Origin of the sequence: Specibacter cremeus (assembly GCF_003946885.1) — a bacterium.
Classification (GTDB): domain Bacteria; phylum Actinomycetota; class Actinomycetes; order Actinomycetales; family Micrococcaceae; genus Specibacter; species Specibacter cremeus.
In genome coordinates, this window is record NZ_RWKQ01000009.1 from 3,766 (window position 1) to 101,552 (window position 97,787).

The window sequence follows — 97,787 nt, forward strand, 5'->3', positions numbered from 1 at the left end:
GTCGGGGTCCACGCGGTGCCGGTAGGCCAGTGCGGCGCCGGCCAACAGGTTCAGGCCCCAGCCGAGCAGGCTCGGCCAGGGCTTGGGACNTGGTCGAATACCACCCGCGCCGCGCCGGCTGAACCCGTGCGGCGGTGGTTGAGCCCGTCGAAACCGTCGGTGGTTGAGCCCGTCGAAACCCCCGGTGGTTGAGCCCGTCGAAACCCCGCCGTTCAGGCCTTCTTAGTGGATGGCTTCCGCACGAAGGAGGCCACCCCGGCCAGCCGGCCGCCGTCGACCGGCAGCACGGTGCCGGTGACGAACGACGACGCGTCCGACACCAGCCACAGCGCGGCCCGGGCCACGTCGTCGACCTGGCCCAGTCGGCCCAATGGCACGGCCGCCGCAGCCCCGGCCTGCGCCGCCGGACCGGCCGCGGCCAGGGCGTCGGTCAGGATGGGCCCGGGCGCGATGGCGTTGACCCGGATCCCGGCGTCGGCGTAGTCGAGGGCGGCCACGCGGGTGAGTCCCCCGACGCCATATTTGGCGGACACGTAGCCGGCCAGCCCCGAGACGCCCTGCTCGCCGGCCGTGGAGGACAGGTTGACGATGGCGCCGCCGGCCGGGTTGTCCAGCATGAGTTCGATCTCGTACTTCAGCGACAGGAACACACCGCGCAGCGTCACGGCCAGGGAGCTGTCGAAGTCGGCGCTATCCCATTGGGCCAGCGGGGTGGGCGGCCGCCCGCCGCCGGCGGCGTTGTTGACGGCGATGTCCAACCTGCCGAACGTGTCCCGGATGCCGGCCAGCAAGGCCCGCATGGAGTCCTCACCGGTGACATCGGCGGTCACGGCCGTGGCGTCACCTCCGGCAGCGTTGATGGTGGCAACGTTCTTCTCCAGCGCCGGCCGGTCCCGGGCGGCGAGCACCACGCGGGCGCCCTCCTGCGCGAACGTCTGGGCGATGGCGGCCCCGATCCCCCGGCTGGCGCCGACCACCACCGCAATCTTGCCCTCCAGTTGACCCGCACCGTTCATGGGCACTTCCTTCCGGTGATTGAGCCCGTCGAAATCACGCTGGGTCTCGACAAGCTCGACCACCGCAACCGGTGATTGAGCCCGTCGAAATCACGCTCCCCAAGAAATCATTCGGCCCCGAGACACTCGCGTCAACCCTTAACAAGCGCACAACGCGATCCAATAGTTGCCTTGAGTGCAAAGTTGCACTTAGTGTAGAGGCATGTCGACAGTCTCCACCCCGTCCCGCCGTGAACTGAACAAGACGGCCACACGGGACGCGATCGCCCAAGCGGCGCTGGACTTCCTGCGCACCCGGGACCTGAAGGATTTCACCGTCGACGACGTCGCCAACGCCGCGGGCGTCTCGCGGCGCACGTTCTTCAACTACTTCAGCTCCGTCGAGGCGGCCGTCGCCAGCTTCACGCAGCGATACCTCGACTCGGTCATCGTCGCGTTCGAGGCCCGGCCCGCCGACGAACCGATCCTGGTCTCCGCCCGGGCGGCGCTGAGCGAGGTGGACAACCCCCGCGACCTGGCGGTGCTGGCCGAGACGTTCACGCTGACCCACGACCCCCAGCTGGGCCGGTTCCAGCTCCAGGCGTGGGAGGAGTGCAGCCAGAAGATCACGGCGCTGGCCCGCACACGACTGCCGGCCGGCACCGGCGAACTCTACCTGAACGTGCTCGTCGGCGCGGTGATCGGCGGCTGCCGGTCCGCCGTCCTGGTGTGGTTCGCCGAACATGGAAGCGACACCTCCCCGGCCTCCCTGGCCCGCCTGCGCGGGCTCCTCGGCGAGGCCGTTTCCCTGCTCCAGCGCGGCTTCGCGGACTAGACCCCTCCCGGCACCACACGAACGGATCCCCATGGCACTGTTGCTCCACCGGCTCGGCCGCTTCTCCGCCCACAAGCCCTGGCTCATCATCACCATCTGGGCGCTCATCCTGGGCATCGTTGGCGGTTCGGCCGCCCTGTTCCACGGCCAGATGTCCAACAACTTCCAGATCCCCGGCACCGAGACCCAGCAGATGGCCGACAAGCTGAAGGCCGACCTGCCGGACGCCTCCGGCGGCACGGGCACGGTCGTGTTCACCACGAAGGACGGCAAACCGTTCACGCCGGCCCAGGAGAAGGCCGTCACGACCGCCCTGGACAACGTCAGGTCCGTGCCAAGCGTGCGCGGCGTGATCGACCCGTTCATCACGCAGGCCGGCATCGACAAAGGCCTGGCCACCGTGGCGGGCAAGAAGACCCAGCTGGCCCAGGGCGAGCAGGCGATCACCGCCGGCCAGGCACAGCTCGATGCCCAGAAGGCGCAGCTCGCGACCCTGCCGGCGGGCTCCCCCCAGGCCCAGGCCGGGCAGGCGCAACTGGGCGCCGGGCAGGCCCAGCTCGACGCCAAGAAGGCCGAGCTGCTGAAGGGCCGGGCCGCGCTGGCCACCGGGGAACGCACCGCGCGGGCATCCTCCGGCGTCCGGTTCGTGTCGCAGAACGGACAGGCCGCGATCGCACAGCTCCAGTTCACCGTCGCGGTCAACGCCGTCACCCCCGCCGAGCGCCAGCACGTGCAGGACGTCATCAACAAGGCCACGGACGCCGGCGTCACGGTGAACTACAGCAAGGACATCACCGAGGACGTCTCGGCCCTGTTCGGCTTCGCCGAGGTCGCCGGGGTGGTGGTCGCCGCCGTCGTGCTGCTGATCATGCTCGGCACGCTCGTGGCCGTCGGCCTCCCGCTGCTCATGGCGCTGATCGGCGTGGGCGTGGGCGTCGGCGGCACGTTCGCGCTGACCGGCGTCATCGACATGTCCTCCATCTCCCCCATGCTGGCGCTCATGCTGGGCCTGGCCGTCGGCATCGACTACTCGCTGTTCATCATCAACCGGCACCGCCAGCAGCTGCTCGCCGGCAAGGACGTCAAGGAGTCGATCGCGCTCGCCACCGGCACATCCGGCAACGCCGTCCTGTTCGCCGGCCTGACGGTGGTCATCGCACTGGCCGCACTGGCCGTGACCGGCCTGCCGTTCCTGGCCGTACTGGGACTGGCCGCGGCCGCCACGGTCGCCGTCGCCGTCGTCATCGCCCTGACCCTGACCCCGGCCCTGCTCTCGCTGATCGGCCCGCGCATCATCTCCAGGCGCAAATGGTTGGCCACCGCGCAGCGCCAGGACAGGAACGACGACGGCGAGCCCGCCTCCGCGGGGCATCTCACCGCCGCCGGCGGCTCGGGCCGCGGCTGGGGGCGCTTCGTCACCAGGCGCCCGGTGCTGACACTGGTGGTGGCGGTCGCGGCACTGGCCGCCATCGCGATCCCGGCCGGCGGCCTGCGCCTGGCGCTGCCCGACGGCGGGTCCGAGCCGGTGGCCTCGAGCGCGTTCAAGGCGTATTCGCTCACCGGCAAGAACTTCGGCGCGGGCATGAACGGGCCGGTCATCGTGGTCGGCTCCCTGCCGGCCGGGCTCACGGCCGCGCAGGCAACGACCACGAACCTCGACGTGGCCGACTCGCTGCGTGCGATCCCGAACGTCGTGGCGGCCGTGCCCGTGGCGGTCAGTGCGGATCACCGCACGGCCGTGTACCAGGTCATCCCGGCCGAGGGCCCGGCCAGCGCCAGCACCGTCCAGGTCGTCAACGACCTGCGGGCCCGGGCGGCCGGCATCAAGAACGCCACGGGTGTGCAGATCGGCCTGACCGGCCAAACGGCGGCCAACGTCGACGTCTCCGCCAAGCTGGGAGCGGCGCTGCCGCCCTACCTGGCCATCGTCGTCGGGCTTTCCCTGCTGCTGCTGGTCCTCGTGTTCCGCTCCATCCTGGTGCCGGTGCTGGCGACGGCCGGGTTCCTGCTCTCGCTGGCGGCCTCGTTCGGCGCGGTCGTGGCCGTGTACCAGTGGGGTTGGCTGGGTGGCGTGTTCGGCGTGGAGAACCCGGCCGCCGTGCTCAGCTTCCTGCCCATCATCCTGATCGGGGTGCTGTTCGGGCTGGCCATGGACTACCAGGTGTTCATCGCCTCGGGCATGCGGGAGGCGCATGTGCACGGACAGGACGCGCGGACGGCCGTGCGGACCGGGTTCCGCCATGCCGCGCCGGTGGTGACGGCGGCCGCCATCATCATGACGAGCGTTTTCTCCGGCTTCATCTTCTCCCACCTGACCATGGTCCGTCCGCTCGGTTTCGCGCTGGCGTTCGGCGTGCTCATCGACGCGTTCGTGGTGCGCATGACGATCGTGCCGGCCGCCATGCACCTGCTCGGCGCCTCGGCCTGGTGGCTGCCGAAGTGGCTGGAGCGCATCCTGCCGGATGTGGACGTCGAGGGCGCCAGGCTGACGGCGCCGGCCGGCGAACCTGAACCCGAGGCCGAGGCGGTCCCCACGCGCTGACGCGGGCCCGGGCAGCCCGGCGGCTATACTGTGAGCCACCGCACACCTCGGCCTTCCGGAGCTGCCCGTGTCCACCATGCACACGTCCTTGCACCGGCACGGCACAGACCTGCCGCGGCCGCTGATCCGGGATTCCTGGCAGCGGTCGCTGCGGTCGCTGCCCGCGCCGGACGCCGTCGTGCCGCCCTTCATCTGGGACCACCGGGACCTGCACGACGTGCGCCGGGCGCACCCGCTGGCGCCCATCCTGCCCGTGGTCGAACGCCTGCTCGTCGTGCCCAGCCTCGACACGGGGCTGCTCGTGGCCGTCGGCGACGAACACGGCCGGCTGCTCTGGGTGGAGGGCGACGCGTCCGCGCGCCGGCACGGCGAGAGCATCAACTTCATCGAGGGCACCGACTGGTCCGAATCGGTGGTCGGCACGAGCGCCCCGGGCACCGCCCTGGTGCTCGGGGGCAGCGTCCAGGTCGCCGGAACCGAGCACTTCAACCCGGCCGTGCACTCGTGGAGCTGCACTGCCGTACCCGTGCACGACCCGGATTCCGGCGGCATCCTGGGCATTGTGGACATCACCGGCGGCCCGGAGGCGGTCGGCGACAACACGATGCTGCTGGTGCAGGCCACGGTGGCGGCCGCCGAGGCGCAGCTGCGCATCGAGCGGCTCGAGCGGCGGGCGGCCGCGACCGGCCGCCGGCGCACGGCACGGCCGCCCGGCCCGGTAACCGCGCCGAAGCCGCTGTACCGGGACAGCCTGCAGGTGCTCGGCCGCGAGGTCGGGCTGCTGCACGCGGCCGGCCGGTCGCTGGAGCTCAGCGAGCGGCACACCGAGATCATGGCCATGCTGGCGTTGCACCCCGGCGGGCTCAGCGCCGAGTCGCTCACCGGCATGGTGTACCCGGACGGCACGTCGCTGACCAGCATCCGCGCCGAAATGGTGCGGCTGCGCCGGCTGCTGCAGAAGCACGCGCCAACCCTGGTGCCGGAGTCCAGACCGTACCGACTCCCCCGCCCGCTGCTGGTCGACGCCGCACAGGTGCTCTCCCACCTGGACCGCGGCGCGCACAGGCAGGCGCTGAACATCTACCGGGGCGAGGTCCTGCCGCGGTCGGAGGCGCCCGAGGTCATCGTGCTGCGCAACCGCGTCGGGGCGCTGCTGCGCGAGGCGCTCCTGACCGACGCGGGGCCGGACGCGCTGCTGGCCTACCTGCAGTTGCCGGAGGCCGCGGACGACGACGAGGCCTGGCGCAGTGCCCTGCGCGTCCTGCCGCCGCGCTCACCGCGGCGGGCCGCCGTCGTCGCGCATCTGGAGGCACTCGGGGCCTGAAGCCGGCTCCGACCAGTCGATCGGTCAGTCGATGATGCCTTGGACCAGGGCGCCGTATTGCTGGACCAGCTGCTCCTCGGCAATCTCCTCCGGGCCCAGCAGGCCCAGCGTGCGCACCCCTGCCGCCAGGCCCATGACGGCGCACACCACGAGTTGCGACTTTTGCCGGTCCGGGCTGGTGTCGTGGATCTGCCCGGCGATCCAGGACACGTATCGTTGCCGCAGATCCCTCCGGGCCGCGGCCGGCTCCGGTGAATCCTGGACCAGCAGGGGCACCATGGCCCAGGGCTCGGATTCGTCCGCCTGGCGCCGGGCCAGGATCCGGCGGATCAAGGTGAACCCGATCGGTTCGTCCATGCCGTGAGGGAATTCCGACGTCGGCAGGTCGGGTGCCGCTGCCGCATAGAGTTTGGCCTTGCTGCCCATGACCTTCATCACCATGGCCGGGGAATAGCCGGCCCGGGTGGCGACGTCCTTGATGGTGACGGCGCTGTAGCCGCGTTCGCCGAACAGGTGCCGGCCCGCCTCGATGATGGCGTCGCGGGTGCTGGGCTCGTTCACGGGACGGCCACCCGGGACCCGCCGGTCTGCGCGCCGGAACCTTCGAAACTGAAATCCATCACGGTCGAGTGTCCAGTGATCACCATCTGCCGGGACTGGGACGCCGCACCCCCCGGTTCCAGGCAGGTGAGGATGTAGCGGCCGGCCGGGGGCAGCGGCACCTCGTAGTGTCCGGTGGCGGCCGTGGACGCGGAGACCACGAACTCGCCGGTCGGCCGGGTGAGCGTCACCAGGGCGCCGGGCAGGGCCCGGCCGGAGCCCTGGACGCTTCCTGACAGCGTGAGCCGCTGGGCGAGCCGGATCTGCTGGGCGCTGGAGGAATCGGCGAATTCCAGCACCTGGGAGGTGGGTTGCCAGCCGTCGGCGCTGGAAATCACCAGATACCGTCCCGGAGCGGGCAAAACGAGCGAGTAGTGCCCGTCGTTGTCCGCCCGGCTCCAGTCCGCCGGTTCGCCGTTGATGTGCAGGGCATTGACCACCGCGTGCCGGATGGGCCGGAGGTCTTCGCGCACCACGGTTCCGCTGACCACGATCTCGTCGTCGGTGGGGGTGCGCACCTCCTCGGTGACACGAATCGGGGCGGCGGCGGTCGCCATCGCACGTTCCGGCGAGGGCACGCCGGCCACGGATCCCGCAACCTTGGTGGCCGCCTGCAACCGTGGGATGAACACGGACACGCCGATGGACAGCAGGGCCGCGATGGCCGCGTACCAGAACACCTCCTTGAAGGCGTCCACGGTGGGCAACGCCACCGGACCCACATGGACCACGGTCGAGGTCAGGACCGCCGCCACCACGGCCGACATGGTGGAGGTGCCCACCGCCCGCAGCAGCGAGTTCAACCCGTTGGCCGAGGCGGTTTCGGTGATCGGGACCGACCGCATGATCAGTGTGGGCATCGCGGCGTAGGCGATTGCCGTACCCATGGAAACCACCGTGGCGCCCAGAATCACCATCCAGATTTCACCGGTGAGGAAGACGCGGGCCACATACGCCACGGCCAGGACCAGGGATCCCACAATCAACGTGATCTTGGCGCCGTACCGCTTGGTGATCATGGCCGAGACGGGTGCCAGGGCCACCATGGCCAGACCGGACGGAACCATGCACAGGCCGGCCACCACCACGCTGAGCTCGAAACCATAGCCGCCGATCTTGGGCAACTGGAGCTGTTGGGTGGTGCTGAGCATGTTGGCGTACATGGAGAAGCCGACCAGGATGGAGGCGATGTTGGTCAACAGCACCGGCCGGCGGGCGGAGGTGCGCAGGTCCACCATGGGCTGGCTGACCCGCAATTCGTATGGGAACCAGACGCCCAGGAAGACCACCGTGCCAATGAAGAGCAGAATGACCGGTTCACTGCTCCAGCCCCAGTCCCCGCCCTTGGAAATGGCCAGCAACAGCGATGTCAGTGCGGCCGTCAGCAGGAGCGCGCCGACGACGTCGAACGTGCCTTTGGTGCGCACGGACGACTCCGGGACAATCGCCAGGACGGCAATGATCAGCAGCACGCCGATGCCCGCGGAAATCCAGAAGATGGCCTGCCAGCCCAGGGACTCGTAGATCAGGCCCGCCAGGGGCAGGCCCAACGCGCTGCCGATGCCGAGGGTGGCGCTCATCAACGCCACCGCCGAGGCCACCTTCTCCCGCGGGAGTTCGTCGCGCATGATGCTGATGCCGACGGGGATCAGGGACGCGGCCAAGCCCTGGAACGCGCGTCCCACCAACAGCGTGAACAGGGTTCCGCCGACGGCCGCGATCACCGAGCCGATGACCATCGTCACCATGGCCACAACCATCATCCGCCGCTTGCCGAACATGTCCGCCAGCCGGGAGACGATGGGCGTGGCCACCGCGCTTGTCAGCAGCGTGACCGTCACCAGCCACGACGCGTTGTCCGCCGACGTGTTCAGGATCTTGGGAAAGTCGGGCAGCAGCGGCACCACCATGGTCTGCTGCAGAGCCACCACGGTCCCCGCCAGGCACAAGATGGTGACCACGAGGGTGGTCCGTTGCGGGTTGGCGGCGTTCCCGGCCTGCCGTGTGGCACGGCGCGGCGCGGTGGGGGTGGCCAGATGTGACGGCACGGGCTTCCTTCGTCGAGAACTGGTGAACGGGCGTTCACCAAACAAGTGAACCACCGTTCACCGGGTCGGGTCAATTTGGCCGGGCCGGGTCGCCGCAGGCTGAGACGCCTGTGCGGCGTCCATCATGCAACCTGGGTGCAACGTTGCCCCGCGTAGGCTCTGGCGGCAAGGACATCGAGGTCCTTCCCGTGCAAAGGAGTTTTGGCAATGACTGTTTACGCACAGCCCGGTACCCCCGGTTCGGTGGTCACGTTCAAGGACCGCTACGAGAACTGGATCGGCGGCGAATGGGTTGCACCCATCAAGGGCCAGTATTTTGAGAACATCTCCCCCGTCACCGGCAAGGCGTTCTGCGAGGTGGCCCGCGGCACGGCCGAGGACATCGAACTGGCCCTGGACGCCGCGCACAAGGTTGCGCCCAGCTGGGGCAAGACGCCGGCCGCGGAGCGCGCCGCCGTCCTGAACCGGATCGCCGACCGCATCGACGAGTTCCGCGAGCTGCTGGCCGTCGCGGAGACCTGGGACAACGGCAAGGCCGTGCGCGAGACGCTCGCCGCGGACATCCCGCTCGCGGCGGACCACTTCCGCTACTTCGCCTCCGTGGTCCGCGCCCAGGAAGGCCGGCTCACCCAGCTGGACGACGACACCACCGCCTATCACTACCACGAGCCGCTCGGTGTGGTCGGGCAGATCATCCCGTGGAACTTCCCGATCCTGATGGCCGTGTGGAAACTGGCGCCCGCGCTGGCAGCCGGCAACGCCGTCGTGCTTAAACCCGCCGAGCAGACGCCCGCGTCGATCCTGGTGCTGATGGAACTCATCGCGGACATCCTGCCGGCCGGCGTGGTCAACGTCGTCAACGGCTTCGGCGTGGAGGCCGGCAAGCCGCTCGCCTCCTCCCCGCGCATCCGCAAGATCGCGTTCACCGGCGAGACCACCACGGGTCGCCTGATCAGCCAGTACGCCTCCCAGAACCTGATCCCGGTCACCCTGGAGCTCGGCGGGAAGAGCCCGAACATCTTCTTCGCAGACGTGGCCGATCAAAATGACGCGTTCTACGACAAGGCGCTGGAGGGCTTCACGCTCTACGCCTTCAACCAAGGCGAGGTGTGCACCTGCCCGTCGCGGGCACTCGTGCAGGGGTCCATCTACGACTCCTTCATGGCCGACGCCGTGGCCCGCACCGAGGCCATCATCCAGGGCAACCCGCTGGACACCGACACCCAGATCGGCGCGCAGGCCTCCAACGACCAGCTGGAGAAGATCCTCTCCTACATGGACATCGGCAAGCAGGAAGGGGCCAGGCTGTTGGCCGGCGGCGAGCGCAACATCCTGCCGGGCGACCTGGCTGGCGGCTACTACGTCAAGCCGACCATCTTCGAGGGCACCAACGAGATGCGGATCTTCCAGGAGGAGATCTTCGGCCCGGTGCTGGCCGTGACGAAGTTCAACGACTACGCCGACGCCCTGCACATCGCCAACGACACCCTCTACGGGCTCGGCGCCGGCGTGTGGTCCCGCAACGGCAACGTGGCCTACCGGGCCGGGCGCGAGATCCAGGCCGGCCGCGTCTGGGTGAATAACTACCACGCCTACCCGGCCGGTGCCGCATTCGGCGGCTACAAGTCCTCCGGCATCGGTCGTGAAAACCACGCCATGATGCTCGACCACTACCAGCAGACCAAGAACCTGCTGGTCAGCTACGACGAGAACAAGCTCGGCTTCTTCTAAACCGCGTTGGTCGAGCCTGGGCCCACGGCGGCGAGGGTCCCGCTGCGAGCTTGCGAGCAGTGGGAGCCGCTGGGGAGCGAGACCCAGCCATCGGTGGTCGAGCCTGCCGAGACCCAGTTGATTTCGACAGGCTCAATCACCGCCGGGCACCGGCCTTCCGTGCCCGGCGTGCCCATTGAAGCAGGCACCACCCAAACCAAGCACCATTCTCAAAGAGGAGAATTTCATGACAACGATGCAAGCAGCAGTAGTAAAGGAATTCGGCGCGGGCCTCAGCATTGAGGACTACCCGGTTCCGACGCCCGGCCCCGGCCAGGCGCTGGTCAAACTCATTGCCAGTGGCGTCTGCCACACGGACCTGCACGCCGCCGAAGGCGACTGGCCGGTCAAGCCCAGCCCGCCGTTCGTGCCCGGCCACGAGGGTGTCGGTGAGGTGGTTGCCGTGGGCGACGGCGTCACGTCGCTCGCCGTGGGCAACCGCGTGGGCAATGCCTGGCTGTGGACCGCCTGCGGCGACTGCGAATACTGCCGCACCGGCTGGGAGACGCTCTGCGAATCCCAGCAGAATGGCGGCTACAGCGTGGACGGGTCCTTTGGCCAGTACATGCTGGTGGACGCGGAATTCGCCCCGCGCATCCCCGAGGGCGCGGACCCCATCGAGGTGGCTCCCGTCCTGTGCGCCGGCGTCACGGTGTACAAGGGCCTGAAGATGACGGAGGCCAGCCCCGGTCAGTGGGTGGTCATCTCCGGCATTGGCGGGCTGGGCCATATCGCCGTCCAGTACGCCGTCGCCATGGGCCTGCGTGTTGCCGCGGTCGACGTGGCCGACGACAAACTGGCCCTGGCCCGCAAGCACGGGGCCGAAGTCACTGTTAATGCGCTGATCGAAGATCCGGTGGCGGCCATCCAGCGCCAGACCGGCGGGGTCCACGGTGTCCTGGTCACGGCCGTCCACCCGGCGGCGTTCGGCCAGGCCATCGGCATGACCCGCCGGGGTGGGACGATCGTGTTCAACGGCCTGCCGCCGGGCAATTTCCCGGCGCCGATTTTCGAGATCGTGCTCAAGGGCCTCACCGTCCGCGGCTCGATTGTCGGCACCCGGCAGGATATGGAGGAAGCGCTGGACTTCTACGCCCGCGGCCTGATCCACCCCACGGTCTCCACCCGGAGCCTGGGCGAGATCAACACCGTCTTCGAGGAGATGAAGCAAGGGGCGATCGACGGCCGCGTCGTCATCGAATACTAGAATCCGTTCGCGCACCACGGTGAATCGAGCCCTGACATGCCTGACGTCCTGGCCGCGGCCGTGACGGTCGCCGGGGAGGATTTCTCCCGCGTGGCCCTCACCGGCTCCGCCATCGAACTACTGCAGAAACTGTGGGGCATCCACGGTCCGCTGATGTTCCACCAGTCGGGCGGCTGCTGTGACGGATCCTCGCCCATGTGCTACCCGGCGGGCGAATTCGTCACGGCGGAGGCGGACGTCCTGCTCGGGTTGTTCGACCTGCCCGGCTGCGGGCCGCTGGAATTCTGGATGTCGCGCGAGCAGTTCGCCTACTGGTCCCACACCCACCTGACCGTGGATGTGGTGCCCGGTCGCGGCAGCGGATTCTCCGTCGAGGCGCCCGAGGGCAAGCGGTTCCTGATCCGGCCCCGCCTCGTGGACGGGTTCGGTACCGAATAGTCCCCTCCGGTGGTCGAGCCCGTCGGCGGTCGAGCCCGTCGAGACCCTTTGATTTCGACAGGCTCAATCACCGGTGGCCCGTCGAGACCCTTTGATTTCGACAGGCTCAATCACCGGCGGTCGAGCCTGGGCCCACGGCCACGAGGGGCCCCGACCGAGCTTGCGAGGGCGGGGAGCGAGACCCCCGTCATAGGCTGGATGCCATGACTGCACCGACCTTCATCCTGGCCTCCGCCTCCCCCGCCCGCACCAAGTTGCTCACCGACGCCGGCATTGGCCACCGCGTCATCGTCTCCGATGTGGACGAGGACGCGGTGACCGCGGCGGCGGGCGCTCCCTCCCCGGCCCGGATGGCGATGCTGCTCGCCCAGGCCAAAGCCGAGGCGGTCGCGGCGACCCCGTCTGCCGCCGGCGCGCTGGTGCTCGGCTGCGATTCGGTGTTCGAGTTCGACGGCGTCGCGTACGGCAAGCCGTGGGAGCCGGACGTGGCCCGGGAGCGATGGCGACTCATGCGCGGCCGCACCGGGCTGCTGCACACCGGGCACTGGCTCGTCGACGGCCGGGGCGCTGCCGCCGGTGCCGGGGAGGTGACCAGCGCCGAGGTAACCTTCGCCGATGTGTCCGACGCCGAGATCGACGCCTACGTGGCCAGCGGGGAACCGCTGCAGGTGGCCGGGGCGTTCACGATCGACGGCCGGGCCGGGGCGTTCATCACCTCCGTCGCCGGCGACCCGCACACCGTCATCGGCCTGTCCGTTTCGACGCTGCGGCGCCTGCTGGCAGCCCGGGAGGTGCCGATCACTGACCTCTGGGTATAGGCCGTCCCGTGGACACCGCGGAGGCGACCACGCAGACTGGGGGCATGAAGGCGACCGGCGACCAGGTGCTGCGTTATCGAGTCCATGCCCAACAATTGGACCGGGATCCCGCCGCCGAGCACGCCGACACCGCCCTCCTCGACCTGGGCGTGCAGGACACCGGCAACACGGGCAGCGCTTGGGCGCTCGCCCTGCGCGGCGTCCGGTTCGATTCGCGCGAACATTTCATCGCCTGGACGCTGCGCGGCGCACCCGCCGCGTATCGCCGGGTGCAGGCGGCGCAGATCACGGCCGCCACGGCACCCTACGACGAGGCGGACGCCGCCAAGCGGGTGTTCGACGCGTCGAAGCCGTTGCAGGCCGCCGGAATCCCCGTGCGCGACGCGCTCGCCGTCGTCGGTGGCCATCTGCGCGAGATCGCGAGTACACCGGTCGTGAAGGGCGAGGCATCCAGCCGACTCACGGCGGACCTCCCTGACCCCTACCTGAGATACTGCCGGCCGTGCAACGCGATCCACAGCTACGAGCAGACCTTCCGGCTTGCGGCCCTCCCCGCCGGGCTGGAACTCGAACCCGGCACCTCTCCCCCAGTGCTGCGGCGGATCCCCGGCTGGTCCGGTCCCGCGGCCCGGGTGCCCGCCGCGCTCGACCCCGTGCGGGCGTGCCTGCACCTGTTCGGCCCGCTCACCCCGAAGCTCGTCGCGGGGTACCTCGACGCCTCCATTGCTGCCGTCAAACGGCACTGGCCCGACGACGTCGAGGGGGTCGAGGTCGACGGCGAACGGCGCGACGTCCTCCTGGCCGATGTCCCCCTGCTCGAGGACCCGCCGACGGGCGACGCCGTGCGGCTGCTCGGCTCGCACGACCTCTTTCTGCAGGCGCGCGACCGCGAGCTCATCCTCGGCGACGAGTCCCGGCGACGGGGCATGTGGCCCGTCCTGGGGCGGCCAGGCGGTGTGCTGCACGGTCACAGGCTGGTGGGGACGTGGCGCCCCCGCTCGTCCGGGAAGAAGCTCGCCTTGGCGGTCGAAACGTGGGGAAGGGTGCCGCGGCGCGAGCTGGAAGCCGAGGCGGCGCGACTGGCCGCCCACCGCGGCCAGGAGTTCACCGGACTGGCGTGATCGCCGGCCCCCGGAAATACGTGATCCGAGCAGGGGCTTGACGTGGGCGACTTAAAACAAGAAACTATTCTCATATGTGAGTGCGATCTCATTCTCGGATCGCCCTTCCGACAGCACCCGATCCCCAGGGAGTACCCCTGGAACCAGTCCAACCGCAGTCCGCGGCAACCCCCGAGCCCCTGGGCTCGGGTGCCCGGCCTAGAATCAAGAGGTACCCAATGGCTTCAAGGGAAGCGGCATCAGTGGAACTGAACACCGCAGCGATCAAGGTGGTCACGGCCGACGGCAAGGTGGTCCGCCGGGCCACCGTGGCCGGTGCCATGGGCTCGTTCGTGGAGTGGTACGACTACGGCATCTACGGCCTGCTGACCACCTACATCGCCGTGAACATGATGGGCTCCAAGGACCTGGGCTCGCTGTTCCTGACGAACGTCGGTTTCCTGGTCAGCTTCCTCGCCCGCCCGTTCGGCAGCGTCATCTGCGGCTACCTCGGGGACAAGATGGGCCGGAAAAACCTCCTGGCGTTCCTGCTGCTGATGATCTCCGGCGCCACCGCCGCCATCGGCCTGATCCCGTCGCACCAGGTCATCGGCGTCGCCGCACCGGTCCTGCTGATCGCGTTGCGCGTGCTGCAGGGCTTCTCCGCGGGCGGCGAGGTGGCAGGCGCCATGGCGTTCGTGGGCGAGTATGCGCACAACAAGACGCGCAACTTCGCCATGAGCTTCATCGCCGTCGGCTCCTTCGCCGCCCTTTTCTTCGGCAGCGCGGTCTCGGCGGGGCTCATCACCGTCCTGGGCGACGCCACGATGGGTGCGTGGGCCTGGCGGGTGCCCTTCCTGCTGGCCGTGCCGCTTGGCCTCATCGGTTTCTACATCCGCACCCGGTTGGAGGACACCCCGCATTTCGCCGCCCTCCGGGAACGCAACACGGTGGAGAGCAACCCGCTGCGCGCCGTGTTCACGTCCCGTCGGCACATCTCCGCAATCGTCCTGACGATCTTCCTGCCCGCCCTCAACGGTCCGGGGTACTACCTGCTCTTCGCCTACATGCCTACGTACCTCAAGACCAGCCTGGGACGGGATCACAACTTCTCCATGCTGCAGGCGCTGATCGTGACGGCCTGCTCCCTGGTCGCCATCATCATCGCGATCCCGCTGATGGCCCGGCTGTCCGACCGGATCGGCCGCAAGCCCGTCTTGGCCATCTCCTCGATCGCCATGGCCGCGGTCTCGTTCCCGATGTTCGCACTCATCACCACGGGCAACATGGGGCCGGCGTGCCTGGCCACCGTCGTCCTGGCGATCGCCTTCTCGGGGCACGCCGCCGTCGTCCATACCGTGCTGACCGAGCTGTTCCCCACCTCCGTGCGCTACAGCGCCTACAGCATCGGCTTCTCCATCTCCACCATCATCTTCGGCGGCAGCGCCCCCTTGGTCATGACCGAGATCATCAAGGCCACCGGCAACCCGATGGTGCCCGCGTACGCCTCCATCATCACCGCGTTGATCACCCTGGCCACGGTCTTCCTGCTCAAGGAAACCAAGGGCCAGGAACTGCGCAGCGCCTGACCCCATCCAGCAACCACCCCAGGAGTCAACATGGGAATCAACAAAGTGGCCGTCGTGGCCGACCTCGGCGAAAGCTTCGGCAACTACACCATCGGCGACGACGACGCCCTGCTGGGCCTGGTCACCGCCTCCAACATCGCCTGCGGCTTCCATGCCGGCGACCCCCGCGTCATGGACGCGACCGTCGCCGCGTGCGTGGCGCGCGGCATCGAGCTCGGCGCCCACCCCGGCTACCCGGATCTGGTGGGTTTCGGCCGGCGCCTGATCGAGGCCAGCGAGGAGGAGATCCGCACCGACGTGCTGTACCAGATCGGGGCGCTGGACGCCTTCGCCCGCGTGCACGGCGGAACCATCAGCCACGTGGCCCCGCACGGCCGGATGGGCTCGATCGCCCAGACCGACGCCAAGCATGCGCGTGCCATCACCGACGCAATCGCCGCGTACAACAAGGATTACGTGGTCATCTGCCAGAACGGACTGCTCGCCGACGAGTCGCGCAAGCGCGGACTGGCCGTCGGGTACGTGTTTCTGGCCGACCGCGGCTACGGCGACGACGGCATGCCGGTGGCCCGCTCGCACGCCGGCGGGCTGCTCCACGACCCGGCGGAGATCGGCCGGCGCGTCGTGCAGGTCGTCACCGAGGGCACCGTGACGAGCGTGGACGGCAACACGGTGCCGCTGGGCCACGATTGCGACGTCGTCCTGCTTCACGGGGACCATCCACAGGTGCTGGAGAACGGCACGGCCCTGCGCAGGGCACTGGACGCGGCCGGCATCAAGGCGACCGGGCTGCGCGACGTGCTGGCCGAGAAGTCCGCCGCCGCGACCCCCGCCTGAGCCGCCACCACCACGACCGCAAGCGAGCCATGACCTCACCCCCTGCATTCGAGCCGACGCTGACCCCCTACGGGGACAGCGCCCTGATGATCGCCGCCACCGACCCCGATCCGGCCGGGCGCCGGCGGACCATGGGCGCCGCGCGACGGGCCGTGGAGACGCGGCGCCCGCACGGCGTGGTGGACCTTGTGGCCGGGCTGGAATCACTCCTGGTCGAATTCGACCCCCTTGAGGTGAGCACGGAGGCCCTGGCGACGCTGTTGCGCCTGACGCTCGACGCGCACCAGCCCGACGCCGGACCGGACGCCACCGCGCCGACCCACTTCACCATCCCGGTGTTGTTCGACGACGCCGTCGCCCCCGACCTGGCCGAGGTGGCGGCCGAACAGGGGCTGGACCAGGCGACCCTCGTCGAGCGCTTCGCGTCCTTCTCGCTGTCCATCTCGCTGCTTGCGGCGGCCATGGCCCCGATGATGGACGGCGCCGCGTTCGACACCCCCGTGAGCCGGTGCACGCTGCCGCGCACCGACGTGGCCGCCGGTTCCATCATGGTCGCCGGCGCCAACGCCATCATCCAGCCGTTCCCCGGCCCCACGGGCTGGAAGGTCATCGGCCGGACGCCGCTGCGCATCTGCGACATCGCCCGCACCCCGCCCACGTCGTACCGGCCCGGGGACACCGTCCGGTTCGTGCCAATCGACGCCCCGGAATACGACCGGCTGGCGGGCCGTTTCCTGACTGCGGATACGCCGGTGGCCGACGCCGCCGAAGGCGCGGGTGCGCCATGATCCGCACCGTGGCACTGCACGTGAGCGAGGCCGGCTGGCTCTCCACCTACCAGGACCTGGGACGCACCGGCGCGGAGGCGCTCGGTGTGCCGTGCGGCGGCGCCGCGGACCAGCACTCGGCCGCCGTCGCCAACATCCTCGTCGGCAACGCCCGGAACGCCACGTTGCTGGAGATCCTCGGCGGCACGTTCGCCTTCACACCCGACGCCGATGTGTTGGTGGCCGTCACGGGCACCGAAACGACACTTACCGTGGACGGGCTGCCGACACCCCTGTGGGAACCGGTCGTCGTCCCCGCCGGCTCGCGGGTTCGGCTCGGCCCGGCCACGGGCGGGCTCCGGTCCTATCTCGCGATCGGGGGCGAGCTGGCCGCGCCCCGCTTCCTGGGCAGCGCCGCACCGGATGCGCGGATGCGCTTCCCCCAGCTGATCGCCCGGGGCGACACCCTGGGCGTCCACAGCGGGCCCGTCCCCGCGACGCATCCGGACTTCGGCGTGCCCCTGTACCGCTTCCCGGTCCCCCGGCTCCCGCTGCCGGAGGGGACGTGGACCCTGGACCTGGTCGAGGGCCCGGAGACGGCGGCGGTCCCCGGCATCCGCGAACTGCTCGCGACCAGCACCTACACCGTCGGACCCCAGTCGGATCGGGTGGGGCTTCGGCTTGATGGGCCGGTGCTGCACCCGCAGGGCCTCGGCGAGATCGTCTCGCATGGCGTGCCCGTCGGGGCTCTGGAGATCCCGCATTCCGATGAATTGATCATCCTGGGCCGGTACCGCACCCTCACGGCGGGGTACCCGATCGTCGCGTTCGTCACGACGGCCTGCCAGGACCTGCTCGGCCAGGCGGGCCCCGGCCGGACGATCGGCTTCCGCTGGGTCGACGAGGCTGCGGCCGTGCGGGGCTTGCGCGAGTCCCGGCAACGCCTGGACTTCCTCGAGGCGCGGGTCAAATCCGCGTACGCCGCGTGCGGCACCTCGCCGTGAGGCCCGGGCCGGGCTTGTCCTTCGCGCAATAAAGTGCGAAACTATTCTCATATAAGAAATCAAACTCAACCCTGGAGATGGCAACGTGGGACTACTTGACGGCAAGGTGGCGCTGGTGACGGGCGCAGGCACGGGCATGGGCGCCGCGAGCGCGGCCCTGCTCGCGGCGGACGGCGCGACCGTCGTGCTGGTGGGCCGGCGCCGGAAGATCCTGGACGACGTGGCGGCGACCATCACCGCCCAAGGCGGCCACGCCGTCGTCCGGCCCGCCGACATCACCTCGCAGGAGCAAGTGACGGCCCTGGTCGACGGCGTGCGCCAGGACGTCGGCGGCATCGACATCCTGGTCAACAACGCCGGCAGCTCGTCGACGGTCCTCAACGCCCGCTGGATCAGCGAAGCGGAGTGGCGCCAGGTCATGGACGTGAACATGACCGCGGTCTTCCTGCTCAGCCAGGCGGTGCTGGGGGACATGATCGCCCGGGGCGAGGGCACGATCATCACGGTCTCCTCGCTGGCCGCCGTCAATCCGAACCTGCTCGGCGGGGCGGCGTACGGGGCCGCCAAGGCCGCGGCCCGCAATTTCATGACGTACCTGCACAACACCTTCCGCGGTGACGGCCTGCGCGCCATCACCATCCTGCCCGGGGAAACCGCCACCCCGATCCTGGACAACCGGGCCCGGCCGCCGCGGGAGGACGAACGGCTCGCCATGGTCCAACCGGAGGACGTGGCGCGGGCCGTTCACCTGGCCGCTTCCATGCCCGCCCGGACGGTCGTCCAGGAGCTCGTCATCGCCCCGACCCGACAGCGGGACACCTCCGCGGACATCGAGATCAGCCGATGGGCCGGCGCGCCGGCCGGCGTCGGACCGAAACCCTCCGCCTCCTAGACACCTCCCCCGATCGACAGGACCGACATGACCACTCTCCAACCCGCCCCCGCGGCCCTTCCGTTCCAAGCGGCCGACGCCGTTCGCCGCGTCGAACGCAACTCCCTGCGCGTCCAGCAGCCACAGTCCAGCGGCGACATGGTGTCCCTGGCCATGGGGGAACCCGGGTTCGACACGCCCGTCCAGGTGCGGGAGGCCGCGGCCCGGGCGCTCGAGGAGGGCTACACGCACTACTCGCCGCTGCTCGGGGAAGCGCCGTTGCGCGAGGAGCTGGCCGGCGTGATCGGAGGGCTCCGTGCCACGGAAACCCTCGCCACCGACGTCCTCATCACCCAGGGCGGGACGGCCGGGCTGTCCGCGGCCATGCTCTCGATCATCAACCCGGGTGATCGCGTCGCCATCCCCGACCCGACCTACTCGCTCTACGCGGACCTGGTCTCGCTCGCCGGCGGCGTCACCGTGCCCGTGCCGCTGGGCGCCGACCTGCACTGGGACCTCGAGCGGCTGGCGGAGGCGCTGGCCGGGGCAAAGCTGTTCGTGTTCTGCAACCCGTCGAACCCGACCGGCATCGTGCACACGCGTGCCGAACTGGAGGCACTGGCCGACATGCTGAGCGGCACGGACACGATTGTGCTCTCGGATGAGGCGTACAGCGCCCTGGTCTACACGGCCGAGCCGTTCACCTCCGCCCTGTCCGTGCCGGGCCTGGAGGGCCGGACGGTCTACTGCCAGACGTTCTCCAAGACCTATGCCATGACGGGCTGGCGCGTGGGCTACCTCTGGGGCCCGTCCGACATGATCCGCGCAGCCGCCCGCATGCACAACACCTTCAACGGGTCCGTGAACACCGCCGTGCAGGTCGCTGCCCTGACCGCGCTGCGAACGGGCGCCCCCGACGTGGCACGGATGCACGCCGCCTACGCCGAGCGCCGCGACATCATGCGCGCGGGCCTGGCGGCCATCCCCCGCCTCAGCGTCGGCAACCCGGAGGGCGCGTTCTACCTGTTCCCGCGCTACGCGGCGGACATCAGCAGCGCCGACCTCGTCGCGCACCTGCGCGGCTTCGGCGTGGCCGTGCGCCCCGGCAGCGAGTTCGGCCGCCACGGCGAGGGCCACCTCCGCCTGTCCTACGCGGCACCGGCGTCGTCCATCGCGGCCGGGGTCGAGCGCCTGGCCGCCGGCCTGCGGGCCCTCTGAGCCGATGCGCGCGATCGTCGCCACGCCACGCGTTAGGGTGGACACGACACCCAAGGGGGGACGGACCATGCGCAGCGACACCCAACGCAATCGCCGCCAGCTCGTGAAGGCCGCGGGCAGGCTCTTCGCGGGCACCACGGCCCCCATCAGCATGTCGGACCTCGCCAAGGCGGCGGAGATCTCCCCCGCCACCGCCTACCGGCACTTCGCCAGCGTCGAGGACGTCCTGGCCGAGTTCCGGTTCGGCGTGGGTGAAAAGCTACGCGACTTCAGCGTCAAGCAGAGCGCCTCCGGGCTCGACCTGCTGGACGCGGTCAGCCGCAAGTGGATCGCCTTGGTGGTACGGCATGGCGGCGCCATGGTCCACACCCGGTCCGGCGAGGGCTACCTGGCCCGCCTCGACGCCGGCGCCTACTACCTGACGATCCAGGCCGAAGCGCTCGAACGCCCCCTGACCGAGGCCTGCGACGAGCTGGGCATCGCCCACCTGGGCCGCGAGGCCATGTTCCTCTGGAACATCCTGTTCGACCCGCGCGAGATCTTCGACCTGCGCGACACGCTGCACCTGGCGGAAGACCAGATCGGCACGCGCCTGCTGGCCGCACTCCGGGGCGCCCTGGGCGGATGGGCCGCGGCGCGCGGCGGCTGAGCCCCTCCTCTTGCCTGCGGGCACCCGACCGGGCAGACTTGACACCAAAATTTGAGAATACTATATCATTTGCGACTATGCATTCACTTAGGAAAGAGGCTGGCATGCCATCCGCAAACATCCGGGTCCGCGGCGACTGGACCCGCCCCGACCCGTCCCTGCTCGACGCCTTCCGGACCCGGTCCGTGGCGAACCTCGGCGACGCGATGGACCGGCTCGGCATCGTCGACGGCGGCATCGAGCCGATCTGGGAGGGCGCCCGGGCCGTCGGGTCGGCCCTGCCGGTACTGACCGTCGCCGGCGACAACCTGGCCGTCATCGAGGCCTTGGAGCACATCCGCCCCGGCGACATCCTCATGATCAACGCCTTCGGGTACAATGGCCGGGCGATCATGGGCGACAACCTCGCCCAGCGCTTCGAGCACTTCGGCGCGACCGGCGCGGTCCTCGACGGCTACGCCCGGGATCGCTCCATCATCAGGGACCTCGGCTTCCCCGTTTTTGCCCGTGGGCTGACCCCGGCCGGGCCGTTCAAGCACGGCCCGGGCACCATCGGCGAACCCGTGGCGATCGGCGGGGTGGTCGTCAATGCCGGGGACATCGTCGTGGCCGACGACGACGGCGTGATCGTCATCCCCGTGGAACGCGCCCCGGAGGTGTTGGCCGAGGTGGTCAAGATCGAGGAACTGGAAGCCAGCAAGGACGCCGAGGTCGCCGCGATGCGGGGACGGTCAACCTAGCCGACGCCAGATTGTAGGATTCCTACAAAAGATCCCCCGATTACACGCCGAAACGGCATGATGTTTGGGCGGGAACCTCCCAATCACGCTAGGCTCGAGCGGAGAATAGAAGGAGCCATTTGTGACCAACCCCCAGCCGGCCGCGGCGATCACCAAAGTCCTGATCGCCAATCGCGGTGAAATCGCGGTGCGCATCATCCGTGCCGCCCGCGACGAGGCCATCGCCTCCGTTGCCGTCTACGCGGATCCCGACCGCGACGCCCTGCACGTCCGGCTGGCCGACGAGGCGTTCGCCCTGGGCGGGAACACCGCCGCCGAGTCGTACCTGGTCATCGAGAAGATCCTGGCGGCCGCGAAGGCGTCCGGCGCCGACGCCATCCACCCCGGCTACGGCTTCCTGTCCGAGAACGCCGACTTCGCCCAGCGCGTCATCGACGCCGGGCTCGTCTGGATCGGCCCGCCGCCGGCCGCCATCGCCTCGCTCGGCGACAAGGTCCAGGCCCGGCACATCGCCGAGAAGGTCGGCGCCCCGCTGGTGCCCGGCACGAAGAACCCCGTCGAATCCACCGAGGAGGTGCTCGCCTTCGCCGACGAGTTCGGCCTGCCGCTGGCCATCAAGGCCGCATACGGCGGCGGCGGGCGCGGGATCAAGGTCGCCCGCGTGCGCGACGAGATCCCGGAGCTGTACGAATCCGCCGTCCGCGAGGCGACGGCCGCGTTCGGCCGCGGCGAGTGCTTCGTGGAACGCTTCCTCGACGCCCCGCGCCACGTCGAGACCCAGTGCCTGGCCGACGCGCACGGCAACGTCGTCGTCGTCTCCACCCGCGACTGCTCGCTGCAGCGCCGCAACCAGAAGCTGGTCGAGGAGGCGCCGGCGCCGTTCCTGTCCGGGGACCAGAACGCCCGCCTGTACGCCGCATCCAAGGCGATCTTGAAGGAGGCCGGCTACGTCGGCGCCGGCACCTGCGAGTTCCTGGTCGGCACCGACGGCACCATCTCCTTCCTCGAGGTCAACACGCGCCTGCAGGTCGAGCACCCGGTCTCGGAGGAGGTTGCCGGGCTGGACCTGGTCCGCGAGCAGTTCCGGCTGGCCCGCGGCGAGGAGCTCGGCTACGGCGACCCCGCGATCCGCGGCCACTCGCTGGAATTCCGCATCAACGGCGAGGACCCGGGCCGCGGCTTCATGCCCGCCCCCGGCACGGTGTCCACGCTGAAGCTGCCCGCCGGCCCCGGCGTGCGCGTCGACTCCGGCATCGAGGCCGGCGAGGTCATCGGCGGCAACTTCGACTCCATGCTGGCCAAGCTCATCGTCACCGGAGCCACCCGTGAGCAGGCCATCCAGCGGGCCCGTCGCGCCCTGTCCGAGATGGAGATCGGCGGCATGCCGACCGTCCTGCCGTTCCACCGCGCCGTCGTCGCCGATCCCGCGTTCGCCCCCGCCGATGGCACCCCGTTCCGCGTGCACACGCGCTGGATCGAGACCGAGTTCGCCACCGTGATCCCGCCGTTCGACGTCGCCGATGCCGCGGCCGCCGCGGACGACGGCGACGATCGCCGACGCGTGACGGTGGAGGTGGGCGGCAAGCGCCTCGAGGTGGTGCTGCCCGCGTCCCTGGCAGCCGCGGCCCGGCCGGCCGGCAAGGCGAAGGCGAAGAAGGCCGGGCGCGCCCGCAGCGGCGGCCAGGCCGCCGCGAACGGCAACTCGCTGGCCTCGCCCATGCAGGGCACCATCGTGAAGGTGGCCGTGGCCGACGGCGATGCGGTTGCCGAGGGCGATTTGATCGTGGTGCTCGAGGCCATGAAGATGGAGCAGCCGCTGACGGCGCACCGCTCCGGCACCATCATGGGCCTGAGCGCCGTGGCCGGTGACACGGTCGCCGCCGGGGCCGTGCTCGCCACGATCGAGGACTGAGCCCTCCGGTGGTCGAGCCTGTCGAGACCGCGGGTCTCGACAGGCTCGACCACCGATCCGGCTCGACCACCGATCCGGTCAGCTCACGTTGGCGTCGTAGTCCAGGTCCTTGGTCTCCCTCATCAGGACCAGGGCGATGAGCGTCAGCACCGCCATGGCGGACAGGTACACGCCGACCAGGACCGGGCTGCCGTTCGCGGACTGCCACAGCGCGACGGCGATGAACGGGGCCACGGCCGCGCCCAGGATGCTGGCGAGGTTGTAGCTGATCGCGGACCCGGTGTACCGGACGTTCGTCGGGAACAGCTCCGGTAGCAGCGCTCCCATCGGCCCGAACGTGAGGCCCATCAGGATGAAGCCCACCACCAGCAGGCCCAGGACGCCCGCCGTGCCACCGGCGAACAGCGGCACGAAGGTGAAACCGAACACGATGATGCCGATCGTGGTCCACAGGAGCATCTTGCGCCGGCCGAATTTCTCCGCCAGCGGCCCGGCCACCAGCGTGAACACGCCGAAGAACACCACACCGATGATCAGCATGACCAGGAACTCGTTGCGGCCGTAGCCCAGGCCCGGGACCCACGCCTCGATGGCGGATGCCGACATCGGCTTGCCCTTGGCCGCGGCGGCCTTCTTCGCGGCCTCGATCGTGGCCGGTGCGGTGCCGAACGTCAGTGTGAACGTGGTCATCAGGTAGAACAGCACGTACGTGGCCAGCATGATGAACGTGCCCAGGATCAGCGGACGCCAGCTCGTCTTGAACACGCGGCCCAGCGGCAGCTTGGACACCTCGCCGGCGTCGATGACCTTCTGGAACGCCGGGGTCTCCACCAGTTTCAGGCGCACCCACAGGCCGATGATCACCATGACGGCGGACAGCAGGAACGGCAGGCGCCAGCCCCACGCGGAGAACTGTGCCGGGGTCAGGGTCAGGTTCAGGATGAGGAACAGCCCGTTGGCCACGATGAACCCGATCGGGGCGCCCATCTGCGGGAACGTGCCGTAGATGGCGCGCTTGTTGGCCGGGGCGTTCTCGGTGGCCAGCAGCGCGGCGCCGCTCCACTCGCCGCCAAGCGCCAGGCCCTGCGCGAAACGCAGCAACACCAGCAGCGCCGGCGCCCAGAACGACCACCCGGGCACCTGCGCGGTGGGCAGGACGCCGATCAGGAACGTGGCGATGCCCATGGTCAGCAGCGACGCGACGAGCGTGCCCTTGCGGCCGATCCGGTCGCCGAAGTGGCCGAAGACGATCGAGCCGAGCGGGCGGGCGACGAACGCCACGCCGAAGATCGCGAACGAGCTCAGCAGCTGCGTGGTGGCGTCGGCGTTCGGGAAGAACAGGGCCGGGAAGACCAGCACGGCGGCGGTGGCGTAGACATAGAAGTCGTAGAACTCGATGGTCGTGCCGATGAGACTGGCGACGACCACCCGTCCGCGCGAGTTGGCTTGTGGAATGGCAACGCTGTCGGTTGCCGCGGGGGTGCTCATGGATGCGACTTTCTAGGCTGGTGGCCGGGCACGGCGCAGCCGCGGCCCGGTCCACGGAGTGAGTGATTTCCCGCCAATCCTACGCGAATCCGTCCACGTGACGGACTCAAAATCTCACCATCCGGACTCAAGTCCGCTGTGATTTCCATCGCCTCACCGGGTCGCGGACGCAAGGTCAGGCAAATGTCACAGCCCGTTTACACCGCGCGCGACTGCCGGAAACGGCCGCATCCTAGCGTTGAAGGCAGCCAAGATCCCCCGCACCCTGGAGGTACCGATGAGCGTTGACAGAATCGCAGGACCGGACACCACACTTCCCGCCGCCCGGGCCGGCCGCTGGCTGGACCACTGGGACGCCGAGGACACGGCGCAGTGGGAGGCGGCCGGCCGCACGATCGCCCGGCGCAACCTGGCCTGGTCCATCGCCTGCGAGTTCCTCGGCTTCGTGGTCTGGCAGCTGTGGTCGATCGTCGTCGTGTTCCTGCCCGCGGCCGGGTTCCACTACACGCCCTCGCAACTGTTCTGGCTGATCTCGCTGCCGTCGCTGGTCGGCGCCACGCTGCGCATCCCGTACACGTTCATGGTGGCCCGGTTCGGCGGGCGCAACTGGACCATCGTCTCGGCGCTGCTCCTCCTGCTCCCGGCCGTGGGGCTGGCCGTCTGCGTCGGCAACCCGGCCACCCCCTTCGGTGTCATGGTGGCCGTGTCGGCCCTGGCCGGGCTCGGCGGCGGCAACTTCGCCAGTTCCATGGCCAACATCACCTACTTCTTCCCGGCCCGGGAGAAGGGGTGGGCGCTGGGGCTGAACGCCGCCGGCGGCAACCTGGGCGCCGCCGTCGCCCAATTCGTCGTCCCCGTCGTGGTGACCCTGCTCGGCGCCGGGGCGCTGCACCTGCCGCTGGCCGGGCTGATCTGGATCCCGCTCATCCTGGCCGCGGCCTGGGGCGCATGGAAGTACATGGACAACCTGTCCAGCGCGAAATCCGACCTCGCCGGGTCCCTCGCGGCCGTGCGCGAACCGCACCTGTGGATCCTGGCGCTGCTCTACGTGGGCACGTTTGGATCGTTCATCGGCTTTTCGGCCGTATTCCCGAAGCTGCTGGCGGACACGTTCGGGCCATCCACCGGCTTCCACCTCGGCGCCGCCACGATCTCGCTGGCGTTCCTCGGCGCCCTGACCGGCTCCCTCGCCCGCCCCTACGGCGGCCGGCTGGCGGACCGCTGGGGCGGGGCCCGCGTCACGGTCGCCTGCTTCGCCGTGCTGGCCGCGACGGCCCTGGCCCAGCTGTGGACGCTGCCGCTGCACAACGTCTGGCTGTTCCTGGGCCTGTTCCTGGTCCTCTTCGCCGCGGCCGGGGCCGGCAACGGCTCCACGTACCGCATGATCCCGGCCGTGTTCGCCCTGCGGGCATCCGGCAAGGCAAACGGGGACGCGCAGATCGGCGCGGGCCGGCTGGCCGCCGCCGCGCTCGGCATCATCTCCGCCATCGGCGCCTACGGCGGGTTCGTCGTCCCCCAGGTGCTCAACGCCTCCCGGCTCGCCACCGGCGGGTACGGCCCCGCGTTCCTGGGCTTCGTGGCCGGGTACCTGGTGCTCATGGCGGTGACGTGGGGCGCTTACCTGCGGCCGTCGTCGTCCACGTCACTGGGCGGCGTGTGATGCCCAGCCAGACGACACCGACACACTGCCCCTACTGCGCGCTGCAATGCGCCATGACGGTCACGGAATCGGACGGCGCCGTGCGGATCGCCCCGCGCGACTTCCCCACGAACCGTGGCGGGCTGTGCCGGAAGGGCTGGACGGCGGCGGCGCTGCTGGGACACCCGGAGCGGCTCACCGCCCCGCTGCTGCGGATGGACGACGGCGTGCTTCGCCCGGTGGGCTGGGACGTGGCACTGGACGTCGTGGCCGGGAGGGTGCGCCGCACGGGCGCGCAATACGGGGCGGACGCGGTGGGGGTTTTCGGCGGCGGCGGGCTGACGAACGAGAAGGCGTACCAGCTGGGCAAGTTCGCCCGGCTGGCACTGGGCACCTCGCGCATCGACTACAACGGGCGGTTCTGCATGGCGTCCGCGGCGGCCGCCGGCAACCGGGCGTTCGGCGTGGACCGGGGGTTGCCGTTCCCCGTCACGGACCTGGACGCGGCCCGGGCCATCCTGCTGCTGGGCTCCAATGTGGCCGAGACCATGCCGCCGTTCGTGACGCATTTGCAGGGCGCCCGCGATGCCGGCGGGCTCATCGTGGTGGACCCGCGCCGCACCGCGACCGCGGACTTCACGGCCGACGGCGCCGGCCTCCACCTGCAACCCGCCCCGGCCACCGACCTGGCCCTGCTGCTGGGGCTGTGCCACATCGTGATCCACGACGGCCTGGCCGACACCGCCTACGTCCGGGAGCGCACCACCGGCTACGGCGCCCTGGCCCGCAGCGTGGCGCCGTGGTGGCCCGAACGCGTCCAGTCGGTCACGGGCGTCCCGGCGGCGCAGCTTCGGCGGACCGCCCACCTGCTGGCCGAGGCGGCCCGCACGGGCGGCGCCTACATCCTTTCCGGCCGCGGCGTGGAGCAGCACACGGACGGCACGGCCACGGCCACGGCCGCCATCAACCTGGCCCTGCTGCTGGGCCTGCCGGGGACGCCCGGGTGCGGCTACGGCACCCTGACCGGGCAGGGCAACGGGCAGGGCGGGCGCGAGCACGGGCAGAAGGCCGACCAGCTGCCCGGCTACCGCAAGATCACCGACCCCGCCGCCCGGGCCCACGTCGCCGCCGTCTGGGGCGTGGCCGAGTCCGCGATCCCGGGCCCCGGGCTGCCCGCCGTGGAGCTGCTGGCCTCGCTGGGCCGGCCCGGCGGGGTGCGCACGCTGTTCGTGCACGGCGCGAACGTCGCCGTGTCCGCGCCGGACTCGACCCGGGTGGTGGAGGGGCTGGGACGGCTTGACTGCCTGGTGGTCGCCGACTTCGTGCTCTCCGAGACCGCGGCCCTGGCCGATGTGGTGCTGCCGGTGCTGCAGTGGGCCGAGGAGGACGGCACGGTCACGAACCTGGAGGGCCGGGTGCTGCGCCGCCGCGCCGCCGTCGCTCCCCCGCCCGGGGCCCGGTCCGAGCTGTGGATCATGGCAGAACTGGCCCGCCGGCTGGACGCCCCGTCCACGTTCAGCGCCGACCCGCAGACGGTGTTCACGGAGCTGCGTGCGGCCTCCGCCGGCGGCCTGGCCGACTACTCCGGCATCGACTACGAACTGCTGGACACCGGGGCCGCGGCGTACTGGCCATACCCGGCCGGGAGCGCGGGCACACCTCGGCTGTTCCGGGACCGGTTCGCCCACCCGGACGGCCGCGCCGTGCTGGTGCCCGTCTCCCCCGCCGCCACGGGACGGGACGCGCTGTTCAAGGCCGGCACGCTCGTCCTGGCCACGGGGCGCCTGCTGGAGCATTACCAGTCCGGGGCCCAGACCCGGCGGGTGCCGGAGCTGGCCGCGGCCGTGCCGGCACCCCGGCTGCTCATCCATCCGGTCGCCGCCGCCGCGCACGGCATTGACGACGGCGGCCCCGTCACGGTCGCGAACGACCGCGGCACGGTGCGGTGCACCGCCGAATACAGCACCTCGATCCGTTCGGATACCGTGTTCCTGCCCTTCCATTTCCCCGGCGGGCAGAACGCGAACGCGCTCACGTCCGCCGCCACGGACCCGGTCTCCGGCATGCCGGAGTTCAAGACGAGCGCCGTCACGGTGACCGCCGACGCGGTACCGGACACGGCCACCGCCCGATTCCCGGAGGCCTCATGACCGATCGACGCGTGATCGATGGGCGGGTGCCGCGCATCGTCGTGGTCGGCTTCGGCCCGGTCGCCGCCCGCCTCGTGGACGAACTGCTGCCCGCCGTGCGTGCCGGGCGGCTGGCGTTGACCGTGCTCGGCGAGGAAGCGCACGCCGCGTACAACCGTGTGCTCGTGGCCGATCTCGGCGTCGGGCGCACCACCGTCGACGCCATGATGCTGGCCGAGCCCGCCGAGCTGGCCGCGGCCGGCGTCGACGTCCGGCTCCGCACGGCGGTGCGGCACGTGGACCGGGCCCGGAAGCTGGTCCGGCTCGAGGACGGGACGGCGGTGGGCTACGACCGGCTGGTGTTCGCGACCGGCGCCCGCGCCGTCGTGCCGAACCTGCATGGGCTCAACCCGGACCCGCACACCGACCCCGGGCTGCCGGCCGGCGTCATCGCGTTGCGCGACGTCGCCGACGCGGCGGTGCTGCGCCGCGCCGTCACGGGCGGGCACCGCATCGTCGTGCTCGGCGGCGGCATCCTGGGCCTGGAGGCGGCGCTGGCCGCCGCGGACGAGGGCGCCGAGGTCACGATCGTCCACCACGGGCCGCACACGCTGGCCCGCAGCATCGACGCCGGCGCCGGGCACGTCCTGTCCGCCACGTTGCGCGCCCGCGGGGTGCGAATCGTCGCGGACGCCCGCTCCACTGCGGTGACGCTGCGCGCCAGCGGTGACGGGACGGCGTCGTTCGCGGCCCTGAAACTCGACGACGGACAGGAGATCCCCGGCGACCTGCTGCTGCTCTCCTGCGGCGTGCGCCCGCGCATCGAACTGGCCGAGGGAGCGGGCCTGGCCACCGACCGCGGCATCCTCGTCGACCACGGGCTGGCCGCCCACCACGACGAGGACGTGTTTGCGATCGGCGACTGCGCAGAGATCCGGTGCCTGGCGGCCGGCTGCGCCGAATGTGCCGCCGCGCCGAGCCCCTCCGGGCTGATCGGGCCCGGCTGGCGGCAGGCCGAGCACCTGGCCGCGCGGCTGCTGCGCCCGGTGTCATCCGTGCAGGCGTTGCCGGCCGAGCCGGCACCGGTCATGCTCTTGAAGGCGCGCGGCGTGGACGTGGCGGCGGCCGGGGACGTCACGGCCGGCCCGTTCGACGACGCCTGTCTCGACGGTGGCCCGCTCCGGGTCAGCCAGTGGGCCGACCCCGAGCACGGGCGCTACGTCAAGATGGTGACGCGCGGCGGCGTGCTGGCCGGGTTGGTGTGCGTGGGCCTGCCGCGCACGGCCGCCGAACTGGTGTTGCTGTACGAGCGCGGCGCGGAACTGCCGGCGGACCGGTCGGTGCTGCTGCGCCTGGACGGGCCGGACCGGCCGCCGGCCGGTGCGGCGACCGCCGGCGCCGCGGATCCGGCCCGCACCGTGTGCCGGTGCGCCGGGGTCGGCGGCGCGGCGATCGACGCCGCCGTCGCCGACGGCTGTGCCAGCGTGGCGGACGTGGCGGCCCGGACCCGGGCGGGCACCGGCTGCGGCGGCTGCCACGGCGACATCCGGGCCCGGATCGAGGCGCACTTCCAGCCGGCCGTTGCGCCGAGGTAGCGTCATCGCGTCGAAGTAGCGGAACATATGCCGACCCCGTCGGCGGTTTGACGCTACCTCGGCGCGTTATGGGTTTCCACGGGCTCGCGCGTGGCCTACATGTGCACGTGCAGGCGGCGGGCGGCCTCGGAGATGGACCCGGACAGCGACGGGTAGACGGTGAACGTGTTGGCCACGTCGTCGACATGCAGGTTCTGTGTCACGGCCATGGCGATCGGGAAGATCAGCTCGGACGCGCCCGCGCCGACCACCACCCCACCGATCACCGTGCCCGAGCCCTTGCGGGCGATGATCTTGACGAACCCGTCCTTGAAGTTGCGCATCTTCGCCCGGGCGTTCGTGTGCAGGGACAGCTTCACCACGTCGCCCTGGTACCGGCCGGCCGCCAGGTCGGCCTCGGACACGCCGACGGACGCGATCTCCGGGGACGTGAAGATGTTCGATGACACCCGGTTCAGGATCAGCGGCTGGACGCGGTCGCCGAGCAGGTGCGCCACGGCGATGCGGCCCTGCATGGCCGCCACGGACGCCAGTGCCAGCACGCCGGTGCAGTCGCCGGCGGCGTAGACGTTCGGCGCGCTGGTGCGGGAGACGCCGTCGACCTTGATGTGGCCGCTGGGCGTCAGGTCGACGCCGGCAGCCTCCAGCCCCAGGTTCGTCGTGTTCGGGATGGAGCCCACGCAGACCAGGCAATGCGTGCCGGCGACCCGGCGCCCATCGCCCAGGGTGACGACGACGCCGTCGTCCGTGCGTTCCACCGACTGTGCCCGCGAACGCGCCAGCACCGTCATGCCGCGCCGTTCAAACACGCCCTCGAGGACGGCGGCGGCGTCGGAGTCCTCGCCGGGCAGCACCTGGTCGCGGCTGGAGATGAGCGTGACCTTCGAGCCCAGGCCGTTGTAGGCGGAGGCGAACTCCGCGCCGGTGACCCCGGAGCCGACGACGATCAGCTCCCGGGGCAGTTCCTTCAGGTCGTAGATCTGCGCCCAGTTCAGGATGCGTTCGCCGTCCGGCTGGGCCGTGGCGAGTTCGCGCGGGTGCGCGCCGACGGACACCAGGATGGCATCGGCCCTGACGATCTCCCGCGTCTCGCCGCGGTCCACGTCGATGGTGTGGTTGTCCAGCAGGGTCCCGTGGCCGATGATGATGCGCACGCCCATGCGCTCGAGGCCCTCGCGGATGTCCGCCGACTGGTCCCGGGCCAGGCCGAGCAGGCGCTCGTTGACCATCTTCAGGTCCGCGTGCATGAGCGGCTGGCCCTCGCCGGCGCTGAAGTGGACGCCCAGCTCGGCCAGGTCCAGGCTGCGGGTCATGGCGTCCGCCGTGGCGATGAGCGTCTTGGACGGGACCACGTCGCTGAGCACGGCCGAACCGCCCAGTCCGGCCCGCTCGATGATCGTCACCCGCGAGCCGAGGGAGGCGGCGACCATGGCGGCCTCGTAGCCGCCGGGGCCGCCGCCGAGGATCGCAAGGCTGGGTACGGCGAGGGAGTTGGAAAGTTCCTGTTGGGTCGTCACAATTGAACATTCTCGCCTATCGCACCGCGCGGCTCCAACCCGCTACGTTGGTCCAATGAACTCTTTGCCCGACACCAGTGACATGCCCGCCGGACAGGGCGCGGCCGACCCCTTCGAGCTGGCCGGCACCGCGGCCGCGCACATCGCCGGGGCCACCGGCGTGGCCGCGCACGACATCGCCCTGGTGTTGGGCTCCGGCTGGGGCGCGGCGGCCGAGCTGATCGGCGAGACGACGGCCACCCTGGACGCCGCCGGCATCCCCGGCTTCGCTGCCCCCGCCGTGGCCGGCCACGTCGGCACGATCCGGTCCGTGCTGACCGCCGGCGGCAAGCACGCCCTGGTGCTCGGCGCGCGCACCCACTACTACGAGGGCAAGGGGGTGCGCGCCGTGGTCCACGGGGTGCGCACCGCCGCCGCCGCCGGCGCGAAGACGCTCGTACTCACGAACGGCTGCGGCGGGTTGAACCCGGACTGGACGCCCGGCACGCCCGTGCTCATCAGCGACCACATCAACCTGACGGCCGCATCCCCGCTGGAGGGCGCCACGTTCGTGGACCTCACCGACCTGTACTCGTCCCGGCTGCGCACCCTGGCCCGCGGCATCGACCCGACCCTGGCCGAGGGCGTGTACGCGCAGTTCACCGGCCCGCACTACGAAACCCCCGCCGAGGTCCGGTACGCAAAGCGGATCGGCGCGGACCTGGTCGGCATGTCCACGGCGTTGGAGGCCATTGCGGCCCGGCACACCGGCATGGAGGTGTTCGGCATCTCGCTCGTGACGAACCTGGCCGCCGGCATCAGCCCCGTCCCGCTCAGCCACGCCGAGGTCCTCGAGGCCGGGCAGGCGGCCGGGCCGCGCATCTCCCGCCTGCTCGCCGACATCATCGCGAAACTGTAGGGCATGCCATGACGGACGTTCACGAAACAGCCCGGCAGTGGGCGGCCAACGACCCGGACCCGGCCACCGCGGCCGCGCTGCGCGCCCTCGTCGGGGCCGCGCAGTCCGGCCACGCGGCGGCCGCCGCGGAGCTGGCCGACAGTTTTGCCGGGCCCCTGGCGTTCGGCACGGCCGGGCTGCGCGCAGCGCTGGGTCCGGGCCCGCACCGGATGAACCGGGTGGTCGTGCGCCGGGCCGCCGCGGGCGTGGCGGCTCACCTTTGGGCGTTGGCGGCAGCGGACGACGGCGGCGCCTCCTACGTGCCGCGGGCGGTGGTCGGGTACGACGCACGGCACAATTCGGACGTGTTCGCGCGGGAGAGCGCGGCCATCTTCACGGCCGCCGGGATCGAGACGTTCCTGCTGTCGGCCGCGCTGCCCACACCGGTGCTGGCCTACGCGGTGCGGGCGCTCGGCTGTGAGGCCGGCGTCATGGTCACGGCCAGCCACAACCCGCCGGCCGACAACGGCTACAAGGTGTACCTGGGCGGGCGGGCCGTGGAAGACGCGGCCCGCGGCGTGCAGATCGTCGCCCCGCACGATTCCGCCATCGCCGCACACATCGCGGCCGTGTCGGACACGGCGAGCGCCGGCGACGTCTCCGCCATTGCGCTGGCCGCGGACGGCTGGACCGTAGTGGGCGGCGACCTGGTCGCGGACTACCGGGCCGCCGTCGTCCGCCTGGCCGACCGGGCCGCGCATCCGGCCCGGGACCTGCGGATCGTGCACACGTCCATGCACGGGGTGGGCGGCGAGACCGCACCGGCCATCCTGCGCGCGGCCGGTTTCACGGACGTGGCGGTGGTGCCCGCACAGGCCGATCCCGACCCCGACTTCCCCACCGTCGCATTCCCCAACCCGGAGGAGCCCGGCGCGCTGGATCTGGCCCTGGCGCTGGCCGCCGAGGTAGGGGCGGACATCGTGCTGGCCAACGACCCCGACGCGGACCGCGTCGCCGTGGCCGCCTGCGACCCGGCGACGGGCGCCTGGCGGGTGCTGCGCGGCGACGAGGTGGGCGCGCTGCTGGGCGTGCACCTCGCCGCCTCGGCCCGGGTGTCGGCGCAGCCGGGCGCCGTGTTCGCGAACTCGATCGTGTCCTCGCGGCTGCTGGGCAAGGTCGCCGCGGCGCGCGGGATCGCGCACGCGCAGACGCTGACCGGGTTCAAGTGGATCTCACGCGTGCCGGGGCTGGCGTTCGGGTACGAGGAGGCGCTGGGCTACTGCGTGGCGCCCGAGCTGGTCCGGGACAAGGACGGCATGTCCGCCGGGCTGCTCGTGGCCGAGCTGGCCGCCGAATTGAAGGCCTGCGGCCGCACGCTGTTCGACGTGCTGGACGACCTGGCGCTGGCCCACGGCCTGCACGCGGGCGAGCCGCTCAGCGTGCGGGTGGCCGGCTTGGACGTCCTCGGCACCCTGATGTCGCGGCTGCGCCGGGCCGGCCCGGCGTCGCTGGACGGGGCGCCCATCGCACGGTTCACCGATCTGTCGGCGGGATCGGACGCGTTGCCGCCCACCGATGGCTTGCTGTACGAGAGCGCCCATGGCGCCCGGGTCATCGTCCGGCCCAGCGGCACCGAGCCCAAGCTCAAGTGCTACCTGGAGGTCGTGGTCCCCGTGGCGTCCCGGGCCGGGCTGCCGGCTGCCAAGGCGGAGGCGCAGCGCCAACTGGCCGCCGTCGCGGCCGATGTGCGCGCCGCCCTGGGTGGGGCCGGGGACTTGCGAGCAGCGCGAGGCCGTCCGGGTCAGAGCGCGACCTCGACGACGCCGTCCACGACGCGCACCCGGTAGGTGCCCAGCGCCAGGTCCGGGGCGCCGAAGCACTCCCCCGTGGCCAGGTTGTACACCTCCTTGTGCAGCGGGGACGCGATGGTGGGCGCGTGGCCGCGGGAACCGACGATGCCACGCGCCATGACGTGCGCGTGCGTCGCCGGATCGGCCTGGGCGACGGCGAACACGTCGTCGGCCCCCACCCGGAACAGGGCGACCTGGCGGCCGCCGACGAGTGCCGCCTCGCCCCACGAGTCGGTCAGCTCGGCGAGCCGGCAGACACGGTGCCAGCGGGGCGCATCCGTCGCGGCGGCGTGCGGTGATTGGATGGCGAGTGCCTGCATGGCGGCTTCCCTTCGACGGTGGTTGAACCTTCACGAACGGTTTTCATGAACACCGGCCACGCTACGCACGCCGTGTTTCCGCCGGCGCGCCGGCTCGTGTCGGGCAGGTAACACTTCCCTCACCGGGTTCCGCGACCGCCGGGAAGGGGAAAGTTAACCGCCGGAAACACTGGTGAAATGGCCGGGTAATGACCGGTCTCTAGGCTCAAGGGACCAGTCGATCGAAAGGCACCGACCATGAGCCAGCCCCGGAACGCCGCCACCTTGCCTCATCCCGAAACGCCGCGGCGCGTCGTCGTGGCCGGCGGCGGCCCGGCCGCGCACCGCTTCGTCGAGGCCATGCATGCCCGCGGCCTGGCCGGGTGGGAGATCACGGTGCTGGCCGAGGAGGCCCACCGCCCGTATGACCGGGTCGCGTTGAGCCGGGCCCTGGCCGCCATGGACACCGACCTGACACTCGGCGACGCGGCGATGTGGGACCACGACGCGCTCACGCTGGCCGCCGGCACGCGCGCCACGGCCGTCGATCCGGGCGCCCGGGTGGTGCATGCGACGTCGGCGGACGGGCGCGCCACCAGCCACGCCTACGACCACCTGGTGCTGGCCACCGGGTCCGACGCGGCCCGGCTGACGATCCCGGGCGCCGAGCACGCGCACGTGTACCGGACCCTCGATGACGTGTGGTTTCTGAACGCCGAGGTGGCCCGGCTCACCGAGGTCCTGGGCCGGCAGGTCCGCACGGCCGTGATCGGCGGCGGGCTGCTCGGGCTGGAGGCGGCCGCCGGATTGATCGCACTCGGCGCCACCTCGGTCGTCATCAACGGCGCCGGCTGGCTCATGAACGCCCAGCTGGACGAGGGCGCCGGCCAGGCGCTGGGCCGGCTGGTCGCCGCCAAGGGGATGTCCGCGACCGCGGGCGTGTACCCGGCCCGGATCCAGACGGACGACGCCGGCATGGTCACCGGGGTGCTGATGGCCGACGCCGCGGTGGTCGCCGCCGACCTCGTGGTGGCCGCCGTCGGCGTGCGGCCGCGCGACGAGCTGGCGCGAACGGCCGACGGTGGCGCCGCGCACGGGTTTGAGCTGGGCCCGCGCGGCGGCGTCGTCATTTCCGACAGCTGCGCGACCGGCGTCCCCGGCGTGTGGGCCATTGGCGAGGTCGCCAACTTCGACGGCAGGTGCCTGGGCCTGATCGCCCCCGCGAACACCATGGCCGAGATCGTCGCCGACCGGCTGCACGGCGGCGACGCCACGTTCCCCGGCTTCGACACGGCGACGAAACTGAAGCTCTCCGGCGTGGACGTGGCCAGTTTCGGCGACGCGTTCGCCCGCACCGAGCACAGCCTGGAGGTGGTGTACGCGGACCCGGCACGCGGCGTCTACCAGAAGATCGTCACGAGCCCGGATGCGAGGACGCTGCTCGGGGGCATCTTCGTCGGCGACGCCACCCCGTACACGTCGTTGCGTCCGCTGCTGGGCCGGACGCTGCCGGCCGAGCCCGGCGCGTTCCTGTCGGCGGCCGGCGGCGGCGCGCCGGAGACCGAGCTGCCGGACGAGGCGATCCTCTGTTCGTGCAACAACGTCCCGGCCGGCGCCATCCGGGACGCGGTGCACGCCCGCGGCGGCTGCGATGGTTCGGAGCCCGTCCGCGACCTGCCGGAGCTGAAAGCGTGCACCCGGGCAGGCACGCAGTGCGGATCCTGCGTACCCTTGTTGAAGAAACTGCTCGAGGGGGAACTGACCAAATCCGGCATCGCGGTCTCCAAGGCGTTGTGCGAACACTTCGCCATGTCCCGGGCCGAACTGTTCGAGGCCGTCCAGGCGCTGGAACTGGCCGGCTTCGAGGACATCCTGGCCCGCTTCGGCACCGACGAGACGGCCCGGACCGGGCGCGGCTGCGACATCTGCAAGCCGACCGTGGCCTCCATCCTGGCCAGCCAGCGCGGCGAGTACGTGCTCGACGCCGGGCGCGGCACGCTGCAGGACACGAACGACCGCGCCCTGGCCAACATGCAGAAGGACGGCACCTACTCGGTGGTGCCGCGCATCCCGGGCGGGGAGATCACCCCGGACAAGCTGGCCGTCATCGCCCAGGTCGCCCGGGACTTCGGGCTGTACACGAAGATCACCGGCGGCCAGCGGATCGACCTGTTCGGCGCCCGGCTGGAGCAGCTGCCGCAGATCTGGAAGATCCTGGTCGACGCCGGCATGGAGTCCGGCCAGGCCTACGGGAAGTCCCTGCGCACGGTGAAGTCGTGCGTCGGCTCCACCTGGTGCCGGTTCGGCGTGCAGGACTCGGTGGCCATGGCCATCACCCTGGAGCTGCGGTACCGCGGCCTGCGCAGCCCGCACAAGCTCAAGCTCGGCGTGTCCGGCTGCGCCCGCGAATGCGCCGAGGCGCGCGGCAAGGACGTGGGCGTCATCGCCACGGCCGACGGCTGGAACCTGTACGTCGGCGGCAACGGCGGCGCCACCCCGGCGCATGCCCAGCTGCTCGCCAAGGACCTCGACGACGCCACGCTCATCAGCTACATCGACCGGTATCTCATGTACTACATCCGCACGGCCGACCGGCTGCAACGCACGGCGCGCTGGCAGGAGGAGCTCCGCGGCGGGCTGGCGCACGTCGTCGACGTGGTCGTCAACGACTCGCTCGGCATCGCCGCCGACCTGGAGTCCGCCATGGCCCGGCACGTGGACGGCTACGAGGACGAATGGGCGGCCACGCTGGCCGACCCGGACCGGCTGCGCCGCTTCCGCTCCTTCGTCAACGCCCCCGACACGGCCGACGATTCGATCGCGTTCGTGCCCGAGCGCGGCCAGATCCGTCCGGCCACGGCGGCCGAGAAGGCGGACCGCGACGGGCGCGTGCTGTTCCCGGCGACCATCGGCGTCCGGCCCGCGGACGCAGCGGACTGACCAGGAGGACCCCCATCATGACCACTGAACACTGCTCCGGCGGCATCACGCTCGTCGGCGGCGGGCCGGGTCCCGCCGACCTGCTCACGGTGCGTGCCGTCACCGCGCTCCGGCGCGCCGACGTCGTCTATTTCGACCGGCTGGGTCCCACCGACGACCTCGCCGCGCTGGCCCCGTCCGCCACCTTCGTCGACGTCGGCAAGACGCCCGGGTGCCATAAGGTGCCCCAGGAGGAGATCCAGGCCCGCATGGTGGCCGACGCCCGGGCCGGGCTGGCCGTGGTCCGGCTGAAGGGCGGGGACCCGTTCGTGTTCGGCCGCGGCGGCGAGGAGGTGGCGGCGGCCGTGGCGGCCGGCATCCCGGTCACGGTGGTGCCGGGCGTGTCCAGCGCCGTCGCCGTGCCGGGTGCGGCCGGCATCCCCGTCACGCACCGGCAGGTCAGCCGGCTGTTCACGGTCGTGTCCGGGCATGCGCCATTGTCGCCCGCCGAGTACACGCACCTGGCCGGGCTGGGCGGCACCGTCGTCGTGCTCATGGGCATCGGCACACTGCCGGCCCTGGCCGCCGGGCTGGCCGCGGCAGGGCTGCAGCCGCACACGCCGGTGGCCGTCGTCGAGCGCGGCTTCAGCGACACCCAACGCACGACGACGGCGACACTGGGTACGATTGTCAGCGCGGCCGCGACGTGCCGCAATCCCGCGGTCATCGTGATCGGGGCCGTCGTGGGCCTGTCGCTTTTCGACGCGGACGGCCCCGGCGGCCTGCCGGTTGACGTGTTCGCGCCTACCGGCCTGCAACCAGCGTAAGGGGACCCCATGACCGACTACCCGGACATTGCCGGACCCGTCGCGGCCGGGACCCCGCCGCTGGCCGGTTTCCGGATCGGCGTGACCGCGCACCGGCGGGCCTCCGACCTGATCGAGGCGCTGGAGCGGCGCGGCGCCGAGGTGCTGCATGCACCGGCACTGAGGATCGCCCCGGTGGCCGATGACAACGCCCTGTTGGAGGACACCCGCCGGGTGATCGCCACCCGGCCGAACATCGTCATGGTCACGACCGCCTACGGCATGCGCCGCTGGTGCGAGGCAGCCGACGCGGCCGGCCTGGGCGAGGACCTGCTGGAGGTGCTGGAGCGGGCCCGGATCTTCGTGCGCGGGCCCAAGGCGCGTGGCGCGGTGCGTGCGGCCGGGCTGTCCGACGCCGGCATCAGCAGCGACGAGACGACGGCGACGTTGACGAACCTGGTCATCGCCGCCGGCGTGCGCGGCCACACGACGGCCGTGCAGGTGCACGGGTACACGGACGTCACCCAGCTCGACCGGCTGCGTGCCGCGGGCGCCGAGGTGCTGACCGTGACCCCCTACCGGTGGGTGAGCGCGCAGGAGGACGACCGGCTGCCGCAGCTCATCGACGCCGTGTGCCGGCGGGAGCTGGACGTGCTGACGTTCACCAGTGCCCCGGCCGTGGACGCCATGTTGAGCACGGCGGCCGAGGCCGGCCGGCGGGACGAGTTCCTGGCCGCCCTGGGCGCCGGGGCCGGTGACGGGCCGGCCGTGGCGACCGCCGTCGTCGGACCCGTGACGGGGGCCCCGCTGCTGGCGGCCGGCGTCACGCCGCTGGTGCCGGCGCGGTTCCGGATGGGTGCGCTGATCCGGCTGGTGTGCGAGCACCTGGAGGCGACGGCAGTGGCGCGGCTGCAGACCCGCGACGGGCTCGTGGAGGTGCGCGGCCGGGCCGTGCGGATCGACGGCAACGCCGTACCGCTGGCCCCGGCGCCGCTGGCCTTGTTGCGCGAGCTCATGGCGGCGGACGGCGCCGTGCTGTCCCGCGAGGCATTGTGTTCCGGGCTGGGGCTGGGCGAGTCCGACAACGCGCTGCACATGGCCGTCAGCCGGCTGCGCGCCGCCCTGCCCGACCCCGGCCTCGTCGAAACGGTGGTCAAGCGCGGCTACCGGCTGCGGATCTGAGATCCGGCGGTCGAGCCCGTCGGTGATTGAGCCCGTCGAAATCGGGTCTCGATGCTCAATCACCGAGACGGTAGCGCGGCGCCCCGAACGACTGCGCCACGTTGACGAGGTCCCCGGCGGGTCCGTGCAGCACCCTGCCGCCGGTCCACACGGCCCGCATGCGCCGGGTCAGGTCAAGCCCGGAGACGGGCACCTCCACGAGCTCCCCGGCGGCGAGCGCGGGCCCGACGGCCAGGTCGCTGAGCACGGCCGCGCCGGCGCCGGACGCGACGGCGATCCGCACGGCCGCATTCGAGGTCAGCTCCAATACCGGCGGCACGGGGTCGAGGCCGCGCAGGGCCGTATCCAGCGTGACCCGCGTGCCGGAGCCCGGCTCACGGACCACAAGGGGCGCAGCGGCCAGCTCCGAAGGCGTCAACGCCCGGCCCAGCCCCGCCCACGGATGCCCCGGCGCCACGACCACCACGAGCCGGTCGACGGCGACGTCGAGCCGGTGGAACCCGGCCGGCACGTCGGGCGATTCGACGAAGCCGACGTCGACGGCGCCGCGGGACAATCGTTCGAACACGACCGTGGAGTTCTCCACCTCCAGCGCCACCCGCACGTCCGGCGATTCACGGCGCAGCGCCGCCAGCCACCCGGGCATGAGGTAGTCGCCCACCGTCAGGCTGGCCGCCACCGCCACGTGCCGGCCCTGCTCGGGCCCGAGCTCGCGCGCGGCCAGCAGCAACCCGCGGGCCGCCTCGAGCGTGGCGCGGGCATGGCCGACGACGACCTCGCCCTCGGCCGTGAGCCGGGACCCGGCGGGGCGGCGGTCGAGCAGCCGCACGCCCAGGTCGTGTTCGAGCCGGTTCATCAGGCGCGTGGCATTGGGCTGGGCCATGCCGAGGGCCCGGGCCGCCGCACCCAGGCTGCCGCGTTCGGTGACGGCGACGAGCAGTTCCAGTACGCCCAGTTCGGGCCACGGCGTGGTCATATCAAAAACGATATACCCCGTTGCGCAAGTGCCGGCTACCGGCGCCGGCGCACCCGCGAAACGATGGATCCATGACACCAGACATCGCGACAGTCCAGACCCCGGCCACCCGCACGCCCTCCCGTGTCGCGACGTACCGGGCGTCCGCCCGGGGCTTCATCTCCTCGTGGGGCCCGACCCGGGTGAGGTCGCTGGCGCCAGGACTCGCGGTGTGCGCGTTGGCCGCGGCCGCCTCGTTGACCGTCGGTGCCGTCTGGCCGGGCACGAGCACCATGCTCGTCGCCATCGTCATCGGCGCCCTGCTGCGCAACCTCGTCCCGCTGCCGGCCGCCCTGGCGCCCGGATTCAACTACGCGGCCAAGACCCTGCTGCGCGCCGGCGTCGTGCTCCTGGGCTTCCAGTTGCTGCCGGCCGACGTGCTGGGACTGGGGCCGGGCATGATCGCCGTCGTCGTCGCCATCGTGGGGCTGGGCATCTCCGGCACGCTGTTGATGGGTCGCTGGCTGGGGCTCAGCCCCACCCAGCGGCTGCTGATCGCCTGCGGGTTCTCCATCTGCGGCGCGGCCGCCGTGGCCGCCGTCGACGGGGTGATCGAGACGAAGGACCGCCGTGAGGTGCTGACCGCCGTCGCCCTCGTGGTCATCTTCGGCACGGCCATGATCCCGCTGTTGCCGGCGGCCGCGGCGGCGCTGGGCCTGTCCTCGCACACGTCCGGGCTGTGGGCCGGCGGCGCTATCCACGAGGTCGCCCAGGTCGTCGCGGCCGGCGGCACCATCGGCGGCGCCGCCCTCGGCGTGGCCGTGATCGTGAAACTGGCCAGGGTGCTCATGCTGGCCCCCGTCATGACGATCGTGAGCCTGCAGCAGCGCCGCGCCCTGCGCCTGGCGGACGGCGGGCGGACCAACAGCACCTCGCGCCGGCCGCCCATCATGCCGTTGTTCGTGTTCTCATTCATCCTGATGATGACCCTGCGCGCCACAGGCTGGCTGCCGGCCGGCGCCCTGGACTGGGCCAAGACCGGGGAGGGCGCGCTGCTGGCCGCCGCCATGTTCGCGCTGGGCACCGGCGTGCACGTGAAGTCACTGCTGGCGGTCGGCGTCCGGCCCTTCATCCTGGCCGCCGGCGCCACCATCCTGGTGGCCGGGATCGCCCTGGCCGGGGTGCTCCTCGCGGGCTGAGCGCGCTGTGGCACGATTGGGCGTAAGACTCCTACCGGAAGGCCGCACCATGACCTCTCACACCGATTCCCGGGACGCCGGCACCACCCCCGACCTGGCCCGCTACATCGACCACACGCTGCTGGCGCCCGAAGCCAGCGAGGCGGACATCCTGCGCCTGTGCGCCGAGGCCGCCGAGCACCACTTCAAGTCCGTGTGCGTGAACCCCGTGTGGGTGCGCACGGCGCACCGGGCCCTGAGGGGCACCGGCGTGCTCACCTGCACGGTGGTCGGGTTCCCGCTCGGGGCCACCAACACGGATGTGAAGGTGTTCGAGGCCCGCAGCGCCACCATGGACGGCGCCGACGAGGTCGACATGGTCATCAACATCGCCGCCGCCCGGGCGCTGGACAACGAGACGCTCGTGGAGGACATCTCCGCCGTCGCCGACGTCGTCCACGGCGCCGACTCGCTGCTGAAGGTCATCATCGAGACGTCCCTGCTCAGCGACGACGAAAAGGTCTTCGCCTGCCAGGCCGCCGTCGAGGCCGGCGCAGACTTCGTCAAGACGTCCACCGGTTTCAACGGGGGTGGGGCGACGACGGCCGACGTCGCCCTCATGCGCCGCACCGTCGGGCCGGACGTCGGGGTGAAGGCCTCCGGCGGGGTGCGCAGCCGCGAGGACGCGCTGGCCATGATCGACGCCGGCGCCACCCGCATCGGCGCCAGTTCCGGCATCGCCATCGTCACCGGCGGCACGGGCGCCTCCGCCTACTGATCCATACTAAGATCGAAGGCGATACCAGCGCGCCGGACCCCGGTGCATTCGTCGTGAGTCCCCGGTACGGGGCGAGGAGGAACCATGTCCGACATCGGATACCAGCGTGAGCACAACCTGGGCCAGACCGTCATCCTGTTCATCATCTTCTTGGCCCTGTTCCTGGGCGGCATCTTCGCGTTCAGCTTCTGGTCGCTGTTGAACGTGTGGCCGGGTGTCATCGGCATCGGCCTGTGCTTCCTGTCGCTGGTCATCCCGATGACCTGGATGGGCCGCTCAGACTCCGCCGGGGAGTAACCGGCACCGGCCCCGGTGATTGAGCCCGTCGAAATCACCAGGTCTCGACAGGCTCGACCCCCGGCCCCGGTCTCGCTCCCCAGCCGCTCCCACTGCTCGCAAGCTCGCAGCGGGTCCCTCGCGGCCGTGGGCCCAGGCTCGACCACCGGCGTCAGGCGGGCACCGGAGAAACGTCGAAGATGGCCTCCAGCACGCCGCCGGCCCACGTAAGCACCGCGGCGTCGGCCAGGTCGCGCCCGCCCACGCGGGCCGTCTTCGGCTTGGGCACCAGCACCGCGTTCAGCGCCGGCTTCACCATGGCGCCCGGGTACATCCGGTTCAGCCGCATGACCTTGGACTCGGGCAGGTCGGCGGGGGCGAACTTGATGAAGTTGCCTTGCATGGCCACGTCGGTCAGCCCGGCCGCCCGGGCCCGCACCTTGAACCGGGCCACCGCCAGCAGGTTCTCCACGGCGGCCGGCGGCTCCCCGTAGCGGTCCACGAGCTCGTCCCGGATCTCGTCGATCGCGGTGTCCGTGACCGCGGCGGCCAGCTTCCGGTAGGCTTCCAGCCGCAACCGCTCCCCCGGCACGTAGTCGTGCGGCAGGTGCGCGTTGACCGGCAGCTCGATCTTCATCTCGGCGGCCCGTTCCTCGCCGTCGCCGCGGTATTCGGCCACGGCCTCGCCCACCAGCCGGATGTACAGGTCGAACCCGACGCCCTGGATGTGCCCCGACTGTTCCCCGCCGAGCAGGTTGCCGGCGCCGCGGATCTCCAGATCCTTCATGGCCAGCTGCATGCCGGCGCCCAGCTCATTGTGGGCGGCCACGGCCTTCAGCCGCTCCAGCGCCACCTCGCCCAGCGGCTTCTCGGCCGGGTACAGGAAGTATGCGTACGCCCGTTCCCGGCCGCGGCCCACGCGCCCGCGCAGCTGGTGCAGCTGGGACAGCCCGTAGTTGTTGGCCCGGTCAACGATCAGCGTGTTGGCGTTGGAGATGTCCAGGCCGGTCTCGATGATGGTGGTGCACACGAGCACGTCGAAGCGCCGCTCCCAGAAATCGACGATCATCTGCTCCAGCCGGGACTCGCTCATCTGGCCATGGGCGACGGCGATGCGCGCCTCCGGGACGAGCTTGGCGATGTCGGCGGCCGTCCGCTCGATGGTGGACACCCGGTTGTGCACGAAGAACACCTGGCCCTCGCGCATGAGCTCGCGCCGGATGGCCGCCGTGACCTGCTTGTCCGTGTAGGCGCCGACATAGGTGAGGACGGGGTGGCGTTCCTCGGGAGGGGTGGCCAGCGTGGACGTCTCGCGGATGCCCGTCATGGACATCTCGAGCGTGCGCGGGATCGGCGTGGCGCTCATGGCCAGCACGTCGACGTTGGTGCGCATCTTCTTCAGCGCCTCCTTGTGCTCGACGCCGAAACGCTGCTCCTCATCCACGATGACCAGGCCCAGGTCCTTGAACCGCACGTCCGTGGACAGCAGCCGGTGGGTGCCGATGACGACATCGACGGAACCGGTGCGCACGCCCTCCATGGTGTCCTTCGCCTCCTTGCCGCTCTGGAACCGGGAGAGCGCCTTGACCCGGATGGGGAAGCCGGAGAATCGTTCGTTGAACGTCTCGAAGTGCTGCTGGGCCAGCAGCGTGGTGGGCACCAGCACGGCGACCTGCTTGCCGTCCTGCACGGCCTTGAACGCGGCGCGCACGGCGATCTCGGTCTTGCCGTAACCGACGTCGCCGGAGATCAGCCGATCCATGGGGACCTCCTTCTCCATGTCCGCCTTGACCTCGTTGATGGCGGTGAGCTGGTCGGGCGTCTCGACGTACGGGAACGCCTCCTCCAGCTCGCGCTGCCAGGGCGTGTCCGGGCCGAACGCGTGCCCCCGGCTGGCCATGCGCGCCGAGTACAGCCGGATCAGTTCCCCGGCGATCTCCTTGACGGCCTTGCGCGCCTTGTTCTTCGTGTTCGACCAGTCGGAGCCGCCCATCTTCGACAGCGCCGGCGCGTCACCGCCCACATAGGCGGTGATCTGGTCCAGCTGGTCGGTGGGCACGAACAGCCGGTCGCCGGGCGCGCCGCGCTTCGACGGCGCGTATTCGAGCACCAGGTACTCGCGCAGGCCCGTGGTCGAGCCGCCCCCGGTGGCCGAGCCTGTTGAGACCTTGCGCGCGATCAGCTCGACGAACTTGCCGATGCCGTGCTGTTCGTGCACCACGAAGTCGCCGGCGTGCAACTGGAGGGGGTCGACGGCGTTGCGCCGTTTCGAGGGCAGCTTGCGCATGTCGCGGGTCGAGGCGGCGGAGGCCCGGCCGAGCAGATCCGCCTCGGTGAGCAGGCCCAGCTTGAGCCCGTCGAGCACGAATCCGCGGCCTGCGTCGGCCGTCGTCACCTCGATCAGCCCCGGCGTGGGCGGGTCCTGGAGACTGCCGACGCGGGCGGCAGGGATGTCGGCGTCGTGGAACAGCTCGGCCAGCCGTTGGGCTGGGCCGGGCCCCTCGGTGGCGACGACGATCCGCCACTGGTCCCGCACGCGGGAGCCGATGAACTCAAGCATCTCCGCGACGTCGCCCTGGTAGCCGCGGGGTTCGCGGGCGGGCAGGTTGATCACGTCGACGTCGGGCAGTTCCGCGTCCTGGGTCAGCGAGGTGATGGACCACCAGCCAACCCCGTGGGCCAGCGCCGCGCCGCGCGTGTCCGCCAACGATGTGAAGCTGGCGGCGTCCAGGTCGACGCCGAGTGTCGCCAGGTCGAGCGGGGCGGCGCCGCCGTCGGATGCCGTCGACCAGGCGGCCTCGAGGAACTCGTCGTTCGTGGCCTCCAGGTCGTGGGCGCGGGAGCGCACCTTCTCCGGTTCCAGCACGACGGCGATCGACCCGGCCGGGAACAGCGAGGCAAGCGGCACCATGGCGTCCACGAGTGCGGGGGCGAGCGATTCCATGCCCTCCACGGCGATGCCGCCGGCGATCTTCTCCAGCATGCCGGCCGCGGCGGGCATGGCGTCCTTGAGCTTCGCGGCCCGGCCCATGACCGACGGCGTGATGAGGATTTCCCGGCACGGCGGGGCGTACAGCTCGGTCGGGCCGGTGGTCGAGCCTCCGGCGGTCGAGCTTGTCGAGACCCCGGTGGTCGAGACCAGCGAACGCTGGTCCGCCACGGCGAACCAGCGCATGGACTCCACCTCGTCGCCGAAGAACTCGATGCGCACCGGATGGTTGTCGGTGGGCGCGAACACGTCCAGGATGCCGCCGCGCACGGCGAACTCGCCGCGCCGGGTGACCATGTCGACGCGCGTGTACGCGGCGTCCGCGAGCCGCCGCACGACGTCGTCGAACGGCGCCTCGTCGCCCACACGCAGCCGGACCGGGACGAGCTCGCCCAGGCCGGCCACGACGGGCTGGACCACCGCGCGCACGGGTGCGACGACGACGCGAAGGTGCGTGCCGCCGTCGTGCTCGGGGTGTGCCAGCCGGCGCAGCACGGCGAGCCGGCGGCCCACCGTGTCGGAGCGCGGCGACAGGCGCTCGTGCGGCAGCGTCTCCCAGCTGGGGAACTCGGCGACGGCCTCCGCGGGCAGGTAAGCGCGCAGCGCGGCGACCGTGTCCTCCGCCTCCCGGCCCGTCGCGGTGACGGCGAGCACGACGCCGTCATCCGTTGCGGCCAGCCCGTCGGCGATCTCGGCGAGCAGGGCCGCGCGCAGACCGGCCGGGGCGCCGAATTGCAGGTCGTCGCAGCGATCCGCGGGCGCGAGCGCGGCCTGGCGGCGGACGCGGGCGAACACCGGATCCTCGGACAGGGCGGTGCGCAGGCCGTGAAGACTCATTGACGCTTGACTCCTTACATTGAACGACGCGCCCATGACCGCACTGGTTTGAACGACACTGGTTGGCACGGGGACAGCACAAAAGCCCGGAATTCGCGCGAATCCCGGGACGGGACCAGCTTACTCCGCCGACTCGCTGGGGCATCACCACCAGCCCGTCACGGTATCGTAGAGTGCTGTCCCACAACTTTTCGGAGGAACCATGGCGCTGAGCGCATCGACCATCCTGCCCGCCGACGTCCAGCGTGTCACGGACGTTTTCACGAACCAGGAATTCATCGCCCACACGTCCTTCACGGTCGGTGGCGAACTGAAGTCGTTCGAGATCAGCGGGCCGACCACGGGGGCGTTCACCACGAAGACTGTCCGCACGCTGCCGACCGACCGCATGCCGGACATCGCCCGCAAGGTGGTCGGCGCCACGCTGACCGTGACCCAGCTGGAGGAGTGGAACGCCCCGGAGGCCGACGGGTCCCGCACGGCGGCCGTGAAGCTGTCCGTGGCCGGCGCCCCGCTGGATGTGACGGCCACGCAGCGGCTCGTGGCCAACGGCGCGTCCACAACGGTGGAGCTGACCGGCGAGGTCAAGTCGTCCATCCCGTTCCTGGGCGGCAAGATCGCCAACGCGGCCGAACCGGTCGTCGGCAAGGCGCTGAACATCCAGGCCTCGCTCGCGCAGGCGTGGCTCGAGTCCCACCCGGCCTAGCCCCGCCGCGGTGGTTGAGCCCGTCGAAACCGGCCCGGATCTCGACAAGCTCGATCACCGCGGTGGTTGAGCCTGTCGAAACCGGCCCGGATCTCGACAAGCTCGATCACCGCGGTGGTTGAGCCCGTCGAAACCGGCCCGGATCTCACTCCCCAGCCGCTCCCCGCCCTCGCAAGCTCGGTCGGGCCCCTCGCGGCCGTGGGCCCAAGCTCGATCACCGCGGTCCCTACACTGGAGATTTCATAATGCAGCTTCCCGCAGCCCTGTCCTGGGTGTTGATCGTCGCCGGCGTGTGGTCGCTGGTCGTCTGGCCGCAGTTCCTGCGCCGCGCCATGAAGGACCCGCGGTCCCGCGACGCGTCCGGGGCGGCCAGCCGGTTCCTGACCGTGCACGTGATGCTTGCCTCGATCTCGATGATCCTGGGCCTGGCCACGGCTGTCGTCGGCGTCCGCACCCTCGTCGCCTGATCCCAACTGCGGCGCGGTTAAGCACCATTCCGCGCCCGGATTGGTGCTTGACTGCGCCGTAGTTTCGCCTATCCGGTCTTCTTGTCCTTGAGCAGCTGCTCGACGGCGTCATTCTTCAGCTTCAGCCAGGGCGAGTCGGCCGAGCCCTGCAGCGCCGCCTCCGGGCTGTCCGTCCGGGTCCACCACTTCGCCTCGAAAACATGCCCGTCGAACAGGATCCTCTCGCCTTGGCGGTAGACCTTGTCCGCGCTCCATTCGGGGTAGGTCCCGGCCGGGACCGTGACCTCCGGGAGGGGGCGGTCGCCGGGCAGGACGGGGCCGATGAGCCGCCAAGGCGTGCTGGCGCCGGCGAGCACCGGATTGTCCGGGACGTCGCCGCGGGTCCACCACTTGGCCTCGTACACGTTGCGCCGCCACACGGCCCGGTCCTGCGCGACGTAGGCGTTCGTTTCGTTCCAGATCGGATACGGGCTCGTGGCCGGATCGTCGACGACGGCGGTGGCGGTGCCCGTGGATGTCGCCGTCGCGTCGGGGCCGGGCAGCGGGGCGCTATCCAGCCCGGCGCCGAGAACCCGTGAAAACAGGGCCCCGCCCTGCTCGACACCGCTGCAACCGTCGGAAACCCGGGTGACGTCGGGATAGTTGGGGCTGCACGTCGCGTCCCGGTTCAGCGACCACATGGACATCCGGCCCACGCCCTTGGCGGCCGCGAATTGCTGCAGGCCCCGGGCGTCCGCCAACGTGAAGACCTCGCCCTGGACGTCGTTCTGCCCGATCATCGGGGTCAACCCGATCTTGCGCCACAGCGTTTCGTCGCCCAGCGTCCGGCCCCGGGACTGGTAGGCGCCGGCCAGTTGGGCGTGGGTCGCCGCCGCGGCGGCGGTGGATGCCTGGAGCATGCCCTGCCCGGGAGCCCGGCTGCCGCCGAAGTCCATGGTCATGACGTTGGCCCCGGTCAGATCGACGCCGGCATCCAGCATGGATCCCACCGCCGCCACACCCTCCGCGGTGAGCCCGGACGGCGCCACAGGCAGCGTCAGCCAGACGGACAGCGGCTTGCCGGCGGCGGCACGGTCCTTCTGCAGGGCAGCGATCGCCGCCGCCCGGCGTTCCAGCGACGGGCCGTCGGCCAGCGCCGCACCCTCGATGTCCAGGTCGATGCCGGTGAGGTCGTAACGGTCCACGACCTCCGCGTAGGCCGACTTCAGCTTGGCGGGGTCCGTGCAGACCGTGGCCAGCTCGTCGTTCACCTGGCCGCCGAACGAGACCGACACCCGCCCGCCCTGCTGCACCAGGCGGGCGATCCTCCGGTCCAGGTCCAGCGCCTGGCCGGCGGCCGGCAGGTCATAGGCCGAACCCCAACTCGGCCGGCAGCGATCGGTCTTGTCCGCCACGATGAAGGACAGCACCACGGACTTTGCCGGATCGGACACCGGTGACTCGAACGCGTAGGTGGGTGTTGCGGTCACATCCACATAGCCGGCGAAGATCGACGGCGACGCTGACGCCGCCCGGGCGTCCTGGAAACGACTCCACGCCACGAAACCGGCACCGGCGACGACGGCGAAAGCCAGCACCATGACCCCGAGACGGACCATGGACAGCTTTCGTCCCGGGAAACGCTTGGACACAAATACCCCCCGCATTGTTCTTTCGGTCGACCATGATTCGAGAACCGGGTTCCCTGATTGTCGCCGCCTGACGACCGCGCCGTAGACCTATTGCGCGGCTGTTGCCGACCGGCGGCTGGAACTGTTCAACGTGCATTATCATAAGGGCAAGAACCGGGACATTTTTCCACTGCGGTGAAATGACAGCGGTGAAATGTCTGTGATGACGCGCCCTGGCGCCCGATGCGCCGCGCCTTTAAGTTTGTGGGGGGAAATGCCTGAACTATTGCTCACTGCCGAGCCTGCGATGGCCGCACCGGACGGGGCCGCACCGGCAGCGGCGCGTAGGAACCAATGGGGTTCCGAACGGCGCTCGGAACCCCTGTCGATCGTGCACCCGAGACCTTCGGAGCGGAAAATCACGCTGGGGCGGCTCGGAATCGCCGTCACCATCGCGGCCTGGATTGCCTACATTATCTCCACGGTGCTCAAGCAGTTGGCCGACAACCCCAATTCCGGCTTTCGGTTCCGGTTTGAAACCGCTTCCTACGTCACCGTCGTAACATTCCTGACTTTCTCGGCGTTGATGTATCTTGTGGCCCGACAGGGCGCAATGTATCGATTCCGGGACCACCGGCGGGTGCCCCGCGGCGAACTGGACCGGCACTTTGCCGAGTACGGGGAAGCCGTCACGGTCTTGGTCCCGTCGTACGCCGAGGAGCCAAACGTCGTGCGAGCCACGTTGTGGTCGGCGGCGCTGCAGGAATTCCCGGACCTGTCGCTCGTGCTGTTGGTGGACGACCCGCCGAACCCGTCGGAGCCGGACACCGCCGCCCGCCTGGCCGCAACCCGCGCGCTGGCCGGCGATATTGCCGACGCCCTGGCCGCCCCGGCGGCGCGCGCCAACGCCGCCCTCGACGCGTTTCGCCGGCGGAGTACGCCCCGGTCCACCCCCGGCACCGCGGACCTCGTCCAGCTCATCGACGAGTATGAGGCCGCCGCCGGCTGGCTGGAGGCCATGGCCGAGGCCGAGCGGGTCGAGGACCACGTGGACGAATTCTTCGTGGACCTGGTCATCATGGGGCTGGCCCGGGAACTGCGGCTGGTCCTGCTGGCGCTGAGGTCAGCCCTGGCCCAGGACGAGGTCCCAGACCATGCCCGACTGGGCCAGCTCTATGCCCGGCTGACCTGGATCTTCAATGTCAAGACCAGGACATTCGAGCGGAAGAAGTACGCCGGCCTGTCGCATGAGGCCAACAAGGCCATGAACCTCAACGCCTACATCTCGCTCATGGGGCGGCGTTGGCGTCCCGAGGACACCGCTGGATCCGTTGTGCTCCGCCCCGTGGACGAGCCCGGGGACGCGGCCGAAACGGACCTCGACATCCCGGACAGCGCCTACCTGCTGACGCTGGACGCCGATTCGCTGCTGCTGCGCGACTATTGCCTGCGGCTGGTCTACTTCCTCGAATCCTCCGGGAACGAGCGGGTCGCGGTCACCCAGACCCCGTATTCCTCGTTCCGGGGCGCCCCGACCCGGATCGAACGCGTCGCCGGCGCCACGACCGACATCCAACATATCCTGCACCAGGGCATGACGTACTACGGTGCCACGTTCTGGGTCGGCGCCAACGCGGTCATCCGGAAGCGGGCCCTCGAGGACATCGTCGAGGTCGAGACGGTCGGCGGATTCGAGATCCGCACCTACATCCAGGACCGCACGGTCATCGAGGACACCGAGTCCAGCATTGACCTGGGCACCCACGGCTGGACACTGTCGAACTACCCCGAACGGCTCAGCTACAGTGCCACACCGCCCGATTTCGGCGCCCTGGTGGTGCAGCGCCGGCGCTGGGCGAACGGCGGGCTGCTGATCCTGCCGAAGCTGTGGACGCAGCTGCGCACCCGCCACCACTTGCGCCAGCGGATCCCCGGGCGCGAAGTGCTGCTTCGCGTGAACTACATGGCGTCCATCGCCTGGGCCAGTTTCGGATTGCTGTTCCTGTTGGCCTACCCGTACGACAGCCGTCTGCTCAGCCCGGTGGTCTTCCTGGCGGCGCTCCCCTATTTCCTGGCCATGGGCAGCGACCTGCGCGACTGCGGGCACCGTTTCAGCGACATCTTCCGCATCTATGGCTTCAACCTGGTGCTGCTGCCGGTGAACCTCGCCGGCGTGTTCAAGTCCCTCCAGCAGGCCTTCACCGGCGACAAGATCCCGTTCGTGCGCACGCCCAAGGTCAAGGACCGCACCGCGGCGCCGGCCGTCTATGTGCTGGTCCCCTACGCCATCGTCGCGTTCTCGCTGTTCACCATGTGGCGGGACGCGTCCCACGGCAACTGGGGGAACGTTGCCTTTGCCGGGCTCAACGCCGTCCTGGCGGCCGGCGCCATCCGGGCGTACGTGGGCATCCGGAACTCCGCCGTGGACATCTTCCTCGGGGCCCTGAACTGGCTGTACGTGAAGCCGAGGGAACCGGCCCGGCAGTCCGCCGTCGTCGTTCCCAAGACACCGGACGAGGTCGACTGGCAGTCCATCCTCTACCACGGCGACCGCAGGCTCAATCGCGACCTGCGCGGCGGCAATGACCGCCGGCGCCGGGTGTCGGTGCGATGACCACGGACACCTCCGCGGCGACATTGGCCCGGGACGACGCCTCGGGACCGGACACCGCCCTGGTCAGCGACGGCGGGATCCGGGTGTGGCTGGAGCCGCCGGGCATCCTGCGCGTCACCCTGCCCGAGAATGCCGCGGTCACCGGCGCCCACGCGGAGTCCGTGGCCGACCTGGTCCGGCAGCTCGCCGCGGACCGGCGGTATCCGCTGCTTCTTGACCTGACCGGGGCAACCTCGGTGAGCCGGGAGGCGCGAAAAGTGTATTGCCGCGCCGCGTCCGTCTGCGCCTACGCCCTGCTCGGGCACAGCCCGGTCGACCGGGTCCTGGCCCACTTCTTCCTGGGCACGGAGAGGCCAATGCTGCCGTCGAAGTTCTTCACCTCCGAGGCCGAGGCACTGGCCTGGCTGGAACGTCATGCCTGCCTCGACTGACGCGCTGGACCCGCGGCTGGGACGCCTGGTGGAGGGCATTGTGCAGCTGGCCGGTGGGGACCTGACCACCCGGATCGAGCCGTCCCCCGCCAGGGACGACATCGACGCCGTCATCATCGGGTTCAACCTGATGGCCGAGGAACTGCGCGCCGCCAACGCCGAACTCGAAAGGCGGGTGGAAAACCGGACCGCGCTGCTCCAGCAGGCACACCACCAGATGGAACGCATGTCGCTGACGGATCCGTTGACGAACGTGTACAACCGGCGCGCGCTGGTGATGTCCCTGGACCGGGCGATAACCGATGCCGTGGAGACTGCGGAGCCGCCGGCCGTGCTCCTGCTTGACCTGGATTCGTTCAAGGGTGTCAATGACAGCCTGGGGCACGGTGCCGGGGACCTGGTGTTGAAGATCGTCGCCCAGCGCATCCTGCACGCCGTGCGCGAGGGTGACATCGTGGCACGGCTCGGCGGTGACGAATTCGCCGTCCTGCTGCCGGCCACCTCCACCGCCCAGGCCAGGGTCGTGGCCGCCCGCATCGTGGAGTCCCTCAGCCAGAGCGTGACGGTTGATGACCGGCGGTTCAATTTCGGCGCCAGCGTCGGCATCGCGAGCCCCGAGGGAACGGACTCCGCCGAGTACCTGCTGGTCAAGGCGGATACGGCCATGTACGCCGCCAAGCGTGATGAGAATTCGAGCATCATGGCGTTCGACCCGGTCCTGCTGTATGCCCGCCAACGGCGCAGCCAGCTGGTCTCGGAGCTGCGCTCGGCAATCGACGCCGGCCAGCTGGTGCTCCACTACCAGCCCGTCGTCGAATTGGCCACCGGCCGGATCGAGGGTGTGGAGGCGCTGGTCCGGTGGAATCACCCGACGCGCGGCCTGCTCATGCCCGACGACTTCATCCCGTTGGCCGAGGAATCCGGGTCCATCGTCGACCTGGACGGTTGGGTGCTGCGTGCGGGCCTCGCCCAGCTGCGCCAATGGCAGACCACGCTGGAGTTGGACGATCGCTTCACCTTGCGGGTGAACATCTCGGCCGCGGAGCTCCAGCGGCTGGAGTTCGTCGACGACGTCCGCGCGGCCCTGGCGGCGGCGACCGTGGATCCGGCACACCTGGTGCTGGAGTTGACGGAGTCGAAACTGGTGACCGGCACCGACCTGGAACAGTACTCGCTGCGCGGTCTGCGCAACCTGGGTGTGGGACTGGACATCGACGACTTCGGCACGGGCTATTCGTCGCTCGCGTACCTGCGGAACCTGCCCATGGACGTCGTCAAGGTGGACCGGTCGCTGATCGGGGACGTGGCCACGGACGCCCGCCAGCAGCGATTCGTCGTGGCCTTGCTCGAGTTGATTCGCGCGTGCGGGATGGAGGCCGTCTTCGAGGGGGTGGAGACCCGGGACCAGGCGGAGATGTTGCGGAGCCTGGGCTGCACCAACGGCCAGGGGTTTTATTTCGGCCGGCCGGTCCCCGCCGGAGAGATCGAGGCGGTGCTGGCCGGCGCCGGCGGCCACCACCCGGTAAACTGAACCCAGGTGCGCCGGGAAGTCTGGTCGGCAAGTATATTTTCCGTACCCGCGAAACTGGAGACCCATGAAGCGCATCGAACGTCCCCACACCCTGCAACGCGGCAGCTACCCCGAATTCGTGCGCATCAGCGCCATCCTCCGCTCCGAGACCGTGGGCGGGGCCCTGCTGCTGGCGGCCACCGTCATCGCCCTGGCCTGGGCCAACTCGCCATGGTCGGCCGGGTACTTCTCGCTGCGGGACGCGACGATCGGGCCGGCCGCCCTGCATCTGGACCTGAGCCTTGGCACGTGGGCCGCCGACGGGCTGCTGGCCATCTTCTTCTTCGTCGCCGGGCTGGAGCTCAAGCGCGAATTCGTGGCCGGCGACCTGCGCAGCCCGGCCCGCGCGATCGTCCCGATCGCGGCGGCCGTTGGCGGGGTGGCCGTCCCGGCGCTGGTCTTCACGCTGGTCAACCTCACCGCCGGGCCGGGGGTGCTGCGCGGCTGGGCCATTCCGACGGCCACCGACATCGCCTTCGCGCTGGCCGTGCTGGCCGTGATCAGCACCCACCTGCCCGGGGCGTTGCGCACGTTCCTGCTCACGCTGGCCGTCGTGGACGACCTGCTCGCGATCGCCATCATCGCCGTGTTCTACCCGGGTGAGATGCACCTGCAATACCTGGCCCTCGCGCTCGCGCCGTTGGCGGCGTTCACCTGGCTGGTGCAGCGGCGGGTGCGCAGCTGGTACCTGCTGCTGCCGCTGGCGTTCGCCGCGTGGGCCCTGGTGCACGCCTCGGGCATCCACGCGACGGTGGCCGGGGTGCTGCTGGGCTTTGCCGTGCCGGTGCTGCGGTCGGCCCGCGGTGGCGGCCCCGGTGCCGGTCCCGGCCTTGCCGAACACTTCGAGCACCGCTTCCGGCCCTTGTCGGCCGGGGTGGCGGTGCCGCTGTTCGCGTTCTTCTCGGCGGGCGTGGCGGTGGGCGGTGCGGCGGGGCTGCGTTCGGCCCTGTCCGATTCGGTGGCCCTGGGCATCGTGGCTGCGCTCGTGGCGGGCAAGTTCGTCGGCGTGCTCGGCGCCACGTACGTCGTGACGAAGTCGACGCGAGCGTCACTGGCCGCCGGCCTGGCCTGGATCGACGTCGCCGGGTTGGCCCTGTTGGCCGGCGTCGGGTTCACCGTGTCGCTGCTCATCAGCGAGCTCGCGTTCGGTCACGACAGTCCGCACACCGACCATGCGAAGGTGGCCATCCTGGCCGGGTCGTTGATTTCCGCGCTGCTGGCGGCCGTCGTGCTGCGCGCCCGCAACCGGCACTACCGCCGGATTGAAGCACTGGAACGGGCCGACGACGGCGGCGTGCCGTGAGCACATCCGCGCGCCGAGTGGTCCTTGTCCTGGCCGTGCTGTATCTCGTGGCCCTGGCCGGCATCGCCTTTTGGCCCTCCCCCGTCGACAGACCAATCGACGGGGCGCTGATGCGCGTCCTGGACTGGCTGCATGGCTACGGCCTGCCGGCGTGGTTCATCGGTTACCGCAAGGTGGAGTTCGCCGCGAACATCGTTCTGTTCATCCCGTTCGGCATGCTGGCCACGCTGCTGCTGCCGGCCCGGCGCTGGTGGTTGGCCGTGGTGGCCGCCGCCGCCGTGTCCGGCGGCATCGAGACCACGCAGGGGCTGTTGCTGCCGGCACGGGTCGCCAGCTGGAGCGACCTCGTGGCGAACACGTCCGGTGCGCTGGCCGGCGCCGCGGCCATGGCGCTCATGCTGGCCCGGCTGCGCCGGGTCTGACAAGCTCGACCGCCGCCGGCGATTGAGCCCGTCGAAATCCCGGGTCTCGACGAGTTCGACCACCGGTGATTGAGCCTGTCGAAATCACACGGCCTGCCTGAGCGCGTCCTCGGCCGCCACCCAGGCGAGCATGGCGCACTTGACCCGGGCGGGGAACTTGGCGACGCCGGACAGCGCCGCGGCGTCCCCCAACACGTCCTCGTCGCCGACCACGGCGCCCCGCGACCGCATGACCACGCGGAACTGCTCGATCAACCCGGCCAGCTCCTCCGGCGTCATGCCGACGGCCAGTTCCGCCAGGATGGACGCCGAGGCCATCGAGATCGAGCAGCCGTCCCCCGACCACAGCAGCTCGCCCACCCGGGCACTTGCGGGCGTGCCGCCGTCGTCCGCGTTTTCCACCACGAGCCGCAACGTGATCTCGTCGCCGCAGACCGGGTTGAGCTGGTGGCACTGGCCGGTGCCGGCGGGCAGGTGGACGGCGGCCGCCTGGTCGTCGGTCAGCGTGGCGCCGTGCCGGGCCTTCGCCTGTTCCAGGATGATCTGCTGGTACAGCGAATCCAGGGCGCTCACCTAGGCCACCCCGAAGTAGCCGCGGACGCCGGCGACCGCGTCGAGGAACGCGTCGACGTCGTCGGTGGTGTTGTACAGGTAGGCGCTGGCACGGGTGGACGCGCTCAGCCCGAGCCGCCGGTGCAGCGGCTGGGCGCAGTGATGGCCCACCCGCACGGCGATGCCGGCCGCGTCGAGGAACTGGCCCACATCGTGGGCGTGCACGCCGGCCACCTCGAACGCGGCCAGCCCGGCCCGTTCCACCCCGGCGGCCGGACCCAGCACGCGGATGCCGTCGATCGCCTCCAGCCCGGCGACCAGGCGCTGGCCCAGTTGCGCCTCCCAGGCGTGGATGCGGCCCATGCCCGTCTCGTGCAGGTAGCGTGCGGCGGCGGCGAGCGCCACGGCCTGGGAGATCGGCTGCGTGCCGGCCTCGAAACGCTGCGGTGAGGGCAGGTATTCGGCCCGCTCCAGCGTGACCGTGGTGATCATCGAGCCGCCGGCCAGGAACGGGGGCAGCGCGTCGAGCAGCTCCGCCCGCCCGTAGAGGGCCCCGATGCCGGTGGGGCCCAGCATCTTGTGCCCGGAGAACGCGGCGAAGTCGACGCCCAGGGCCTTCACGTCCAACGGCAGGTGCGGGGCCGACTGGCACGCGTCCAGCACGACGAACGCGCCGGCCGCATGCCCCAGCGCCGCCAGTTCGGCGACCGGGTTGATGACGCCCAGGACGTTGGAGACGTGTGTGAAGGCCAGGATCCTGGTTCGCGCGCCGATGATGGACGCCGCCGCGTCGAGGTCCAGGGTGCCGTCGTCGAGGATGGGAATGTGCCGCAGCGTCGCACCGGTGCGCCGGCACAATTCCTGCCACGGGATGAGGTTGGCGTGGTGTTCCATCTCGGTCACCACGATCTCGTCGCCGGGGCCCAGCGCGAACTGCCGGGCATCCGCGCCGGTGTCGCCGACGCTGGCGTTCGAGAAGGCGTAGGCCAGCAGGTTCAGCCCGGCGGTGGCGTTGGCCGTCCAGACAAGTTCCCGGTCCGTGGCGCCGATGAACGCGGCCACCGTGGCGCGGGCGTCCTCGAACGCGTCGGTCGCGTCGACGGCCAGCGTGTGGGCGCCCCGGTGCACGGCGGAGTTGCGCTGCTCGTAGAACTCCTGCTCGGCCTCGAGCACGCAGGTCGGGTTCTGCGACGTGGCGCCGGAATCCAGGTACACGAGCGGGTGGCCGTTGACCCGTTGGCCGAGGATGGGGAAGTCATTGCGGATGCGGCGCACTTCGGCGTTCGTCAGCTCTGGGGTGTGGTCATGCGGGGCGGTAAGGGTCACCACGGTGCGCGCTCCTTGCAGGTTGCTTGCATGCTGTGCGCCGGGCATTAGGTCATGCCTGACTTCCCTAATTATTGCAGGAGTTCCAGCAGGTAGCTGCCATATCCGCTCTTGATCATCGGTTCGGCCCGAAGCCGGAGTTCGTCGTCGGTCAGGAAGCCCTGCCGCCAGGCGACCTCCTCGGGGGCGCCGATCTTCAGGCCCTGCCGGTTTTCGATGGTCCGCACGAACGTGGACGCGTCGTTGAGGTCGGCGAAGGTGCCGGTGTCCAGCCAGGCGGTGCCGCGCGGCAGCAGTTCCACGCGCAGGTCGCCGCGGGCCAGGTAGGCCAGGTTCACATCCGTGATCTCCAGTTCCCCGCGGGCGGAGGGCTTGAGCCCGGCGGCGATCTCGATGACGTCGTTGTCGTAGAAGTACAGCCCGGGCACGGCGTAGTTGCTGCGCGGGTTGGCCGGTTTCTCCTCGAGCGAGACGACGTTGCCGGCCCCGTCGAAGTCGACCACGCCATAGGCGGAGGGGTTCTTGACCCAGTAGCCGAAAATGGACCCGCCGGTGAGGTTGTCGTGCTTTTGCAACTGGGTGCCCATGCCGGGGCCGTAGAAGATGTTGTCCCCCAGGACCAGGGCGACCGTGTCGGTGCCGATGTGGTCGCGGCCCAGCACGAACGCCTGCGCCAACCCGTCCGGGGACGGCTGCTGGACGTAGCTGAGGTTGATGCCGAATTGCGAGCCGTCCCCGAGCAGGCGCTGGAACTGGTCGGCGTCGTGCGGGGTGGTGATGACCAGGATGTCCCGGATCCCGGCCAGGATCAGCGTGGAGAGCGGGTAGTAGATCATCGGCTTGTCATACACGGGCACCAGCTGCTTGCTGATGCCCAGGGTGATCGGATGCAGCCGCGAACCGGTGCCGCCCGCCAAGATGATTCCACGCATTGTTACCTCCCCATTTGCCCCGGTTGCGTGATTCCGCCCACAGCCACCACTACGCTGGGGCCATGCAGAGAATCTTGGTTACCGGGGGCGCCGGTTTTATCGGGTCGAACTTTGTCCACTATGTCATGGAACACACGGGATTCCGGGTCGTGGTGTTGGACAAGTTGACGTATGCGGGGAACCTGGCGTCGCTGGCGGGGCTGCCGGCGGACCGGGTCGAGTTCGTGCGGGGGGACGTCTGCGATGCGGCGCTGGTGGACGCCCTGGTGGCCCGGGTGGACGCGGTGGTGCACTACGCGGCCGAGTCGCACAACGACAACTCGCTGACCGACCCGTCCCCGTTCCTGCAGACGAACCTGGTGGGCACCTACACGTTGATCGAGGCGGCGCGCCGGCACGGGAGGCGGTACCACCACATCTCCACGGACGAGGTGTACGGCGACCTGGCCCTGGACGAGGCGGCCCGGTTCACCGAGGACACCCCCTACAACCCGTCCAGCCCGTACTCGTCGACGAAGGCCGGCTCGGACCTGCTGGTGCGGGCGTGGGTGCGCTCGTTCGGGCTGGCCGCGACGATCAGCAATTGCTCGAACAACTACGGCCCGTACCAGCATGTGGAGAAGTTCATCCCCCGCCAGATCACCAACGTCCTGGACGGGGTGCGCCCCAAACTGTACGGGGCCGGGGCGAACGTGCGCGACTGGATCCACGCCAACGACCATTCTGCGGCCGTGCTCGCCATCCTGGCGGACGGCGTGGTCGGGGAGACGTACCTGATCGGCGCCGACGGGGAACGCAACAACCGGGACGTGGTCGAGCTGATCCTGGCCCTGATGGGTGAACCGGCCGACGCGTACGACCTGGTCGCCGACCGGCCCGGGCACGACCTGCGCTACGCCATCGATTCGACGAAGCTGCGCACCGAACTGGGCTGGGCGCCCGCCTACGCCGATTTCGAGTCCGGCCTGGCCGCCACCATCGACTGGTACCGGGGCCACGAGGGCTGGTGGCGGCCGCAGAAGGCGGCCACCGAGGCCCAGTACGCCGGACTCGGACGCTGAGAAGGACGGATCGAGCATGGAGTACGCCAAACCCCTGGCCGCCCACCGCACGGCGATCGACGGGCTGCTGCTCTTCGACGTGCCCGTGCACGGGGACAACCGCGGCTGGTTCAAGGAGAACTGGCAGCGGGAGAAGATGCTCGCCGCCGGGCTGGCCGATTTCGGGCCGGTGCAGAACAACATCTCCTTCAACGCCGCAACCGGCACCACCCGCGGCATCCACGCCGAACCGTGGGACAAGTACATCTCCGTGGCGACCGGCACGGTCTTCGGCGCCTGGGTCGACCTGCGCGAGGGCCCGGGCTTCGGCACCCTGGTCACCGCCGAATTGGACCCGGCCACCGCCGTGTTCGTCCCGGCCGGGGTCGGCAACGCGTTCCAAACCCTGGCCGACGGCACCGCCTACACGTACCTGGTCAACGCCCACTGGTCCCCGGACGCCGCGTACAGTTTCCTGAACCTGGCCGACCCCACCGTCAACGTGCCCTGGCCCATCCCGCTGGCGCACGCCGAGCTCTCCGAGAAGGACAAGAACCACCCGTTCCTGGCCGACGTCACCCCGGTGCGCGGGAAGAAGACCCTGGTGCTCGGGGCCGGCGGCCAGCTCGGCCGCGCCCTGGCCGACGCGTACGACGGCGACCCGCGGGTCGAGTTCGCCCCGCGCCGCACGCTGGACCTCGCCGGCCCGGACGCGTTCGACGCCATCGACTGGACCGGCTACGACACCGTCATCAACGCCGCCGCCTACACCTCCGTCGACGCCGCCGAGACCCCGGCGGGCCGGGCCGCGGCCTGGGCCGTGAACGCCACCGCCGTCGCCGCCCTGGCCCGGGCCTGCACCGCGCACCGCATCACCCTGGTGCATCTCTCCAGCGACTACGTCTTCGACGGCACCGTCCCCGTCCACGGCGAGGACGAACCCCTCTCCCCGCTGGGCGTGTACGGCCAGGCGAAGGCCGCCGGCGACACCGCCGCGGCCACCGTGCCCCGGCACTACCTGGTCCGCACCTCCTGGGTCATCGGCGACGGCAACAACTTCGTCAAAACCATGGCCGGCCTGGCCGCCCGCGGCATCCGGCCCGCCGTGGTCAACGACCAGCACGGGCGGCTCACGTTCGCCACCGACCTCGCCCACGGCATCCGCCACCTGCTCGACGCGAACGCGCCATACGGCACCTACAACCTCACCAACGACGGCCCCGCCCAGACCTGGGCGGACATCGCCGCCGACGTCTACGAGCTCCTCGGCCACCCCCGCACGTCCGTCACCGGCACCAGCACCGCCGAGTACTTCGCCGGCAAACCCGACACCGCACCCCGCCCCCGCCACAGCACCCTGGACCTGGCCAAGATCACCGCCACCGGGTTCGCGCCACCACCCGCCGCGCGCCGGCTCGCCGAGTACCTCGACTCACTCAACCACAACGCAGGGACCGGCGCGTGAGCGGCGTGCGGGCCGTCGTCGTCGGCGGCGGCATCATCGGCACGGCCGTGGCCCGGGAACTGCTGCACTCCGGCACCGCCACCGAGGTCACGCTGTTCGAGAAGGAAGCCGCACTCTCCACGCACCAGACCGGGCACAACAGCGGGGTGGTGCACGCCGGGCTGTACTACGAACCGGGCGGGCTGAAGGCGACGCTGTGCCGGCGCGGCGTCGGCCTGCTGCGCGAGCTGGCCGCCCGCCGCAACGTGCCGTTCGACGAATGCGGCAAGGTCGTCGTGGCCCGCGACGAGGCCGAACGCGGGCGCCTGCACGCCATCCATGCCCGGGCCGTCGCCAACGGCGTGCCGGGGGTGCGCCTCATCGACCGGGACGAACTCGCCGTGCTGGAGCCGCATGCGCGCGGCATCGCGGCGCTGCACTCCCCCACGACCGCGATCATCGACTACCCCGCGGCCACCCGTGCGCTGGCCGCGGACTTCACCGAGGCCGGCGGCACGGTGCGGCTCGGCACGCCGGTGCGCTCGCTGACGGACGACGGCGGGCGGGTCACCGTGGAGCTGGGGACGGCCCCGGAGGTTTTCGATCTGGCGGTCAACTGCACCGGCCTGCAGTCCGACCGGCTGGCCGCGCGTTCCGGGGACGGGCGCAGCCCCCGGATCGTGCCGTTCTTCGGCGCCTACTTCCTGCTGCGCCCTGAACGCCGGGCCATGGTCAACGGGCTGATCTACCCGGTGCCCGATCCGCGCTACCCGTTCCTGGGCGTGCACCTGACCCGGCGCATCGACGGGGAAGTCATGGTGGGCCCGAACGCGTTCCTGGCCGCCGGCCGGGAGGCGTACGGGCCGTGGCGGGCCTCGGCGCGGGATCTGGCCGACGTGGCCGGCTTCGGCGGCTTCTGGCGGTTTGCGGCCGGCAACGTGCCGGCGGCGTTCCGGGAGGGCCGGACGGTGGCCAGCAAACGGGCGTTCGTGGCCGCGGCCCGCGCCTACGTCCCGGAGCTGCGGGTCGCCGACGTGGTGCCCGGGGGCCGCGGCATCCGCGCCCAGGCCATGAACGACGACGGCAGCCTGGTCGACGACTTCGTCATCACCGGTTCCCGGCGCCTGCTCCACGTGCGCAACGCCCCGTCGCCTGGGGCGACGTCGTCCATGGCGATCGCCGAGCACATCGTGCGGCAGGCGGCGGAACGGTTGGCGGCATGAGCGGGACGAATCCGTATTCGGCCTATGACCGGGGTGACAAATCAATGCACGGGAGATTGGAATTCGCCGCACATTTCCGCAATGCCGCCTGTAGGGTTTGACCATGGGAGTAAATCGACATGACAAGGTCTCGCTCGGGGGAATCGACGTTGACCTGCTCGAATTCACGGAGGCCATAGCGACCATTTCCACCCGGGCCCGCTCGCGGGACGGGCGGCCCTTGGGCGTGGTCTCGGTGAATCTGGACCACATCCACCATTTTGGTCCCGGGCAGCGGTGGCATGGCACCCTCGTCGGCCCGGAATTCCTCTTCTTGCTTGACGGGGCTCCGCTGGTCGCCCAGGCGGCGCGCAAGACCGGCCGGACCTGGCCGCGCCTGGCCGGCAGCGACCTCATCGACCCGCTCCTGGACGAGGCCGAACGGCACGGCACCCGGGTGGGGTTCCTCGGCGGCACCTCCGAAACCCATGAACTGCTCCGGGCGCGCCTGCGACAGGCGCGTCCCGACCTGCAGGTCTCGGGCTGGTGGGCCCCGGACCGGTCGGTCATCGCCGACCCCGCGGCGTCGACGGCCTTGGCGGAAGACATAAATCGCGCGGGGACCCAACTGCTGCTCGTGGGCCTGGGCAAGCCGCGGCAGGAGTTGTGGATGGCCCGCTACGGCCACCTGACCGGTGCCGGCGCCCTGCTCGGCTTCGGCGCCGCCGTCGATTTCCTCGCCGGCCGGGTCGCCCGTGCACCGCGCTGGGTCAGCGACCGGGGCCTGGAGTGGGCGTGGCGGCTGTCCCGGGAACCGGTCCGGATGGGGCGGCGCTACCTTGTCGACGGACCGGTGTCGTACATCGCCGTGCGCCGTGACAAGTCCGGGCCCGGCGGAATCCCGCAACCGGTGCCACCGCCCAGGGCCGGCGCACCGGTGACGCCGGGCGTCTTCGCCGGACCCGACGACCATGCCGCCGTCACCGCCCTGATCGTGACCTACAACAATGCCGGGGACGTGCCCCGCCTCATCGCCTCGCTCCGGGCGGAGACCGCCGACCAGCCGGTCCGCGTGATCGTGGCCGACAATTCCCCCGGAGACGACACCGTCCAGGCGCTGGCCGCCCACGACGACGTCACGACCATCCCGACAGGCGGCAACCTGGGGTACGCGGGCGGCATCAACATCGCCGCGGCGCACGCCGGCTCGACCGATGCGTTCCTGGTCCTCAACCCGGACCTGGCGGTCCAGCGGGGGGCGGTCAAGACGATGCTCCGGCGGCTCGAGGATTCCGCCGCCGCCGCCGTCGTCCCGTTGCTCCTGGACGAGGACGACGCCCTGTACCATTCGCTGCGGCGCGAGCCGACGCTGTCCCGGCAACTGGGCGACGCCGTCCTGGGTGCGCACCTGCCCTCGCGTCCGGGTTGGCTCTCGGAAATGGACACCGATGCCGAAAGCTACCAGCATCCGCACCCGGTGGATTGGGCCACCGGCGCCGCGGTGCTCGTCCGGGCCGACGCCGCCGCGGCCGCCGGGCCGTGGGATGAGAAATTCTTCCTCTACTCGGAGGAAACGGACTATTTCCACCGGCTGCGCAAGCTGGGCGGCAGCATCTGGTTCGAGCCCTCGGCCGCCATGCGCCATGCCCGCGGCGGGTCGGGGTCCTCGGCCGACCTCACGGCACTCATGGAGGTCAACCGTGTGCGCTACGCGGCAACCCACCACGCGCCGCCGTACGCGCTGGCCGTCCGCGCCATCACGGCGGCGGGCGCCATCGCGCGATGCGGGCAGCCGGGTCGGCGCCGTGCCGCGGCGGCGCTGCTGGGGCTGCGAGACTGGGATGACCTCCCCCGGGCCGTGCCCGCGACGGCAACGTCGGTCGCGCAGTCGCAGGGGTGCCCGGACGGATCCATCGTGATTCCGGCCCACAACGAGGAGGCCGTGATCGCGCGCACCCTGGCGCCCCTGGCCGACCTGGCCGCCTCCGGCGCCATCGAGGTCATCGTTGCCTGCAACGGCTGCACCGACGCCACGGCGGCCACCGCCCGCACGTTCCCCGGGGTGCGGGTCCTGGATATCGCCGAGGCGTCGAAGGCGGCCGCCTTGAACGCCGCCGACGACGCGGCAACCCGGTGGCCCCGCTTGTACCTCGATGCCGACATCGAGATCACCCCTGCTGCGGTCGGGGCTCTCTTCGAGGCGATGTCGGCCGATGGCACCCTGGCGGCGCGGCCCGAATTTCGCTATGACACAACGGGGGCCGACCGGCTGGTTCGGGCCTACTATCGCGCCCGCCGGCGGATCCCCGGCATGCATGAGCACCTGTGGGGTGCGGGGGCCTACGCCGTGACCGCGGCCGGCCACGAGCGTTTCACCCGGTTCCCCGACCTGACCGCCGATGACGCATTCGTCGACACGCTGTTCTCCGCGGATGAGAAGCTGGTCGTCCCCACCGTGCCCGTGATCGTCCGGACCCCCCGGACGACGGGCGCCCTGCTGGGCACGCTGAACCGGGTTTACCGGGGAAACCGGGAGCTGGCGGAGGCAACCGGAACGGCTCCATCGGTGCTGGCCCTGCTGCACGGCATCAGGGGGCCGCGCTCGTGTGTGGATGCCCTTGTTTACGGCTGCTTCGCCGTCGCCGGCAAGGTGCGCAGTCGCCGGCCGGGCACCGCCTCGACAGCCTGGGATCGGGACGAAAGCAGTCGCCTTGCCACACCGCGGCGGGCTGCGTAGCGGGTACACCGAAGGCGCCGACGACCGTGATCAAACCGCGCTCATGTTACGATTTGATCACGGGGGAGAATGTCAAGGTCCCATCGTCTCACTTCAGGAATATCCCACATGCACAAACACAGCACACCGCCACGCCCGGCGAAGGCCGGGGCTCGGAGCGGCTGGGCCGTCCGACGTCCAATAGCAACGCTTGCCGGTGTCTCGGCACTGGCCCTGCTCGTGCCGGCACTGGCCGTCGCGGCCACCACGTCGGCGTCGACGCCGACGCCGGCGCCGGCGGCAAACGTCACAGTCTTCCAATCCGCAGTGCCAAAAACGCTCACCGACCCGGACCGCACGTCCGTGGAGCTCGGCGCCCGCTTCTCCAGCTCCGTCGACGGCGAGGTCAAGGCCATCCGCTTCTACAAGGGGCCACAGAACGCCGGGCCGCACCCGGTCACGCTGTGGAGCGGCGCCGGAACGAAGCTGTCCACCGCCGTCCTGGCGTCGTCGAAGGAAAGCGCGTCAGGCTGGCAGACCGTCACGCTGCCGACTCCCATTGCCATCCGCAAGGGCCAGTCGTATGTTGCCTCCTACCTGGCGCCCAAGGGCGCCTACTCCGCCGATGAGCAGGGGTTGGCCACGGCCAAGACCCAGGGTCCGCTGACGATTCCCGCCGGCGGCGGCGTCTACGCGTACGGCAGCGGTGGAGTCTTGCCGAAGAACACGTACCACAACTCCAACTACTACGTCGACGTCGAGTTCGCCCCGTCACAACCAGGCGTGGCGACTCCTTCCGCGACGCCGTCGCCGTCCAGCACGGCCACCTCGACACCGTCAACGACCTCGACGCCGTCAAGCACGCCCACGTCGACGCCGTCAACGGCTCCGACGCCGTCCGCCACACCGTCTGCGACCCCCGACACGGGCGGCACCGGCACCGTTCCGGCGACGCTGAACCTGCCCCGCATTCCGTGGGAGGGCGGTTCTGCCTACTGGAAGCAGTTCCCGAAGGCGAATGCCGCCGGCTGGTCCGACCCCAGCTTCTTCCCCATCGTTGCCTGGTACGACGGCATGAGCTCGAACGCCGAGGCCCAGTACGACAAGAAGGTGGGCATCAACACATACATCGGCATGGACGCCTCCACGCCGTACAGCCTGTTCCAGGACAACAACCAGTTCTGGATCGGCGACAAGCTCAACAGCAGCTTCACCGACACCAGCACCAACTGGGTGGGCGATTTCCTCGATGACGAGGTCGACGGCCGGTTCACGCCGGCGGACGGCCGCAAGCACCTGCAGGACCTCGTCGACCAGAACAAGGGCGACGGCCGCTTCAAGTATGCCAACTTCACCCAGATGGTGATGAGCGGGGACATGAACCAGTCGGACGCCCAGGCGTACGTGAACAACTACACGGACGCCGTGTCCTTGGACATGTACTGGTACACGATCCCGTTCTGCTCCGCGACGCCATACCGGCAGAACTACATCGATGCGATCACCCAGCAGAATTGCCGCACGGCCTCCAGCTACGGCAAGACCATGGACATGATCCGCAAGCAGGATGCCGCCGACGGCAAGCTGCAGTCCCCGTGGCAGTTCGTGGAGCTGCTGAACGGCGGCCCCGGCGGCGGCCCGTTCACGGCGAACATCACCCCCGCCCAGCTCAAGGGTTCCGTCATGAGCTCCATCATCAATGAAGCCCGTGGCATCGTGTACTTCAACCAGAGCCTGTCCGGCCCTTGCCAGGCCAGCAACATCATCCGCCAGTCCCAGGTCACGCCCAACTTCTGCGGCAACGCCAACGTGGCGGCGGCCACCCAGGTTGACGGGCAGATCAAGGCCCTGGCACCGGTGTTGAACACGCAGTCGTACAAGTACTCGTTCGGCACCGGGCTGGACACCATGCTGAAGACCTACAACGGTTCCGCGTACATCTTCGCCATGGTTGACGGGAACTCCTCCCCGGGCAGCCGCACGTTCCAGCTCCCGGCCGACATCAAGGCCTCCTCCGTGCAGGTCGTGGACGAGAACCGCTCGATCCCCGTCGATGCGCAGGGGAAGTTCACTGATTCGTTCCCGACCGAATCCACCTACCACATCTACAAGATCGGCTAGCCTCGCCGAGACAAATGGGCCGTGGGCCGGACATTCGTCCGGGCCACGGCCCATTTCTTGTCCAAACCCACTTGTCCAAACCCACTTGTCCAAACCCACTTGTCCGGACCGGCTGTCCAGGCCGGGTTTCACCCGGTTCCCGGGGCGGTCCGGCGACGGCGCGGGTGCCGCTGTCGCCACAGCCGCACCACGCCGTCCACCATGATCGCCCCGGCCACCGACAAGCCCAGGGCCAGCATGGCAATGCCAACCAGGGCGTTTTTCTCCCTGGGCATCAATTGCGTGGCTGCCACCAGGTCAGGCTGGACAACGATCCGGGATTTGGTCCACACGCCCAATTCGTTCTGCGGCCCGGCGGCGAGTTTCACGATATCGGCGGACACCCTGTCCGCGGCCGCCAGCACCTCCTCCGCGCTGGGCTTGACGATTTCCACGGTGATGGTGGGGGTGCTGAAATTTGTCTGCCACTGCCCACCGGCGTTTGGCAGGTACACGGCCACGGCGTCCCTGAGCCCGGTCCCGTAGACCGGGGCCGTGGTGGGGATAATCGGTGAATTCGCGTGGGCCGATTGATACAGTCGCTCCACCAGGGCCGCGAACTTGACCACCGAGGAGGCCTCCGTGCGCAGCGCGTTGTTCTTGGTCGCTCCGGCCGGGGCCTGGAAATTCAGGTCGAACTTTGCGTAATAGACGCCCGGGACCGTCCGCGCCATCATCATGGCCGGGATGGCCAGCAGCAGGACGGCCGCCACAACGTACCACCGCCGACGCAACACGGCACCGAGCCGGCGCGCTCCGGTTTCGGCCGTCGTGGCGTCGGCCTCGGGGGCGCCCGCGGCCGAGGGGTGCTGCATGTTCCAGTGGGCCCCGCACAACCCCACGACCAGGAAAAGCATGCCGACCGCCTGCGGGAAGTGGAAGGCGTCAAAGAAGGCACACAGCAGGGCGCCGGCCAGCACGGCCCCCGCCAGGGCCGGCCCCATGGCGCCGAGCAGTCGATCCGTTCCCCGGCGCCGCAGGAGCGTTGTCAGGATGGCGGTCAGCATCAGGACGACAAAGGCCGTCAGGCCAACGATCCCGGTCTCGATGAGCAGGCCGATGTACTGGTTGTCGAAAATGCGGTAGGCGGGTCCCAACGTTCCCAGCCCCCGGCCCACCCAGGGGGACACGGCAAGGTAGTGGCCCACAACGGCAAGGCTGTCCGTTCGGGATGCGACGGACGGATCGCCACCTGAGAACATGCCGAGGATGGTTCCGGCGAGTCCCGGCACCAGGAAGTACATGACGGCCAGCCCCGCCCCGCCGACCCAGAGGGCGCGCACGCGGAGCCTCCGGTCCCACGTCGGGACCGACAGGGCCACGCCCGCCACGACGCCCAGCAGCGCCGAACGCGTCACCGACACCAGGGCCGCCATGAAGATGGCCGCCGCCGGGAACCAGCGCGCCAGCAGGGGTCGTTGCCGCTCATTGATCCCCAGGGTCAGCGCAATCGGCAGGATCATGGACAAGACGGCCGCGTACTCGAGGGCATGACGTGCGGTGGATTCGGGCCGCACAAATCCACCGCGGGTGTCCACGCCTCCGGTCCCCCCGGACGCCAGCCCGGGAATCTGGATCGAGTCCACGAAATTGTGTCCGGTGAAGAATTGTGCCAGTCCCAGCGCCGCATAGAGCCCGCCCATCAGGGACACGCGCCGGAGCAGCGCCACGAATCGTGCACGGTCGCGAATCCCGTCCACCCCGACCAGCACGACTCCGGCATAGGAGCCCACGTTCAGCAAGACCATGTTGGAGGCATTCGAATCGACGAAGGGCAGCACCGACAGGGTCGAGACCACATAACTGGCCAGGACGCACAGGATGAAGGCAAAGAGCGCCATCCGCACCGGTTGCCGGCGCCGGGTGTGGTTGTTTCGCGGGCTTCTCACATGGTGCCACGCCCACCACAACATCATGCCCAGCCCAAAGAGCGTCGCCGGCGATCCGGCGGCACCGAGCGGGCCAATCCCCCGGTCCGAGGGAATGACGAGCAGCAGGAAGAGGTAGGTCGACAGCACCGTTGTGGCGTCGGGTCCCTGGACCCTCGGCCGGGCGGCAGTGCGCGACGGCACCGGAACCACTGACAACGGCGCTGGCATGGACCCGCCGCTCACGTGCCTACGTCAACGGCGGAACTCCGGGCGCGCCGATCCTGCGAATCCAACGCCAACGACGGCGCGGGTTCGAGCCTGACCGGACCGAAGGGCGTGGCCTGGGCGGCATCCGGGGATGGAACTTGGCGGCGCCCCCGCTTGCGGGACATGAGCCGGTCCAGCAGACCGGTGAGCAAGAGCGTGGCCGCAAGGCCGCCGACGGCGGCCATCACCGTCATCTGGACTTGCTTCTTGGCAACTTTCGTGGGCTGCGCATCGGCCGACAACTCCAGCGTGCTGATCATGGAAGCGGCCGGCACCTTTTGCTCCACCTGCAGCTGCTGGAGCGTCTGGGGCACCAACGCGACAGCACCGTGCAACAGTTCCATGGCGGAGTCGGCCGAGTCGGTGGTGACGGTGACGGTCATGATGGGTCCGGTCGTGGAGGCGTCGGGGGCGACCGTCAGCTGCGCGCCCCGGTACCTGGCCAGAAGTGGTGCCGAGACCTCCGGCGACCCCACCTTGACCTGCAGGACGCCAAGAGCCTGCTCCAGCCCGCCGAGATACAGGTACGGATTGTCGCCAACGGTGACCGCCACCTTGGGCGGGATCAGCGTGATGCTCGCATTCGCCTCATATGTCGGCTTGACCATCCCGAAGACAAAATACGTTGCAACACCAGTAAGTAGCAATCCAACCGCGACAAAGTACCATCGTCGAAGGCAACTGGTCAGTACGTCACGAACAAGCATTTCAGGCCCCTCTCCCACTTGTCGATGTTCGTTTATTCCACACGTGATCGCCCGGCCGCAAGGACCTTGATGCGATTGAGACCTTGTTTGCCGCCAACTCGCAGCACCGCCTTCTTGACAATGGCGCGGGCGAGTTCCCGGCCACCTCGCATGGGTGCGCGAATTGCCAGGTCCACCGCCATCGCCCGGCGCGTCGGCGCCGTCACACCATCGAGCCCGTGGACAAACAGGTCCCGGAACGGCTCTGGCCGCACACGCGTCCCCCGGACCCGGTTGCTCACATTGCCGCCGTGGACGACCTGGAGCCAGGCGGGCGGACCGCCCACGGAACGCACGGCCATGGTCTCCCCAAGGCGGTTGTGCCAGTCCGCCCAGCACGTCACCGGGTCCGTCCAGCTTTCGCCCACGGACACGAAGGCATTGTGGTCGTCGCGGCGGCGGAAGAGTTCGTCGCCGGCCCTGATCAGGCCATGGGCCAGGTAGATCGCGCAACGGTTCCCGTCCACGGCCTGCTGCTGGATGCGTTCGACGAAGTCGAGCGAAACGGCATCGTCGTTGTCGACATTGGTTGTCAGCAGGATGTCGGCGCCGGCTCCTGTCACGGCGCGGAGATCGGCCAGCAGTTGCCACCGGGGAACCGAGTCCCGATAGAGGGGCGTGAAACTGCCGTCGCTGGACAGGTCGGCCACGCGTTCCTTGAGCCATGGCGGGCTCTGCGTGTCAAAATAGATGATCCAGCTGAACCCGGTCACCGTTTGCCCCAGCACCGCCGGCAGGCAGTAGCGTTCAAAGAGCTGCTGCCTGTCCCGCAGCCACCCCTCCTTGGCGCGCACCAGGCTTTCCACACCCGGGGTGGGAAGGTTGAAGCGGGTCAGCAGGACGTGGTCGATGGTTGGCTTCATATTTTCACCTTGTAGATGTGGTAGCTGAATTCATGGTCAAATGTGTCGGTGAAATGATTCGTGCCATCGACCGGCAGGGACCGGCCTTCGCCAACGACCTCGACACTCCGGCCGTGAATCTCCGGCGGGAGTTGAAACGACCGGTTGCCCGGATCCGAGGAGCCGTCGATCATGGCGAAAATGTAGGCATGGCCATCGTGGGCCTTGAGCATGGTGTCAAGGCCGGGACCGAACCGCCACTGGTACGACTGGGTGTTGATGACCGGCGCCAGGGAATGGATGACCCCGTTGACGTCCCGGACGGCAGCGACCTGGGCCGACCCGCAAAATCCGGGAAACACCTGCGCGTCACGGAAAACATTTCCCGACTGGCACGGGCCGGCCAGGCTCTGGTTGAAATAGACGATCCCCCGGGCCTCGTGGATGATCGAGTTCATCACCGCCCCCTGCAGCTGGCCGGGGCCAATGTAGCCGCCGAACGTGTCCGGCCGGTCGGCACCGGTCATGTTTTCCACGAACGCCCACAGCGGCTGCAGCTTGCCGTCCGCCGCGTCGCGCTCGCGCAAGGCCGTCACCGTCTTGCCGTAACTGGAGGCGGTGCGGCAGCGCGCCGCCGGGATCGGAACCACCAACACGTTGCGATACGGTCTCTGCGAACACTGCGGAATCGTGTACCAGTACTTGTCCACCGACACCACGTCGGTGTAGCCATTGACGTACTGTTCGGAGTCGGCCGACGGCAGATCGCTCTCCACCACCATGGCGGTAAAATTGGCGTAGGCAAAGAGCCCGGCCGGGGCCTGCGCCGACAACTCCCGAAGGTGGTTCCGTCCGGCGGCCGGCGCAAACCGGCCATCGACCTCGTCATCAAGGAAGTAGCCCACCCAGCTGCGGCTCGCAGCCGTGAACGACGCGTTGAGCTTCCCACCTATCCAGTACATCCCCGCCGAGTCCAGCAACGACGAATCGACGGTCGGCGGCATGCCGACGTACGTGTTGATGCCGAGGGACTTGTCGAACGCGGTTTCACTGGCGTTCGAGACGCTGTCGTACCAGGCCACGACCGGAAAGAACGCCGGGTCCGTCCAGCCCCCGGCCGCCGCCTTCGCGAAGCCCCGCCAATAGTCCGGGCCGCCTTCCCACGGGATCCGCGGCAGTGAAAGTCCGTCCGCGGCGGGGTCGCTGCCGGGCCGGGGCCCGGCGCCGGTGCAGGCCGTGAACAGGAATGCCGCCGAGATGAGGACGGCCAACAGCGGCGCCTCCAGCCGCCCGTGCCGGGCGCCCGGCCACGCACTGCCAATCATGCCCGGGCCTCCGCGATGAGCGTGAGCAATTGGCGCGCCCGCGCATCCCAGGTGTGCCGGGCGGCAAATGACTGACGCGCCTGCCGGTCCCGCGCGGCGCCCCCGACGGCCAGCGCGGCATGGACGGCGGCCACGAATTCTGTTCGGGTTCCGGCGGTCCGGACCAGTTCGGTGTCCAGCCACCGGGTCGCCGGCAGATCCGTGGACACGACCGGCAGGCCCGCAGCCAGATAGTCCAACGTCTTCACGGGGAAACTGGACCGGTTGAACTCGTTGTCGGCGTAGGGGGTCAACCCCACGGACAGGCGACGCAGCCGGGGCCACAAGTCCTGTTCGGTGACCTCCCCCACCCAGGTGACGCGCGGCTCGGCCAGGAATCGCTCCAGGCGCCGCCGGGCGTCCGGGTCGCGGACCTTGTTCGGGCCGATCACCTCGATGTCGATGCCACTGGCGGCCAGTTCATCGAGCAGGTCGAAATCGAGGCGTTCATTGAGTTGCCCGATGATCCCTGCCGCCAGGCGCGGGCGCACCACGTCGCCGTCCCCGGTGACCGGGGAACACCCGTTGGGCAGCACCGTGACGATGCGGGCGCCGTGGGCTTCCGCGGCCGAGGCCAGGTACGGCGAAACGGCCGTCACGATGCCGGCCCGGGCAATGTTTCGGGCCAGGATGGCTTCAACCCGCCGTCGCGACAGGCCCATCATGGCGGCGCCGGCCGGCCAGTCGTCGGTGATGTGCAGCACCCGGACGCCGGTGAGGCCGGCCGGGAACTCGTCGCGCGGCGAGAGCAGCAGCGTCGCGATCGGCTCCACGCCGAGATCGTCGACGGCCGCGCGGACGGCACGGCCCAGCAAGTATGACGCCGCGCGCCGCAGGGCGGGGCGGGTGAATCCCGGCGGCGCGGCGAAGCGGAGCCTGACCAGTCCGGGCCGCAAGCAGTCGAGGGCGTAACCCGGCGGTATCGGCGGGCGCTGCGCCGCCCGAGGACCGGGAAACGGCATCGGCGGATCAACCCAGAGGACCGGCACGTGGGCGGTCATGGCCTCGGCCAGGCGATGGTCGGTCCCGCGCGTGTTCTCCCACCGGCTGCCGGCGAGCAGGACGATGGCCCCGCCGTCGTCCGCGGTCATGACCGTCCCCGCGGGGTCGCCGGGACCGGGCCGGCGGCCACCGGCACCGCGTTGAAGTCGTCACGGGCCGGACGGCGGCCGCCGGGCCATCTCATCCTGCCCAGGTTGTAGGCGGTGAAACGCCCGCCGGCCACTGCCGCGTGTGCCAGCCGCCCGCCTGCGCCGTCGCGCACTGCCCTCGACCGCAGATAGAAATCGGTGAGCCGGCCGGCGGCGCCGTCCAGGGAAAACCTGTCGCAGACCGTGTCGCGGGCGAACCGGCCGAGCCGCTCGCGCAGCTCCCGGCTGTCCCTGAGCTCCCGCAGGTGGCCGGCCAGCCGTCGGGCCGCATCCTGGGGACCAGGACCCGAGCCATACCATCCCTGCCACAGGAATTGCGGCAGGGATTCGGGGGCAAGGACCCGCCAGTAGCCGTTTTCGCCTTGGACGATGAGCGGTTTGCCGAAGGCCATGGCGCGCAAAGCCGACCCGCCCATGCCGATGGACACGTCGGCCACGGCGTACGCGGGTCGGGGGTCTGCCAGCTCGCCCGTCAAGACGATTGCCCGCCTGCCGAGCTCCCGGTTCACGCGTTGCGCATGGTCGCGGACCTGTGGCGCGGCCGGCCCGGTCCCGGCAATGACCAACTGGACCGGGAACTCGCCATCCAGCATTGCCACCGCCTCGATGGCCGTCAGGATCCCCTCAAGCTTCATCTCGTGTGCCAACCGGGAGACGATCGAGACCGTGAACGCCCGCCCGTCCAGATCCCACTGCCTCCTGAAATCATCGAGTCCGGGATCGAGATCGGGCCGATTCAGCGCCGTGTCCACCGGCGGTTCCATCAGCTCCACCCGTGCGCGGCCAAACGTCCGCTCCGCGTCCGCAATCTGTTCCGTGCCCACCAGTAACGGCACGTTGGCCGGGATGAACGGCGCGACGGACATGGACAGGACCGTGGAGACGGCCACGGCCGCCGACCGCCCGCGGCAGGCCAGAACGGCCTCCAGCGTCGGCGGCCACTCATAGCCGTGGACGATGTCGACTTCGCGCCGGCGCACCAGCGTGCGGAGGCCGTGGACGATGCCGGGAGTGGGCCTACGGTGCACGGCCGGGGACTCGATGAATTCCAGCCCGTGCGCGGCCACGGCCTCGACCAGGGGCCCGGCCTGGCCGTACACGATCACCTCGTGACCCAGGTCGCGCACTCGCGCGGCCAATTCGATCGCGTTGAGCTGGCTGCCGCCAATGTTCATGTCGTGCGGATAGGTCACGATTCTCACGCCACGGCCTCCTTCGTCCGCCCCCAGCTGCGGATGGCCACCAAGTCGGCCCTGCGCAACGCAACCAAAACCACCATGGCCACCGTTCCGACCCCGGTCGCCGCAAGCACCGCCAGGAACGGCGAGCCGATGGTCCGGGCAAACAGGTAACTCATCCCGGCAACGGGGACGGCAACGGCACAGGGCAGCCATATCGCCGAGGCCAGGGCGGCCACCGTAAATCCATGACGCTTGAGCATGCGTAGGTAGATGGGCAACACGATCAAGGCGGCGACGCACAGCGGCGCGGCCGCCAGCCCGGCCAACCCGGCCCACGCGGCCCCCCAGATCAGCGCCGGGAGCAGGGCGGCCAGCCAAATCAGCTGAACCTTGAAGATGGCTCCGGAAACACCGAGGACCACCAGGTAGTCATAGATGAGCTCAAAAAAAATCCGGAAGGCGGCCAGGGCGGCAAGCCAGGTCAACGCAACCGCGGCCGACGCCCACTGCGCCCCGTACACGAACCTGACCAGCGGCTCCGCCGCACCGGCCATCACGGCCACGATCGGCAGGACCGCCGCGGCGACCACGCCCATGAGCGAGAGCATCGCGCCCCGCATGGCCTGCGGATCGTGCTGCAGGTTCGCAAACACCGGCGGGGCGACTCCCCGCAGCGGCTGGGAGAAGATACTGGTCGGCCAGCCGGCAAGGTTGAACGCCAAAACGTAAAGCCCCAGCGTGAGCGCCCCCAGCATCTTGCCCGCCACGATCTGGTCCGCATACCCGACGGCGAACACCACGATGCTCGAACCGGCCAGCGGGAGTCCGAAGTTCAGCAGGGGGCGCAGCTTGCCGCGGTCGAACCCGAGGCGGTACGGCAAGGGCGAGTAGGCGATGAACAAGACGGCCGATACGACGCTCGCCGCCACCCGCCCGATCGCCAGGCTCATGGCACCCATCCCGGAAAAGACCAGGACCACCGAAACGATCGCGCCCAGCCAGACGTTGACCTGGTCGATCACCATCCGGGTCCCCTGGCGGAATCCTCGCTGCAACAGTGCCGCCGGCGTGGCCACGGCACCGTTGACCACCACGCAGACCGCCATGACACGCACAACCGACGTCGCCGCCGGGTCGCCCATGGCGGTGGCGAAATACGGGGCAAGAAGGTAGGTGGCGGCAAAGATCAGGGCGCTGCTGCCCAGCGAAACGCTTGTCACGGTCGCCGCGATTTCCTTCGGATCGCTCGGCCAGCGAACGATGGCCAGGCTGACGCCCAACTCATTGAAACTGAGGATGGCGATCAACGCGACGAATGCGACGGCATACGTGCCAAACTGCGCCGGCCCGAGCATGCGCGCCAGCAGGATGCCGATGCCGATCGTGCCGACCCGCGAAACGAGCGTGTTCAGGATGCTCAGCAGGAAGGCCCGGGACGCGGTCGGGGCCGCCCGCTTCCCGTCTCTGGCGCGCACGGACACTGACATCCGGTTCACCCGCCGTGTACGGGACGGCGCAGGGCCTTCGCCAGCACATGCACGACCCGCTCCTGCTCGTCGGCCGTGATGTGCGGGGACAGCGGCAGGGACAGGATCCGCTCCGCCGCCGCCTCGGCGACCGGGAAGTCCCCCGCCCCGTGGCCCAGATAGGAGAACGCCTTCGTCAGGTGAACGGGCGTCGGATAGTGGATGCCCGCCCCGATCCCCGCCTCGTGCAGCGCCGCCAGCGCCTCGTCCCGGTTCTCGACGCGCACCACATACAGGTGCCACCCATCCTCGTTGCCCGGGGCCGATGACGGCGCCGCCAGCCCCGGAACGGCGGCCAGCATCCGTGCGTAGCGACGGGCGGCCGCCCGGCGCCGGGCGTTCCAGCCGTCAAGCCGGCGCAGCTTCGCATCGAGCACCACGGCCTGGACGGTGTCCAGGCGGGAGTTCATGCCCACGACGTCGTGCACGTACTTGACGCTGCTGCCGTGGGCGCCCAGCTGGCGGACGAACGCGGCCAGGTCCGCATCGTTTGTCGTCACGGCACCGGCGTCGCCGGCCGCGCCCAGGTTCTTGCCCGGATAGAAGCTCGTGGCCGCGGCCCGGCCGAACGAGCCCGCCGTCCGGCCGTTGCGGCGGGCGCCCTGCGACTGGGCGGCATCCTCGACCAGCGGAATGCCCCGCGCCGCGGCGATCTCGGCCAGGGCCTCCATGGGCGCGACCTGCCCGAACAGGTGCACCGGCACGATCGCCTGCGTCTTCGGACCCACGGCGTCGGCGACGCGGTCGGGGTCGATCAGCAGGTACCGAGGGTCGACGTCCACGGGCACGGGCACGGCGCCGATCCTGGCCACGGCCTCGGCCGTGGCCACGAACGTGTTCGCCGGCAGGATGACCTCCCCGCCCGGCCGCACCCCGACACCGCGCAACGCCAGTTCGAGCGCGTCCGTGCCGTTGGCGACGCCCACGCAGGCCGTGACCCCCACATAGGCCGCGTATGAGCGCTCGAACCGTCCAACCGCCGGTCCCCCGATGAACGCCGCCGAGGCGAACACCTCGTCCAGCTCCGCCCTGATGTCGCCGGCTATCTCGGCCTGCTGCGCCGCCAGGTCCACGAGTGGTATCTGCCCCATCTCAGGCCCTCCTTCCCATGGTGCCGTCAATCCGGCGGACCGCCGAAGGGTACAGGGGGCGGGCCGGCACGCCGGCCCACGTTTCGCCGTCGGGCACGTCGGTGACGACGGCGGCACCCATGCCGACCACCGCCCCGACGCCCACGGCACAGTGTTCACGCACGGTCGAGTTCATACCCAGGTACGCGCCGCGGCCGATCCGCACGCCCCCGCCCAGCGACACGCCGGCCGTGAACGTGGCGAAGTCGGCCACGACGTCGTCGTGCGTGAACGTCACCCCGGGCATGGCGACCACGTGGTTGCCCATGCGCACGCCGGCCGTCAGCACCACGTTGGCCAGCAGCACGCTGCCCGAGCCGACGAAACATCCGGGCGACACGACGGCCCGCGCGTCCACTATGGTGGCGCAGCGGTCCGGGCCGATGCCCAGCAAGGCCAGCCGGCCCGCGATGGCCGCCCGGTCGGCGCCCTTGCCGGCACACAGCACGAATTCGGCTCCCCGGTGCCGGGCGGCCGCGGACACGGCTCCCAGCACAGGCACCCCGTCAATGACCGCGCCGGCCAGCGACGGGTCGTCGTCCAGGAACCCGATCACGGTGTGCTCGCCGGAGCGGCGCACCGAGGCGAGCACCTCCCGTGCCAGCCCGCTGGCCGCAATGAGGACAAGTCCGGTCACGGCGATCAGCCCCGCCCGGCCGCGACAAGTGCCTCGACCACGCGGTCCTGGTCGGCCTCCGTGAGCTGGTGGAACACGGGCAGGATCAGCGTGTTGTCGGTGAGCCGTTCGGTCACGGACAGGTCGGCCGTCCCGGTGTCGCGCCCGGCGTAGGCCGGCTCCCGGTGCGATGCCATGATGCCGCGACGCGCGGAGATCCCGGCCTCGGCCAGGTGCGCCAGCACGCCGTCCCGGTTTCGGCCGAACCCCGGGAGCACCTCCAGCCAGAACGACTGGAAATTGCTGGTCCCGTACCCCGGATCGCGGGACAGCCGGAACCCCGGCATGTGGGCCAGCAGCGCGGTGTACCGGGCCACGAGCTCGCGCCGCCGCCGTACCGCCGCACCCAGCCGACCCAGTTGCACGAGCCCCACGGCCGCCTGGAGATCGGTCATCCGGTAGTTGAAGCCGATCTCCCCGTACTCCTCCTGCGGCGCCAGCACGGCCGAGTGCCGGTCCGCCGCCGACGCGCTCATGGCGTGTTCGCGCAGTCGTGCGGCGCGCTGCGCCCAGTCGCCGTGCGCGGTCGTGAGCATGCCGCCCTCGCCCGTCGTCAGGATCTTGCGCGGATGGAACGACCACGTCGCCACCTCCGCGCCGGCACCCACCGGACGGCCCCGGTACGTCGAGCCGGCCCCGCAGGCCGCGTCCTCGACGACGGTGATGCCGAGCGGGTCGCACAACGCCCGGATGGGGTCCAGGTCCACGGGCATCCCGCCCTGGTCGACCACGATGACGGCCCGGGTCCGGTCGGTGAGGGCCGCCGCGATCGTCGCCGCGCTCACGTTGCCCGTCTCCGCCTCGACGTCCGCGAAGACCGGACGCGCACCGACATAGGTTGGCGCGTTGGCCGTCGCGATGAAGGAGAAGGAGGGTACGACGACGTCGTCCCCGGCGGATACGCCGGCCGTCACCATGGCGAGGTGCAACGCCGTCGTGCAATTCGACGTGGCCACCGCGTGACCGGCCTGCTGGGCGGCGGCGAACGCCGCCTCGAACGCGGCCACGCGCGGCCCCTGCGCCACCCAGCCGGAGGCGATGACCTCGGCGACGGCGTCCGCCTCCTCCGTCCCCAGCCACGGCTGCATCACGTTGACGCGCGGCAGGCCCACAGCCAGGGTGCCCAGGTCCGCGGCGCTCACGGCGCGACCCCCGTCAGCGACCGGCCGGCGGCGATCTCCTCGCGCAACGGCAACCACCAGTCGACCAGGGCGCGCAGTCCGTCGTCCAGCGACGTCGTCGCCGTGAAGCCGAGGTCGCGCCGCGCGGCCGCCACATCGGCCAACCGCCGCGCCACCCCGTTGACGGCGCGCTCGGGGCCGTGCTCCACGTGCAGGTCGGAGTCCATGGCCCGCAGCAGCGCCTCGGCCAGCCCGAGCAGGCTCGTCTCGGCGCCGCTGGCGATGTTGTACACGCCGTCGCGCACGTCGCCGGCCGCGGCCAGGATGTTGGCCCGCGCGATGTCCTCGGTGTAGACGAAGTCCATGGTCTGGCGCCCGTCGCCGAAGATCAGCGGCGGCCGGCCATCGACGATGCGCTCCATCCAGCGCACCAGCACCTCCGTGTACAGGCCGTGCACGTCCATGCGCGGGCCGTACACGTTGAAGTAGCGCAGAATCACATAGTCCAGCCCCGACATGGCCCGGAAGCTGCGGGCCATGCCCTCATTGAACGACTTCGCCGCCCCGTAGAACGTGTCGTTGTTGTGGTGGTGGTGGCGCTCAGTGGTGGGGAACTCCTCGGCCATGCCGTACACGGACGCGCTCGAGGCCGCCACGACCTTGTCCACCTTGTGCTCGGCCGCCGCCTCGAGCACCGTGAACGTGCCATCCACCAGCACCTCCAGGGCCAGCCGCGGCTCCTCCGCGCACTGGGTGATGCGGATGGCGGCCTGGTGGAAAACGACGTCCTTGCCGCGGGTCAGGTCATGGACCAGGTCGCGGTCGCGCAGATCCCCGTCGACCAGCCGGACTCGTCCGCCGGCCAACGCATCGGCCAGGTTGGCCCGCCGCCCGCGCACCAGGTTGTCCAGCACGTCCACATGCGCCACACCGGCGTCCAGCAGCTGGTCGACGATCGTTGAGCCGATCGTGCCGGCACCCCCGGTCACCAGGACATTCGCGCCATTCAGGTTGCTCATCGTGTTCCCTCCAGTTGAACCTCGACGTTTGAGGTGGGTCGTGCTTGGCCGCCGGCGGCGACGCTGGCGCTGGCGGCCTCCAGCACCTCCAACACCCGCAACCCGGCGGCACCGCTGGTGCGCGACGGGCGCCCCTCGCGGATGCTGGCGGCGAACTCGGCCACCATGAGTCCGAGCGCCTCGCGTTCGGCCAGCGCCGGTGACCAGGTGTCGCCGAGCCGGTACGAGATCGCCTGCGCCGTGCGCTGCGCCTCCGTCACGGCGGCCTTCTCGAAGTTGACGCCGCGGTCATAGATGCTGATCCGCTGTTGCGGATTCAGGTCGTCCCAGACCAGCGTGCGCCGCGACCCGCCGATCACCATCTGGCGGATCTTCGTGGGGCTGAGCCAGTTGACGTTGATGTGCGCCATGGCGTTGTTGGGCAGGTCGAACATCAGGTGGCCCACGCACGACTTGCCGGTGCCCAGCGGGTCCGAGCCCTGCGCGCTGACGGCCCGGGGCCGCAGTCCGCCGGGCAGGATGAAGTCGATGATGGACAGGTCGTGCGGGGCAAGGTCCCAGAACACGTCCACATCCGGCTGGATCAGGCCGAGGTTGATGCGCACCGAGTCGATGAACAGGATGTCGCCCAGCGCGCCCTCGGCCACGAGCTCGCGGATCTTGATGGCCGCCGGCGTGTAGCAGTACGTGTGGTCGGCCATGAGCGTCAGCCCCGACCGGGAGGCGGTCTCGACCATGTCGAGGCCGAGGTCGGTGCCGGCCGCGAGCGGCTTCTCCACCAGCACGTGCTTGCCGGCCCGCAACGCCTGCAACGCCACGGCGTGGTGCGTGCGCGCCGGCGTGGCGATCGCGACCGCGTCGACATCCGTCTCGGCCAGCAGCTCGTCAAGGGAGGCGAACACCGGCACGTCCCCGAGCGGCCCGGCGATCTTCAACGCCCGTTCAAGATCGAGGTCGACGATGCCGACCAGGTCCCAATCGTCGGCCGCCTTGAAATTGCGGGCGAGATTGGGCCCCCAGTACCCGGCGCCGATGACCGCGGCGCGCAACCTGCCGCCGTCATGCGTGAAATTCAGTCGTTCCAACGGATCGGATGGTGAGACCATGGCTTTGCCGTTTCCTAGTCTGTTGTTGTGTGGGTCCACCGGCGGGTGCTCAATAGGCCCCGGTGGGTTCATAGACGGCCTTGACGGTGCGCCACAGGATGATGAAGTCCCCCGCCAGCGACCAGTTCTCGACGTAGTAGAGGTCCAGCCGCACGGCCTCGTCCCACGGCAGGTCCGACCGGCCGCTGATCTGCCACAGGCCCGTGATGCCCGGCTTGATGAGGAGCCGGCGGTGCGCGGGACGCTCATACCCGGCGACCTCGGACCGCAGCGGCGGGCGCGGCCCGACCAGGCTCATGTCGCCGAGAAGGACGTTGACGAACTGCGGCAGTTCGTCCAGGGAGAACCTTCGCATCCAGCGCCCGCACCGGGTGATCCTCGGGTCATGGGCCATCTTGAACAGCAGCCCGGCCCCTTCATTGCTGGCCCGCAACGCGGCCAGCCGCTCCTCCGCGTCGACGACCATGGAGCGGAACTTCAGCATCTTGAACGACTCGCCGTTGCGACCCACCCGTTCCTGCCTGAAGAACACCGGCCCCGGGCTGTCGAGGCGGACGATGAGGGCCAGGGCCAGGAACACCGGGGCCAGCACCACCAGTGCGAACGATGCCAGCATGACGTCCATGGCACGCTTGACGGCATGCTTGTGGCCGGAGTACTGCGGCAACTCGACGTGCATGAGCGGCAGCCCCTCAACGGGGCGCAGGTGGACGCGCGGGCCGGCCACGTTGGTCAGGCTCGAGGCGAGGACCAGCTCCGTGGCCATGTCCTCCAGGCGCCAGCCCAATTCCTGGATGCTCTGGGGACCGCCGGGCAGCTGGCCGGCGACGACGACCGTGTCCGCGCCGGTCACGGCCACGACACGCGAGATGTCGGCCATGGTCGACAGGACCGGCACCTGGTACCAGGGCGGACGGAATTCCATCTCGGCATCGAGCGTCGTCAGGGCCGCACCCGCCACATGATAGCCCGCGGACAGGTTCGAGCGCAGCTGGTCGATGACGTACTCGACGTCCGCCGGGTTGCCAAGGACCACGACGTCCGAGAGGTACTTGCCTTCCGTGCGCCGGCGCAACAGCCAGCGGCGGCAGAGCCAGCGCCCGGCAGGCAACAACACCAGTCCCAGCGGCAACGCGACGGCAAAGAAGCCGCGGACGATCTCGATGTGGAAGACGACCAGCACGATGGCCACGGCGCCGAACACCCGCAGCGTCGACTGCAGCACGCGCTTGTATTCCAGGGCCCCGACACCGAACAGCCGCCCCTCGCGGGTCCGGCAGAGCTCGAGGTCGAGGCCCCACAGCACGAAGACGAGGACGCACACCCAGAAGTAGGACAACTGTGAAACCGCCAATGAGGCCGCGTCGTCCATGCCGAAGCGCAACCCGTAGGCGGTGCTGATGGCGATGAGCATGAGCACGGTGTCCGTGATGCGCACCCTGCGGGCGTAGGAGCGGTGCCAGGGTGTGGCCGCCCGGGCGGAGCCACGGGCGGCCACGTCATCCCAGCTGGCGTGCCGGGGTCGTTGGTCCGCGGGCTGGCCGGCTGCCGGGCGTTGCGCATCGGCACGGCCGTAACTCGACGTCCCGAACGGCCGCACCACCTTGATTTCGCTCACCGTGGCCACCTGCCGGTCGGGGTGCGTCCCGTGTCCGCGGAACAAAGGGGAGCCGACGGCGGCTGGGGGAAAGCCTTGGTCTCAGAAGGCTTTTCCGCCGCCGGCTCCGATCGTGGAGCCCATCCGGTGTGGATGGGCAGGGGTCCGGGCATGGAAGCGCTCGACGCGTGGGAATCGAAGTCCTGAGGGTGCGCTCCGGCACGGAGCTGTCCGTGCCCGGATTCATGCACCACCGTGTGCTGGGAACCATACATTGGGGAGACCTTTTCCTGCTGTAGCCCGGTGGGATACTTCAAGTAAAGAGGGTCGACGGCACCCGTACACGGGTGCCAACTACTCGAATCGGCCGGCCCCGGCAGCCTGGGTCACGGGTGAGTACTCATCTTGGCCCTGACCGTTACTTGGTTTCACTGCGGACTACGTGGTCGGCGGCCCGTCCGGCACCCGGTTCCGGGTAAACGGCGGAGATCTCGTCCCGCCGGGAGATGCCCAGTTTGGCGTAGCAACGGTACAAGTGCCCCTCGACCGTGCGCACGGACAGGTGCAGCGCCGCGGCGATCTCCTTGTCCGACTTGCCGGCGCCGGCGAGCGTGGCGATCTCGTGCTCGCGGCGGGTCAGGGTCGCCGCCGGCTTGTGCTCCGGGTTGCCCACCGAAGCCGGGCCCGGCGCGGTCTCGATGCCCAGCTCCTCGCGGATGGCGGCCAGGTGCCGGCGCGCCTCATGCGCCAGGACACCGGCCCGCGTTTCCGCCGCGATGGGCAGCGCGGCCGAGAACGCCTGTTCCGCGAACCGCAGCAACCCGCCCTCGCGCAGCGCCTGCCCGGTCCGGACCAGCACCTCCGCGTCACCGCTCATCATGGCGTCGACGTAGCCGGCCACCGCCTGGGCCCACGCGCCCTCCATACCCGCGGCCACCGCGCGCAATCGCGGTGCAAGGTCGGCCGCGCCGAGCTCGTAGGCGAGCATGAGCGCGTTCAATTCGATCGTCAGGCAGCCTTGGGCGGCCGCCTCGTCGGCTTGCCGGAGCAACTCGGCCAGCCCGCCGCCGTCGTGCGCAAGGTATTCACGGCCGGCCGCCATGAACGCCCGCTCATGTGCGGTGACCAGGTACATGCCATGGCCCTCGCAGTAATCCGACGACAGCTTCGCGGCCAGCTCCGCCTTTCCGGCGGCGGCCGCCGTGCTGAACGCCATCGCCGTGCAGAATCCGAGCAGCTGCTGCGGGTCGCTGATGCGCAGCGCCTCGATGCCCGGCAGCAGGTCGTCGAGGGAGGCCTGGCGCAGCCCCTGGCGCATCGTGACCAGGCCGCGAACCACATTGGCGCTGCCACCGAACGACACGACCGCCGGGCCCGTGTCGACCGCAACGGACTGCAGGATCTCCTCCGAATCGGACCAGTCGCCGGCGCACAACGCCGCCGCCTGGGACCGGCTGATGATCATTTCGGGCAGGAAGAACACGTCGTGGTCCTCCGAATGGACTATCTCGAACGCGGCGGCCGCCTGCCCCTGGCCACGGACCGGGCGGCCCATGGCGCTGAGCCGTTCGGCGTCCATGGCCAGCGCCACCGACAGGTTCAACAGGTATTCGGGGTCCTTCGGGCGCGGCTCGGCGGCGAACAGCCCGGCGAGCAACGGCTCCATCTGCGCATACCGGCCGTCGCGCGAGAGCGCCATGATGTCCAGCAGGTCGGCCCGCTCACCGGTGAGCATCAGGGTTTCGGCGGCATGCTCCGGCTCCGCCGCGGCCAGATGTTCGCCCGCCAGCCGCAACTCCGCCGCATCCTGCCCGATCATCGCCGCCGGCTGGCCGAGCGCCGACCGCGTCGCCGCGCGCAGCAGCGACCCGAACAACAGTTCCGCCACGCTGCGCGCCTCCCTGGCACCGCCGTCGAGCAGCCGGGCGGCCTCGGCATAGTCGCCCATGTTGTAGCGCACGCGCGCCTTGACCATCTGGGCCCGCAACCCGTACTCGTCGCCGGAGATCGCCCCGACCAGGCGCAGCGCGACCGGGGCCTGGAACAGCTTGCAGGCGAGCACGGCGGCGCGCAGCAGTTTTTCGTCCGGCACCGTGGCTCCACTGTCCAGCGCCCACGTGACCCGGCGAAGGAGGGCCTCCGGCACGTACCCGTCCGTGTCGAGGCGCTCGATCAGCTGCCGGTGCAGCATGAGGCTTTGCGCCTTGGGCACCATGTCCCGGATGACCTCACCGTAGAGCGGGTTCGCCAGGCGCAGCAGGCTGGCGCCGGCGTCGGGGTCCCGGACCAGGCGCCGGTCGGCCAGTTCGCCGACAGCGTCGGCACCTAGCAACTCCTCGATGGTCGCCCGTTCGACGGGCTCGGTCAGGGCGACCAGGTTCAACGCCTGCCTCGCCTTGGCCGACAGGCCGCGCAGACGCTGGCGCACCACGTCCGTGAGGACCCTCCCCCGCGGATGCTCCAGGCGTTCGGCAACCCACATGCCCTTGGTCCGCACCAGCCGACCCGACTCGGCCGCCTCGGCGACAAGCAAATGCATCAGCAGCGGATTGCCGGCCGAGGCGGACCAGAAATGCCAGCTGCTCGTGGCGAGCACCGGGCCGCCGAGCATCTGGACACAGAACTCGTGCCCCTGCTCGTGCGACAACGGCTGCAACTCCAGCGCCTCGGCCATCCCCTTGTGCCACATCTGCGGCAGCGGTTCCACCAGGCTGTCGGCCGTGCGGTGCGACGCCACCAGGCTGGCGCTTCCGGACATCACCAACGACGTGACCAGTTCGGCGGTCGCCTGGTCGATGGCGTCCGCGTCGTCGATGATGAGCAACGCCGGGCGCGCGGTGCCGGCATGGTGGCCGGCGCCCTTGTCCGCGATGGCCGCGAGCAGGGCCCGGAGCACCGGGATCCCGGAGGGCAGGCCCCCCATCGTCACGCCGCGCAGGAACGGGGCCAGCACACCGTAGGGCACATTCGCCAGTGACGGGGTGCCATGGATCTCCAGTACCGGGGCGTAGGCGCCGACATGGTCGGAAACGGCGCGCAGCAGCGTCGTGGCACCAAGTCCGGGTTCCGATGCGACGAACACCGCGCGGCATTCCTCCGCGCCGACGATGTTCAGGATGTCGCGCAATTCATCCTGGCGGCAAAACGGATGGGCCAGCCCGTGCGCTGGACGCCCCTCGATCATTTCGTTCATGTGCGGCCGCTAGGGATCCTGCAGGTTTTCAAGTTCCTGGCGGGATGTGATCCCCAGTTTGGCGAAGATCTGGTAGAGGTGCCCCTCAACGGTGCGCACCGAGACGCCGATCCGTTCGGCAATGGCGCGGTTGCCGAGCCCGCGTTCGGCCAGCCTGGCGACCTGGATCTCGCGTTGCGTGAGCCGCCCCCCCTCGGTGCCGGGCGTCAGCGGCAGCACCACCACCCGCGCCCTGAGCCGGTCCAGCCGGTCCTGTGCCTCCCGGCCGAGCCGCTTGTTGCCCGCCTCCCGGGCCAGGTCCAGCGCCGTGACCGCGCACCGGGATTCGACGGCGAGCAGTTCCAACCGCCCCGCGATCCGCGCGGCCTCCAGCGCCGGCTTGGGGTCGCGGGTGCGGATGCTGCGGGCCAGCAGCACGTTGACGTCCGCCATCGGCCCCTGCCGGCGCAGCGACGTCTCCTCCAACTGGGCCAGTTCCTTCGCGCCGGCGTGGATGGTGGCCCCGAACAGCGACATCGACGCCGTGGCCACGCGCCCTGCCGCGATGTCCTCCTGCGCCGAATCCAGCAGGGCGCGCACAGCCGCGGGGTGATCGAGCCAGCGCAGGGCCATTTGCTGGAAGAACGATGAAATGGCCCGGTTGACCCACGCGGTGGGCGCGGTCTGCCGCTCGGCCAGGGCCAGATAGGACATGGCCGCATCCTCGTCGTGGATCTGCGCATGCGCAAACGCCAGCCCGGTGTAGGCCAGACGCATGAAGTTGCTGGTCTCGCGGACCTCCAACTGGGCCGCCGCGGCCAGCAGCACCTCGACGGCGGCCGCGCCGCGGCCCGCATAGGTATGCGCGATCCCGAGCGCCAACTCGACCACGCCGCCACGGTACTGGGACGTGTACGGCAAGTTGGTGAGCACATCCGCCAGCAGGTCGACGCACGCCCGCCACTGCCCCGTCCAGATCAGGCCAAGGACCAGGCCCTCGTTGTAATAGTCCTCCCGGCCCAGATGCACACCCCGGCCGGTGACCTCCGCCGCCACCCGGCGGGCAAGTTCGATTGCCTCAAGTTCGCGGCCCAGCACCGCCCGGCACACCACGAGCATGCTGGCACAGTTCAGCCGGAACCCCTCGTCGCCGATGAAGCGCGCGCCCTCCTCCAACTCGTCGACGATTTCAGCGAACCGGCCCAGGTGCAGCATCAACTCACAATGTGCCAGCCGCAGGTGCCGGCGCGCCGCGGCGCCGTCCGGCTCGGTCCGTCCCGTGCCGGCACGGACAAGCCGGGTTTCCGCCGCCGCGAGGACAGCCGGAATCCGGTCGTAGCCGCCGGGCACCCACAGCAGGGCACTGCACAGCGAGGCGGCCCAGGCGGCCCCGTCGGCCAGCGACGCCCGGGCCAGGTCCTCCGGCGAGACGGCCTCGAGTTCGTGCACGGCCCGCTCGTAGTCGGCCATGATGTTGTAGGCCCTGCCGCGTTCATGCACGGCCCCCAACCACAGGTCGCTCTCACGCGGAACCCTGGCCACACACCGCAGGGCGAGCAGCGGGTCGATCCGGAAATTCGCCATCCGTGCGGCGGCCAGCGCGAATTCGGGCTCCATCGGCAGTCCGGCGTCATGGGCCCATGCCGCCAGGGCGAGCGTATCGGGGACATCCAACGAGGTTTCCGAGGCTGCCGTGTGTTCGGTGATGTCCCGGAACAACGCAACCTTGCGCGCCGGGTCCAGCCAGCCGCGCACGATCTCCGCAAGATGACGTTCCCGCAGCGACACGACCTGCCGGCCCTGCTCGCTCACGTTCAGGTAGCCGCGTTCCTCCAGGGCGGACATGGTCTCGGCGCCCAACACGGAAAGCACCAGGGACAGGGGCGCCCGTTGCATGAGCGCCATCTTCTCCACGCCGAGGCGAACGACCTCGGTTTCACGTGACAACCGGCTGCGCACGATCTGGGTCAGCGCACTGGCGGACGTGAGGTTGATCGGCCCGTTGATGACCCAACGGTCCAGGTGCTGGCTGAGGTTGCCATTGGCGACCAGCTCGTTGAACACGGCGTGCACCACCAACGGGTTGCCGCCGGTGGCCTCAAACAGTGCCGTCAGGGCGGATTCCGTCGGGGGGGATGTGGTGGCTGCACGCAGCAAGGTGCCCACCTCGGCACGCGTGAAGTTCGCCAACCGGCGTACGTCCAGCAGGCCGTCCCGCACCAGCCAGACAAGGTCTTCGGGCAGGTCCGAGGCGTCCCTGGCCAGGACCAGCAGGCGGGCGCTGCGGCTCATGAGCAGGTGCATCACGACGCCCATGCTCATGGTGTCGATGGAGGGCAGGTCGTCGAGGACGAGCAGGACGTCCCGGTCCGCGGCTTCCGCTCGCAGGAGATCTGCGATGCCGTGGATGGTGCCCACGGCCGACTCGGCCGCGGCGGCGGGCAGCCGCGCCATGAGCAGGGACAGAGCCCCGTACGGCACGGTGGTCTCGAGCGGGCTGCCGAAGAGCCGTACGACGTGGGCGTCGGCAAGGTGTGCGGCCACCTGGTGGGCCATGGTGGACTTGCCCACGCCGGGCGGACCGATCAGTGCGGCGCCGTACATCTTCGGGTCCGCGAGGACGGCCGCGACGGCGGCCACGACATCCTGCCGGACATGGGACGACCATGCGTGCCGTTCCTCGGCACCCAAGGGCCTGCGCCCAGAAATCCTGCTACGCCCCATCCCCAATCGAGAAGGCGCGATCATTTCATGCGTCATGATCTGAGACCTCTACACCCGCGTATTCCCCCCCGGACGCCTTCGGTTAAGGATCCGGGACCGCGAATAATTGAGAGTGTAACAGCGAAAACCCCGGAACTGAACGGTTTTCGCCAATGCGCCCGTAACGTCTAGCGCACGCCGTGGAACCTTTGCTGGGCGGCGAGCAGGCCATCCGAGACGAGCAGCTCGACCGCGTCGGCCGACGCATCGACCAGGAACGGCAGGATCTTCGCCTCGGCGGTGCTGAAGTCCTTCAGCACGTGGTCGGCGGCTTCCGCCCGGCCGGGCGGGCGTCCCACGCCCGCCCGCACGCGGTAATAGTCCTTCGTGCCCAGCGTCCGGGAGATGTCACGCAGGCCGTTGTGCCCGCCCTCGCCGCCGCCCTGCTTGAGCCGGATGGTGTCGAACGGGACGTCGATCTCGTCGTGCACCACTATCACGTGGTCGGCGGCGACGTCGAAGAATTTGGCGAGCGCCGCCGTCGGACCGCCGGAGAGGTTCATGAACGTCTGCGACTTGGCCAGGATGAGTTTCGGGCCGCCGATGCCGAGCCGGCCCTCGGCCACGAGCGCGCGCGCCTTGTGCGTCTTGAACGACGCGCCGATCCGTTGCGCGAGTTCCTCGACCACCATGTAGCCGATATTGTGCCGGTTGCGACTGTAGCCGGGCCCGGGGTTCCCGAGCCCGACCACAAGCCAGGTGTCTGCCATGGGGAGGTGGCTACTCCGCGGCGGGTTCGGCGGCCGGGGCGGCCGGGGCCGCGGCTTCCTCTTCCTCGGCCGCGGCGGCGGCCGGGGCGGTCAGGTGCACGATCAGCATGTCGGGGTCCGTGAGCAGCTCGACGTTGGCCGGCAGCACCAGCGCGGCGGCATGCACGTGCTGACCGTCGCCCAAGCCCTCGATGCTGACCTCGATGTGGGCCGGCAGGTGGGTCGCGTCGGCGGACAGCGAGACGACGACTTCCTCCTGGTTGGCGATGATGCCGGGTGCCGGCTCGCCCACGACGACGACGGGCACGTCGACGACGACCTTCTCGCCCTTCTGGACGGTCAGCAGGTCGATGTGCTCGATGATCTGCAGGACCGGGTCGCGCTGGATGTCCTTGACCAGGGCCAGGTGCTCCGCGCCGTCGACGTCCAGCGTCAGCAGGGCATTGGCGGCGCGCACGGCGCGGACCGTCAACCGCTCGGGCAGCAGGATGTGCAGCGGGTCGGCGCCGTGGCCGTAGACGACGGCGGGGATCTGGTGGGCGCGGCGGGCGCGGCGGGCGGCGCCCTTGCCGAACTCGGTGCGGACTTCGGCGGTGAGCTTGTGCTCGGACATGGGTGTCCTCCTTCGGTTGGTGGTGACGAATGTGCTCTGGAGCGGCCTGCACATGGTCCGTCACCCGAAGGAGACTAGAACAGCCAGACCCAGTCGATCACGGAACGCGTGCGTTCCCTCGCCAAGGTGTACCGGTCAAGTTTAGCAGTGCCCGGCCGGTGGTTGAGCTTGTCGAAACCCCGGTGGTTTCGACAAGCTCAACCACCGGTTCAGGAGTTTCCGTCGAACAGGCTCGTCACGGAACCGTCCTCGAACACTTCCTTGATGGCCCGGGCGATCAACGGGGCGATCGACAGCACCGTCAACGTGTCGAAGCGCTTGGCGGCCGGGATCGGCAGCGTGTTGGTGACCACCACCTCGCGGGCGCCGGACTCGGCCAGCGTGCGGGCGGCCGGGTCGGAGAAGACGGCGTGCGTGGCGGCGATGATGACATCCTTGGCACCGGCCTCCTTGAGCACGCGCACGGCGCCGGCGATGGTTCCGCCGGTGTCGATCATGTCGTCGATCAGCACGCACGTGCGGCCCTCGACGCGGCCGACGACCGTCTTGGACACGGCCTGGTTGGGCACGGTCAGGTCGCGGCTCTTGTGCACGAACGCCAGCGGGGCACCGCCGAGCCGGTCCGCCCACTGTTCGGCCACGCGCACGCGGCCGGTGTCCGGGGAGACGACCGTGACCGGCTCGTTGCCCACCCGGGTGCGGATGTAGTCGGCGAGCAGCGGGATGGCGAACAGGTGGTCGACGGGGCCGTCGAAGAAGCCCTGGATCTGGGCGGTGTGCAGGTCCACGCTCATGATCCGGTCGGCCCCGGCCGTCTTGTACAGGTCCGCGACGAGGCGGGCCGAGATCGGCTCGCGGCCGCGGCCCTTCTTGTCCTGCCGGGCATACGGGTAGAACGGCGACACGACGGTGATGCGGCGGGCGGAGGCGCGCTTCATCGAGTCGACCATGATCAGCTGCTCCATGAGCCAGTTGTTCAACGGCGCCGGGTGGGCCTGGATGATGAACACGTCCTTGCCGCGCACGCTCTCCCCCGAGCGAACGTAGATCTCCCCGTTGGCGAAGTCGTATGCGGAGAGCGGCAGCAGTTCCGTGTCCAGCGTACGTGCCACCTCCTCCGCGAGTTCGGGGTGCGCGCGGCCGGTCGCCAACACCAGTTTCTTGTCGACGTTGTGGCTCAGTTCGCTCATGTGATCACTTTCTCGCGGGGGTGGATCTGCTTCAGTCTTGGTCGGCGTTCGCCGCGGCTGATTTTCCCGCTGCGGCGGAGGACACGCTTCCGGGCCGGTTGGCGACCGTCCAGCCCTCCGAGTTGCGCTGCGGGGCCACGGTGAGCGTCAGCGCCCCGGCCGGCACGTCCTTGCGGATGATGGCGCCGGCGCCGGAGTAGGCGCCGTCGCCGACCGTCACCGGGGCGACGAACACGGTGTTCGAGCCGGTCCGCACGCCGGAGCCGATGATCGTGCGGTGCTTGTTCACGCCGTCGTAGTTGGCCGTGATGTTGCCGCAGCCGATGTTCGTGTCCTCGCCGATCTCGGCGTCGCCGGCGTAGCCGAGGTGGGAGAGCTTGGAGCCGCGGCCTACGCGTACGTTCTTGGTCTCGTAGAACGCGCCGATCTTGCCGTCGGCGCCGAGCACGGTGCCCGGACGCAGGTACGTGAACGGGCCCACGTGCGCGCCCTCGCCGATGACGGCGCCGGAGCCGTGCGTGCGGGTCACCTCGGCGGCAGTGCCGATCTGGACGTCGGTGAGCGTCGAGTCGGGCCCGACGACGGCGTCACGCGCCACGGTCGTGGCGCCATGCAGTTGGGTGCCGGGCAGGATGGTGGCGTCCGGTTCGAGCGTGACCGTGGCATCGATCCACGTCGTCGCCGGGTCGACGACCGTGACGCCGGCGCGCATCCAGCCCTCGACGATGCGCCGGTTGTGCTCGGCGCCGAGCGCGGCGAGCTGGACCCTGTCATTGGCGCCCTCGACCTGCCACCGGTCGTCCGTGACGACCGCGGCGACGCGGCCGCCGTCGTTCCTGGCCAACCCGAGGACGTCGGTGAGGTACATCTCGCCCTGGTTGTTGTCCGTGGTGACACGGGCCAGCGCGGTGCGCAGCACGGCGGCGTCAAACGCATAGATGCCGGAGTTGATCTCCCGGATGTCCCGTTCGGCGTCCGTGGCGTCCTTGTGTTCGCGAATGCCCAGGACGGTGCCGTCGGCGTCGCGCAGGATGCGGCCGTAGCCGGCGGCGTCGTCAAGCACGGCCGTCAGGACGGTGACCGCGTTCTTGTCCGTGACATGCGCTTCAACCAGTTCGGCCAGCAGCCCGGTGGTGAGCAACGGCACGTCGCCGTAGGTGACGACGACTGTTCCAGTCACCGGGGCCTGGGCGTCCAGTTCCCCAAGGGCGACCTGGACGGCGCGGCCGGTGCCGGGCGTCGCATCCTGGTCGACGACCAGCACCTCGGGATCCAGTGCGCCGATGTGGGCGGCGACGCGGTCGCGCTCAAAGCGGACGACGGCGGCGAGCCGCTCCGGTTCGAGGCCGCGGGCGGCGGCCAGCGCGTGCCCGATCATGGACAGCCCACCCAGTTCGTGCATGATCTTCGGCGTCCGGGACTTCATCCGGGTGCCCTCGCCGGCGGCTAGGACGATGACGGCTGCGGGACGGGATGAGCTGGTGCCTGGAAGACTCACGTGCGGGGCACTCCTCTGGTGGGGCTGGGGATCCGTGACGGGAAACAAGTCCATGCTACCTGCTGAACGTCGGGGAATTTTTGTGCCGGCACGGGGTCGGAGGGTTCCGCCCATAGGATTCGAACCTATACTCCGCAGCTCCAAAGGCTGGGGTGCTGCCGTTACACCAGGGCGGACCGTGAGGCGCGTCGCGCCCACGAGAATCTAGTTTGCCACGGGCGACGCGGGTTGCGCGACTCGGCGCCGCCCTGGCAGCCGTTCCGCGCAACGTATGGGGCTATATCGTGCGCAGGAGACCCGGGTGCGCACCATACGGGGGTCAACGATGCGCAGAACGGATCGTCTTGAGCGCCGCGGCAATGTCCCGGAGCATGACGTCGGGCCGGTACAGGACAGTTTTGCCGCTGAAGTGCAGCGTTGGGACACCCGCGATGACTGCGGCGTTGCCTCGGCGAAGGTCCTCCGCGAACGCCTCGGCGTTGTTGTGATATGGCTCACCGTCGAATTCGATACCGAGGACGCCCTCGACCAAACCGTCCTGGTGGCCCACTCCGCGGACCTTGGCCTGGCCCTGGAAGTTGTACCCGGCCGCCCGGATCCGGTAACGGCCAACCGTCTCTATGGGCGACATGGCCTGGGGGTCGATCATGTCGAGGATGCGCCGGGCCCGGGCATCCCTGCGCCCCGCAAAGGTCTCCCTGAGTTGGCCAATGGAGCACACGTTCTTCACGACGGCGGACTCGAGGATCACCAAGGCCTCGAGGTCCATGCTGCAGCGTACACAGAGGCGCAGTATGTCGAACAGGTCCATGCTTCCAGACACGCGGTGCACCACGCAGCCCGGGATTGCCCGACCGTGTGCGGCAGCCACGTGTATGAGCCGCGGTTCCTGCAAAACCCACAGGCCAAGGTCCGCAACCTTGCTGAGGCAGGTCCGCCGGGCCTGGTTTTCGGCCAGCCGGACATCCAGGGCCGTGGAGCCGGGCAGCGCGTAGACGCCGCGACCGGCATGTCGAATCCGCCCCGACCCCACGGCGCGCTCAATCTGCCACCGGGAGAACCCACGCGCCAGGAGGTCCTTGCGGCGAGCCGCACCGCCAAGACGTGCGATCGCGTTGTCCAGCCCTGCCGGGCGCCGTCCCTGCGGAGTGTTCATGGCACCACGATGCGCCATGTCACCTGGTGGCGGCGGCCCCGACGTCGTGCCTGTGGACCGCGGCGCGTGCAGGCCTCCCTGTGGAGGGTCGGGGCACCCAACCGATCCGCGCAACGAATGCCCGCATAGGTTGCGCAGCGGGGCAACATGCGCACGGTACGGGGGTAATCCTGCGCAGGACGGCCGTGACTACTCGAGCAGTTCGGAGGCCTCCAGCCAGGCGAGCTCCAGGTCCTCCTTCTCCGCCGCCAGTTCGGCCAGTTTCGCGTTCAAATCGCCCAGCAGCGCGTAGTCGCCCACGTTGGCCTCCATCTGGGCGTGGACCTTCGCCTCGGCTGCGGCAATCTTACCCAGCTGCCGCTCCACCCGGTTCAGCTCCTTGCGGGCGTCGCGCCGTTGCGCCTCGGTGGGCCCGGACCCGGTCTGGACGCGCTCCTGCGGGGACGGCTTCTCCGCCAGGGCGGCTTCGCGCAATTCCAAATACTGGTCCACTCCCCCGGGCAGCCCGCGCAGCTGGCCGTCGCCGAGCAGCGCCATCTGGTGGTCGGTGACGCGCTCGAGCAGGTACCTGTCATGGGACACCACCACCAAGGTCCCGGGCCAGCCGTCCAGCACGTCCTCCACGGCGGCCAGCGTGTCGGTGTCCAGGTCATTCGTGGGCTCGTCGAGCATCAGCACGTTCGGCTCCCCGACGAGCAGGCGCAGCAGCTGCAGCCGGCGGCGCTCACCACCGGAGAGGTCGCGCACGGGCGTCCACTGCTTCTCCTTCGTGAAGCCCAGCTGCTCCACCAGCTGCCCGGCGGTCAGTTCGCGCCCGCCCACGGCGAAGGAGCGCTTCTCCCGCTCGATGACCTCCAGCACGCGCAGGTCCAGGACGTCGTCGAGCTCGCCCACCTCCTGGGTGAGCACGGCCGTCTGGACGGTTTTGCCCCGCTTCAGCCGCCCGGCCGTCGGGGCGACCTCGCCGTTGAGCAGCCGCAGCAGCGTCGTCTTGCCGGACCCGTTGACGCCGACGATGCCCAGCCGCTCCCCCGGGGCCAGGCGCAGCGTGATGTTCTTGAAGATCTCATTCTCGCCATAGGACAGGGACACGCCCTCCAGATCGAGCACGTCCTTGCCGAGCCGGGCCGTGGCCATCTTCGACAACGCCACGGTGTCGCGCGGCTCGGGCACGTCGGCGATGATGTCGTTCGCGGCCTCGATGCGGAACTTCGGCTTGGACGTGCGGGCCGGGGCGCCGCGGCGCAGCCACGCCAGTTCCTTCTTCACCAGCTGCACGCGCTTGCTCTCGACGACGGCGGCCATCCGGTCGCGCTCCGCCCGGGCCAGCACGTAGGCGGCGTACCCGCCGTCGAAGGGGTCGACGACGGCGTCGTGCACCTCCCAGGTGCGCGTGCACACCTCGTCGAGGAACCAGCGGTCGTGGGTGACCACGACGAACGCGCCCTCGTTGGCGCGCCAGCGGGCCTTCAGGTGCCGGGCCAGCCAGGCCACGCCCTCCACGTCGAGATGGTTGGTGGGCTCGTCGAGCATGATGACGTCGTCGTCGCCGATCAGCAGCTTGGCCAGCGCCACCCGCCGCTTCTGCCCGCCGGAGAGCGAATGGATGTTCGCATGCCAGTCCACCTCGCCGACGAGGGCGCCCATGATCTCGCGGATTTTCGGGTTGGCCGCCCATTCGTGATCCGCCGCCTCCCCCACGATCGCGAAGCCCACCGTGTGCTCCCCGTCCAGCACGTCGGTCTGGTCCAGGTAGCCGACATGCACCCCGCCGCGTACCGTCACACGCCCGGAATCGGGCGCCTGCCGGCCGGACAGCAGGCGCATGAGCGTGGACTTGCCGTCGCCGTTGCGGCCCACGATGCCGATCCGGTCGCCCTCTTCCAGCCCGACGGTGACACCGTCCAGGACGGTGCGGGTGGCGAAGGCGATGTTGAGGTTTTCCCCGCCGAGGAGGTGTGCCACGTGAGACTGCTTTCCCTTGATTTACTTGGTGATGATGGAGGCCCCGTGCACGGGGCCGGTCGCCGTGAGGGCGTTGTGCCCGGCGTCCGCGAGCGCCGCGGCCAACGCGCCGGCGTGCCCGGCGTCGGCCGCCAGCATGGCCACGGTCGGCCCCGACCCCGAGACCACGGCGGCCAGGGCACCCAGGTCGCGGCCGGCGTCGAGCACGCCGGCAAGGCCGGGGGCGAGCGCCAGCGCGGCGGCCTGCAGGTCGTTGCCCAGCGTGCCGGCCAGGTCGCGGGCGTTGCCGGCGCGCAGGGCCGCCAGGATGTGCGGGTCCACGTGGCGGGGTTCGGCCGGCCGCCGGTCGGCGCGCAACTCGTCGAGCTTGCCGTACACGGCCGGTGTCGGCAGCCCGTAGTCCGCCTGGACGAGGACCCAATGCAGCGGGTCCGGGGCCAGCGCGGGCGTCAGCCGGTCGCCGACGCCGAGTCCGACGGCGGCGCCCCCCAGCAGCGCGAACGGCACGTCCGCGCCCAGCCCGGAGCCGAGCAGCGACAGTTCCTCGCGCGAGAGGCCTGTGTTCCACAGTGCCTCGCAGGCCACGAGCGCGGCCGCGGCGTCCGCCGAGCCGCCGCCCATGCCGCCGGCGATCGGCACGCGCTTGGTGATCTCCAGGTGCACGCCGCAGGCGCCCTGGCTGATCCCCGCCACGAGGGCGGCGGCGCGCACGGCCAGGTTGGAGCCGTCCAGCGGGACGCCGGCCAGCGCCGCCGCGGACAGCGTGCTGTGCGGGCCGATGCCGACGGTGATGTCGTCCGGCGGCGTGCCGGGCTTCGCCGTCGCCGTGACCTCCTCGTACAGGGACACGGCCAGGTACACGCTGGCCACGTAGTGGTAGCCGTCGGGGCGCGGCGGGCCGACCCGGAACGAGGCGTTGATCTTCCCCGGCGCGCGGACGCTCACGCGGGTCGGGGACGATGCGGCGGGCACCGCCCACGGCTGCTCAGACAATCTGGGGGACCTTGGCCTCGGCGATGCGGGCGAACGCGGCGATGTCGAGGACCTCGCCGCGGGCGGCCGGGTCGACGCCGGCCTCGCGCAGGCATCGTTCGGCCTCGGCCGCGCCGCCGGCCCAGCCGGCCAGGGCGGCCCGCAACGTCTTGCGCCGCTGGGCGAAGGCGGCGTCGATCACGGCGAACACCTCGGCGCGGCTCGCCTGCGTGGCGGGCGGAACGCGGCGGGTGAAGCCGACCAGGCCGGAGGAGATCTTCGGCGCCGGCCAGAACACGTTCATGCCGATGACCCCGGCCTTGCGCATCTGCGCGTACCAGGCGCCCTTCACCGACGGCACCCCGTAGGTCTTCGAGCCGGGCCCGGCGACCATGCGGTCGGCGACCTCGTCCTGGACCATGACGAGCCCGTGGCGCAGCGACGGGAAATACTCGAGCAGGTGCAGCACGACCGGAACCGCCACGTTGTAGGGCAGGTTCGCCACGAGCGCGGTGGGAACGCCGGGCAGTTCGGTGACGCGCATGGCGTCGGAGAGCACGACGTCGAGGTTGCCCGCCTTGGCGGGGCGGAACGCGGCGACGGTCTCCGGCAGTTTCGCGGCCAGCACCGGGTCGATCTCCACGGCCACGACCCGGGCTGCGGCGTCCAGCAGGCCCAGCGTCAGCGAGCCGAGCCCGGGTCCGACCTCCAACACGGTCTCGGCCGGGTCGATGTTGGCGGCCGCGACGATGCGGCGGATCGTGTTGCCGTCGATGACGAAGTTCTGGCCCAGGGTCTTGGTGGGGCGCACGCCGAGTTCCTCCGCCAGCCGGCGGATCTCGGTGGCGCCCAGCAGCGGCTCGGGTGCCGGGACGGATTGTGGATCTCTCACGCCTGCCATCGTATCGGGTATTAAAGGGCGGACTCCCCGCGTTCGTGGCAACGTGCGGGGAGTCCGGGGTCCTGTGCTGGGTTACTCGTGCGGGGCCGTGACTTAGGGTCTGCCAGTATTTAACACGGTGTTATTCTGGTTTGTCGGATTTGATGGTGTAATTCCAGTCGCCGTGGAAGTCGTGGC

General features: G+C 70.3%; 75 protein-coding genes and 1 tRNA gene. 40 read left to right on the forward strand and 36 right to left on the reverse strand.

Features of this window, described 5'->3' with window-relative positions:
- Positions 1 to 212 precede the first annotated feature (212 nt).
- Positions 213 to 1,016: an SDR family NAD(P)-dependent oxidoreductase gene (locus EJC77_RS04800; RefSeq protein WP_125610441.1), complete on the reverse strand. Its 804-nt coding sequence runs from the start codon at positions 1,014 to 1,016 to the stop codon at positions 213 to 215.
- Positions 1,017 to 1,218: 202 nt separating this feature from the next.
- Between EJC77_RS04800 and EJC77_RS04805 the strand changes: the two genes are divergently transcribed.
- The 3 genes from EJC77_RS04805 to EJC77_RS04815 all read left to right on the forward strand — a co-directional run bounded on the left by EJC77_RS04805 (position 1,219) and on the right by EJC77_RS04815 (position 5,696).
- Positions 1,219 to 1,830, forward strand: coding sequence for a TetR/AcrR family transcriptional regulator (locus tag EJC77_RS04805; protein WP_125610442.1), 612 nt, complete (start codon positions 1,219 to 1,221; stop codon positions 1,828 to 1,830).
- 31 nt (positions 1,831 to 1,861) lie between these two features.
- On the forward strand, positions 1,862 to 4,372 hold the full coding sequence (locus EJC77_RS04810; RefSeq protein WP_125610443.1) for an MMPL family transporter: 2,511 nt from the start codon (positions 1,862 to 1,864) through the stop codon (positions 4,370 to 4,372).
- A 76-nt stretch (positions 4,373 to 4,448) separates the two neighbouring features.
- Entirely contained in the window at positions 4,449 to 5,696 is a 1,248-nt protein-coding gene (locus EJC77_RS04815) for a sigma-54-dependent transcriptional regulator family protein (RefSeq protein ID WP_240629799.1), read from the forward strand.
- A gap of 24 nt (positions 5,697 to 5,720) precedes the next feature.
- Here the strand turns inward: EJC77_RS04815 and EJC77_RS04820 are convergent, their stop codons facing one another.
- Both EJC77_RS04820 and EJC77_RS04825 read right to left on the reverse strand, forming a co-directional pair.
- Entirely contained in the window at positions 5,721 to 6,257 is a 537-nt protein-coding gene (locus tag EJC77_RS04820) for a TetR/AcrR family transcriptional regulator (RefSeq protein WP_125610445.1), read from the reverse strand.
- On the reverse strand, positions 6,254 to 8,344 hold the full coding sequence (locus EJC77_RS04825) for an MFS transporter (RefSeq protein ID WP_240629777.1): 2,091 nt from the start codon (positions 8,342 to 8,344) through the stop codon (positions 6,254 to 6,256). Before EJC77_RS04825 ends, EJC77_RS04820 begins: the two co-directional genes overlap by 4 nt.
- 207 nt (positions 8,345 to 8,551) lie before the next feature.
- Here EJC77_RS04825 and exaC point away from each other — a divergent pair, with 207 nt between their 5' ends.
- From exaC to EJC77_RS04895, 14 genes are all read left to right on the forward strand, one after another.
- Complete coding sequence (exaC, locus tag EJC77_RS04830) at positions 8,552 to 10,075, forward strand: acetaldehyde dehydrogenase ExaC (protein WP_125610446.1); 1,524 nt, start codon at positions 8,552 to 8,554, stop codon at positions 10,073 to 10,075.
- A gap of 235 nt (positions 10,076 to 10,310) precedes the next feature.
- Positions 10,311 to 11,321, forward strand: coding sequence for an alcohol dehydrogenase AdhP (gene adhP, locus EJC77_RS04835; protein WP_125610509.1), 1,011 nt, complete (start codon positions 10,311 to 10,313; stop codon positions 11,319 to 11,321).
- A gap of 36 nt (positions 11,322 to 11,357) precedes the next feature.
- Positions 11,358 to 11,759 carry a DUF779 domain-containing protein gene (locus tag EJC77_RS04840; RefSeq protein ID WP_125610447.1) on the forward strand — a complete coding sequence of 134 codons (402 nt, stop codon included), beginning with the start codon at positions 11,358 to 11,360 and terminating at the stop codon, positions 11,757 to 11,759.
- Between the two features lie 203 nt (positions 11,760 to 11,962).
- Positions 11,963 to 12,577, forward strand: coding sequence for a Maf family protein (locus EJC77_RS04845; protein WP_125610448.1), 615 nt, complete (start codon positions 11,963 to 11,965; stop codon positions 12,575 to 12,577).
- A 44-nt stretch (positions 12,578 to 12,621) separates the two neighbouring features.
- The gene (locus EJC77_RS04850) at positions 12,622 to 13,698 is read left to right on the forward strand and encodes a DNA glycosylase AlkZ-like family protein (protein ID WP_125610449.1); all 1,077 of its coding nucleotides are present in this window, start codon (positions 12,622 to 12,624) and stop codon (positions 13,696 to 13,698) included.
- 242 nt (positions 13,699 to 13,940) lie between these two features.
- Positions 13,941 to 15,266, forward strand: a complete 1,326-nt coding sequence (locus tag EJC77_RS04855) for an MFS transporter (RefSeq protein WP_240629779.1) — start codon at positions 13,941 to 13,943, stop codon at positions 15,264 to 15,266.
- Between the two features lie 30 nt (positions 15,267 to 15,296).
- The gene (locus tag EJC77_RS04860; protein ID WP_125610451.1) at positions 15,297 to 16,103 is read left to right on the forward strand and encodes a LamB/YcsF family protein; all 807 of its coding nucleotides are present in this window, start codon (positions 15,297 to 15,299) and stop codon (positions 16,101 to 16,103) included.
- Between the two features lie 29 nt (positions 16,104 to 16,132).
- Complete coding sequence (locus EJC77_RS04865; protein ID WP_125610452.1) at positions 16,133 to 16,891, forward strand: 5-oxoprolinase subunit B family protein; 759 nt, start codon at positions 16,133 to 16,135, stop codon at positions 16,889 to 16,891.
- Positions 16,888 to 17,874: a 5-oxoprolinase subunit C family protein gene (locus EJC77_RS04870; RefSeq protein ID WP_125610453.1), complete on the forward strand. Its 987-nt coding sequence runs from the start codon at positions 16,888 to 16,890 to the stop codon at positions 17,872 to 17,874. Before EJC77_RS04865 ends, EJC77_RS04870 begins: the two co-directional genes overlap by 4 nt.
- Positions 17,875 to 17,959: 85 nt before the next feature.
- Positions 17,960 to 18,766 (forward strand): SDR family oxidoreductase, encoded by an 807-nt coding sequence (locus EJC77_RS04875; RefSeq protein WP_125610454.1) that lies wholly within the window; start codon positions 17,960 to 17,962, stop codon positions 18,764 to 18,766.
- A gap of 27 nt (positions 18,767 to 18,793) precedes the next feature.
- The gene (locus EJC77_RS04880; protein ID WP_125610455.1) at positions 18,794 to 19,963 is read left to right on the forward strand and encodes a pyridoxal phosphate-dependent aminotransferase; all 1,170 of its coding nucleotides are present in this window, start codon (positions 18,794 to 18,796) and stop codon (positions 19,961 to 19,963) included.
- Between the two features lie 67 nt (positions 19,964 to 20,030).
- A complete protein-coding gene (locus EJC77_RS04885; RefSeq protein ID WP_125610456.1) occupies positions 20,031 to 20,612 on the forward strand; it encodes a TetR/AcrR family transcriptional regulator in 582 nt (193 codons plus the stop codon).
- Between the two features lie 104 nt (positions 20,613 to 20,716).
- Complete coding sequence (locus EJC77_RS04890) at positions 20,717 to 21,352, forward strand: RraA family protein (RefSeq protein ID WP_125610457.1); 636 nt, start codon at positions 20,717 to 20,719, stop codon at positions 21,350 to 21,352.
- A 121-nt stretch (positions 21,353 to 21,473) separates the two neighbouring features.
- Positions 21,474 to 23,264 (forward strand): acetyl/propionyl/methylcrotonyl-CoA carboxylase subunit alpha, encoded by a 1,791-nt coding sequence (locus tag EJC77_RS04895; RefSeq protein WP_125610458.1) that lies wholly within the window; start codon positions 21,474 to 21,476, stop codon positions 23,262 to 23,264.
- A gap of 78 nt (positions 23,265 to 23,342) precedes the next feature.
- Here the strand turns inward: EJC77_RS04895 and EJC77_RS04900 are convergent, their stop codons facing one another.
- Positions 23,343 to 24,752, reverse strand: coding sequence for an MFS transporter (locus EJC77_RS04900; RefSeq protein ID WP_125610459.1), 1,410 nt, complete (start codon positions 24,750 to 24,752; stop codon positions 23,343 to 23,345).
- 277 nt (positions 24,753 to 25,029) lie between these two features.
- On the opposite strand from EJC77_RS04900, the gene EJC77_RS04905 reads away from it, so the two are divergent.
- From EJC77_RS04905 to EJC77_RS04915, 3 genes are read left to right on the forward strand one after another with little or no spacing between them, the layout of a single operon-like run.
- Positions 25,030 to 26,412, forward strand: coding sequence for an MFS transporter (locus EJC77_RS04905; RefSeq protein WP_125610460.1), 1,383 nt, complete (start codon positions 25,030 to 25,032; stop codon positions 26,410 to 26,412).
- Positions 26,412 to 28,541 (forward strand): molybdopterin oxidoreductase family protein, encoded by a 2,130-nt coding sequence (locus EJC77_RS04910; protein WP_125610461.1) that lies wholly within the window; start codon positions 26,412 to 26,414, stop codon positions 28,539 to 28,541. Before EJC77_RS04905 ends, EJC77_RS04910 begins: the two co-directional genes overlap by 1 nt.
- Positions 28,538 to 30,115 (forward strand): FAD-dependent oxidoreductase, encoded by a 1,578-nt coding sequence (locus tag EJC77_RS04915; RefSeq protein ID WP_125610462.1) that lies wholly within the window; start codon positions 28,538 to 28,540, stop codon positions 30,113 to 30,115. The genes EJC77_RS04910 and EJC77_RS04915 overlap by 4 nt, the downstream gene beginning before the upstream one ends.
- Before the next feature lie 95 nt (positions 30,116 to 30,210).
- On the opposite strand, the gene EJC77_RS04920 is transcribed toward EJC77_RS04915, so the two are convergent.
- Positions 30,211 to 31,632: an NAD(P)H-quinone dehydrogenase gene (locus EJC77_RS04920; protein ID WP_276309046.1), complete on the reverse strand. Its 1,422-nt coding sequence runs from the start codon at positions 31,630 to 31,632 to the stop codon at positions 30,211 to 30,213.
- A gap of 55 nt (positions 31,633 to 31,687) precedes the next feature.
- On the opposite strand from EJC77_RS04920, the gene EJC77_RS04925 reads away from it, so the two are divergent.
- Entirely contained in the window at positions 31,688 to 32,530 is an 843-nt protein-coding gene (locus tag EJC77_RS04925) for a purine-nucleoside phosphorylase (RefSeq protein ID WP_240629781.1), read from the forward strand.
- 8 nt (positions 32,531 to 32,538) lie between these two features.
- Positions 32,539 to 34,356, forward strand: a complete 1,818-nt coding sequence (locus EJC77_RS04930; RefSeq protein ID WP_125610464.1) for a phospho-sugar mutase — start codon at positions 32,539 to 32,541, stop codon at positions 34,354 to 34,356.
- Here EJC77_RS04930 and nirD read toward each other — a convergent pair.
- Positions 34,311 to 34,679 carry a nitrite reductase small subunit NirD gene (gene nirD / locus EJC77_RS04935; RefSeq protein WP_125610465.1) on the reverse strand — a complete coding sequence of 123 codons (369 nt, stop codon included), beginning with the start codon at positions 34,677 to 34,679 and terminating at the stop codon, positions 34,311 to 34,313. The two genes, EJC77_RS04930 and nirD, sit on opposite strands and share 46 nt — an antisense overlap.
- 237 nt (positions 34,680 to 34,916) lie before the next feature.
- Here nirD and nirB point away from each other — a divergent pair, with 237 nt between their 5' ends.
- From nirB to EJC77_RS04950, 3 genes are read left to right on the forward strand one after another with little or no spacing between them, the layout of a single operon-like run.
- Positions 34,917 to 37,598, forward strand: coding sequence for a nitrite reductase large subunit NirB (gene nirB, locus EJC77_RS04940; protein ID WP_125610466.1), 2,682 nt, complete (start codon positions 34,917 to 34,919; stop codon positions 37,596 to 37,598).
- Positions 37,599 to 37,615: 17 nt separating this feature from the next.
- Positions 37,616 to 38,404 (forward strand): uroporphyrinogen-III C-methyltransferase, encoded by a 789-nt coding sequence (gene cobA / locus EJC77_RS04945; RefSeq protein ID WP_125610467.1) that lies wholly within the window; start codon positions 37,616 to 37,618, stop codon positions 38,402 to 38,404.
- A gap of 9 nt (positions 38,405 to 38,413) precedes the next feature.
- The gene (locus tag EJC77_RS04950) at positions 38,414 to 39,565 is read left to right on the forward strand and encodes a uroporphyrinogen-III synthase (protein ID WP_125610468.1); all 1,152 of its coding nucleotides are present in this window, start codon (positions 38,414 to 38,416) and stop codon (positions 39,563 to 39,565) included.
- Between the two features lie 55 nt (positions 39,566 to 39,620).
- Here the strand turns inward: EJC77_RS04950 and EJC77_RS04955 are convergent, their stop codons facing one another.
- Positions 39,621 to 40,541 (reverse strand): LysR substrate-binding domain-containing protein, encoded by a 921-nt coding sequence (locus EJC77_RS04955; protein WP_125610469.1) that lies wholly within the window; start codon positions 40,539 to 40,541, stop codon positions 39,621 to 39,623.
- A gap of 71 nt (positions 40,542 to 40,612) precedes the next feature.
- On the opposite strand from EJC77_RS04955, the gene EJC77_RS04960 reads away from it, so the two are divergent.
- From EJC77_RS04960 to EJC77_RS04970, 3 genes are all read left to right on the forward strand, one after another.
- The gene (locus tag EJC77_RS04960) at positions 40,613 to 41,719 is read left to right on the forward strand and encodes a YeiH family protein (RefSeq protein WP_125610470.1); all 1,107 of its coding nucleotides are present in this window, start codon (positions 40,613 to 40,615) and stop codon (positions 41,717 to 41,719) included.
- Positions 41,720 to 41,768: 49 nt separating this feature from the next.
- The gene (gene deoC, locus EJC77_RS04965; RefSeq protein ID WP_125610471.1) at positions 41,769 to 42,476 is read left to right on the forward strand and encodes a deoxyribose-phosphate aldolase; all 708 of its coding nucleotides are present in this window, start codon (positions 41,769 to 41,771) and stop codon (positions 42,474 to 42,476) included.
- Between the two features lie 84 nt (positions 42,477 to 42,560).
- Positions 42,561 to 42,773: a hypothetical protein gene (locus EJC77_RS04970; protein WP_125610472.1), complete on the forward strand. Its 213-nt coding sequence runs from the start codon at positions 42,561 to 42,563 to the stop codon at positions 42,771 to 42,773.
- Positions 42,774 to 42,924: 151 nt separating this feature from the next.
- Here EJC77_RS04970 and mfd read toward each other — a convergent pair whose 3' ends face one another.
- Entirely contained in the window at positions 42,925 to 46,578 is a 3,654-nt protein-coding gene (gene mfd, locus EJC77_RS04975; RefSeq protein WP_125610473.1) for a transcription-repair coupling factor, read from the reverse strand.
- Positions 46,579 to 46,780: 202 nt separating this feature from the next.
- On the opposite strand from mfd, the gene EJC77_RS04980 reads away from it, so the two are divergent.
- Together EJC77_RS04980 and EJC77_RS04985 are read left to right on the forward strand one after the other, a co-directional pair.
- The gene (locus tag EJC77_RS04980) at positions 46,781 to 47,284 is read left to right on the forward strand and encodes a DUF2505 domain-containing protein (RefSeq protein WP_125610474.1); all 504 of its coding nucleotides are present in this window, start codon (positions 46,781 to 46,783) and stop codon (positions 47,282 to 47,284) included.
- 245 nt (positions 47,285 to 47,529) lie between these two features.
- Positions 47,530 to 47,751, forward strand: a complete 222-nt coding sequence (locus EJC77_RS04985; RefSeq protein WP_125610475.1) for an SCO4848 family membrane protein — start codon at positions 47,530 to 47,532, stop codon at positions 47,749 to 47,751.
- A 68-nt stretch (positions 47,752 to 47,819) separates the two neighbouring features.
- Here the strand turns inward: EJC77_RS04985 and EJC77_RS04990 are convergent, their stop codons facing one another.
- Positions 47,820 to 49,349, reverse strand: coding sequence for a chitinase (locus EJC77_RS04990; protein ID WP_125610476.1), 1,530 nt, complete (start codon positions 49,347 to 49,349; stop codon positions 47,820 to 47,822).
- A gap of 319 nt (positions 49,350 to 49,668) precedes the next feature.
- On the opposite strand from EJC77_RS04990, the gene EJC77_RS04995 reads away from it, so the two are divergent.
- The 5 genes from EJC77_RS04995 (at position 49,669) to EJC77_RS05015 (ending at position 55,701) form a co-directional block, all read left to right on the forward strand.
- Positions 49,669 to 51,975, forward strand: coding sequence for a glycosyltransferase family 2 protein (locus tag EJC77_RS04995; protein ID WP_125610511.1), 2,307 nt, complete (start codon positions 49,669 to 49,671; stop codon positions 51,973 to 51,975).
- A complete protein-coding gene (locus EJC77_RS05000; protein WP_125610477.1) occupies positions 51,972 to 52,406 on the forward strand; it encodes a DUF7793 family protein in 435 nt (144 codons plus the stop codon). The genes EJC77_RS04995 and EJC77_RS05000 overlap by 4 nt, the downstream gene beginning before the upstream one ends.
- Positions 52,390 to 53,937, forward strand: a complete 1,548-nt coding sequence (locus EJC77_RS05005) for a putative bifunctional diguanylate cyclase/phosphodiesterase (RefSeq protein ID WP_125610478.1) — start codon at positions 52,390 to 52,392, stop codon at positions 53,935 to 53,937. The genes EJC77_RS05000 and EJC77_RS05005 overlap by 17 nt, the downstream gene beginning before the upstream one ends.
- 64 nt (positions 53,938 to 54,001) lie before the next feature.
- Complete coding sequence (nhaA, locus tag EJC77_RS05010; RefSeq protein ID WP_125610479.1) at positions 54,002 to 55,279, forward strand: Na+/H+ antiporter NhaA; 1,278 nt, start codon at positions 54,002 to 54,004, stop codon at positions 55,277 to 55,279.
- Positions 55,276 to 55,701, forward strand: a complete 426-nt coding sequence (locus EJC77_RS05015; protein ID WP_125610480.1) for a VanZ family protein — start codon at positions 55,276 to 55,278, stop codon at positions 55,699 to 55,701. Before nhaA ends, EJC77_RS05015 begins: the two co-directional genes overlap by 4 nt.
- 84 nt (positions 55,702 to 55,785) lie before the next feature.
- On the opposite strand, the gene sufU is transcribed toward EJC77_RS05015, so the two are convergent.
- From sufU to rfbA, 3 genes are all read right to left on the reverse strand, one after another.
- The gene (sufU, locus tag EJC77_RS05020) at positions 55,786 to 56,274 is read right to left on the reverse strand and encodes a Fe-S cluster assembly sulfur transfer protein SufU (RefSeq protein WP_125610481.1); all 489 of its coding nucleotides are present in this window, start codon (positions 56,272 to 56,274) and stop codon (positions 55,786 to 55,788) included.
- Positions 56,275 to 57,582, reverse strand: a complete 1,308-nt coding sequence (locus EJC77_RS05025) for a SufS family cysteine desulfurase (protein ID WP_240629785.1) — start codon at positions 57,580 to 57,582, stop codon at positions 56,275 to 56,277.
- A gap of 68 nt (positions 57,583 to 57,650) precedes the next feature.
- Positions 57,651 to 58,511 carry a glucose-1-phosphate thymidylyltransferase RfbA gene (gene rfbA / locus EJC77_RS05030; protein ID WP_125610483.1) on the reverse strand — a complete coding sequence of 287 codons (861 nt, stop codon included), beginning with the start codon at positions 58,509 to 58,511 and terminating at the stop codon, positions 57,651 to 57,653.
- 62 nt (positions 58,512 to 58,573) lie between these two features.
- Here rfbA and rfbB point away from each other — a divergent pair, with 62 nt between their 5' ends.
- From rfbB to EJC77_RS05055, 5 genes are all read left to right on the forward strand, one after another.
- The gene (gene rfbB, locus EJC77_RS05035; protein WP_125610484.1) at positions 58,574 to 59,572 is read left to right on the forward strand and encodes a dTDP-glucose 4,6-dehydratase; all 999 of its coding nucleotides are present in this window, start codon (positions 58,574 to 58,576) and stop codon (positions 59,570 to 59,572) included.
- Between the two features lie 16 nt (positions 59,573 to 59,588).
- Positions 59,589 to 61,016: a sugar nucleotide-binding protein gene (locus EJC77_RS05040; RefSeq protein ID WP_125610485.1), complete on the forward strand. Its 1,428-nt coding sequence runs from the start codon at positions 59,589 to 59,591 to the stop codon at positions 61,014 to 61,016.
- Positions 61,013 to 62,218, forward strand: a complete 1,206-nt coding sequence (gene lhgO, locus EJC77_RS05045) for an L-2-hydroxyglutarate oxidase (RefSeq protein ID WP_125610486.1) — start codon at positions 61,013 to 61,015, stop codon at positions 62,216 to 62,218. The genes EJC77_RS05040 and lhgO overlap by 4 nt, the downstream gene beginning before the upstream one ends.
- Before the next feature lie 103 nt (positions 62,219 to 62,321).
- Positions 62,322 to 64,934, forward strand: coding sequence for a WecB/TagA/CpsF family glycosyltransferase (locus EJC77_RS20925; protein ID WP_240629787.1), 2,613 nt, complete (start codon positions 62,322 to 62,324; stop codon positions 64,932 to 64,934).
- A gap of 108 nt (positions 64,935 to 65,042) precedes the next feature.
- Complete coding sequence (locus tag EJC77_RS05055; RefSeq protein ID WP_164520316.1) at positions 65,043 to 67,034, forward strand: DUF4082 domain-containing protein; 1,992 nt, start codon at positions 65,043 to 65,045, stop codon at positions 67,032 to 67,034.
- 128 nt (positions 67,035 to 67,162) lie between these two features.
- Here EJC77_RS05055 and EJC77_RS05060 read toward each other — a convergent pair whose 3' ends face one another.
- The 24 genes from EJC77_RS05060 to rsmA form a co-directional block, all read right to left on the reverse strand.
- Positions 67,163 to 69,091: an O-antigen ligase family protein gene (locus EJC77_RS05060; RefSeq protein WP_205786886.1), complete on the reverse strand. Its 1,929-nt coding sequence runs from the start codon at positions 69,089 to 69,091 to the stop codon at positions 67,163 to 67,165.
- A 92-nt stretch (positions 69,092 to 69,183) separates the two neighbouring features.
- Positions 69,184 to 69,819, reverse strand: a complete 636-nt coding sequence (locus tag EJC77_RS05065; protein WP_125610489.1) for a hypothetical protein — start codon at positions 69,817 to 69,819, stop codon at positions 69,184 to 69,186.
- Positions 69,820 to 69,950: 131 nt separating this feature from the next.
- A complete protein-coding gene (locus EJC77_RS05070; RefSeq protein ID WP_125610490.1) occupies positions 69,951 to 70,820 on the reverse strand; it encodes a glycosyltransferase in 870 nt (289 codons plus the stop codon).
- Complete coding sequence (locus EJC77_RS05075) at positions 70,817 to 72,124, reverse strand: hypothetical protein (protein WP_125610491.1); 1,308 nt, start codon at positions 72,122 to 72,124, stop codon at positions 70,817 to 70,819. Before EJC77_RS05075 ends, EJC77_RS05070 begins: the two co-directional genes overlap by 4 nt.
- Complete coding sequence (locus EJC77_RS05080; RefSeq protein ID WP_125610492.1) at positions 72,121 to 73,254, reverse strand: glycosyltransferase; 1,134 nt, start codon at positions 73,252 to 73,254, stop codon at positions 72,121 to 72,123. Before EJC77_RS05080 ends, EJC77_RS05075 begins: the two co-directional genes overlap by 4 nt.
- Positions 73,251 to 74,516 (reverse strand): glycosyltransferase, encoded by a 1,266-nt coding sequence (locus tag EJC77_RS05085; RefSeq protein ID WP_125610493.1) that lies wholly within the window; start codon positions 74,514 to 74,516, stop codon positions 73,251 to 73,253. Before EJC77_RS05085 ends, EJC77_RS05080 begins: the two co-directional genes overlap by 4 nt.
- A complete protein-coding gene (locus EJC77_RS05090; protein WP_240629789.1) occupies positions 74,513 to 75,970 on the reverse strand; it encodes an oligosaccharide flippase family protein in 1,458 nt (485 codons plus the stop codon). The genes EJC77_RS05085 and EJC77_RS05090 overlap by 4 nt, the downstream gene beginning before the upstream one ends.
- Before the next feature lie 17 nt (positions 75,971 to 75,987).
- Positions 75,988 to 77,112 carry a DegT/DnrJ/EryC1/StrS family aminotransferase gene (locus tag EJC77_RS05095; protein WP_125610494.1) on the reverse strand — a complete coding sequence of 375 codons (1,125 nt, stop codon included), beginning with the start codon at positions 77,110 to 77,112 and terminating at the stop codon, positions 75,988 to 75,990.
- A gap of 1 nt (position 77,113) precedes the next feature.
- Positions 77,114 to 77,788 (reverse strand): NeuD/PglB/VioB family sugar acetyltransferase, encoded by a 675-nt coding sequence (locus EJC77_RS05100; RefSeq protein ID WP_125610495.1) that lies wholly within the window; start codon positions 77,786 to 77,788, stop codon positions 77,114 to 77,116.
- 5 nt (positions 77,789 to 77,793) lie between these two features.
- Positions 77,794 to 78,915 carry a DegT/DnrJ/EryC1/StrS family aminotransferase gene (locus EJC77_RS05105; RefSeq protein WP_125610513.1) on the reverse strand — a complete coding sequence of 374 codons (1,122 nt, stop codon included), beginning with the start codon at positions 78,913 to 78,915 and terminating at the stop codon, positions 77,794 to 77,796.
- 50 nt (positions 78,916 to 78,965) lie between these two features.
- Positions 78,966 to 79,967 (reverse strand): NAD-dependent epimerase/dehydratase family protein, encoded by a 1,002-nt coding sequence (locus EJC77_RS05110; RefSeq protein ID WP_125610496.1) that lies wholly within the window; start codon positions 79,965 to 79,967, stop codon positions 78,966 to 78,968.
- A complete protein-coding gene (locus EJC77_RS05115; protein WP_125610497.1) occupies positions 79,964 to 81,073 on the reverse strand; it encodes a Gfo/Idh/MocA family protein in 1,110 nt (369 codons plus the stop codon). The genes EJC77_RS05110 and EJC77_RS05115 overlap by 4 nt, the downstream gene beginning before the upstream one ends.
- Before the next feature lie 49 nt (positions 81,074 to 81,122).
- Positions 81,123 to 82,691 carry a sugar transferase gene (locus EJC77_RS05120; RefSeq protein ID WP_240629791.1) on the reverse strand — a complete coding sequence of 523 codons (1,569 nt, stop codon included), beginning with the start codon at positions 82,689 to 82,691 and terminating at the stop codon, positions 81,123 to 81,125.
- 397 nt (positions 82,692 to 83,088) lie between these two features.
- On the reverse strand, positions 83,089 to 85,863 hold the full coding sequence (locus tag EJC77_RS05125) for a helix-turn-helix transcriptional regulator (RefSeq protein ID WP_125610498.1): 2,775 nt from the start codon (positions 85,861 to 85,863) through the stop codon (positions 83,089 to 83,091).
- A 9-nt stretch (positions 85,864 to 85,872) separates the two neighbouring features.
- A complete protein-coding gene (locus EJC77_RS05130; RefSeq protein ID WP_164520318.1) occupies positions 85,873 to 88,482 on the reverse strand; it encodes a LuxR C-terminal-related transcriptional regulator in 2,610 nt (869 codons plus the stop codon).
- A 251-nt stretch (positions 88,483 to 88,733) separates the two neighbouring features.
- Complete coding sequence (pth, locus tag EJC77_RS05135; RefSeq protein WP_125610500.1) at positions 88,734 to 89,315, reverse strand: aminoacyl-tRNA hydrolase; 582 nt, start codon at positions 89,313 to 89,315, stop codon at positions 88,734 to 88,736.
- 10 nt (positions 89,316 to 89,325) lie between these two features.
- Entirely contained in the window at positions 89,326 to 89,928 is a 603-nt protein-coding gene (locus tag EJC77_RS05140) for a 50S ribosomal protein L25/general stress protein Ctc (RefSeq protein WP_125610501.1), read from the reverse strand.
- A gap of 209 nt (positions 89,929 to 90,137) precedes the next feature.
- Positions 90,138 to 91,118: a ribose-phosphate diphosphokinase gene (locus EJC77_RS05145; RefSeq protein ID WP_125610502.1), complete on the reverse strand. Its 981-nt coding sequence runs from the start codon at positions 91,116 to 91,118 to the stop codon at positions 90,138 to 90,140.
- Between the two features lie 31 nt (positions 91,119 to 91,149).
- Positions 91,150 to 92,544 carry a bifunctional UDP-N-acetylglucosamine diphosphorylase/glucosamine-1-phosphate N-acetyltransferase GlmU gene (glmU, locus tag EJC77_RS05150; RefSeq protein WP_240629805.1) on the reverse strand — a complete coding sequence of 465 codons (1,395 nt, stop codon included), beginning with the start codon at positions 92,542 to 92,544 and terminating at the stop codon, positions 91,150 to 91,152.
- A gap of 176 nt (positions 92,545 to 92,720) precedes the next feature.
- A tRNA-Gln gene (locus EJC77_RS05155) sits at positions 92,721 to 92,792 on the reverse strand.
- A 143-nt stretch (positions 92,793 to 92,935) separates the two neighbouring features.
- Positions 92,936 to 93,772, reverse strand: a complete 837-nt coding sequence (locus tag EJC77_RS05160) for a type IV toxin-antitoxin system AbiEi family antitoxin domain-containing protein (protein WP_125610504.1) — start codon at positions 93,770 to 93,772, stop codon at positions 92,936 to 92,938.
- A 189-nt stretch (positions 93,773 to 93,961) separates the two neighbouring features.
- Positions 93,962 to 95,737: an ABC-F family ATP-binding cassette domain-containing protein gene (locus EJC77_RS05165; protein WP_125610505.1), complete on the reverse strand. Its 1,776-nt coding sequence runs from the start codon at positions 95,735 to 95,737 to the stop codon at positions 93,962 to 93,964.
- 21 nt (positions 95,738 to 95,758) lie between these two features.
- On the reverse strand, positions 95,759 to 96,730 hold the full coding sequence (locus EJC77_RS05170; RefSeq protein ID WP_240629793.1) for a 4-(cytidine 5'-diphospho)-2-C-methyl-D-erythritol kinase: 972 nt from the start codon (positions 96,728 to 96,730) through the stop codon (positions 95,759 to 95,761).
- Positions 96,723 to 97,601 (reverse strand): 16S rRNA (adenine(1518)-N(6)/adenine(1519)-N(6))-dimethyltransferase RsmA, encoded by an 879-nt coding sequence (gene rsmA, locus EJC77_RS05175; protein WP_240629795.1) that lies wholly within the window; start codon positions 97,599 to 97,601, stop codon positions 96,723 to 96,725. The genes EJC77_RS05170 and rsmA overlap by 8 nt, the downstream gene beginning before the upstream one ends.
- Positions 97,602 to 97,787: the final 186 nt, after the last annotated feature.

What these genes read in the sequence shown, in the direction of transcription:
- EJC77_RS04800 (WP_125610441.1), bottom strand. Translation starts at nt 1,016, where the DNA reads ATGAACGGTGCGGGTCAACTGGAGGGCAAGATTGCGGTGGTGGTCGGC.
- EJC77_RS04805 (WP_125610442.1), top strand. Translation starts at nt 1,219, where the DNA reads ATGTCGACAGTCTCCACCCCGTCCCGCCGTGAACTGAACAAGACGGCC.
- EJC77_RS04810 (WP_125610443.1), top strand. Translation starts at nt 1,862, where the DNA reads ATGGCACTGTTGCTCCACCGGCTCGGCCGCTTCTCCGCCCACAAGCCC.
- EJC77_RS04815 (WP_240629799.1), top strand. Translation starts at nt 4,449, where the DNA reads ATGCACACGTCCTTGCACCGGCACGGCACAGACCTGCCGCGGCCGCTG.
- exaC (WP_125610446.1), top strand. Translation starts at nt 8,552, where the DNA reads ATGACTGTTTACGCACAGCCCGGTACCCCCGGTTCGGTGGTCACGTTC.
- adhP (WP_125610509.1), top strand. Translation starts at nt 10,311, where the DNA reads ATGCAAGCAGCAGTAGTAAAGGAATTCGGCGCGGGCCTCAGCATTGAG.
- EJC77_RS04840 (WP_125610447.1), top strand. Translation starts at nt 11,358, where the DNA reads ATGCCTGACGTCCTGGCCGCGGCCGTGACGGTCGCCGGGGAGGATTTC.
- EJC77_RS04845 (WP_125610448.1), top strand. Translation starts at nt 11,963, where the DNA reads ATGACTGCACCGACCTTCATCCTGGCCTCCGCCTCCCCCGCCCGCACC.
- EJC77_RS04850 (WP_125610449.1), top strand. Translation starts at nt 12,622, where the DNA reads ATGAAGGCGACCGGCGACCAGGTGCTGCGTTATCGAGTCCATGCCCAA.
- EJC77_RS04860 (WP_125610451.1), top strand. Translation starts at nt 15,297, where the DNA reads ATGGGAATCAACAAAGTGGCCGTCGTGGCCGACCTCGGCGAAAGCTTC.
- EJC77_RS04865 (WP_125610452.1), top strand. Translation starts at nt 16,133, where the DNA reads ATGACCTCACCCCCTGCATTCGAGCCGACGCTGACCCCCTACGGGGAC.
- EJC77_RS04870 (WP_125610453.1), top strand. Translation starts at nt 16,888, where the DNA reads ATGATCCGCACCGTGGCACTGCACGTGAGCGAGGCCGGCTGGCTCTCC.
- EJC77_RS04880 (WP_125610455.1), top strand. Translation starts at nt 18,794, where the DNA reads ATGACCACTCTCCAACCCGCCCCCGCGGCCCTTCCGTTCCAAGCGGCC.
- EJC77_RS04885 (WP_125610456.1), top strand. Translation starts at nt 20,031, where the DNA reads ATGCGCAGCGACACCCAACGCAATCGCCGCCAGCTCGTGAAGGCCGCG.
- EJC77_RS04890 (WP_125610457.1), top strand. Translation starts at nt 20,717, where the DNA reads ATGCCATCCGCAAACATCCGGGTCCGCGGCGACTGGACCCGCCCCGAC.
- EJC77_RS04900 (WP_125610459.1), bottom strand. Translation starts at nt 24,752, where the DNA reads ATGAGCACCCCCGCGGCAACCGACAGCGTTGCCATTCCACAAGCCAAC.
- EJC77_RS04905 (WP_125610460.1), top strand. Translation starts at nt 25,030, where the DNA reads ATGAGCGTTGACAGAATCGCAGGACCGGACACCACACTTCCCGCCGCC.
- EJC77_RS04910 (WP_125610461.1), top strand. Translation starts at nt 26,412, where the DNA reads ATGCCCAGCCAGACGACACCGACACACTGCCCCTACTGCGCGCTGCAA.
- EJC77_RS04915 (WP_125610462.1), top strand. Translation starts at nt 28,538, where the DNA reads ATGACCGATCGACGCGTGATCGATGGGCGGGTGCCGCGCATCGTCGTG.
- EJC77_RS04925 (WP_240629781.1), top strand. Translation starts at nt 31,688, where the DNA reads ATGAACTCTTTGCCCGACACCAGTGACATGCCCGCCGGACAGGGCGCG.
- EJC77_RS04930 (WP_125610464.1), top strand. Translation starts at nt 32,539, where the DNA reads ATGACGGACGTTCACGAAACAGCCCGGCAGTGGGCGGCCAACGACCCG.
- nirD (WP_125610465.1), bottom strand. Translation starts at nt 34,679, where the DNA reads ATGCAGGCACTCGCCATCCAATCACCGCACGCCGCCGCGACGGATGCG.
- nirB (WP_125610466.1), top strand. Translation starts at nt 34,917, where the DNA reads ATGAGCCAGCCCCGGAACGCCGCCACCTTGCCTCATCCCGAAACGCCG.
- cobA (WP_125610467.1), top strand. Translation starts at nt 37,616, where the DNA reads ATGACCACTGAACACTGCTCCGGCGGCATCACGCTCGTCGGCGGCGGG.
- EJC77_RS04950 (WP_125610468.1), top strand. Translation starts at nt 38,414, where the DNA reads ATGACCGACTACCCGGACATTGCCGGACCCGTCGCGGCCGGGACCCCG.
- EJC77_RS04955 (WP_125610469.1), bottom strand. Translation starts at nt 40,541, where the DNA reads ATGACCACGCCGTGGCCCGAACTGGGCGTACTGGAACTGCTCGTCGCC.
- EJC77_RS04960 (WP_125610470.1), top strand. Translation starts at nt 40,613, where the DNA reads ATGACACCAGACATCGCGACAGTCCAGACCCCGGCCACCCGCACGCCC.
- deoC (WP_125610471.1), top strand. Translation starts at nt 41,769, where the DNA reads ATGACCTCTCACACCGATTCCCGGGACGCCGGCACCACCCCCGACCTG.
- EJC77_RS04970 (WP_125610472.1), top strand. Translation starts at nt 42,561, where the DNA reads ATGTCCGACATCGGATACCAGCGTGAGCACAACCTGGGCCAGACCGTC.
- mfd (WP_125610473.1), bottom strand. Translation starts at nt 46,578, where the DNA reads ATGAGTCTTCACGGCCTGCGCACCGCCCTGTCCGAGGATCCGGTGTTC.
- EJC77_RS04980 (WP_125610474.1), top strand. Translation starts at nt 46,781, where the DNA reads ATGGCGCTGAGCGCATCGACCATCCTGCCCGCCGACGTCCAGCGTGTC.
- EJC77_RS04985 (WP_125610475.1), top strand. Translation starts at nt 47,530, where the DNA reads ATGCAGCTTCCCGCAGCCCTGTCCTGGGTGTTGATCGTCGCCGGCGTG.
- EJC77_RS04990 (WP_125610476.1), bottom strand. Translation starts at nt 49,349, where the DNA reads ATGGTCCGTCTCGGGGTCATGGTGCTGGCTTTCGCCGTCGTCGCCGGT.
- EJC77_RS04995 (WP_125610511.1), top strand. Translation starts at nt 49,669, where the DNA reads ATGGCCGCACCGGACGGGGCCGCACCGGCAGCGGCGCGTAGGAACCAA.
- EJC77_RS05000 (WP_125610477.1), top strand. Translation starts at nt 51,972, where the DNA reads ATGACCACGGACACCTCCGCGGCGACATTGGCCCGGGACGACGCCTCG.
- EJC77_RS05005 (WP_125610478.1), top strand. Translation starts at nt 52,390, where the DNA reads ATGCCTGCCTCGACTGACGCGCTGGACCCGCGGCTGGGACGCCTGGTG.
- nhaA (WP_125610479.1), top strand. Translation starts at nt 54,002, where the DNA reads ATGAAGCGCATCGAACGTCCCCACACCCTGCAACGCGGCAGCTACCCC.
- rfbA (WP_125610483.1), bottom strand. Translation starts at nt 58,511, where the DNA reads ATGCGTGGAATCATCTTGGCGGGCGGCACCGGTTCGCGGCTGCATCCG.
- rfbB (WP_125610484.1), top strand. Translation starts at nt 58,574, where the DNA reads ATGCAGAGAATCTTGGTTACCGGGGGCGCCGGTTTTATCGGGTCGAAC.
- EJC77_RS05040 (WP_125610485.1), top strand. Translation starts at nt 59,589, where the DNA reads ATGGAGTACGCCAAACCCCTGGCCGCCCACCGCACGGCGATCGACGGG.
- EJC77_RS20925 (WP_240629787.1), top strand. Translation starts at nt 62,322, where the DNA reads ATGGGAGTAAATCGACATGACAAGGTCTCGCTCGGGGGAATCGACGTT.
- EJC77_RS05055 (WP_164520316.1), top strand. Translation starts at nt 65,043, where the DNA reads ATGCACAAACACAGCACACCGCCACGCCCGGCGAAGGCCGGGGCTCGG.
- EJC77_RS05065 (WP_125610489.1), bottom strand. Translation starts at nt 69,819, where the DNA reads ATGGTCAAGCCGACATATGAGGCGAATGCGAGCATCACGCTGATCCCG.
- EJC77_RS05070 (WP_125610490.1), bottom strand. Translation starts at nt 70,820, where the DNA reads ATGAAGCCAACCATCGACCACGTCCTGCTGACCCGCTTCAACCTTCCC.
- EJC77_RS05075 (WP_125610491.1), bottom strand. Translation starts at nt 72,124, where the DNA reads ATGATTGGCAGTGCGTGGCCGGGCGCCCGGCACGGGCGGCTGGAGGCG.
- EJC77_RS05080 (WP_125610492.1), bottom strand. Translation starts at nt 73,254, where the DNA reads ATGACCGCGGACGACGGCGGGGCCATCGTCCTGCTCGCCGGCAGCCGG.
- EJC77_RS05095 (WP_125610494.1), bottom strand. Translation starts at nt 77,112, where the DNA reads ATGGGGCAGATACCACTCGTGGACCTGGCGGCGCAGCAGGCCGAGATA.
- EJC77_RS05105 (WP_125610513.1), bottom strand. Translation starts at nt 78,915, where the DNA reads ATGCAGCCGTGGCTGGGGACGGAGGAGGCGGACGCCGTCGCCGAGGTC.
- EJC77_RS05110 (WP_125610496.1), bottom strand. Translation starts at nt 79,967, where the DNA reads ATGAGCAACCTGAATGGCGCGAATGTCCTGGTGACCGGGGGTGCCGGC.
- EJC77_RS05115 (WP_125610497.1), bottom strand. Translation starts at nt 81,073, where the DNA reads ATGGTCTCACCATCCGATCCGTTGGAACGACTGAATTTCACGCATGAC.
- EJC77_RS05125 (WP_125610498.1), bottom strand. Translation starts at nt 85,863, where the DNA reads ATGAACGAAATGATCGAGGGGCGTCCAGCGCACGGGCTGGCCCATCCG.
- pth (WP_125610500.1), bottom strand. Translation starts at nt 89,315, where the DNA reads ATGGCAGACACCTGGCTTGTGGTCGGGCTCGGGAACCCCGGGCCCGGC.
- EJC77_RS05140 (WP_125610501.1), bottom strand. Translation starts at nt 89,928, where the DNA reads ATGTCCGAGCACAAGCTCACCGCCGAAGTCCGCACCGAGTTCGGCAAG.
- EJC77_RS05145 (WP_125610502.1), bottom strand. Translation starts at nt 91,118, where the DNA reads ATGAGCGAACTGAGCCACAACGTCGACAAGAAACTGGTGTTGGCGACC.
- glmU (WP_240629805.1), bottom strand. Translation starts at nt 92,544, where the DNA reads ATGAAGTCCCGGACGCCGAAGATCATGCACGAACTGGGTGGGCTGTCC.
- EJC77_RS05160 (WP_125610504.1), bottom strand. Translation starts at nt 93,772, where the DNA reads ATGAACACTCCGCAGGGACGGCGCCCGGCAGGGCTGGACAACGCGATC.